Annotated in this window: 105 protein-coding genes, 11 tRNA genes, 3 other RNA genes and 1 riboswitch (2 of these 120 cut by a window edge); of the genes, 47 read left to right on the top strand and 72 right to left on the bottom strand. The window is 56.9% G+C overall.

Going from position 1 to position 115,083, the window contains the following annotated elements; all coding sequences use genetic code 11:
* From ACUTQW_RS15535 to moaA, 6 genes are all read right to left on the bottom strand, one after another.
* Positions 1-49, bottom strand: the beginning of a protein-coding gene (locus ACUTQW_RS15535) for a Bax inhibitor-1/YccA family protein (protein WP_004941907.1). Its footprint begins 662 nt before the window's first position; only the first 49 of its 711 coding nucleotides appear in the window; the start codon lies at positions 47-49; the stop codon falls past the left edge of the window.
* Positions 50-180: 131 nt separating this feature from the next.
* The gene (gene moaE, locus ACUTQW_RS15540) at positions 181-648 is read right to left on the bottom strand and encodes a molybdopterin synthase catalytic subunit MoaE (protein ID WP_062790396.1); all 468 of its coding nucleotides are present in this window, start codon (positions 646-648) and stop codon (positions 181-183) included.
* Between the two features lie 2 nt (positions 649-650).
* A complete protein-coding gene (moaD, locus tag ACUTQW_RS15545; RefSeq protein ID WP_062790399.1) occupies positions 651-896 on the bottom strand; it encodes a molybdopterin synthase sulfur carrier subunit in 246 nt (81 codons plus the stop codon).
* Entirely contained in the window at positions 893-1,372 is a 480-nt protein-coding gene (gene moaC / locus ACUTQW_RS15550) for a cyclic pyranopterin monophosphate synthase MoaC (RefSeq protein WP_006324159.1), read from the bottom strand. The genes moaD and moaC overlap by 4 nt, the downstream gene beginning before the upstream one ends.
* A 5-nt stretch (positions 1,373-1,377) precedes the next feature.
* Positions 1,378-1,890 (bottom strand): molybdenum cofactor biosynthesis protein B, encoded by a 513-nt coding sequence (gene moaB, locus ACUTQW_RS15555; RefSeq protein ID WP_006324158.1) that lies wholly within the window; start codon positions 1,888-1,890, stop codon positions 1,378-1,380.
* Between the two features lie 83 nt (positions 1,891-1,973).
* Positions 1,974-2,960, bottom strand: a complete 987-nt coding sequence (gene moaA, locus ACUTQW_RS15560) for a GTP 3',8-cyclase MoaA (RefSeq protein WP_445654884.1) — start codon at positions 2,958-2,960, stop codon at positions 1,974-1,976.
* A riboswitch (molybdenum cofactor riboswitch) is annotated at positions 2,947-3,090 on the bottom strand. It overlaps the preceding gene by 14 nt.
* 261 nt (positions 3,091-3,351) lie before the next feature.
* Here moaA and yvcK point away from each other — a divergent pair.
* The gene (yvcK, locus tag ACUTQW_RS15565; RefSeq protein WP_004941894.1) at positions 3,352-4,269 is read left to right on the top strand and encodes a uridine diphosphate-N-acetylglucosamine-binding protein YvcK; all 918 of its coding nucleotides are present in this window, start codon (positions 3,352-3,354) and stop codon (positions 4,267-4,269) included.
* 15 nt (positions 4,270-4,284) lie between these two features.
* Here the strand turns inward: yvcK and ACUTQW_RS15570 are convergent, their stop codons facing one another.
* Together ACUTQW_RS15570 and uvrB are read right to left on the bottom strand one after the other, a co-directional pair.
* Positions 4,285-4,542, bottom strand: a complete 258-nt coding sequence (locus ACUTQW_RS15570; protein WP_126527654.1) for a VF530 family protein — start codon at positions 4,540-4,542, stop codon at positions 4,285-4,287.
* Positions 4,543-4,709: 167 nt separating this feature from the next.
* Positions 4,710-6,722 (bottom strand): excinuclease ABC subunit UvrB, encoded by a 2,013-nt coding sequence (gene uvrB / locus ACUTQW_RS15575; RefSeq protein WP_004941889.1) that lies wholly within the window; start codon positions 6,720-6,722, stop codon positions 4,710-4,712.
* Between the two features lie 1,319 nt (positions 6,723-8,041).
* On the opposite strand from uvrB, the gene ACUTQW_RS15580 reads away from it, so the two are divergent.
* Positions 8,042-8,752: an ATP-binding cassette domain-containing protein gene (locus ACUTQW_RS15580; protein ID WP_004941886.1), complete on the top strand. Its 711-nt coding sequence runs from the start codon at positions 8,042-8,044 to the stop codon at positions 8,750-8,752.
* Positions 8,753-8,791: 39 nt separating this feature from the next.
* Here ACUTQW_RS15580 and bioD read toward each other — a convergent pair whose 3' ends face one another.
* From bioD to bioB, 4 genes are read right to left on the bottom strand one after another with little or no spacing between them, the layout of a single operon-like run.
* Positions 8,792-9,466, bottom strand: coding sequence for a dethiobiotin synthase (bioD, locus tag ACUTQW_RS15585; protein WP_020438654.1), 675 nt, complete (start codon positions 9,464-9,466; stop codon positions 8,792-8,794).
* The gene (bioC, locus tag ACUTQW_RS15590) at positions 9,459-10,226 is read right to left on the bottom strand and encodes a malonyl-ACP O-methyltransferase BioC (RefSeq protein WP_064798703.1); all 768 of its coding nucleotides are present in this window, start codon (positions 10,224-10,226) and stop codon (positions 9,459-9,461) included. The genes bioD and bioC overlap by 8 nt, the downstream gene beginning before the upstream one ends.
* A complete protein-coding gene (gene bioF, locus ACUTQW_RS15595) occupies positions 10,210-11,361 on the bottom strand; it encodes an 8-amino-7-oxononanoate synthase (protein WP_064798702.1) in 1,152 nt (383 codons plus the stop codon). The genes bioC and bioF overlap by 17 nt, the downstream gene beginning before the upstream one ends.
* Positions 11,361-12,398 (bottom strand): biotin synthase BioB, encoded by a 1,038-nt coding sequence (gene bioB, locus ACUTQW_RS15600; RefSeq protein WP_004941874.1) that lies wholly within the window; start codon positions 12,396-12,398, stop codon positions 11,361-11,363. The genes bioF and bioB overlap by 1 nt, the downstream gene beginning before the upstream one ends.
* 90 nt (positions 12,399-12,488) lie before the next feature.
* On the opposite strand from bioB, the gene bioA reads away from it, so the two are divergent.
* The gene (gene bioA / locus ACUTQW_RS15605) at positions 12,489-13,763 is read left to right on the top strand and encodes an adenosylmethionine--8-amino-7-oxononanoate transaminase (protein WP_037430409.1); all 1,275 of its coding nucleotides are present in this window, start codon (positions 12,489-12,491) and stop codon (positions 13,761-13,763) included.
* Between the two features lie 4 nt (positions 13,764-13,767).
* On the opposite strand, the gene ACUTQW_RS15610 is transcribed toward bioA, so the two are convergent.
* On the bottom strand, positions 13,768-14,169 hold the full coding sequence (locus ACUTQW_RS15610; RefSeq protein WP_004941868.1) for a YkvA family protein: 402 nt from the start codon (positions 14,167-14,169) through the stop codon (positions 13,768-13,770).
* Between the two features lie 165 nt (positions 14,170-14,334).
* Here ACUTQW_RS15610 and ACUTQW_RS15615 point away from each other — a divergent pair, with 165 nt between their 5' ends.
* Positions 14,335-14,817 carry a kinase inhibitor gene (locus ACUTQW_RS15615; protein WP_006324150.1) on the top strand — a complete coding sequence of 161 codons (483 nt, stop codon included), beginning with the start codon at positions 14,335-14,337 and terminating at the stop codon, positions 14,815-14,817.
* A gap of 231 nt (positions 14,818-15,048) precedes the next feature.
* Here the strand turns inward: ACUTQW_RS15615 and pgl are convergent, their stop codons facing one another.
* A complete protein-coding gene (pgl, locus tag ACUTQW_RS15620; RefSeq protein WP_006324149.1) occupies positions 15,049-16,053 on the bottom strand; it encodes a 6-phosphogluconolactonase in 1,005 nt (334 codons plus the stop codon).
* Between the two features lie 178 nt (positions 16,054-16,231).
* Here pgl and ACUTQW_RS15625 point away from each other — a divergent pair, with 178 nt between their 5' ends.
* Entirely contained in the window at positions 16,232-17,056 is an 825-nt protein-coding gene (locus ACUTQW_RS15625) for a pyridoxal phosphatase (RefSeq protein WP_004941857.1), read from the top strand.
* Between the two features lie 32 nt (positions 17,057-17,088).
* Here ACUTQW_RS15625 and modC read toward each other — a convergent pair whose 3' ends face one another.
* From modC to ACUTQW_RS15645, 4 genes are all read right to left on the bottom strand, one after another.
* Positions 17,089-18,156 carry a molybdenum ABC transporter ATP-binding protein ModC gene (gene modC / locus ACUTQW_RS15630; RefSeq protein WP_006324148.1) on the bottom strand — a complete coding sequence of 356 codons (1,068 nt, stop codon included), beginning with the start codon at positions 18,154-18,156 and terminating at the stop codon, positions 17,089-17,091.
* The gene (gene modB, locus ACUTQW_RS15635; RefSeq protein ID WP_004941851.1) at positions 18,157-18,846 is read right to left on the bottom strand and encodes a molybdate ABC transporter permease subunit; all 690 of its coding nucleotides are present in this window, start codon (positions 18,844-18,846) and stop codon (positions 18,157-18,159) included. It abuts the gene before it with no gap.
* Positions 18,843-19,616 (bottom strand): molybdate ABC transporter substrate-binding protein, encoded by a 774-nt coding sequence (gene modA, locus ACUTQW_RS15640; protein WP_006324147.1) that lies wholly within the window; start codon positions 19,614-19,616, stop codon positions 18,843-18,845. The genes modB and modA overlap by 4 nt, the downstream gene beginning before the upstream one ends.
* Before the next feature lie 161 nt (positions 19,617-19,777).
* Positions 19,778-19,927 (bottom strand): AcrZ family multidrug efflux pump-associated protein, encoded by a 150-nt coding sequence (locus tag ACUTQW_RS15645; protein WP_004941845.1) that lies wholly within the window; start codon positions 19,925-19,927, stop codon positions 19,778-19,780.
* Between the two features lie 190 nt (positions 19,928-20,117).
* Between ACUTQW_RS15645 and modE the strand changes: the two genes are divergently transcribed.
* From modE to gpmA, 9 genes are all read left to right on the top strand, one after another.
* Positions 20,118-20,909, top strand: coding sequence for a molybdenum-dependent transcriptional regulator (gene modE, locus ACUTQW_RS15650; RefSeq protein ID WP_006324145.1), 792 nt, complete (start codon positions 20,118-20,120; stop codon positions 20,907-20,909).
* A 90-nt stretch (positions 20,910-20,999) separates the two neighbouring features.
* Positions 21,000-22,472, top strand: a complete 1,473-nt coding sequence (gene modF, locus ACUTQW_RS15655; protein WP_006324143.1) for a molybdate ABC transporter ATP-binding protein ModF — start codon at positions 21,000-21,002, stop codon at positions 22,470-22,472.
* Positions 22,473-22,603: 131 nt separating this feature from the next.
* On the top strand, positions 22,604-23,176 hold the full coding sequence (locus tag ACUTQW_RS15660; protein WP_004941837.1) for a cysteine hydrolase family protein: 573 nt from the start codon (positions 22,604-22,606) through the stop codon (positions 23,174-23,176).
* 154 nt (positions 23,177-23,330) lie between these two features.
* Positions 23,331-24,149 (top strand): CPBP family intramembrane glutamic endopeptidase, encoded by an 819-nt coding sequence (locus tag ACUTQW_RS15665; RefSeq protein ID WP_006324141.1) that lies wholly within the window; start codon positions 23,331-23,333, stop codon positions 24,147-24,149.
* Between the two features lie 285 nt (positions 24,150-24,434).
* Complete coding sequence (gene galT, locus ACUTQW_RS15670; RefSeq protein ID WP_006324139.1) at positions 24,435-25,487, top strand: galactose-1-phosphate uridylyltransferase; 1,053 nt, start codon at positions 24,435-24,437, stop codon at positions 25,485-25,487.
* Positions 25,484-26,635, top strand: coding sequence for a galactokinase (gene galK, locus ACUTQW_RS15675; RefSeq protein ID WP_004941827.1), 1,152 nt, complete (start codon positions 25,484-25,486; stop codon positions 26,633-26,635). The genes galT and galK overlap by 4 nt, the downstream gene beginning before the upstream one ends.
* A complete protein-coding gene (gene galM, locus ACUTQW_RS15680; protein ID WP_006324137.1) occupies positions 26,629-27,672 on the top strand; it encodes a galactose-1-epimerase in 1,044 nt (347 codons plus the stop codon). The genes galK and galM overlap by 7 nt, the downstream gene beginning before the upstream one ends.
* Positions 27,673-27,869: 197 nt before the next feature.
* Positions 27,870-28,214 carry a PsiF family protein gene (locus tag ACUTQW_RS15685; protein WP_004941822.1) on the top strand — a complete coding sequence of 115 codons (345 nt, stop codon included), beginning with the start codon at positions 27,870-27,872 and terminating at the stop codon, positions 28,212-28,214.
* Positions 28,215-28,428: 214 nt separating this feature from the next.
* On the top strand, positions 28,429-29,181 hold the full coding sequence (gene gpmA / locus ACUTQW_RS15690) for a 2,3-diphosphoglycerate-dependent phosphoglycerate mutase (protein WP_004941818.1): 753 nt from the start codon (positions 28,429-28,431) through the stop codon (positions 29,179-29,181).
* Between the two features lie 271 nt (positions 29,182-29,452).
* Here gpmA and aroG read toward each other — a convergent pair whose 3' ends face one another.
* Positions 29,453-30,505 carry a 3-deoxy-7-phosphoheptulonate synthase AroG gene (aroG, locus tag ACUTQW_RS15695; protein ID WP_004941813.1) on the bottom strand — a complete coding sequence of 351 codons (1,053 nt, stop codon included), beginning with the start codon at positions 30,503-30,505 and terminating at the stop codon, positions 29,453-29,455.
* 206 nt (positions 30,506-30,711) lie between these two features.
* Here aroG and ACUTQW_RS15700 point away from each other — a divergent pair, with 206 nt between their 5' ends.
* The 3 genes from ACUTQW_RS15700 to zitB are packed head-to-tail and all read left to right on the top strand — an operon-like array spanning position 30,712 to position 35,491.
* A complete protein-coding gene (locus ACUTQW_RS15700) occupies positions 30,712-31,317 on the top strand; it encodes a response regulator (RefSeq protein WP_037430407.1) in 606 nt (201 codons plus the stop codon).
* On the top strand, positions 31,314-34,529 hold the full coding sequence (locus ACUTQW_RS15705; RefSeq protein WP_445654885.1) for an ATP-binding protein: 3,216 nt from the start codon (positions 31,314-31,316) through the stop codon (positions 34,527-34,529). Before ACUTQW_RS15700 ends, ACUTQW_RS15705 begins: the two co-directional genes overlap by 4 nt.
* On the top strand, positions 34,529-35,491 hold the full coding sequence (zitB, locus tag ACUTQW_RS15710) for a CDF family zinc transporter ZitB (RefSeq protein WP_006324132.1): 963 nt from the start codon (positions 34,529-34,531) through the stop codon (positions 35,489-35,491). The genes ACUTQW_RS15705 and zitB overlap by 1 nt, the downstream gene beginning before the upstream one ends.
* Positions 35,492-35,528: 37 nt before the next feature.
* Here the strand turns inward: zitB and pnuC are convergent, their stop codons facing one another.
* The 21 genes from pnuC to cydA form a co-directional block, all read right to left on the bottom strand.
* Positions 35,529-36,254, bottom strand: coding sequence for a nicotinamide riboside transporter PnuC (gene pnuC / locus ACUTQW_RS15715; RefSeq protein WP_006324131.1), 726 nt, complete (start codon positions 36,252-36,254; stop codon positions 35,529-35,531).
* Between the two features lie 26 nt (positions 36,255-36,280).
* Positions 36,281-37,342, bottom strand: a complete 1,062-nt coding sequence (gene nadA / locus ACUTQW_RS15720) for a quinolinate synthase NadA (protein WP_037430405.1) — start codon at positions 37,340-37,342, stop codon at positions 36,281-36,283.
* 247 nt (positions 37,343-37,589) lie between these two features.
* Positions 37,590-37,720, bottom strand: a non-coding RNA gene (locus tag ACUTQW_RS15725) — RtT sRNA.
* A 43-nt stretch (positions 37,721-37,763) separates the two neighbouring features.
* Positions 37,764-37,893, bottom strand: a non-coding RNA gene (locus ACUTQW_RS15730) — RtT sRNA.
* 43 nt (positions 37,894-37,936) lie between these two features.
* A tRNA-Lys gene (locus ACUTQW_RS15735) sits at positions 37,937-38,012 on the bottom strand.
* A gap of 58 nt (positions 38,013-38,070) precedes the next feature.
* Positions 38,071-38,146: transfer RNA gene (locus ACUTQW_RS15740), tRNA-Lys, on the bottom strand.
* A gap of 71 nt (positions 38,147-38,217) precedes the next feature.
* A non-coding RNA gene (locus ACUTQW_RS15745) (RtT sRNA) lies at positions 38,218-38,339 on the bottom strand.
* Positions 38,340-38,353: 14 nt separating this feature from the next.
* Positions 38,354-38,429: transfer RNA gene (locus ACUTQW_RS15750), tRNA-Lys, on the bottom strand.
* Between the two features lie 7 nt (positions 38,430-38,436).
* A tRNA-Val gene (locus ACUTQW_RS15755) sits at positions 38,437-38,512 on the bottom strand.
* A gap of 32 nt (positions 38,513-38,544) precedes the next feature.
* Positions 38,545-38,620 (bottom strand) — tRNA-Lys (locus ACUTQW_RS15760).
* Positions 38,621-38,798: 178 nt separating this feature from the next.
* The gene (gene cpoB, locus ACUTQW_RS15765) at positions 38,799-39,599 is read right to left on the bottom strand and encodes a cell division protein CpoB (protein ID WP_006324121.1); all 801 of its coding nucleotides are present in this window, start codon (positions 39,597-39,599) and stop codon (positions 38,799-38,801) included.
* A 9-nt stretch (positions 39,600-39,608) separates the two neighbouring features.
* Positions 39,609-40,124, bottom strand: a complete 516-nt coding sequence (pal, locus tag ACUTQW_RS15770; protein ID WP_006324120.1) for a peptidoglycan-associated lipoprotein Pal — start codon at positions 40,122-40,124, stop codon at positions 39,609-39,611.
* A 44-nt stretch (positions 40,125-40,168) separates the two neighbouring features.
* The gene (gene tolB / locus ACUTQW_RS15775; RefSeq protein ID WP_004949773.1) at positions 40,169-41,461 is read right to left on the bottom strand and encodes a Tol-Pal system beta propeller repeat protein TolB; all 1,293 of its coding nucleotides are present in this window, start codon (positions 41,459-41,461) and stop codon (positions 40,169-40,171) included.
* Positions 41,462-41,656: 195 nt separating this feature from the next.
* A complete protein-coding gene (tolA, locus tag ACUTQW_RS15780; protein ID WP_020438644.1) occupies positions 41,657-42,994 on the bottom strand; it encodes a cell envelope integrity protein TolA in 1,338 nt (445 codons plus the stop codon).
* Positions 42,995-43,075: 81 nt separating this feature from the next.
* Positions 43,076-43,504 carry a colicin uptake protein TolR gene (gene tolR, locus ACUTQW_RS15785; protein ID WP_004949769.1) on the bottom strand — a complete coding sequence of 143 codons (429 nt, stop codon included), beginning with the start codon at positions 43,502-43,504 and terminating at the stop codon, positions 43,076-43,078.
* Between the two features lie 12 nt (positions 43,505-43,516).
* The gene (tolQ, locus tag ACUTQW_RS15790) at positions 43,517-44,200 is read right to left on the bottom strand and encodes a Tol-Pal system protein TolQ (RefSeq protein WP_006324117.1); all 684 of its coding nucleotides are present in this window, start codon (positions 44,198-44,200) and stop codon (positions 43,517-43,519) included.
* Entirely contained in the window at positions 44,197-44,601 is a 405-nt protein-coding gene (gene ybgC / locus ACUTQW_RS15795; RefSeq protein ID WP_004949765.1) for a tol-pal system-associated acyl-CoA thioesterase, read from the bottom strand. The genes tolQ and ybgC overlap by 4 nt, the downstream gene beginning before the upstream one ends.
* 130 nt (positions 44,602-44,731) lie before the next feature.
* Positions 44,732-45,028, bottom strand: a complete 297-nt coding sequence (gene ybgE, locus ACUTQW_RS15800; protein WP_006324115.1) for a cyd operon protein YbgE — start codon at positions 45,026-45,028, stop codon at positions 44,732-44,734.
* Positions 45,028-45,141, bottom strand: coding sequence for a cytochrome bd-I oxidase subunit CydX (cydX, locus tag ACUTQW_RS15805; protein WP_004949761.1), 114 nt, complete (start codon positions 45,139-45,141; stop codon positions 45,028-45,030). Before cydX ends, ybgE begins: the two co-directional genes overlap by 1 nt.
* 17 nt (positions 45,142-45,158) lie before the next feature.
* Positions 45,159-46,298 (bottom strand): cytochrome d ubiquinol oxidase subunit II, encoded by a 1,140-nt coding sequence (gene cydB / locus ACUTQW_RS15810; RefSeq protein WP_004949760.1) that lies wholly within the window; start codon positions 46,296-46,298, stop codon positions 45,159-45,161.
* A 14-nt stretch (positions 46,299-46,312) separates the two neighbouring features.
* Complete coding sequence (cydA, locus tag ACUTQW_RS15815) at positions 46,313-47,881, bottom strand: cytochrome ubiquinol oxidase subunit I (protein ID WP_004949759.1); 1,569 nt, start codon at positions 47,879-47,881, stop codon at positions 46,313-46,315.
* 683 nt (positions 47,882-48,564) lie between these two features.
* Here cydA and ACUTQW_RS15820 point away from each other — a divergent pair.
* Positions 48,565-50,463 carry a bifunctional metallophosphatase/5'-nucleotidase gene (locus tag ACUTQW_RS15820; protein ID WP_006324111.1) on the top strand — a complete coding sequence of 633 codons (1,899 nt, stop codon included), beginning with the start codon at positions 48,565-48,567 and terminating at the stop codon, positions 50,461-50,463.
* 65 nt (positions 50,464-50,528) lie between these two features.
* Here the strand turns inward: ACUTQW_RS15820 and sucD are convergent, their stop codons facing one another.
* The 8 genes from sucD to sdhC form a co-directional block, all read right to left on the bottom strand.
* Positions 50,529-51,401, bottom strand: a complete 873-nt coding sequence (sucD, locus tag ACUTQW_RS15825) for a succinate--CoA ligase subunit alpha (protein ID WP_004949757.1) — start codon at positions 51,399-51,401, stop codon at positions 50,529-50,531.
* On the bottom strand, positions 51,401-52,567 hold the full coding sequence (sucC, locus tag ACUTQW_RS15830) for an ADP-forming succinate--CoA ligase subunit beta (RefSeq protein WP_004949756.1): 1,167 nt from the start codon (positions 52,565-52,567) through the stop codon (positions 51,401-51,403). The genes sucD and sucC overlap by 1 nt, the downstream gene beginning before the upstream one ends.
* Positions 52,568-52,684: 117 nt before the next feature.
* Positions 52,685-53,905 (bottom strand): 2-oxoglutarate dehydrogenase complex dihydrolipoyllysine-residue succinyltransferase, encoded by a 1,221-nt coding sequence (gene odhB / locus ACUTQW_RS15835; RefSeq protein ID WP_004949755.1) that lies wholly within the window; start codon positions 53,903-53,905, stop codon positions 52,685-52,687.
* Between the two features lie 18 nt (positions 53,906-53,923).
* A complete protein-coding gene (sucA, locus tag ACUTQW_RS15840) occupies positions 53,924-56,731 on the bottom strand; it encodes a 2-oxoglutarate dehydrogenase E1 component (RefSeq protein WP_004949754.1) in 2,808 nt (935 codons plus the stop codon).
* 276 nt (positions 56,732-57,007) lie between these two features.
* A complete protein-coding gene (locus ACUTQW_RS15845) occupies positions 57,008-57,724 on the bottom strand; it encodes a succinate dehydrogenase iron-sulfur subunit (RefSeq protein ID WP_004949752.1) in 717 nt (238 codons plus the stop codon).
* Positions 57,725-57,740: 16 nt separating this feature from the next.
* Positions 57,741-59,507: a succinate dehydrogenase flavoprotein subunit gene (gene sdhA, locus ACUTQW_RS15850; protein ID WP_004949751.1), complete on the bottom strand. Its 1,767-nt coding sequence runs from the start codon at positions 59,505-59,507 to the stop codon at positions 57,741-57,743.
* Positions 59,508-59,855 carry a succinate dehydrogenase membrane anchor subunit gene (sdhD, locus tag ACUTQW_RS15855; RefSeq protein WP_004949748.1) on the bottom strand — a complete coding sequence of 116 codons (348 nt, stop codon included), beginning with the start codon at positions 59,853-59,855 and terminating at the stop codon, positions 59,508-59,510.
* A complete protein-coding gene (gene sdhC / locus ACUTQW_RS15860; protein WP_004949747.1) occupies positions 59,849-60,238 on the bottom strand; it encodes a succinate dehydrogenase cytochrome b556 subunit in 390 nt (129 codons plus the stop codon). Before sdhC ends, sdhD begins: the two co-directional genes overlap by 7 nt.
* A 735-nt stretch (positions 60,239-60,973) precedes the next feature.
* Here sdhC and ACUTQW_RS15865 point away from each other — a divergent pair.
* Entirely contained in the window at positions 60,974-62,266 is a 1,293-nt protein-coding gene (locus ACUTQW_RS15865; RefSeq protein WP_004949745.1) for a citrate synthase, read from the top strand.
* Between the two features lie 60 nt (positions 62,267-62,326).
* Here the strand turns inward: ACUTQW_RS15865 and nei are convergent, their stop codons facing one another.
* The 11 genes from nei to ACUTQW_RS15920 form a co-directional block, all read right to left on the bottom strand.
* Positions 62,327-63,118 (bottom strand): endonuclease VIII, encoded by a 792-nt coding sequence (gene nei, locus ACUTQW_RS15870; RefSeq protein WP_063202496.1) that lies wholly within the window; start codon positions 63,116-63,118, stop codon positions 62,327-62,329.
* A gap of 56 nt (positions 63,119-63,174) precedes the next feature.
* A complete protein-coding gene (pcp, locus tag ACUTQW_RS15875; protein WP_445654886.1) occupies positions 63,175-63,819 on the bottom strand; it encodes a pyroglutamyl-peptidase I in 645 nt (214 codons plus the stop codon).
* Between the two features lie 8 nt (positions 63,820-63,827).
* The gene (locus ACUTQW_RS15880) at positions 63,828-64,022 is read right to left on the bottom strand and encodes a 5-oxoproline transporter, DUF979 family subunit (protein WP_277749124.1); all 195 of its coding nucleotides are present in this window, start codon (positions 64,020-64,022) and stop codon (positions 63,828-63,830) included.
* Positions 64,023-64,052: 30 nt separating this feature from the next.
* Positions 64,053-64,790 (bottom strand): 5-oxoprolinase subunit PxpA, encoded by a 738-nt coding sequence (gene pxpA / locus ACUTQW_RS15885; protein WP_445654887.1) that lies wholly within the window; start codon positions 64,788-64,790, stop codon positions 64,053-64,055.
* Positions 64,780-65,712, bottom strand: coding sequence for a 5-oxoprolinase subunit PxpC (gene pxpC, locus ACUTQW_RS15890; RefSeq protein ID WP_202290265.1), 933 nt, complete (start codon positions 65,710-65,712; stop codon positions 64,780-64,782). The genes pxpA and pxpC overlap by 11 nt, the downstream gene beginning before the upstream one ends.
* Positions 65,706-66,368, bottom strand: coding sequence for a 5-oxoprolinase subunit PxpB (gene pxpB / locus ACUTQW_RS15895; RefSeq protein ID WP_445654888.1), 663 nt, complete (start codon positions 66,366-66,368; stop codon positions 65,706-65,708). Before pxpB ends, pxpC begins: the two co-directional genes overlap by 7 nt.
* Positions 66,369-66,520: 152 nt before the next feature.
* Positions 66,521-67,264 carry a type 2 GTP cyclohydrolase I gene (locus ACUTQW_RS15900; protein WP_004949728.1) on the bottom strand — a complete coding sequence of 248 codons (744 nt, stop codon included), beginning with the start codon at positions 67,262-67,264 and terminating at the stop codon, positions 66,521-66,523.
* A 17-nt stretch (positions 67,265-67,281) separates the two neighbouring features.
* A complete protein-coding gene (locus ACUTQW_RS15905) occupies positions 67,282-68,262 on the bottom strand; it encodes an MBL fold metallo-hydrolase (protein ID WP_006324103.1) in 981 nt (326 codons plus the stop codon).
* A 22-nt stretch (positions 68,263-68,284) separates the two neighbouring features.
* On the bottom strand, positions 68,285-69,715 hold the full coding sequence (gene phrB, locus ACUTQW_RS15910) for a deoxyribodipyrimidine photo-lyase (protein WP_006324102.1): 1,431 nt from the start codon (positions 69,713-69,715) through the stop codon (positions 68,285-68,287).
* 15 nt (positions 69,716-69,730) lie between these two features.
* Positions 69,731-70,687: a YbgA family protein gene (locus tag ACUTQW_RS15915; protein ID WP_004949721.1), complete on the bottom strand. Its 957-nt coding sequence runs from the start codon at positions 70,685-70,687 to the stop codon at positions 69,731-69,733.
* Between the two features lie 143 nt (positions 70,688-70,830).
* On the bottom strand, positions 70,831-71,037 hold the full coding sequence (locus tag ACUTQW_RS15920) for a YbfA family protein (RefSeq protein WP_004949720.1): 207 nt from the start codon (positions 71,035-71,037) through the stop codon (positions 70,831-70,833).
* Between the two features lie 445 nt (positions 71,038-71,482).
* Between ACUTQW_RS15920 and ACUTQW_RS15925 the strand changes: the two genes are divergently transcribed.
* From ACUTQW_RS15925 to kdpE, 6 genes are all read left to right on the top strand, one after another.
* Positions 71,483-71,572, top strand: coding sequence for a K(+)-transporting ATPase subunit F (locus ACUTQW_RS15925; protein WP_004949718.1), 90 nt, complete (start codon positions 71,483-71,485; stop codon positions 71,570-71,572).
* Positions 71,572-73,260: a potassium-transporting ATPase subunit KdpA gene (kdpA, locus tag ACUTQW_RS15930; RefSeq protein ID WP_004949716.1), complete on the top strand. Its 1,689-nt coding sequence runs from the start codon at positions 71,572-71,574 to the stop codon at positions 73,258-73,260. The genes ACUTQW_RS15925 and kdpA overlap by 1 nt, the downstream gene beginning before the upstream one ends.
* 27 nt (positions 73,261-73,287) lie before the next feature.
* Positions 73,288-75,357, top strand: a complete 2,070-nt coding sequence (gene kdpB / locus ACUTQW_RS15935; protein WP_006324100.1) for a potassium-transporting ATPase subunit KdpB — start codon at positions 73,288-73,290, stop codon at positions 75,355-75,357.
* 19 nt (positions 75,358-75,376) lie between these two features.
* On the top strand, positions 75,377-75,946 hold the full coding sequence (kdpC, locus tag ACUTQW_RS15940) for a potassium-transporting ATPase subunit KdpC (RefSeq protein WP_006324099.1): 570 nt from the start codon (positions 75,377-75,379) through the stop codon (positions 75,944-75,946).
* 73 nt (positions 75,947-76,019) lie between these two features.
* Positions 76,020-78,713 carry a two-component system sensor histidine kinase KdpD gene (gene kdpD / locus ACUTQW_RS15945; RefSeq protein WP_122289278.1) on the top strand — a complete coding sequence of 898 codons (2,694 nt, stop codon included), beginning with the start codon at positions 76,020-76,022 and terminating at the stop codon, positions 78,711-78,713.
* An 18-nt stretch (positions 78,714-78,731) separates the two neighbouring features.
* The gene (kdpE, locus tag ACUTQW_RS15950) at positions 78,732-79,421 is read left to right on the top strand and encodes a two-component system response regulator KdpE (protein WP_004949708.1); all 690 of its coding nucleotides are present in this window, start codon (positions 78,732-78,734) and stop codon (positions 79,419-79,421) included.
* A 27-nt stretch (positions 79,422-79,448) separates the two neighbouring features.
* Here kdpE and ACUTQW_RS15955 read toward each other — a convergent pair whose 3' ends face one another.
* The 4 genes from ACUTQW_RS15955 to seqA all read right to left on the bottom strand — a co-directional run bounded on the left by ACUTQW_RS15955 (position 79,449) and on the right by seqA (position 82,845).
* Positions 79,449-79,748, bottom strand: a complete 300-nt coding sequence (locus ACUTQW_RS15955; RefSeq protein ID WP_004949705.1) for a DUF3861 domain-containing protein — start codon at positions 79,746-79,748, stop codon at positions 79,449-79,451.
* Complete coding sequence (locus ACUTQW_RS15960; protein WP_004949702.1) at positions 79,748-80,398, bottom strand: PadR family transcriptional regulator; 651 nt, start codon at positions 80,396-80,398, stop codon at positions 79,748-79,750. The genes ACUTQW_RS15955 and ACUTQW_RS15960 overlap by 1 nt, the downstream gene beginning before the upstream one ends.
* A gap of 186 nt (positions 80,399-80,584) precedes the next feature.
* Positions 80,585-82,228, bottom strand: a complete 1,644-nt coding sequence (gene pgm, locus ACUTQW_RS15965; RefSeq protein WP_020438635.1) for a phosphoglucomutase (alpha-D-glucose-1,6-bisphosphate-dependent) — start codon at positions 82,226-82,228, stop codon at positions 80,585-80,587.
* 77 nt (positions 82,229-82,305) lie between these two features.
* Positions 82,306-82,845, bottom strand: coding sequence for a replication initiation negative regulator SeqA (seqA, locus tag ACUTQW_RS15970; protein WP_013811904.1), 540 nt, complete (start codon positions 82,843-82,845; stop codon positions 82,306-82,308).
* A 287-nt stretch (positions 82,846-83,132) separates the two neighbouring features.
* Between seqA and ybfF the strand changes: the two genes are divergently transcribed.
* From ybfF to fur, 4 genes are all read left to right on the top strand, one after another.
* Positions 83,133-83,906, top strand: a complete 774-nt coding sequence (gene ybfF / locus ACUTQW_RS15975) for an esterase (protein ID WP_445654889.1) — start codon at positions 83,133-83,135, stop codon at positions 83,904-83,906.
* Positions 83,907-84,162: 256 nt separating this feature from the next.
* Positions 84,163-84,450, top strand: a complete 288-nt coding sequence (gene ybfE, locus ACUTQW_RS15980) for a LexA regulated protein (RefSeq protein ID WP_004949692.1) — start codon at positions 84,163-84,165, stop codon at positions 84,448-84,450.
* Between the two features lie 229 nt (positions 84,451-84,679).
* Positions 84,680-85,219 (top strand): flavodoxin FldA, encoded by a 540-nt coding sequence (gene fldA, locus ACUTQW_RS15985; protein WP_004949690.1) that lies wholly within the window; start codon positions 84,680-84,682, stop codon positions 85,217-85,219.
* Positions 85,220-85,541: 322 nt separating this feature from the next.
* Entirely contained in the window at positions 85,542-85,988 is a 447-nt protein-coding gene (gene fur, locus ACUTQW_RS15990; RefSeq protein WP_004949689.1) for a ferric iron uptake transcriptional regulator, read from the top strand.
* Positions 85,989-86,194: 206 nt separating this feature from the next.
* Here fur and ACUTQW_RS15995 read toward each other — a convergent pair whose 3' ends face one another.
* The 8 genes from ACUTQW_RS15995 to nagE form a co-directional block, all read right to left on the bottom strand.
* Positions 86,195-88,156: a glycosyltransferase gene (locus ACUTQW_RS15995; RefSeq protein WP_445654890.1), complete on the bottom strand. Its 1,962-nt coding sequence runs from the start codon at positions 88,154-88,156 to the stop codon at positions 86,195-86,197.
* Between the two features lie 2 nt (positions 88,157-88,158).
* On the bottom strand, positions 88,159-89,190 hold the full coding sequence (gene galE / locus ACUTQW_RS16000; protein WP_004949685.1) for a UDP-glucose 4-epimerase GalE: 1,032 nt from the start codon (positions 89,188-89,190) through the stop codon (positions 88,159-88,161).
* Positions 89,191-89,238: 48 nt separating this feature from the next.
* Positions 89,239-90,393, bottom strand: coding sequence for an MFS transporter (locus tag ACUTQW_RS16005; RefSeq protein ID WP_020438633.1), 1,155 nt, complete (start codon positions 90,391-90,393; stop codon positions 89,239-89,241).
* Positions 90,394-90,464: 71 nt separating this feature from the next.
* The gene (locus ACUTQW_RS16010; RefSeq protein WP_006324092.1) at positions 90,465-93,122 is read right to left on the bottom strand and encodes a beta-N-acetylhexosaminidase; all 2,658 of its coding nucleotides are present in this window, start codon (positions 93,120-93,122) and stop codon (positions 90,465-90,467) included.
* 18 nt (positions 93,123-93,140) lie between these two features.
* Positions 93,141-93,467, bottom strand: coding sequence for a ChiQ/YbfN family lipoprotein (gene chiQ / locus ACUTQW_RS16015; protein WP_004949677.1), 327 nt, complete (start codon positions 93,465-93,467; stop codon positions 93,141-93,143).
* Positions 93,468-93,514: 47 nt separating this feature from the next.
* Positions 93,515-94,918 carry a chitoporin ChiP gene (gene chiP / locus ACUTQW_RS16020; protein WP_006324091.1) on the bottom strand — a complete coding sequence of 468 codons (1,404 nt, stop codon included), beginning with the start codon at positions 94,916-94,918 and terminating at the stop codon, positions 93,515-93,517.
* Positions 94,919-95,495: 577 nt separating this feature from the next.
* The gene (gene glnS, locus ACUTQW_RS16025) at positions 95,496-97,160 is read right to left on the bottom strand and encodes a glutamine--tRNA ligase (protein ID WP_004949671.1); all 1,665 of its coding nucleotides are present in this window, start codon (positions 97,158-97,160) and stop codon (positions 95,496-95,498) included.
* 241 nt (positions 97,161-97,401) lie between these two features.
* A complete protein-coding gene (gene nagE / locus ACUTQW_RS16030; RefSeq protein ID WP_006324090.1) occupies positions 97,402-99,438 on the bottom strand; it encodes an N-acetylglucosamine-specific PTS transporter subunit IIBC in 2,037 nt (678 codons plus the stop codon).
* 334 nt (positions 99,439-99,772) lie between these two features.
* Between nagE and nagB the strand changes: the two genes are divergently transcribed.
* From nagB to ACUTQW_RS16090, 12 genes are all read left to right on the top strand, one after another.
* Positions 99,773-100,573 carry a glucosamine-6-phosphate deaminase gene (gene nagB, locus ACUTQW_RS16035; protein ID WP_006324089.1) on the top strand — a complete coding sequence of 267 codons (801 nt, stop codon included), beginning with the start codon at positions 99,773-99,775 and terminating at the stop codon, positions 100,571-100,573.
* An 18-nt stretch (positions 100,574-100,591) separates the two neighbouring features.
* Positions 100,592-101,731: an N-acetylglucosamine-6-phosphate deacetylase gene (gene nagA / locus ACUTQW_RS16040; protein WP_006324088.1), complete on the top strand. Its 1,140-nt coding sequence runs from the start codon at positions 100,592-100,594 to the stop codon at positions 101,729-101,731.
* A gap of 27 nt (positions 101,732-101,758) precedes the next feature.
* Entirely contained in the window at positions 101,759-102,979 is a 1,221-nt protein-coding gene (nagC, locus tag ACUTQW_RS16045) for a DNA-binding transcriptional regulator NagC (protein ID WP_004949658.1), read from the top strand.
* A 67-nt stretch (positions 102,980-103,046) separates the two neighbouring features.
* Positions 103,047-103,799 carry an HAD-IIA family hydrolase gene (locus ACUTQW_RS16050; protein WP_004949656.1) on the top strand — a complete coding sequence of 251 codons (753 nt, stop codon included), beginning with the start codon at positions 103,047-103,049 and terminating at the stop codon, positions 103,797-103,799.
* Positions 103,800-104,000: 201 nt separating this feature from the next.
* Positions 104,001-105,446 (top strand): carbohydrate-binding protein, encoded by a 1,446-nt coding sequence (locus tag ACUTQW_RS16055; RefSeq protein ID WP_020438631.1) that lies wholly within the window; start codon positions 104,001-104,003, stop codon positions 105,444-105,446.
* A 288-nt stretch (positions 105,447-105,734) separates the two neighbouring features.
* Positions 105,735-107,399 (top strand): asparagine synthase B, encoded by a 1,665-nt coding sequence (asnB, locus tag ACUTQW_RS16060; RefSeq protein WP_020438630.1) that lies wholly within the window; start codon positions 105,735-105,737, stop codon positions 107,397-107,399.
* 219 nt (positions 107,400-107,618) lie between these two features.
* Positions 107,619-107,695, top strand: a tRNA-Met gene (locus tag ACUTQW_RS16065).
* 7 nt (positions 107,696-107,702) lie between these two features.
* Positions 107,703-107,787 (top strand) — tRNA-Leu (locus tag ACUTQW_RS16070).
* 29 nt (positions 107,788-107,816) lie between these two features.
* A tRNA-Gln gene (locus ACUTQW_RS16075) sits at positions 107,817-107,891 on the top strand.
* Between the two features lie 44 nt (positions 107,892-107,935).
* A tRNA-Gln gene (locus ACUTQW_RS16080) sits at positions 107,936-108,010 on the top strand.
* A gap of 40 nt (positions 108,011-108,050) precedes the next feature.
* Positions 108,051-108,127, top strand: a tRNA-Met gene (locus ACUTQW_RS16085).
* Positions 108,128-108,146: 19 nt separating this feature from the next.
* Positions 108,147-108,221, top strand: a tRNA-Gln gene (locus tag ACUTQW_RS16090).
* 109 nt (positions 108,222-108,330) lie between these two features.
* On the opposite strand, the gene ubiF is transcribed toward ACUTQW_RS16090, so the two are convergent.
* Positions 108,331-109,512 (bottom strand): 3-demethoxyubiquinol 3-hydroxylase, encoded by a 1,182-nt coding sequence (gene ubiF, locus ACUTQW_RS16095; RefSeq protein ID WP_037430392.1) that lies wholly within the window; start codon positions 109,510-109,512, stop codon positions 108,331-108,333.
* 197 nt (positions 109,513-109,709) lie between these two features.
* Here ubiF and miaB point away from each other — a divergent pair, with 197 nt between their 5' ends.
* The 6 genes from miaB to lnt all read left to right on the top strand — a co-directional run.
* Positions 109,710-111,134, top strand: coding sequence for a tRNA (N6-isopentenyl adenosine(37)-C2)-methylthiotransferase MiaB (gene miaB / locus ACUTQW_RS16100; RefSeq protein WP_006324081.1), 1,425 nt, complete (start codon positions 109,710-109,712; stop codon positions 111,132-111,134).
* Positions 111,135-111,263: 129 nt separating this feature from the next.
* On the top strand, positions 111,264-111,599 hold the full coding sequence (locus ACUTQW_RS16105; protein WP_013811883.1) for a zinc ribbon domain-containing protein YjdM: 336 nt from the start codon (positions 111,264-111,266) through the stop codon (positions 111,597-111,599).
* Between the two features lie 202 nt (positions 111,600-111,801).
* The gene (locus ACUTQW_RS16110; protein WP_004949638.1) at positions 111,802-112,857 is read left to right on the top strand and encodes a PhoH family protein; all 1,056 of its coding nucleotides are present in this window, start codon (positions 111,802-111,804) and stop codon (positions 112,855-112,857) included.
* On the top strand, positions 112,854-113,327 hold the full coding sequence (gene ybeY, locus ACUTQW_RS16115) for an rRNA maturation RNase YbeY (RefSeq protein WP_004949634.1): 474 nt from the start codon (positions 112,854-112,856) through the stop codon (positions 113,325-113,327). Before ACUTQW_RS16110 ends, ybeY begins: the two co-directional genes overlap by 4 nt.
* An 83-nt stretch (positions 113,328-113,410) precedes the next feature.
* Positions 113,411-114,289: a CNNM family magnesium/cobalt transport protein CorC gene (gene corC, locus ACUTQW_RS16120; protein ID WP_004949631.1), complete on the top strand. Its 879-nt coding sequence runs from the start codon at positions 113,411-113,413 to the stop codon at positions 114,287-114,289.
* 7 nt (positions 114,290-114,296) lie between these two features.
* Positions 114,297-115,083, top strand: the 5' portion of a protein-coding gene (gene lnt, locus ACUTQW_RS16125; protein ID WP_006324079.1) for an apolipoprotein N-acyltransferase. It continues 743 nt past the right edge of the window; the window shows 787 of its 1,530 coding nt (coding positions 1-787); its start codon is at positions 114,297-114,299; the stop codon falls past the right edge of the window.

A 115,083-nucleotide genomic window follows, 5' to 3' on the forward strand; every position in this document is an offset into this window, starting at 1 on the left:
TGTTGGCACGTTCAACGATTGAACCATTAGAGCGTGGATATCGGTCCATGACGGTTACCTTTTGCATGTGGAACAAGATGTTAAAGCCCCATCTGATGGGACTCAGCCTGTAATAAGCGTACCACAGAAACGGCAACGCGGAAGCGGCAAAGGTATTGATATATTTCTGCGGTTTACCCTTTATTTATTCGCATTATGCCAACGTTCCGCCGCCTGACGATCGCTGTCGCGCGCGTCGACCCAGCGCTCGCCCTGCCCGGTCGCTTCGCGCTTCCAGAACGGCGCACGGGTTTTCAGGTAGTCCATGATGAATTCGGTGGCGGCAAACGCCATGCTGCGGTGCGCGCTGGTCACGCCGACGAACACAATCTCCTCGCCGGGAAACAGCTCGCCCACGCGGTGGATCACCGTCGCCCGCTGCAACGGCCAGCGGTTGCGCGCTTCCTCCACGATCTCCGCCAGCGCTTTTTCGGTCATGCCGGGGTAGTGCTCCAGCGTCAACGCGCTGACGTCATCGCCCAGATTATGGTTGCGCACCTTGCCGGTGAAGGTCACGACGGCGCCGTCGTCATCGCACTGCGCCAGCCACTGATACTCATCGCCGACGCTGAATGGCGCTGCACCGACGCGGATACGGGTGTTTTCCACTGTTAACCTCCGGTTACCGGCGGAAAGAAAGCGACTTCATCGCCGGCGCGCAGCGGGTGCTCGGCCGCCACCAGCGACTGATTGACCGCCGTCAGCAGCTTGCCAGATTCCAGCGCCAGCGCCCAGCGTTCGCCGCGTGCGCACAGCGCCCTGCGCAGCGCCTCTACCGTGGGATAGTCGGCCGGCATCGACAAGTCGCCGGTGCCTACCAGTTCGCGCACTTGGGCAAAAAACAGAATGTTAATCATAGCTCCACCTTAAAATCACCGGACTTGCCGCCGCTTTTCGCCAGCAGCCGTACCGGGCCGATCACCATGTCTTTTTGCACCGCTTTGCACATGTCGTAAATGGTCAACGCGGCGACCGAGGCGGCGGTCAGCGCTTCCATTTCGACGCCGGTCTTGCCGGTCAGCCGGCAGCAGGTTTCAATGCGCACCCGGCTGTGTTCCGGTTGCGCCTCCAACTGCACTTCAACCTTGCTCAGCATCAGCGGATGGCACAGCGGGATCAGCTCCCAGGTGCGTTTCGCCGCCTGAATGCCGGCGATGCGCGCCGTGGCGAAGACGTCGCCCTTGTGGTGGCTGCCGCCGAGGATCATCGCCAGCGTGGCGGGCAGCATCTCGACAAAGGCCTCGGCGCGGGCTTCGCGCACCGTCTCCGCCTTGGCGGAAACGTCGACCATATGGGCTTCGCCCGCGGCGTTAATATGGGTTAACTGCGTCATGGATCTTATCTCTTCAAATGGGGCTGGAAGTTGCACGGGCGGTGGCGCGCGTCCAACTGCTCTTCAATAATGCGCTCCCAGGCGGTGCGGCAGGCGCGGGTCGAACCCGGCATGGCGAAAATCACCGTCCGGTTGGCGATGCCGGCCAACGCGCGCGACTGGATAGTGGCGGTGCCGATTTCTTCGTAGGACACCATGCGGAACAGTTCGCCGAATCCTTCGACCTCGCGGTCGAACAGCGGCAGCAGCGCTTCCGGGGTGTAGTCGCGGGCGGTAAAACCGGTGCCGCCGGTGATCAACACCGCCTGCACGCCTTCATCGGCAATCCACGCGGAAACCCGCGCGCGGATCAGGTATTTATCGTCTTTGACGATGGCGCGATCCACCACCTGATGGCCCGCCTCCTGCGCCGCTTCCTGCAGATAATGGCCGGAGGTGTCTTCCGCTTCGCCCCGGCTGTCCGAGACGGTCAGAATGGCGATATGCGCCGGAATGAATTCACTGCTGGCATGACTCATTGTTAACGATGCTCCTCTTCGTTGGATGCCCAATAGATTTCAAGTTACAGCCAACAACGCTGCGGCTTGAGATATGCAGAGCATTATCCGCCGATAAACGACAGGTTCTGGGTAATGCCGGTGTTGTTCTGATGCAAGAAATGGGTCTGTTTTTTGCTCAGCAACCCGCCCTGGATACGTTGCTTCAATGCCTCGAGCTGGCCGTCGTCCGCCAGCAGATCGCGCAGCGTAATACCTTGCTCGCCGAACAGGCACAGATGCAGGTTGCCGATGGCGGAGACCCGCAGCCGGTTGCAGCTGGCGCAGAAATCTTTCTCGTACGGCATGATCAACCCCACTTCCCCCTGATAATCCGGGTGGCTGAATACCTGCGCCGGGCCGTCGCTGCGGCCGCGCGGTTGCCGTTGCCAGCCCTGCTGCTCCAGTTGCAAACGAATCACTTCGCCGGACACGTGATGCCGGCGAAACAGCTCGCCCCCCTCGCCGGTTTCCATCAGTTCGATAAAACGCAGTTGGATCGGGCGGTCCTTGATCCAGTGCAGAAATGCGCCCAGTTGCTGATGATTGACGTCACGCATCAGTACCGCATTGACCTTGACCTTGCTGAACCCGGCGGCAAACGCGGCATCGATGCCGTCCATCACCTGGCGGAACTTGTCCTGACCGGTAATGGCATGAAACTGGCGGGCATCCAGGCTGTCGACGCTGACGTTAATCGCCGTCAGGCCGGCGTCGCGCCACTGGGCGACGTCGCGCGCCAGGCGGTAACCGTTGGTGGTAACCGCCAGCGTTCGGATGGCCGGGTTTTCACGTACAGCGGCAATGATCTCGGTAAAATCGCGGCGCAGCGAAGGTTCACCGCCGGTAAGACGGACCTTTTCGGTGCCCAGTTCGGCAAAGGCGCGGCTGACGCGACGGATCTCATCCAGCGACAGGAAGGTTTTCGGGCTGCCGCTAGGTCGGTAACCGTCAGGCAAGCAGTAGGTGCAACGAAAGTTGCACACGTCGGTGATCGAAAGACGCAAGTAATAGAACTTGCGCTCATAAGCATCAATGAGTTGCGGCACCATAACACCTTTCCAAAGTCGGGAGATGCGAGCGTTTCCACTCTGCACCCTGGTGGCTGACTTCGCCACGGCCCAAGCGCCATATTGTTCGCAGGAACAACGTAGGCCCAGAGGCTAGGAGTTTTGGTCTCAGTTCCCGCTGTTTGGATAGCCGGAACGAAACCGTGGTTTTCACCAGAATACTAGCGCTAAATAAACGCGATAGCCAACTCGCAATTTCGCTATATAATTGTGTATACAGCGATTTTACGTGGCTGCAAATCTGGTTAACCATGATAAACGCCCCTTGCGCAGGCGAATTGACCAGAATCACGCAAATGACACTCTTTTTCGCGTTTTTACGCCAAATCCGCTACTTTATGCGGGCAGTTTCAGCCCCTTTGTAAGGAAATTTATGCGTAATCGTACCCTGGCCGATCTCGATCGGGTGGTGGCATTAGGTGGTGGCCACGGTCTTGGCCGCGTGATGTCTTCCCTGTCGTCTTTAGGCTCCCGTTTAACCGGCATTGTCACCACTACCGATAATGGCGGTTCCACCGGTCGCATCCGCCGCTCGGAAGGCGGCATTGCCTGGGGCGATACCCGCAACTGTCTCAATCAACTGATCACCGAACCGAGCGTCGCCTCCGCGATGTTCGAATACCGCTTCAGCGGCAACGGCGAGCTGTCGGGGCATAATCTCGGCAACCTGATGTTGAAAGCCTTGGATCACCTCAGCGTGCGTCCTCTGGAGGCGATCAATCTGGTACGCAGCCTGCTGAAAGTGGACGCGGCGCTGATCCCGATGTCTGAACAGCCGGTGGATCTGATGGCGCACGACCATGAAGGCCACCAGGTTTACGGTGAAGTGAACATCGACCAGCTTACCCATATGCCGCAGGAGCTGATGTTGTCGCCGCACGTCCACGCCACGCGTGAAGCGCTGGATGCCATCGCGCAGGCCGACGTGATCCTGATTGGGCCGGGCAGTTTTCTCACCAGCCTGATGCCGTTGTTACTGTTGGACGACCTCACCCAGGCTCTGCGTCGCAGCAGCGCCAATATGATCTACATCGGCAATCTGGGGCGCGAACTGAGCGTCGCGGCGGCGGCATTGTCGCTGAAAGACAAGCTGGAGCTGATGGAAGAGCGGATTGGCCGCAAGATGATTGATGCACTGATTGTCGGCCCGGCAGCGGATACCGGGGCGGTGCAGGATCGGGTAGTGATTCAGCAACCGTTGGAAGCCGCCGATATTCCTTACCGCCACGATCGCCAACTGCTGCGCCAGGCGCTGGATCAGGCGTTGATAGAATTGGGTACTCGCGCCTGATTTAGCCGCAGTCGGTTAATCCCGCCCACGCAGCCACGGGTTGTCGCTGGCCGCGCTGTTGACCATATCGATATAAAGATCCTCCACCTGCTTGCGCGCCCACGGCGTGCGGCGCAAAAACTTCAGGCTGGACTTGATGCTGGGATCGCTGCTGAAACAGTTGATGCGAATGCGTTCGGCCAGCCCTGACCAGCCATAGCTCTCTACCAGCTTAGTTAAAAGTTGTTCCAGAGTGACGCCGTGCAACGGGTCTTTGGACGGGCGTTCGGTCATGGTCTTTGGCTCGCGTTAGTCAATTGGCCGCACACCATAATCAGCTTTGGCGCAGGCGACAAGAAATTTATCCCCTTCGTCTTTCAAACCGCAGCGTTCACATCACCGTAGGGGGCGAAGAAATTCGCCCCGATTGATGCGGGCACCGAATACGGCGCCCCAACGGCTCACGAGATGGCGATAAACTGCTCGCGCAACTGGTGGATTTCGTCACGCAAACCGGCGGCCAGCTCGAACTCCAGGTTCTGCGCGTGGGTATACATCTGCGCTTCCAGCTCGCGGATTTTCTGATCCAGCGCTTTTGGCGTCAGGTGCTGATACTGAGCGGCGCTTTCCGCGGCCTTGCCCTTCCCTCGGCCCTTGCTGCGGTTGCCCGGCTGGCCCAACTGCAGGATATCGGACACTTTCTTGTTCAGGCCTTTAGGCACGATGCCGTTTTCTTCGTTGAACGCCTGCTGCTTGACGCGGCGGCGTTCGGTCTCGCCAATCGCCCTGGCCATCGAGTCGGTAATTCTGTCGCCGTAGAGGATTGCCTTGCCGTTGAGATTACGCGCCGCACGACCTATGGTCTGGATCAGGGAGCGTTCGGAACGCAGGAAACCTTCCTTGTCTGCGTCCAGAATCGCCACCAGCGACACCTCAGGCATGTCCAGCCCTTCACGCAACAGGTTAATGCCCACCAGCACGTCAAACTCGCCCAGACGCAGGTCACGAATGATTTCGACGCGTTCCACGGTATCGATGTCCGAGTGCAGATAGCGCACGCGCTCGCCGTGCTCTTCCAGGTATTCGGTCAGATCTTCCGCCATGCGCTTGGTCAGGGTGGTAACCAACACGCGCTCCTTGACCGCCACCCGCTTGCGGATCTCGGAAAGCAGGTCGTCCACCTGGGTGGTGACTGGCCGCACTTCCACTATCGGATCCAGCAGCCCGGTAGGCCGCACGACCTGATCGATAATGTCGTCGCCGGACTTCTCCAGCTCATATTTGCCCGGCGTGGCGGACACGTAAATAGTCTGCGGCGCCAGCGCTTCGAATTCTTCAAAGCGCATCGGGCGGTTATCCAGCGCCGACGGCAGGCGGAAGCCGTATTCCACCAGCGTTTCCTTGCGCGAGCGATCGCCTTTGTACATACCGCCGATTTGCGGAATGGTGACGTGCGATTCATCGACCACCAGCAGGCCATCCGCCGGCAAGTAGTCAAACAGCGTCGGTGGCGGCTCGCCCTCGCTGCGCCCGGACAAATAGCGCGAATAGTTTTCAATGCCGGAGCAGTAGCCCAGCTCGTTCATCATCTCCAGATCAAACTGGGTGCGCTGCGTCAGGCGCTGTTCTTCCAACAGCTTGTTGTTGGCCAGCAGCACTTTGCGCCGCTCGGCCAGATCCACCTTGATCTCTTCCATCGCCTGCAGGATCCGCTCGCGCGGCGTCACGTAGTGCGACTTCGGGTAAATGGTGAAGCGCTGTACCACCTGCTCGATCTGGCCGGTCAGCGGATCGAACAGCGAAAGCCGCTCGACTTCTTCATCAAACAGCTCGATGCGCAACGCCAGCTCGTCCGACTCCGCCGGGAAGATGTCGATCACCTCGCCGCGCACGCGGAAGGTGGCGCGCTGGAAAGCCTGATCGTTGCGGGAATATTGCAGCTCCGTCAAACGCCGCAGGATCGAACGTTGATCGATGATCATGCCCTTGGTCAGGTGCAGCATCATCTTCAGATACAGCTCCGGATCGCCCAGACCGTAGATTGCCGACACCGATGCCACCACCACCACGTCGCGGCGTTCCAGCAGCGCTTTGGTGGCTGAAAGGCGCATTTGTTCGATGTGCTCGTTCACCGCGGAGTCTTTTTCAATAAAGGTGTCGGAGCTGGGAACATAGGCTTCCGGCTGGTAGTAGTCGTAATACGAGACAAAATACTCAACCGCATTCTCGGGGAAGAACTCTTTCATCTCGCCATACAGCTGCGCCGCCAGCGTCTTGTTTGGCGCCAGTACCATGGTCGGCCGGTTTAGATCGGCGATGACGTTGGCGATGGTAAATGTCTTGCCCGAACCGGTAACGCCCAACAGCGTTTGATGCGCCAGGCCGTCTTCCAGGCCCTCTTCCAGCTTGCGAATGGCTTCCGGCTGATCGCCGGCCGGTTTGAAATCGGAATGCAGTTTGAAAATTTTACTCATTGACTCGGCTACCCTGTGGAGATGCGCGCGCTCAGGCGGCCATGGAGCGGATGCTCGACGAATGGCCCCTAATTATGGAAAGCCCCGGCGATTTTCGCCAGTGCCTATGATACTGGATATAAAACCAGCTTCAAGCGATTCGTTGCTCAAGATGGCGTAGCCCGCCATTGACCCCGGTGGCGACGCGCAATGGCAAAGCGCCGCCTGATGCGCGCCGGCGGGGCGCGGATGCACCGACAGGGTTACAGTCGCGTGACATTTTTATTGTCAATAACTGATTTATCCCCAAAATCCGTCAAAAATTAACTTATTGATAGCACTGCGGCCAAAAATCATACATAGCCACATCATCAATACATTGGTGGCTTGATTTTAGTTAATTTATTGATATTAAACATATTTAATAAAAAGATGAGAATGCGGCCAACGCGAACAGAACCCGCGCCCGCTCTCGCTTTAAACCGCTTTTCTAAATCTAATGCACAAGGTTATCCACAGGAATAGTGGATAACTCCCACCGCCCCGCCCATGACGGGAGTTGCAGAAAGAACGCTTTTTACCGTTTCTCCTCGCCGAAACGGCTTTTTTAGTTATTTTTTCACAAAAAATTCGCTTTGTTTATGCCGATTAATGCTAAACAGCCCCATTGCCAAAAACACATTTATCCCATTTTTGCGCTCATGTGCTGCATCTTGCCGCAACCGGCGAAATAGTTTGCACCATCACTTTTCCTCACAGCACTGCAACAGTGCAAAAATCGTCCGCGTTAACTTTCCACCGCATTTTTGGCCGGGCCGCTGGGCCAGTCTACACCCGACAAACGGTTAACAAGACAATAACATTCCCCCTTTTTTCCCCGATTGTAAAAGTTGGCCTGAGAGTTGCAATATTGTTTAACGGCAAAAGTGAGACCAGGTGAAATATCGGCGTCGGTACGGCAGGATTAACTGCTCTACGTTCAGCGCTAGCCTGGGGCTAAATAACTGGCAATGACACGACAAAGGCGAAAACACGCTGATAAAACGCCATTAACAACCATTTTTGGCTGTAAATCGTTTATTTTTCCTTAACCGTAACTACCTCGTTAAAGGTAGGCATGCAGCATTTTATTCTGGACATTAAGACACTCGGGAAAGAAACCGCCAAGGCGGTTTAAGCAGTAAGGAGTGGATAACGCAGGGAAGTAGACGTTTGATGGCCGTTCCTGCACTGATGCCGGCCGGTGAAATCGGTGTGGTTTTTAGCAGGAACGCGTTACGCCCGTGCCCATTTGGGCACACATCCACGAGTGGAATACGGGTCTTTGAGGAGAGTGCCGGATGTTGAGTTTAAGGTCAGTGAACCAGTTCTACGGGCAAAATCATACCCTGTGGGATATTAACCTGGAGTTACCGCGCGGCCAGTGCACGGTGCTTATCGGCCGTAACGGCGTGGGCAAAACGACGTTGGTCAACTGCATTATGGGGCATTTGCCGGTCGTCAGCGGCAGCATGACCTGGCAGTTGGCGGACGAACCCCCGCAAAATCTGCTGCAGCAGCCGATGGAAAACCGGGCGGCGCTGGGCATCAGTTACGTGCCGCAAGGGCGACAAATCTTCTCGCAGCTCAGCGTGGAGGAGAACCTGCAGGTGGCGCTGATGGCCGGCCGGGACAAAACCCGGCGCATTCCGCCGCTCATTTACAGCCTGTTCCCCAACCTGCGGGAAATGCGCAGCCGCCGGGCCGGCGATTTGTGCGATGGCGAGCAACAGCAACTGGCGATTGGCCGTGCGCTGGTGCTGGAGCCGGAGCTGCTGATCCTCGACGAACCGACCAGCGGAGTACAGCCTTCGATCGCCGCCGATATCGGCAATGCGATCCGCAAACTGAACCGCGAACTGGGCATGACAATCCTTCTGGTGGAACACAAATTGCCGTTTGTGCGCCGCGTAGCGGATCGCTTTTGCCTGATGGATCAGGGCCGCAGTGTGGCGAACGGCACGCTGGAACAGTTGGACGAGGACTTGATCAATGCCTATCTGGCAGTGTAGAAAATGGAGGTGGGGGAATGTCATCTCCCCCTGCCCCATTTACAGCAGACTCAAATCCAGATACGCCCCCAGCGCCTGCCGCTCAGGTTGCGGCAGATGCGGGATCTCCCCCAGCCATGGCGCAGACAGCATACGGCGCAGCGTAGCCAAATATTCCTGATGACGGCGGCCCGGTGCGGTGACGTCGTTGGCAATCCACCCGGCAAGCTGCAACCCCGCCTGCTGGATCGCCTGTGCGGTCAGCACGGCATGGTTAATGCAACCCAGTTTTATCCCTACCACCAGGATCACCGGCAGTTGCTCCTGCTGTACCCAGTCGGCGAAGGTATGCTGCTCGGACAGCGGCGTAAACCAACCGCCAGCCCCTTCGACCAACAGCCAATCGGCCCTTTGCTCCAGGTGACGCAGGCCGGCGGAAAGCCGGGCCAGCTCGATTGGCCGCCCTTCGTCGGCGCTGACAATGTGCGGCGACGTCGGCTCGGCGAACACATAAGGATTCACCTCCGCGTAGCTCAGCGCCACGGCGCTGTTGGCCTGCAATGCCAGCGCGTCGCCATTGCGCAGCCCCTCGGCCGTCATGTCGCTGCCGGAGGCAACCGGCTTGTAACCGGCCGTGCGATACCCCGCCAAATTGGCCGCCTGCAACAAGGCGCTGCTGGCCACGGTTTTGCCCACCTCGGTATCGGTGCCGGTGACGAACCAACGCTTAATCACGATAAATCACTCCATAAACCAGATGATAGCTGAGCGGGAATTGCCCGCCCCGGCGTGGATAGGCGGCCTGTAAAGCGGCAAGCCGCCGACGGGACAGCAAACCGGCTTCGCGTCCCTGATGCAAATGGGTGGCACCGATCCCCTTGAGCGATCGCATCAGCGCCATCACGTCCGGGTAGTTCAAGGTTTGTCGCTCCGTCTCCAGAAGGTGGCGATAGCCGGCACAGGCCGCGTCGATCTGCGCCAACGGCAGAAAGTCGTTCACGTGACGCTCGCCGTCTACCTGCTGCCAGGCGTCGCCCAATTCCGCCAGCGAGCCTTCCGCCAGCGTGGAAAACAAAATCAGGCCCCCCGGCCGGGTGACGCGGTACAGCTCCGCCAACGCGCGCGGCAAATCGCTGCACCATTGCACCACCAGGCTGCTGAAACAGATATCCACCGCGGCCGCAGGCAGCGGCACATTTTCGATATCCCCCAGCAGATAATGGTCCGCAGCCTGCTGCTGGCGGGCGAATGCCAACATGCCCGGCGCCAGATCGAGCGCGGTAACCTGCTTCCCCAATTCGCGCCAGCGGCGGCTGAAGTGCCCGGTGCCGCAGCCTGCGTCGAGCAACCGTTCGCCCCGATGCTCCGCCCCCATCCCCAGCAAGCGCTCACCAACATCACGTTGCAGTACCGCCGCCGAATCATAACTGCCCGCCGCACGACTGAAGGCCGAAGCGACCGCCTGCTTGTTGACCGGCTCAAAGGCTGACGTCATGCAATACCTCCAGCAGGCGATCGATATCCTGCGGTTGATGCGCCGCCGTCAGGGTAATGCGCAGGCGCGCGCCGCCCGGCGGCACCGTTGGCGGGCGAATGGCGCTCACCCACAACCCCTGGCCACGCAGCTGCTGTGCCAGATCGAGCGCGCGCTGGTTGTCGCCCACCAGCAACGGCTGAATGGCGGTCACCGACGCCGTCAGGGCTAACGGCAACTGGGCCGCACCTTGCCGGAAGCGCTGAATATTGTCCTGCAGCCGGGCGCGCAATTCGTCCCCCTGCTGGATGCGCTGCAACGCCGTCTGCAAGGCGCAAGCCTGCGCCGGCGGCATGGCGGTGCTGTAAATCAAATGGCGGGCAAACTGCAGCAGATATTCCGCCGTAGCCTCGTCGCACAGTACCGCCGCGCCGCTGACGCCAAAGGCTTTGCCAAAGGTGACCACCAGCAGTTCGGGCCGCACGCCCTGCTGCCAGCAACTGCCGCGCCCCTGTTCGCCGTGAACGCCGATGCCGTGCGCATCATCGACCATCAGCCAGGCCCCCGCCGCTTGGGTCAGGCGATGCAGCTCCGCCAGGGGGGCACTGTCGCCGTCCATGCTGAACACCCCTTCGGTCACCGCCAGCATCTGGCCACCACAGGATTTTGCCAGCAGGCCGGCCAGCGCCTGCGGCTGATTGTGGCGAAAACGCCGCAGCTGTGCAGGTGAATGGGCGGCCGCCTCCAGCAGCGACGCGTGGCTGAGCCTGTCCGCCAAGATGCGATCGTCCGCCTGCATCAGCGCCGCCAGCAATGCCTGATTGGCGGCATAGCCGGAGATAAACAGCAGCGCACGCGGGTAACCGAGCCACTCCGCCAGTTGCTGTTCCAGCGCCTGATGCGCCGCACAGAACCCGGTGACGTGCCCGGAGCCGCCGCTGCCGACGCCATACTGCCGAGCGCCCTGCTGCCAGGCGGCGATCACCTGCGGATCCTGGCTCAGGCCAAGATAGTCGTTGCCGGAAAAGTTCAGGTAGCGCTCGCCGCCCAACTGAATATGGCGGCCATTGCCGCCCTGATTCACCTGGCGATGACGGTAAGCGGCATTCTGCCGCCGCTCCTCCAGCGCCTGTTCAATACGTTGTTGCCAGCTCATTACAGCGCCGCGTTGTAAAACTCAGCGGTATCGGCATGCAGCAGTTGCTCCGCCAGTACCTGTTGCTGCTGGTTGTCGCCGTGCTCGGTTTCGGTCTGCTGCGGGTTGAGGCCCAGCTTGCGGAACAGTTGCAGATCTTTGTCTTCTTCCGGGTTTGGCGTGGTCAACAGTTTGCAGCCATAGAAGATGGAGTTGGCGCCGGCCATAAAGCACATCGCCTGAGTTTGCTCATTCATTTGTTCGCGACCGGCGGAAAGGCGGACGTAAGAGGCCGGCATCATGATGCGCGCCACCGCGATGGTGCGGATGAAATCGAACGGATCGACGTCATCGTTATCCGCCAACGGCGTGCCTTTTACCTTCACCAGCATGTTGATCGGCACACTCTCCGGCGGTGTCGGCAGGTTAGCCAGTTGCACCAGCAGCCCGGCGCGGTCACGCACCGTCTCACCCAGCCCGACGATGCCGCCGGAACAGACTTTAATGCCCGCCCCGCGCACCTTGTCCAGCGTGTCCAGGCGTTCCTGATAGCTGCGGGTGGTGATGATGTTGCCGTAAAACTCCGGCGAGGTGTCCAGGTTGTGGTTGTAATAATCCAGCCCGGCGTCCGCCAGCCGTTCTGCCTGGGTGTGGTCAAGCGTGCCCAGCGTCATGCAGGTTTCCATGCCCATCGCCTTCACCCCCTGCACCATCTGTTGCAGATAGGGCATATCGCGCTCGTGCGGGTTCTTCCACGCCGCCCCCATGCAGAAGCGGGTCGATCCATTCGCTTTGGCCTTGCGCGCCGATTCCAGTACCTGTTCCACCTGCATCAGCCGCTCCGTCTCAAGACCGGTTTTGTAGCGCGAACTTTGCGGGCAGTATTTGCAGTCTTCCGGACAGGCGCCGGTTTTGATTGATAACAGCGTGCTCACCTGCACCTGGCGCGGGTCAAAATGCCGGCGGTGAACGGTCTGGGCTTCAAACAACAGCTCAAGTAACGGTTTATCAAACAAGGTCTGGGCGAGACCTACTGTCCAGTGAATGCGATCGGCCATCACGGCGTCTCCAAAAATGAAAAAAGTGTCGTCAGTGTAGATATTGTGGATATACTGTCAACCATTACGAATATGATTTGGTTTACAAGTATGTCTATCAGCGCCTCCGACCTTGAATTCGACCAGCGCCATATCTGGCACCCGTACACCTCCATGAGCCATCCGTTGCCCTGCTATCCGGTAGAGGCCGCCAGCGGCGTCGAGCTGCAATTGGCCGACGGCCGGCGCCTGGTAGACGGCATGTCGTCCTGGTGGGCTGCGATCCACGGCTATAACCATCCGCAGTTGAACCTGGCCGCCACCCGGCAACTGGAAAAAATGTCGCACGTGATGTTCGGCGGCATCACCCATCCTGCCGCTATCGCGCTGTGCCGCAGGCTGGTGGAGATGACGCCGGAAGCGCTGCAATGCGTTTTTCTGGCGGATTCCGGCTCGGTGGCCGTCGAAGTGGCGCTGAAGATGGCGCTGCAATACTGGCAGGCCCGTGGGGAACGGCGGCAACGTATTCTGACCCTGCGTCACGGCTATCACGGCGATACCTTCGGTGCGATGTCGGTGTGCGATCCGGACAACTCGATGCACAGTCTGTATCAGGGCTATCTCGCGCCGCACCTGTTCGCCACCGCGCCGCAGTGCCGTTTTGATGAACCCTGGAATGAAAACGACATTGCGCCGTTCGCCACGCTGCTGGAACAGCACGCCGGGGAGATCGCCGCAGTGATTCTGGAGCCGGTGGTGCAAGGCGCAGGAGGGATGCGCATTTACCACCCCACCTACCTCAAGCGGGTGCGCGAGCTGTGCGACCAGCATCGGATACTGCTGATTGCCGATGAAATCGCCACCGGATTTGGCCGCACCGGCAAGCTGTTCGCCTGTGAGCACGCGGAGGTGGTACCGGATATTCTCTGCCTGGGCAAGGCGCTGACCGGCGGTTATATGACGCTATCGGCCACTCTGACCACCCGCCACGTAGCGGAAACCATCAGCAATGGCGCGGCGGGCTGCTTTATGCACGGGCCGACCTTTATGGGCAACCCGCTGGCCTGCGCGGTGGCCGAAGCCAGCCTGTCGCTGTTGGCGGAAAACCATTGGCAGCAGCAGGTCGCCGCCATCGAAACGCAGCTAAAACAGCAGCTATTGCCGCTCCTGTCGCGGCCAAAAGTGGCGGATGTGCGAGTGCTGGGGGCGATTGGCGTGGTGGAAATGCGCGAACCGGTGCACGTGGCACAGTTGCAGCGCGGTTTTGTCGAGCGCGGAGTGTGGATCCGGCCATTCGGCAAGCTGATTTACCTGATGCCGCCTTACATCATTCAGCCTGATCAGCTCAGCCGGTTGACCGCCGCCGTGGCCGCAGCGGCGAGCTAACGGCTTACCAATGCTGGTCCAGATAGCGGGCCAGCAACACCAGACACAGCACCCACAATAAAATGATCATCACCGCCGCCATGCGGCCGGTGGGATTATCGATACGCCGTTGCGCCTTCTCCCGCAGTTCCGCCATCAGCGGCTGGGGGATCAGGCGTACCGCCAGCATGATGCCCAACGGCACGATGATCACGTCGTCCAGATAGCCCAGCACCGGGATAAAGTCCGGGATCAAATCGATAGGCGACACCGCATAACCCGCCACCAGCAGGGCGATCAATTTGGCATACCAGGGGGTGCGCCGATCGCGGGCCGCCAGCCACAGCGCATAAATGTCGCGCTTGATGCCCTTGGCCCAGCGGCGCAGCCAACCAAACCACGGCGTGCGTTTTTTGAATGAAATCATGATTACTTTTATCGATCTGTGAATTATTGATGTCACGTATGTAGCTTCAGCGTTAACGAGGATAACTCATAGATGAGGCGGCTGGCGAGATGCAATGACGCTTGTGTTATCGCGCCAAAAAGATCTAGCTTAGGCATTCAGCTTTTATCGACCCATGGAGTCATTATGAGCTTTCGTTTGTACAGCAACGATCTGCAAGACGGCGCGAAAATGCCGGAGCGCCAGGTGTTTAACGGCATGGGCTATCAGGGCGATAACCTGTCGCCGCATCTGGCCTGGGATGGCGTGCCGGAAGGCACCAAGAGCTTCGTGATGTCGGTGTACGATCCCGATGCCCCGACCGGCTCAGGCTGGTGGCACTGGGTGGTGGCCAATATCCCGGCGCAGACGCGTGAACTGCCGCAGGGCGCAGGCTCCGGCAAAGGCGGTCTGCCGGCCGGCGCTATCCAGACCCGCACCGATTTTGGTTCAGCCGGCTACGGCGGCGCAGCCCCTCCGCAGGGTGAAAGCCATCGCTATCACTTCACGATTCATGCATTGGACGTTGAGAGCATTGAGGTGGATGAAGGTTCCAGCGGCGCGCTGGTCGGCTTTAACGTGCACTTCCACAGCCTTGGCAGCGCCACTCTGACGGTGAAGTACAGCTGATTCTTTGGCAAATAAAAGGCTCTTTCGAGCCTACTTTCCAATAATTCATACCCTATGGATTTCAAGTTGCAGCTAGGCGCCCAGCTCGCTCATCCCCAGGCGCTTACTTCAGCAAGTGACTAGGGTGACAAATCTGCCGGGAGCAGATTTGAACGCTGCTTGCAGCGGCCCCGAAGGGGCGTGGCCCATGGACGGGCCACGTAACTAAATGCAGCCAACACAGAGGCAACTTCAAGTATGACGGGTATCTAACACGCTCACCCACATCGGGCCCTTGCCCACCGGATAACGCGCCAGCGTGGTCAATTTGCCGTTGGTCTGATCGATTTCATAGACGCCGATATGATCGGATTTCTGACCTGCGGCAATCACGAAGCGGCCGCTGTGGTCTATGTTGAAACCGCGTGGTTGCTCTTCGATCGGATGATGGCCGACCGGCGACAGGGTGCTGCCGTCTTCGGACACTCTGAAAATCGTCAGGATGCTGGCTGTGCGGTCGCTGGTGTACAGGAAGCGGCCATTCGGCGTGATGTGGATATCCGCCGCCCAGCGGGTGCCGTCGAAATCGTCCGGCATGATATTCACCGTCTGCGTCAGGGTGTATTTGCTGCCGTTTTCAGTGATGACGAACACGTCTACCGTGCCGTCCAGCTCGTTCACGCAGTAGGCATAGTTGTCATTGTGGTGGAACGCCATATGACGCGGGCCGGCGCCGGTTGCGGTAGCTACCGCGTCCTGCGCGTGCGGCGTCAGTTTGCCTTCCTGACTCAGGTTGAACAGGCGGATGCGATCTTCTTTCAGGCAAGGCACCAGCAGCAACTGATTGGTCGGATCGATATTGGCCGAGTGCGGCGCGGTCAAACCGTCGATCTGCTGAAGGGGTGCCCCTACCACGCCGTCATGGCCGATCGGGCTGACGCTGGCGCAGTTGCCGCTGTAGGACGCGGAGAACAGATAGCGGCCCTGCAAATCGGTGGAAATATGCGTCGGGCTGCCCGGCAGCGGCGCCATGCCGGCCTGTTGCAGTTTACCGTCCGTCTCAATGCGGTAGCTGAGGATACCGAAGGCCGGGCGCACGCCAACGTACAGGTGCGTTTTATCCGGGTGGATCGCCATCGGCTGTACCTGGCCCGGTACGTCGAGGGTCTGCAGCAGCTCCAGTGCGCCGGTGTCATTTAACTGCCACACGTGGATTTGCTGGCTTTCCGGGCTGGCGACATAAACGATTTGCTTCATGTGTTCTCCTTGAAGAGAGTAAAAGAGAAACCGGTTTCAGGTTTATCGGTTTCCCCTAGCTTACCTCACATCGGTGACATAACAACCCCGGGTTGCAGATGAAATCTGTGCAGTTTTATCCATCGCTTATCCGGTGTACCATCGGGTTAGTTTTGTTGCTAACGATAATGAGATCCCTATGAGCTACCGCGTCATTGCCCTCGATCTGGACGGCACCCTGCTGGACAACCAAAAACGCATTTTGCCGCAGTCGCTGGCGGCCCTGGCTGAAGCACGCGCCGCCGGTATCAAAGTGGTGGTGGCCACCGGTCGCCATCATGTGGCGATCCACCCGTTCTATCAGGCGCTGGAAATAGACACACCGGCGATCTGCTGCAACGGCACCTATCTGTATGACTTCCAGCAGAAAAAGGTGTTGGCTGCCGATCCGCTGCAAAAAGAGCAGGCCAGGTTGGTGCTGCAAATGCTGAAACAAAGCGGCATTCACGGCCTGATGTATGTGGACGACGCCATGCTGTATCAGGATACCAGCGGCCACATCACCCGTTCGCTGGCCTGGGCGGAAACCCTACCCCCGGCGCAACGCCCGACGTTGCTTCACGTCAACAGTCTGGTTCAGGCGGTGGATGAGGTGCAGTCGATCTGGAAGTTCGCGACCTCGCACGACGATATTCCCGCGCTGCGCAGCTTCGCCGAAACGGTGGAAAAAGAGCTGGGGCTGGCGTGCGAATGGTCATGGCACGATCAGGTAGATATCGCCAAGGGCGGCAACAGCAAGGGCAAACGCCTGCAACAGTGGGTCGAGTCTCAGGGGCTGAGCATGGATCAGGTGGTGGCCTTCGGGGATAACTACAACGATCTCAGCATGCTGGAAGCGGCCGGTCTGGGCGTAGCCATGGGCAACGCCGATGACGCTATCAAACAGCGCGCCGATCTGGTGATCGCCGATCATCTGCAACCCGGCATCGCCGACGTGATCCGCACGCGAGTGCTGGGCCAGTAACGCCTTCGCCCTCCCCTGCGGGAGGGCCGTATTCAGCGCGCCTCGCGGCTGATCGACACGCTTTTCACCTGCGCATACAGCCACTGGCCCGGCCGGATCGCCAGCTCGTCACGCGCCCACGGCGTAATGCGCGCCCACAGAACGCTTTCCCCCACCGCCAGCTTCACTTCCACTTGCCCGTCGGCCTCCAGACACTCGGTCACCCTGGCCGGCAAAACGTTGCGAATGCTGCTGTTAACCGGCGGCTGCAAGATCAGCGAAACGTCGGCGGCATTGATGCGGATACGCAGTTGCGCCCCCAATGGGGCATCGACACCGCTGACCCACAGGCGTTGATCGCCCAGCGCCAGGGCGGTCATGGCATAGCGGGAGTGATGTTCGATCACGCTGACGCGCAACACGCTGCTTTGATCTTCCCGCTGTAACCAGGGCCGCAGCGCACTGCTGGCCCAAACCTCTTCCAGCCCGCCGAATGCCCGCACCTGGCCGTTATCCAGCACCATCACCTGTTCCGCCAGACGCAGGATTTCGTCCATGCTGTGGCTGACGTAGAGGATCGGGATATTGACGTCCTGCGCCAGCCGCTCCAGGTACGGCAACAGTTCGCGCTTGCGCGGCAGATCCAGCGACGCCAGCGGTTCGTCCATCAACAGCAGCTCCGGGGCGGTCAGCAAGGCGCGACCAATCGCCACCCGTTGTTTTTCACCGCCGGACAAGGTCAGCGGCAGGCGGTTGAGCAAGGGGCCGATGCCCAACAGCTCAACGATGCCGTCGAACTGCGAGCGCATGCCGGCCGCCATGCCGTATTGCAGGTTGCCGCGCACCCGGTAATGCGGGAACAGACGCGCGTCCTGAAACACGTAGCCGATGCGGCGTTTTTCCGGCGGCAGGCACAAGCCGCTGGCGGTATCCGCCAGCGTGCGACCATTGAGCGCTATGCGCCCCTGTTGCAAACGCGTCAGGCCGCCAATGGCGTTGATTAAGGAGGTTTTACCGGCACCGGACAGGCCAAAAATGGCGGTAATGCCCTGGGCGGGCAGATCCGCGCGCACGTTGAGGTTGAGATCGCCGAGGCGTTGGGAAAAATCCAGCTCCAGCATTTAGATACCCATCCGTTTGCGGCCCCAGCGGGCCAGCCACTCGGAAACCATCAGTGAAACCAGCGACAACGCTATGGCAATGACGCACAGACGCGCGGCGGCGGCTTCCGCCCCCGGCGTTTCAATCAGGGTATACATCGCCAGCGGAATGGTGCGCGTTTCGCCGGGAATATTGGATACAAAGGTAATGGTGGCGCCGAACTCCCCCAGCGAGCGGGCGAACCCCAGCACCACACCGACGATGACCCCAGGCAGCGACAGCGGCAGCGTAATGGTGAAAAACACCCGCCACGGGTTGGCACCCAGAGTGCGGGCAGCCTGTTCGAGGCGGGTATCCACCGCCTCCAGCGCCAGCCGGATGGCACGCACCATCAGCGGAAACGCCACCACGGCGGACGCCAACGCCGCACCGCGCCAGCTAAAGCTGAAACTGAAACCGAACCAGTCATACAGCCATTCGCCAATCACCCCGCGCCGCCCCATGGCGATCAGCAGTATATAGCCGACCACCACCGGCGGCAGCACCAGCGGCAGGTGGATAATACTGTCCAACAGCGATTTGCCGGGGAAACGGCAACGCACCAGGATCCAGGCCATCAGAATGCCGAAAGGCAAGCTGCAAACTACCGCCACGGCGGACACTTTCAGGCTCAGTTCAACGGCCTGCCACTCGTACTCACTCAGAATCATTTACGCGGGGAGAATCCATAATGGTGAAAAATAGCCGCCGCTTCCGGGCTTTTCAGATAGTTATAAAAAGCGCTGACGGCCGGTGTTTGATGGCCTTTAACCAACGCCATCGGGTATTCAACCGGTTTGTGGCTGTCTTCCGGGAAGACGCCCACCACGCTGACTTTATCACTGGCTACCGCATCTGAGCCATAAACAATGCCCAACGGCGCTTCGCCGCGCTCTACCAGCGCCATTGCGCTGCGTACGTTGTTGGCCCGTGCCAGTTTTGGCTCCAGCGCGGTCCAAACGCCGAGATTCTGCAAGGCTTCTTTGGCGTAGATCCCCGCCGGTACGTGGTCCGGATCGCCCACCGCCAGGCGGCCGCCGTTCAACAGTTTCGCCCAGTCGGTCTGTTTGTTAAGCGTAATGTTATCCTGTTTGCCGTCTTTGGCGGCGATCAGCACCAGTTCGTTGCCCAACAGCGTATACCGCGTCTCCTTGACCATCTGCTGTTTGTCGATGGCGTAGTCCATCCACTGCTGATCGGCGGAGATAAACAGATCGGCCGGCGCGCCCTGCTCAATCTGGCGTGCCAGCGTTGAAGAAGAGGCAAATGAAGAAACCACCTGCACATCCTTGCCTTTCTGATACTGGGTCGCGATATCCTGCAGCGCATTCGTCAGCGATGCCGCCGCAAAAACAGTAATTTTCTCTGCCGCAGACGCCTGCATGACCATACCGGATGCCAATACAATACCGCCGACCCATTTAGTCCATTGCTGTTTCATGGTGTTCTCCGCAAGTTAATGTGCAATATCACTCTTCGTTATATAAAAAATAATATAACGTTGTGCGGAAGCTTGTCATGCGGTTTATCGGCAGGGGAAGACATAACTTGAGACACCCGCCGAACGGCGCCGGCGGGCGTTGAGATGGGGATGGCTGACGATCAGTGCTGAGTGCGGTTTTCTTTCGAGCGGCCCACTTTGGAGAAAATGTTGAACACTTCCGCCAAACCGTAGATCAGGCCGAGAATGATCGCCATAACCACCGGCACCATTACCACAGCGAACAGCAAACTTTTCAATAATTCCAACATGGTAGCCTCACTTAACTGCCCATTGAGCGGCAATGAACACCGCTACGTAGCGCCATTTTAAACCAAAATAGCGGCTAAAACGGAGTTATTTTAAACATCAGGTGAAATTTGTAACCGGCCAAACGTGCCATTTTGGCGCTTTGCCGGTAAATCGGCGACAATAAGGCTTTTGCAGCCGACAGGACGCGTTATGCAGGCCGAAATCCTCCTTACCCTAAAACTCCAGCAAAAACTGTTCGCCGATCCACGCCGCATCGCGCTGCTCAAGCAGGTCCGGCATACCGGCTCCATCAGCCAGGGCGCGAAACTGGCGGGTATCAGCTATAAAAGCGCCTGGGACGCCATTAACGAAATGAACCAGCTGGCGGAGCAAACGGTGGTCGAACGCGCCACCGGCGGCAAAGGCGGCGGCGGCGCTCAGGTCACCCATTACGGTGAGCGGCTGATCCAATTATACGATCTGCTGGGCCAAATCCAGCAAAAAGCCTTCGACGTATTGCAGCAAGACAACCTGCCGCTCGACAGCCTGCTGGCGGCAATTTCCCGCTTTTCGCTGCAAACCAGCGCGCGTAATCAGTTCTTCGGCACCGTCATCGAACGCGACCACCGGCAGGTTCAGCAGCATCTGGAGATTTTACTGAGCGATGGAACAACCCGTCTCAGCGCAGCTCTCACCCAACAAAGCGCCGACCGGCTGCAGCTCGCCCCCGGCAAGGAAGTATTGGCGCTGATTAAAGCGCCATGGGTGAAGCTGAATACCGATCCGGCCCTCGTCGGGGCAGCGGACAATGCGCTGGCGGGCGTGGTGGCCAGCATCCAGCCGGGCGCCGATCACAGCGAAGTGCTGGTGACGTTGGCGGGCGGCGAAACCCTGTGCGCCACGGTAGCCAATCAGGAACTGCAACAGCTTAAATTGCAACCCGGCAGCGCGGTGCACGCCCTGTTCAACGCCGACCGGGTGATTGTCGCCACGTTGTGCTAAACGCAACGTAACGTTGCGTTTTTGCCGATTGACTTCACCCGCCAATACGCCTATTTCTAAATCAAACAATTGCACAATAAGGAATAGGTAATGTCATCGTTGCACATTTCGCAAGGTTCATTTCGCTTAAGCGATACCCGAACCCTGACGCTGGATGCGCTGGAGATTCGGTCTGGCGACAGTTGGGCCTTTGTCGGCGCCAACGGCAGCGGAAAATCCGCCCTGGCGCGCGCGTTGGCCGATGAGCTGGTGCTGCTGAGCGGCGAACGCCGCAGCGATTTCAGCCGCCAGGTGCGCATCTCCTTCGAACAGTTGCAAAAACTGGTCAGCGACGAATGGCAACGCAACAATACCGACCTGCTCAGCCCCGGCGAAGAAGACACCGGCCGCACCGCGGCGGAAATCATTCAAGAAGAAGTGAAAGATCCGGAACGCTGCGCGCAACTGGCCGCACAGTTTGGCATCACTGCGCTGCTGACGCGCCGTTTCAAGTACCTTTCCACGGGCGAAACGCGCAAAACCCTGCTGTGCCGGGCGTTAATGCCGCAGCCCGACTTGCTGATCCTGGATGAACCCTTCGACGGGCTCGACGTGAATTCCCGCGCCCAATTGGCCGCGCTGCTGAACGATCTCTCCGGGCACGGCTATACCCTGGTACTGGTGCTCAACCGTTTTGACGAGGTGCCGGACTTTATCCGGCAGGTGGGGGTGCTGGCAGATTGCACTCTCGCAAGCCAGGGCACGCGCCAACAGGTGATGGCGGACGCGCTGGTGGCGCAATTGGCGCACAGCGAGAATCTGGATGGCCTGGCGCTGCCGGAAACCGAGGATCCGGCCCAAAAATCCCCCTTGCCGACGGATCAACCGTTAATCGTGCTGCATGACGGGGTGGTCAGTTACAACGATCGCCCCATCCTTAATCATCTCGACTGGCAGGTTAACCCCGGTGAGCACTGGCAGATCGTCGGTCCTAACGGTGCAGGTAAATCCACCCTGCTCAGCCTGATCACCGGCGATCATCCACAAGGTTACAGCAACGATCTTACCCTGTTCGGCCGCCGCCGCGGCAGCGGAGAAACCATCTGGGATATCAAACGCCACATCGGCTACGTCAGCAGCAGCCTGCATCTGGACTACCGTGTCAGCTCAAGCGTACGCAACGTGATCCTGTCCGGATTTTTCGACTCCATCGGCATCTATCAGGCCGTGTCTGACCGGCAGCAGCAATTGGCCGACCAATGGCTGGCGCTGTTGGGGTTGGGCGGCTCCCGCGGCGATACGCCGTTTCACAGCCTGTCCTGGGGCCAGCAGCGGCTGGCGTTGATCGCCCGTGCGCTGGTCAAGCATCCGGCGTTGCTGATCCTCGACGAACCTTTGCAGGGGCTGGATCCGCTCAATCGCCAACTGGTGCGCCGCTTTGTCGACGTGCTGATCGGCCAGGGTGCCACCCAACTGCTGTTTGTTTCCCACCATGCGGAAGACGCGCCACAGTGCATTACCCACCGCCTGAGCTTCTTGCCCGACGGTGACGGTTACCGCTATCAGCAGGAGCAGCTTGCCTGACATTCTGGATAATCCTGCGGAGGGGTGGCCCTGCCACTCATCCGATGACATATCCGGCAACACTTCCTGCGTAACACATCTCAGTGGGCCTTTTATCATAAAGGGATGAAGGATTCATTTTTGGAGAGGCTATGTCCGCCGCACTGATTATTATCGATCTGATCGAGGATCTGATTGGCCCCAAGGGGCGCGCGAATCACTGTCATGAACAGGTGGTGGCGCATAACCTGATTGCCAACACCAATGTCGCTGCGGCCTATGCGCGGGTACGCAAAATTCCGGTGATTTGGGTGCGCGTGGGTTTTGCCGACGATTATCACGATATCCCGCCCCATTCTCCGCTGTTCAACCACCTTAAGCAGATCGGCGCTCTGCGTTTGAGCAGCCCCGGTTGCCAATGGGACAAGGCTTTACAGGTGTTGCCGGTGGATTTTCAGTTCGAAAAGAACGCCGTTTCCGCTTTTGCCGGTAACAATTTGTTAGCCTGGTTGCAGCAGCATCGTTGCCATCACCTGTTGCTGGGAGGCGTTAGCACCCCGCTGGCGATTGAAAGCACCGCACGGCAGGCTCACGACGCAGGTTTTCAGGTTACCGTATTGCAGGATTTGTGCGCGGCGCCGAGCGAGGAGATACACCAGCAAAGCCTGGATATTTTGCAAAACCTGGCGGAAATCACCCGTTCGCAGGCCTGGATGAAAGGGTAAATCAGACAGTTGCCGAATAAGCTCACTTCAGATCACTGTCCGGACCTTTGCTGTAACCTCTCTATGTTACTATTCGTCATAGCGCTCAACTTCGCCATACTCACACGCCGCACAGGCATTGAGCGCCGTGTGCATATTTTAAAGGGATAGAGTTATGTGGGGCGTACTTTCGATTTCGTTATTCTTTTTGCCATTTAACCGGCTGATTGCCTGGTTGGTTCTGGCCGCATCGGCGGGCATGGGGATGTACCACGGGGTGTTGACCCCGCTGAGTCTGGGCTGTGTGTTGGTCATTGTCGCTTTGGCGGGCCTGCGGCACCATTTCCGCGCCCAACGTAATCTGGCGGGGCTGCTGGAAGTGTTGGTGGTGGCAAGCTGCGTGGCGCTATTCCTGCACCTGGTGCCGGGGTTCCATAACCAGTTGATGATCGACGGTGAAAAACCCGGCCCGCTCAGCGCGCCGTTCACCATGTATTACAATTTCGACAAAGCGCTGGTGCCATTCCTGCTGTTCGCCTGCCTGCCGACGTTGTTTGCCGCTGAAACCGGTAAAAGCGCCGGTAAAACCGGTTGGATCGCGCTGATACTGGCAGTGCCTGCCTTACTGCTGGTGGCCGTAGCCCTCGGTGGCCTAAAGATTGAGCCGCACGCACCGGACTGGATCCTGGCGTTTGTGATGGCCAATCTGTTCTTTGTCTGTATGGCGGAAGAAGCACTGTTTCGCGGTTATCTGCAGCAACGCCTCAGCCAGTGGCTGGGCGCCTGGCCCGCATTGATTATCGCAGCACTGGTGTTTGGTGCCGCGCACCTGGCCGGCGGCATGCTGATGGTGGCATTCGCCACGCTCGCCGGGTTGATTTACGGCCTGGCGTGGATGTGGAGCGGCCGCCTGTGGGTGCCGATCCTGTTCCATTTTGGGCTTAATCTGACGCACCTGCTGTTATTCACTTATCCAGTGTATCAACATCCCTGACCTTCTCAGCCGGCAGGAGTCCTTCTGCCGGCGTTATGGATGAAAACGCTATCATCCAACTTATTGCCCCTACTTTCTCTGTCCTAAACCCTCTGCCGTACTGCCTGTGTTCCTTATTGCTGCCTCAAGTGTAAACGATTCCATTTTTCGCTCTGGATCACCTTTTTACTCCGTCGGGCATGCTATCTTTTTGCGCATCGTTATCCATTTTAATCTGTAAAGGGTGCGCCTGGAGTTGATGAAAGCGATTACACTCGCCGCGCCGGACAAGAAAAAGGAACCGCAATGACGGATTTTAATCCCATCGATCATCCCCATCGCCGCTATAACCCGCTGACCGGTCAATGGGTATTGGTATCGCCGCACCGCGCCAAGCGCCCATGGCAGGGCCAACAGGAGTCCGCGCAGCAGGAAACGCTGCCGCAGCACGATCCGGACTGCTTCCTCTGCCCAGGCAATACCCGCGTTACCGGCGATAAAAACCCGGATTATCAAGACACCTATGTGTTCACCAATGACTTCGCCGCGCTGATGACGGATACGCCGCAGGCACCGGAAAGCCAGGATCCGCTCATGCGCTGCCAGAGCGCGCGCGGCACCAGCCGGGTCATCTGCTTCTCCCCCGATCACAGCAAAACCCTGCCGGAACTGACGCTTGCGGCTCTGGAGCGGGTGATTGCCACCTGGCAAGAACAAACTGCCGATCTCGGCCGCAGCTATCCGTGGGTCCAGGTATTCGAAAACAAAGGGGCGGCCATGGGCTGCTCAAACCCGCACCCGCATGGCCAGGTATGGGCCAACAGCTTCCTGCCGAACGAAGTCGAGCATGAAGACCGCCTGCAGCGCGAGTATTTCCAACAGCACCAATCCCCTCTGTTACTGGATTACGTGCAGCGTGAACGGGCTGACGGCAGCCGTACGATCGTCGAAACCGAACACTGGCTGGCCGTGGTGCCCTACTGGGCCGCCTGGCCGTTTGAAGCGCTGCTGCTACCGAAGGCCGCAGTGCAACGCATTACCGATCTGAGCGCCGCGCAGAGCAGTGACCTGGCCGTAGCGCTGAAAAAGCTGACCAGCCGTTACGACAATCTGTTCCAGTGCTCTTTCCCCTATTCCATGGGCTGGCACGGCGCACCTTTCAATGACGCGGATAACCGCCACTGGCAGCTGCACGCCCATTTCTATCCGCCACTGCTGCGCTCCGCCACGGTGCGTAAATTTATGGTGGGTTACGAGATGCTGGCGGAAACCCAGCGCGATCTGACTGCAGAACAGGCCGCAGAGCGTCTGCGCGCCGTTGACGACATTCATTACCGTGAAGCCGGAGCCAAACAATGAGTTTGAAAAATCATACCCACACCATTTTCACCCAACGCTTTGGCTACGCGCCCGCGCTGACCATTCAAGCGCCAGGACGAGTGAATTTGATCGGCGAACATACCGACTATAACGACGGTTTCGTATTGCCGTGCGCCATTGATTACCAAACGGTGATCGCCGGAGCCAGACGTGACGATCGCCAGATCCGGGTGATCGCGGCCGATTACGACGGGCAGTTGGATCAATTCTCGCTCGACGATCCGATCGTCAGTCACCCGGACCAGCTTTGGTCCGATTACGTGCGCGGCGTGATCAAACACCTGCAACTGCGCAACGCCAATTTTGGCGGCGCGGATCTGGTGATATCCGGCAACGTGCCGCAAGGCGCCGGCCTCAGCTCTTCCGCCTCACTGGAAGTGGCCGTTGGCCAGGTGATGCAGGCGCTGTATGAACTGCCGCTGGATGGCGTAGCCTTGGCTTTGAATGGCCAGGAGGCGGAGAATCAGTTTGTCGGCTGCAATTGCGGGATCATGGATCAGCTGATTTCCGCCCTCGGTGAACAGGATCATGCCTTGCTGATCGATTGCCGTTCACTGGAGACCCGTGCGGTGTCGGTCCCGGAAAATATTGCCGTGGTGATCATCAACTCCAACGTGAAGCGCGGGCTGGTGGACAGCGAATACAACACCCGTCGCGAACAATGCGAAGCCGCTGCGCGCTTCTTCGGCGTCAAGGCACTGCGCGACGTCAGCCCGGAGCTGTTCTTCCCGATCCAGCATGAATTGGATCCGATCGTCGCCAAGCGAGCGCGCCACGTAATCACCGAAAACGATCGCACCCTGGCCGCCGCAGATGCGTTGGCGGCAGGCGATATGAAACTGATGGGCAGGCTGATGGCGGAATCTCACGCTTCAATGCGGGATGACTTTGCCATTACCGTGCCGCCGATCGACCAGTTGGTGGAGATAGTCAAAAACGTTATCGGCGATCGCGGCGGCGTGCGCATGACCGGCGGCGGTTTTGGCGGCTGCATAGTGGCGCTGATGCCGCAAGAATTGGTGGAGCCGGTGCGCGAGACGGTAGCGCGCGAATATCCGTTGCAAACCAACGGACTGCGGGAAACTTTTTACGTTTGCAAGGCATCAGCGGGGGCCGGAATATGCTGACAGACAGCCTGCAATTGGCCCCTGATGGCCAACCCTACCAGCTAACCCGGCTGCAGAACGCCGGCGGGATGACGGTCACGCTGATGGATTGGGGCGCGACCTGGCTTTCCGCCGTGCTGCCGCTGAAATCGGGCAAAATGCGTGAACTGCTGCTGGGCTGCCGGACACCGGCGGATTACCAGCGGCAAGCGGCCTATCTTGGCGCCACCGTCGGACGCTATGCCAACCGTATCGCCTACGCCAGTCTGCTGGTCGGCAACAAGCCGCATCCGCTGCTCGCCAATCAAGGGGAACACCAACTGCACGGCGGGCCGGAAGGGTTCAATGCCAGGCGCTGGCGGATTGTTCAACAAGATACGCAGCAGGTGAGTTACGCGCTGCATTCACCCGACGGCGACCAGGGATTTCCCGGCAATCTTGAGGTTCAGGTCAATTACCGGCTCACTGCCGATAACCGGCTGGAAATCAGTTACCAGGCCCGGACCGATCGCGCCTGCCCGGTCAATCTGACCAACCACGCCTATTTCAATCTGGACGGCGCCGGCACCGACGCCCGCCGGCAACGGCTGCAGCTGTTTGCCGACCGTTATCTGCCGGTCGACAGCGAGGGCATACCCAACGCCGAACTCACGCCGGTGGACGGCAGCGGCATGGATTTTCGCCACCCGAAAACGCTGCTGCAGGATTTCCTGCGCGACCGCGATCAGCAGCGGGTAAAAGGCTACGATCATGCCTATCTGCTGCACCGTACCTGCGGCGCATTGGACTGCCCGGCGGCACACCTGTGGTCGGCGGACGGTCAGGTGCAGATGAGCGTCTTCACCAGCGCGCCGGCGCTGCAACTGTACAGCGGCAATTACCTGGACGGCACACCGGCACGTGATGGCGGCAGCTACGCCAGTTACGCCGGCATAGCGCTGGAAAGCGAGTTTTTGCCGGACAGCCCGCACCACCCGGAATGGCCGCAGCCGGACTGTTGGCTCAAGCCGGGGCAGCAATATCAAAGTGCCACCCATTATCAGTTTTATCCTATCTGACCCACCACGCCCCTTGCCATGCGGCCGGGGGCCGTTTGTTATAAATGCTTACCTTTTTACACGCCGGCCCCACCGGCACCTGCCTTTCCTTATTCCAAAGCGCACACTAGAATCAGGCTACGGTGATAAGCACAACACCTTGTGCCGCGTCACAATTTTCGGCCATCTCTGGCCGGTCAATAGCTGAAGGAACACCTATGCGTCTGATTACTGCACTCCCATTACTGGCGGGTTTACTGCTGAGCACCAACCTGATGGCTGCCGATACCGCAACCGCAGCAAAAACGCCTTCGCCGGCGCAGGCTGCACAGCAGAAGCGCATGACTGATTGTAATCAACAAGCCTCCACCAAAACGCTGAAAGGCGCGGACCGCACTACCTTCATGAGCACCTGCCTGAAGGCAGAAGGTTCCACTGCAGCGAAAACCCTGACGCCGCAACAGCAGAAGATGAAAACCTGCAACGCCGATGCCAAAACCAAAAGCCTGAAAGGCGACGAGCGTAAAACCTTTATGAGCAACTGTCTGAAAAAATCAGCCTGATTGCCCTTCGCCAGCGGCACGGCCGGATCTCATTCCGCCGTGCCGGTTTCCCCCGTGACGCCCGCCTGATCGATTCAGCTTTTCCTCAGAACAGCACTTACTTTGCGGCAAGAAATTGGCTATGGTTAGACACTATCGATTGCCGAGCCACCGGCCGCGGCAATATAATGATTTTCGTTATCATTGAAATGTCAGATTATTAAGGAGTTAAGCTATGGCTGTAACTAAGCTGGTTCTGGTGCGTCACGGCGAAAGCCAGTGGAACAACGAAAACCGCTTTACCGGTTGGTATGATGTTGATTTGTCCGACAAAGGTCGCACCGAAGCGAAAGCAGCAGGCAAGCTGTTGAAAGATGAAGGTTTCTCTTTTGACTTTGCTTACACCTCCGTCCTGAAGCGCGCGATCCATACCCTGTGGAACATCCTGGACGAACTGGATCAGGCTTGGCTGCCAACTGAAAAATCCTGGAAGCTGAACGAACGCCACTACGGTGCGCTTCAGGGTCTGAACAAGGCTGAAACCGCTGAGAAATACGGTGACGAGCAGGTTAAGCAATGGCGTCGCGGCTTCGCCGTTACCCCACCAGAGCTGACCAAAGATGATGAGCGTTACCCGGGCCACGACCCACGTTATTCGGCGCTGACCGAAAAAGAGCTGCCGCTGACCGAGAGCCTGGCGCTGACCATCGATCGCGTGATCCCTTACTGGGACGAAGAAATTCTGCCACGCATCAAAAGCGGCGAGCGCGTTATCGTTGCCGCGCACGGCAACTCGCTGCGTGCGCTGGTAAAATACCTGGATAACCTGAGCGAAGATGAGATCCTCGAACTGAACATCCCAACCGGCGTGCCGTTGGTGTATGAATTCGACGAAAACTTCAAGCCAATCAAACGTTACTACCTGGGCAATGCCGACGAGATCGCTGCTAAAGCGGCCGCCGTGGCAAACCAGGGTAAAGCGAAGTAATTTTCGCCCGTTGATCTAAAAAGCCCCCGGTTTTGGCCGGGGGCTTTTTTTATTAAGAAACTACCCATTCTATCCCCTATGGCTTTCAAGTTGCAGCTAGGCGACCAGCTCGCTCATCCCCAGGCGCTTACATGAGTAAGTAACTGGGGTGAGCGACAAATCTGTCGGGAACAGATTTGAACGCTGCTTGCAACGGCCCTAAAAGGGCAAGGACCATGGATGGGCCTTGTAAGCAGGTAACAACGCTGCGGCTTGAAAGACGACGGGGATATTAGGCGCGACGCGCCTTAACCGCCGCCGCCAACTCGCGCAGCACGGTTTCCGTGTCTTCCCAGCCGATGCAAGCGTCTGTCACGCTCTTGCCATAGACCAGCGGCTCGCCGCTTTCCAGATTCTGGTTGCCTTCCACCAGATGGCTTTCGATCATCACGCCGATAATCGCTTTTTCACCGCCGGCGACCTGTTTGCACACGTCTGCATTCACTTCCAGCTGCTTTTTGAACTGCTTGCTGCTGTTGGCGTGGCTGAAGTCGATCATCACCTGCGCCGGCAGACCCGCTTTGACCAGGCCGTCTTTGACTTCCTTGACGTGCGCCGCGCTGTAGTTCGGCTCTTTGCCACCACGCAGGATAATGTGGCAATCGCCGTTACCGCTGGTGTTAACGATCGCCGAGTGGCCCCACTTGGTCACCGACAGGAAACAGTGCGGCGCGCTGGCCGCGTTGATGGCGTCAATCGCCACTTTGATGGTGCCGTCGGTGCCGTTCTTGAAGCCAACCGGGCAAGACAGGCCGGAAGACAGCTCGCGGTGCACCTGGGATTCCGTGGTACGTGCCCCGATCGCGCCCCAGCTCATCAGATCAGCCAGGTACTGCGGGGTGATCATGTCGAGGAATTCCCCCGCGGCCGGCAAGCCGCTATCGTTGATATCCAACAGCAACTTACGGGCCAGGCGCAGACCGTCGTTGATCTGGAAGCTGTTATCCATTTGCGGATCGTTGATCAGCCCTTTCCAGCCCACGGTAGTACGCGGTTTTTCAAAGTAAACGCGCATCACCACTTCCAGCTCGCCACTCAGTTCCTGACGCAGCGTCAGCAAGCGCTCGGCATACTCTTTTGCCGCTTTGGTGTCGTGGATCGAGCATGGGCCGATGACCACCAGCAGGCGATCGTCGTTACCGCGAAGGATCTTGTGAATTGCACTGCGCGCCAGGGACACCGTCTCAGCTGCACGTTCAGTGGCCGGAAACTTCTCTAACAGGGCCACCGGTGGCAGGAGTTCCTTAATTTCTTTAATGCGTAAATCGTCATTTTGGTAATTCATAACTTTTCCATTCGGTATCGAGGGGCGGTATTTCACAGAGCGTGGATCCAACCAATTTAGCCTGTGAGGGTAGCGCTGTAAATCACCTTTGCCGCCTCCCGGCGGAACGGCCAAATTATCAGTAGATTGTGCTGTTTCATCGGGAGAGCGCAGTGGCTCCTTTTTCGCTATGCTAGCGATCAGGATACCGTTACTTGAGCCAAACCATGCCTTCTCTGTTATTAGTTGATGACCACCCAGTGGTTCATGTCGCACTGGAAGCGGCGCTAATGAAGTCTTCCCGTTCTTATAGCCTGCAGGCGGTTCAGGATGATGTTCAGGCGTTGGCCCAATTGGCCGCAGCCGATTTTTCGCTGGTCATTCTGGATATCGGCCTGCCGCAGGTAGACGGCTTGCAACTGCTGAAAAAAATCCGCCGCCACTACCCGCAGCAACCGATCCTGATCTACACCGCGCAGGAAGAAGAGATCTACGCGCGTATGGCCTGGGCAGCCGGCGCCAACGGGTTTGTGCATAAAGGCAGCCGGCTTGAACAATTGGTGCAGGCAATTGAAACCGTGCTGGCCGGGGAGCCGAGTTTTCCCGCCGCTGCGATGGCGGAAGAAACGCAACCGGCAGAGGGAGTGCTGCTGACGCCCAAAGAGCTGCAGATCCTCGGCCTGCTCAGCAAGGGGCTGTCCAATCTGCAAATTGCCGAGATGCTGAACATCAGCAACAAAACCGTCAGCACCCACAAGAAGAATATTCTGCGCAAAACCGGCGCCAGCAATCTGTTGGAACTGGTGGCAGTATTTAGAGAACTGGCGCCATGATGCGCGGCGTTCTGCTGCTGTTGGCGATGTTGCTCAACCTCGGCAACGTCGCGTACGCGGCGCAACCGGTGTCTTATCAGTTGGTCAGTAACCTGAATATTCCGGCGGACATGCTGATCGCCAGCGAGAAAAATCCCTGGCGCGACGCGACGCTGCGCGTGGGCATCATCAGCGAGAATGCCAGTCCCTATAACATTATCGTGGATGAGGATCTGTACGGGTTGAACGCCGACTACCTCGGTTATGTTCAGCAGGTCACCGGCATCCGCTTTCAGATTTACGGTTTCGCCGATCTGGCGCAGCTCGAACAGGCGCTGCACAGCGGCGCTATCGATCTGCTGTACGGCATTCCGCAGAACGAAGCGCTGGAGGATCTGAAAATCTCCGAGCCTTATTACGTCAGTAACCTGCGCGTGCTGCGCGACCGGAGCAATGACCGCCGGGTGATGCTTAACTCCGCCGATGCGCGGGTGGCAATCAGTACCCTGACCGATATGCAGGCCGGCAACGCGCTGAAGGCGGTGTCTTCCCACGTTCAGCGTTATGACAACAACCTGCAGGCGGTGTATGCCTTGCTGAACGGCAGCAGCGATTACTTTATTGCCGACGAAGCCAGCGCCAGCTTTATTATTGACCAGTTGCAACTCGGCCAGCTTTATCAGATCGAAAGCACGGTCAATCTCGGTAACCTGTCTTTCGTCTTCGCCGCCGACAATCCGGCACTGATCGACACCCTCAACGTCGCTATCGCCGATGCGCCGATGGAGTTGATGAACGCCATTCAAAGCCGCTGGAGCAAAAAGATCCCCAGCTATCTCGATACCGGCAACGCCGATCTGACGCAGATGGAAAAAAGCTGGGTAGAAAAGCACCGCACCGTTTATTACGCCGCCATAGAGAATAACTTCCCGTTCGCCTATCGCGGTTCCGACGGCCAACCGCGCGGCTACGCGATCGACATACTCAAGATCATTGCGCAAAACACCGGGCTGCGTTTTGCTCCGCTATGGGCGCGCAACGCCGAACAGGCAGACCAACTGGTGCTATCCGGCCAGGCCAGTTTCCGCACCGCTCTGCCGCTGGCGCGCGGCGTTAAGGCGCGTTACAGCGCCAGCATGCCGATTCATCGTTCGCTGTGGGGGGTTTACGTCGGTCAGTACGCCAACGGGATTTCTACCTGGAGCGATCTGGCCGGCAAACGCATCGGCGTTTTGCAAGGCGATCTGGCGCAGGGGCTGGTGCCGCAGAACGAAGAGCTCATTCATTTTGCCGACAGCAAGGCGATGTATGACGCTCTGGCCAACGGCCAATTGGATGCGCTGGTGGATAACGTGATCTCGGCGAACTTTATCGCTCTGTCACGTTATGCCGGGGCAATAAAACTGGCGTTCGCCGCCAATAATATCGCCTACCCGGTGGCGTTCGGCGTGCGTCAGGATCAGCCGCTGTTACTGGCTATCCTCGATAAAAACCTGATGCAGATCCCCTCGGAAACGCTGCAATCGCTGCGCGATGAGTGGATTGTCGATCGCAGCAACCTGATTGATGCGGTGAACGACAACCGCATGCAACCGCAAACTACCTGGCTGCTGGCGCTACTGGCGGCAGCGATCCTGCTGTTGCTGGCGCTGACCCTGCGCCGCTTTGTTTTGCAGCGGCGGGAAAAACGTGAGCGTGAAGTGATCGAACAGGCACGCCGCCATGCCGAAGCCGAGAACCGGATGAAAAGCAAGTTTCTGGCCACCATCAGCCATGAACTGCGTACGCCGATGCACGCCATCCTCGGCCTGCTGGAACTGGAACTGAAACGCCAGCCGATACCGGAGGGGCTGCCGGTCATTTACAGCTCGGCGTCATCCTTGCTCAATCTGCTCAATGACTTACAAGATTACGCCCGGCTGGAAACCGGATCGCTGACGCTGGTGCCAAAAGCCATGGCGCTGCAACCCTGGATAGCTCACATCAGCGCGCTTTATCAGCCGCTGATCGGCGAACGCCCGGTAACCTTGAGCGTTACCGCCAGCCACCAGCTTCCCGCCGCCGTTGTTATTGATGGTGAGCGTTTACTTCAGGTGGCTAACAACCTGATAAATAATGCCATTAAATTCACTCCCCGCGGCAGCATTCAGGTCAATATCGGCTGGCGCGAACAGGATCAACAACAGGGCGAACTGCTGCTGACGGTGACCGATAGCGGCTGTGGCATCGCCGCCGATGAGATAGGTAAGCTGTTCCAACCCTTCTACCGCGCACGCGGTGCACAACGCTTCTCGGTTCAGGGAACCGGGCTGGGGCTGTCTATCTGCAAGGAAATTATCGAGCAAATGGGCGGCCAGATTGAGCTGCATTCACAGCCTGGCATAGGTACGCAAGTCAAGGTGTCAGTACCGGTAACCCAAGCCGCCCCAGATGCCGCCCCCCTACGCCAGAACGACCAACCGCTCAGCCTGCCGCCTCCCACGCTGCGCGTGGCGCTGATTGACGATCATCCCACCAACCTGCTGCTGATGGAGCGGCAACTGCGTCACTTCGGCCTGCAACCCGCGCTGTTCGAGCACGGTTACGCATTGCTGAAAGCGCACCGCAGGCAGCCATTCGACCTGGTGTTTATCGATTACAACATGCCGCGCCCGGACGGCCTGACATTGGCGAGACTAATACGACGCGATGAACAGCGAGATCAGCGGCCGGCCTGCCAGATTATTCTCTGTTCGGCAGACGTGCAGGAATTTACCCGCATTCCACAGGGACAGGTGGCTATCGATCGCTTTTTGACCAAGCCGATTTCACTGGCCGCCATTGCTCAGACGTTACCGCAGCAACCGCAGGCGCTGGAAGGACAGTTAGCCCTTACTGACCTGCAACGGATGCTGGCCGATATGGCCGGTAACGATCGGCAGATGGCGCAACGCCTGGCGACCACGCTGCTCTCCACGCTGCGACAAGACCGGCAACGGCTTGACAAAGCGGCGGAGGGCGAAGACTGGCCTAGCCTTGGGCAGGCCGCACACCGCATCAAGGGCAGCCTGCTGATGTTGCAACAGCCTGAGGCCGCAAGCCTGTGCCAATTGCTGGTGGAAAGCGGCCGTGATGGGAGGTTGGCTCAGGCCGCCTATACTGAATTGAGTGCGTTAGTAGAACAGATACTGATAGAACTGGACGGTCTGGTCAGCACTGACGCGCTGAACTTCGCTCTACATAAGGATAAATAATGACGGACTCCCCACAGGTACACCTGCCAAAAGACAGTAATAGTAAACGCCTACTGACCGCTTTTTTAGTCACTGCGGTATTTATGATCGCCGAAGTGGCCGGCGGGTTGATTTCCGGTTCGCTGGCGCTGCTGGCCGACGCCGGCCATATGCTCACCGACGCTGCAGCGCTGCTGGTGGCGCTGATGGCCGTACACTTTTCGCAGCGGAAACCCAACGCGCGCCATACCTTCGGCTATTTGCGCCTGACCACGCTGGCCGCGTTCCTCAATGCCGCCGCCCTGTTGGTGATCGTGGTATTCATCCTGTGGGAGGCGATACGGCGTTTCTTCGAACCACAGCCGGTGATGGGTACGCCGATGCTGATCATCGCCATAGCGGGGCTTCTGGCTAACCTGTTCGCCTTCTGGCTACTGCACCGCGGTACGGAAGAGAAGAATATCAACGTGCGGGCCGCTGCGTTGCACGTGTTGGGGGATTTGCTGGGCTCGGTGGGGGCGATCGTGGCCGCCATTGTGATCCTGAGCACCGGCTGGACGCCGATTGACCCGATATTGTCGGTGCTGGTGTCCTGTCTGGTGCTACGCAGCGCCTGGCGGCTGCTGAAAGAGAGCTTCCACGAGTTGCTGGAAGGCACGCCGCAAGAAGTGGATATCAACAAACTGCAAAAAGACCTGTGCCTGAATATTCCCGAGGTACGCAATATTCATCACGTTCACGTCTGGCAGATTGGCGAACAGAAACTGATGACGCTGCATGCGCAAGTGATACCGCCAAACGACCACGATGGCCTGCTGCGCCGCATTCAGGCTTATCTGCTGGAACACTACCGTATCGGCCATGTCACCATTCAAATGGAGTATCAGCACTGTGATACACCGGACTGCGGTATTAACCGGGCACCCGAGCCGAGTGACCACTCACATTCCGGCTCGCATTCACATCTGGGTCATCACCACTAAAATCAAGAGGGCGCCAGTTTGGCGCCCTCTGCGTTTGTTATTGCGGGGAAGATAACGGCCGGGAATGGTTGCGACCTGCACTTTTGATCCACAACCAGGAACCGTTCAGCGCAATCAGCGTCAGGATCACGTATTCCAGCGCCATGGCGTACACGCCCTGGTAGGTGAAAATCGCCACGCTGATCACGTCGATCACCACCCACAGCAGCCAGTTTTCCACGTATTTGCGCGTCATCAGGATCATCGCCACGATCGACAACACCATCATCGCCGAATCCCAGAACGGGAAAGCATCCGGCTGCAGCTGCGGCATTTGCACGCTGAAGCCCATTCCCTGCATGACCGTCACAGCAAGCTGCGTCAGCCAGGCAAAGACGCTGTCGATATTGAAGGTCATCAGGGCAATGCCGATAACGCACACCGCCGCCCAGGCCAGCGCTTTCGGCAACGGCAGCCAGCGGATTTTCAGCTCGGCCTGATTGTCCTGGGTTTGGCGGCTCCAGGCATACCAGCCGTAAATATTGGCGACAAAAAAGAACAGTTGCAGCAACAGGCTGGCGTAAAGCTGGATCTGAAAGAAAATCACCGCAAACAGCGTGACGTTGATCAGGCCAAACAGATAGTTGATGATTTTCTCTTTGCTGGCGTACCAGATGCACAGCAGGCCGAACAAGGTACCTATGGCTTCAATCCATGACAGATCGTAACCGCCCGCCCCCAGAGGAATATGCACCAATATATTGCTGGTACTGAAAAAGCTCATCTGTTCTTCCTTATCAAATGGTTAACTTAAGCGTTTCCTTTGACCTGCATTTTCAACTGCGCGGCAAAGTCCAGCATCCGGTTAAGCGGGATCAGCGCCTTTTCGCGCAACGCGGCATCCACGTGGATTTCATGCAGGGCGCCGCCCTGCTCTAACCCGTCGGCAATCGCCTTAAGACCGTTCATCGCCATCCACGGACAGTGCGCGCAGCTGCGGCAGGTGGCACCTTCACCGGCGGTTGGCGCCTCGAACAGTTCTTTGTCCGGACAGGCCTGCTGCATCTTGTAAAAAATGCCGCGATCGGTGGCAACAATCAGCTGCGGGTTGGGCAGCGTTCTGGCCGCCTGAATCAGTTGGCTGGTTGAGCCGACCGCATCGGCCAGATCGACCACCGCCTGTGGAGACTCTGGATGCACCAGTATTGCCGCTTGCGGGTACAGGGCCTTCATGCGCATCAGCGCCTGGGTTTTAAACTCGTCATGGACGATACAGGCCCCTTGCCAGCACAGCACATCGGCGCCCGTCTGCTTTTGCACATAGTTGCCCAGATGGCGGTCCGGCGCCCAGATGATTTTTTCGCCCAGGCTGTCGAGGTGTTCTATCAACTCTACGGCGATGCTGGATGTTACCACCCAATCCGCACGCGCTTTTACCGCCGCCGAGGTATTAGCGTAGACCACCACGGTGCGATCCGGGTGGCTGTCGCAAAATGCATGAAACTCGTCTTCCGGGCAGCCGAGATCCAGCGAACACTCGGCGTTCAGCGTCGGCATAAGCACCTGCTTTTCCGGGCTGAGGATCTTGGCGGTTTCCCCCATAAAGCGCACGCCGGCGACCAACAGAGTCGAGGCCGGGTGGTTGCTGCCAAAACGCGCCATCTCCAGCGAATCCGCCACGCAGCCGCCGGTTTCTTCCGCCAGCGCCTGAATTTCCGGATCGGTGTAGTAATGAGCCACCATCACCGCATTGCGCTGCTTGAGCAGGGTTTTAATCTTCTCGCGATAAAACGCCTTTTCCGCTACGTCCAGCGGCACCGGTTTGGGCGGGAACGGGTACACCGCCGCATTGACATCAAACATTTCACTCATCGCTGCAATCGTCTCTGTGCTAGGCTGGGTGTCTGCTGCCCGGGTATGCCCCTTCGCAACCACCACTCGTTTTATATACTAAACAAAATACCTAAAAACACGCCAAAAGTCCGCTGATATTTTCATTTTTGCGATGATAAAGTTTAATGGATTGAATTCCGACAAAAGAAAGACGATTGCAGTAGGTGCAGTTTGTCAGGAGTTGAAAGTTGCGTGTTTATAGAAACGATGCGCAGGCTGAAAAGCATGGCGGGTCGTGCGGGATTGATTCGGCCTTTGGCCTCGCCCTTCGGGCCAGCGCAAGCGCTGTCCAAAATTGACTGGGCAATTTTGTCGAACCTGAACGCAGGTTACTCACCCACACGATCCGTGCGTTATGCAATGCCAGGGTTTGGGGAAAGTGCTGAGGTATCGGAAAGAATGGTGGGTCGTGCGGGATTGATTCGGCCTCTGGCCTCGCCCTTCGGGCCAGCGCAAGCGCTGTCCAAAATTGACGGAGCAATTTTGTCGAACCTGAACGCAGCTTCTCACCCACACGATCCGTGCGTTATGCAATGCCAGGGTTTGGGGAAAGTGCTGAGGTATCGGAAAGAATGGTGGGTCGTGCGGGATTCGAACCTGCGACCAATTGATTAAAAGTCAACTGCTCTACCAACTGAGCTAACGACCCACTGATGTGGTTTACTGCTGAAACGCGTAAGCAGGAGAGAGACTCGCTGCAATAAAAATGGTGGGTCGTGCGGGATTCGAACCTGCGACCAATTGATTAAAAGTCAACTGCTCTACCAACTGAGCTAACGACCCACTGACGTGGTTTACTGCTGAACTACGAATACAAAACCGAGGATTTGCATTGCGGAAAAACAACTCTGAAATGGTGGAACGTGCGGGATTATTCGGCTTTCAGCCTCACCCTTCGGGCCATCACTGCGTGATGTTGTCTCGCTTAGCGAGACTCGAACCTTTACGGTTCTCACCCTTACGATTCCACATCGTAATCACATCTAAAAATGGTGGGTCGTGCGGGATTCGAACCTGCGACCAATTGATTAAAAGTCAACTGCTCTACCAACTGAGCTAACGACCCACAGCAGTGGTGGGTGATGACGGGCTCGAACCGCCGACCCCCTCCGTGTAAAGGAGATGCTCTACCAACTGAGCTAATCACCCACTAGTGTGGTTACTGCTACTACTTCAGGAATTGGTGGGTCGTGCGGGATTCGAACCTGCGACCAATTGATTAAAAGTCAACTGCTCTACCAACTGAGCTAACGACCCAATTTCCTAGCTGCTTTAACATCTTGCAAGTTGTCTTGGCAACGGCGGCATATATTACTAATTTATCTTGGCAGCGCAACTTAAATTTTAAAACAAGTGGTTCAACTGCTTGTTCTTCACACGAATGAGCCCAGAAAGCGGTCAGATAGACTAATTTCTGGGCTCATTTTTTTGCTGACTAACCGGCAACGCGACTTTTCGCCTGTTTGGCCGCAGCACTGGTTGGGTATTGTTTAATCACCTGCTGGAACACGGCTTTGGCTTTATCGGCCTGCCCTTTTTCCTGCATGATGATACCTACCTTGTACATTGCGTCCGGCGCCTTAGGTGACTTTGCGTAATTCTTCACCACGACGGCAAAATAGTAGGCCGCATCGTCTTTCTTACCCTTGTTGTAGAACAACTGCCCCAGCCAATAATTGGCGTTGGGCTGGTAAGTAGACTTTGGGTACTGTTTTACGAAGGTCTGAAAAGCGGAGATCGCCTGATCATACTGTTTTTTTTCCAGCGCCAATGAAACAGCGGCGTTGTAGTCGCTGTTTTCATCGCCCGTACTGGCCGGCGCAGCTGCTGAGGCGCCCGCAGACGCGCTGTCAGCGCCGTCGGTGGAAGCAGCCGCAGCTGCCCCACCTGCGGCACCCGCAGCGGCTGCGGAGCTCTGAGCGCCGCCCTGGCTGATGCTATCCATCTGTTGATAGATCTGCTTTTGGCGTTCAACAACCTGATTCAGTTGATATTGGCTTTCCTGGATTTGCCCGCGGAGAGAGTCAATATCGCGCTGGTTGTCAGAGAGTTGTTGCTGGAGTTGGTTTAAAAGCTGGCCCTGAGCATTGGAGATACGCTCAAGTGAAGTGACACGGTCTTCGACCGAGCCGGAGCCGACATTACTGATTGGCGCTTGGGCAGTAGCGGCCCATGGGACCGCTACGCCAACCAGTAACGACAGACTCAACAAGTGACGTCTGAAGTTACTGTTCATGCGATTCTCTTAGTAAACCAGAACGGCACGACGGTTTTTAGCATAAGCCGCTTCGTCGTGGCCCAGTACTGCTGGTTTTTCTTTACCGTAAGAAACGATAGAGATCTGGTCAGCTGAAACGCCTTTGCCTTGCAGGTACATTTTAACTGCGTTAGCACGACGCTCACCCAGAGCGATGTTGTATTCCGGCGTGCCACGTTCGTCCGCGTGGCCTTCAACGGTCACTTTGTAAGACGGGTTGTTACGCAGGAATGCAGAGTGTGCGTCCAGCATCTCGGCGAACTCGGAGCTCACGTCATACTTGTCCAGGCCGAAGTAAACAATGTTGTTCTTCTGCAGTTCTTGCATCTGCAGACGAGCTTGTTCTTCAGAAGACAGGTTGCTGCTGCCGTTTTCTGTACCAGTGCCAGCGCCAGCGCCCAGACCAGATTGGTCGTTGTTTGCGCTTTTGTTAGAACTACAAGCCGCTACAGCCAGAACTGGCAGTGCCAGCAGAAGCCCTTTCAGCACTTTGTTCAGTTGCATTTCTTTGATCCTTTTATAGTTTGCCATACATATTTACACATGCATCACAGATACGGCGACCAGGCAGGGAATTTGACCTGTCCATCGGTTGCCGGAAGACGCGCTTTAAAACGCCCATCAGTCGATACCAGTTGCAGCACGGAGCCCATACCTTGCGTGGAGCTATAGATCACCATGGTGCCATTTGGCGCAATACTAGGCGTTTCGTCCAGGAACGTGCCGGTTAAAACTTGAACGGCTCCCGATCCAAGATCTTGTTTGGCGATATGCTGAGCACCGCTATTGGAGCTCACCATCACCAGGAATTTACCATCAGAGCTGACTTCAGAATCCTGATTCTGAGAGCCTTCCCATGTCAGACGCTGTGACGCACCGCCACTGGCACTGACTTTATAAATCTGCGGTCGGCCGCCCTGATCGGAGGTATATGCCAGAGACTGGCCATCCGGGAACCAGGTCGGTTCGGTATTGTTGCTGCGCCCGTCGGTGATTTGCGTGATCTGGCCGGAGCCGAGATTCATCACGTACAGGTTCAGGCTGCCGCTTTTAGACAGCGCAAAGGCCAGACGGCTGCCGTCCGGTGAGAACGCCGGTGCACCGTTGTGGCGCGGGAACGAAGCGATCTGACGGATAGCGCCATTAGCCAGGGTCTGTACGACCAGCGCAGAACGGCCGCTTTCAAAGGTCACGTACGCCAGTTTGCTGCCATCCGGCGACCAGGCCGGGGACATCAGCGGCTCCGGTGAACGGTGTACCACAAACTGGTTGTAACCGTCGTAATCCGCTACGCGCAGCTCGTACGGGAATTTCCCGCCGTTGGTCTGCACTACGTAGGCGATACGGGTACGGAACGCGCCCTTGATACCGGTCAGCTTCTCGAACACTTCGTCACTGGCGGTGTGCGCAGAATAACGTAACCATTGTTTGGTCACTTTATACTGGTTTTGCGCCAATACGGTGCCCGGTGAACCTGAAGTGTCCACCAGCTGATAGGAGATCAGGTAGCCGCCGTCTGCACCAGGTTGCACCTGGCCGACCACGACCGCGTCAATGCCCAATGCAGTCCAGGCCGCCGGCGTCACTTCAGACGCGGAGGTCGGTTGCTGCGGCATGCGCGCCACGTCAATCGGGTTGAATTTGCCGCTATTGCGCAAATCCGCGCCGACAATTTTGCCAATGTCTTCCGGAGGCGTGCCTGGGCCAGCCCATTTAAAAGGTACCACGCCAATCGGACGAGCGGAGTCGACCCCTTGGGTGATTTCGATGCGAACTTCCGCATGAAGAACGGACGCCCACAGTATTAAAAAACCTAACGCTACTCGAAATGCCTGCTTCATCTCATCTCCCTTATCCAGGCGGGATGCCTGCGATAAATTAGCAGAATTTTAACAAACCAACGCAAACAAAACTACATAATCCCTGTTGGTTACCTTAGTACATCCCTGCGGTATTACTCAGCTCAAACAACCATTACTGTGGTTTAAACGTAAGGGGAGCATTCTTAAACATCTCATACACTGCCTGAGAAGCCATTACCGAGGATTAAAATCAATCGGTGCATTTTTAAATGCCTCGTAAACCTCTTTACTTGGTGGCTTAGGCATTTTCGCCTGCCGAGCTGCCGCTGCAGCTGCTTGGCAAAGTGCAGGATCACCGCCCTCAACTTTCACACCAATCACGAAACCATCAGGAGCCATATTGATTCTCAATGTACAAGTACGTCCCTTGTATGAGTCCCAATCATAGAACTTATTCTGCACCGCATTTTTTATCTGGTTACCGTAGCTGGCCAAATCAGCCCCACTGGCCCCTGCCGTCTTGGCATTGCCCTGACCGGCAGGTTTACCGTCGCCCTTCGACTTAGCGCCGCCAGACTTGGCGCCGCCGCCTTTCGGAGCGTTCTTACCATCCGCCAGGTCGCCAAACAGATTGTTCACGTCGGAAGACTGTTCAGCTGCTTCGGCAGCCGCCTTCTTCTTGGCATCCGCTGCGGCTTTCTTGGCTGCGGCCTTCTCGGCAGCAGCCGCTTTTTTCTCAGCCTCTGCGGCCGCTTTCTTCTCGGCGTCAGCAGCAGCCTTTTTCTCGGCTTTCTCGGCTTCTGCTGCAGCTTTCTTCTCAGCTTCCGCTGCGGCTTTCTTCTCGGCGTCGGCAGCCGCTTTTTTCTCTGCGGCTTCAGTCGCTTTTTGCTCGGCGGCAGCCGCTTTCTTCGCTTCTTCCGCCTGTTTCTTGGCGGCAGCGGCGGCGGCGGCTTCTTTCTTGGCTTCAGCTTCCGCTTTCTTCTGCGCGTCGGCTTGCGCCTTGGCAACTTTATCCGCTTCGGCCTTGGCCTTGGCGGCGGCCGCTTCCGCTACTTTCTGTTGTTCTTTGGCTTTCTCCGCAGCCTTCTCGGCCACTTTTTGCTGTTCAGCGGCCTGCTTTTGTTGCTCGGCGGCCTGTTTCTGCTGTTCTGCCGCTTGCTTTTGCTGCTCTGCGGCCTGCTTTTGCTGTTCAGCCTGTTCTTTCGCGTCCTGCGCCGCTTTTTCCTGCGCGGTCAAACGCTCTTTCTCCAGCTCTTTCAGGCGCTGTTGTTCCGCCGCCTGCTTCTGCTGAAGTTCTTCGGCCTGTTGCTCCGCTTTTTTCTGGCGCTGCTTTTCAGCACGCTGCGCGTCGTTACTCTGCTGTTGCTGGCGGTTGTACTGCTCCACCACTGCCCCAGGATCGACCATCACTGCGCCGACAACCGAACCCTCGCCGCCACCGCCGGCGCTGTCCATGTTGACGTTTTCTTGCAGCGATCCCCAAATCAGCAGGGCAATCAATATGAAGTGCAGAACGACCGAAACAATAACGGCGCGGTTCAGCTTATCGTTTTGCTCAGTTGCCTTTACCAAAATAGATTCCCAAAAACTGGTGTTGCTTATACGGGGTTCCTGCGCCTGAGCACAGGAACCGGGTTGCCTCTAACCTTAGGGTCAGATTGGCTGGGTCATCAGCCCCACGGAAGCGACGCCCGCCTGATGGAGAATATTCAATGCCTTGATAATCTCATCGTAGGGTACTTCCTTCGCCCCGCCGATCAAAAAGACCGTCTTCGGGTTAGCCGCTAAACGCGACTTGGCTTCGGCTGCAACCTGCTCCGGCGGCAACAACTCCATGCGGTTGTGATCCACCACCAGCGTATATTGACCGACACCGGAAACCTCGAGGATCACCGGCGGGTTATCGTCACTGGACACCGCCTTGGAATCGGTGGCATCAGGCAGATCAACCTCAACGCTCTGGGTGATGATCGGCGCGGTTGCCATAAAGATCAGCAACAGCACCAGCAACACGTCGAGCAACGGAACTATGTTAATTTCGGACTTCAGCTCGCGCCGATTGCGTCCACGAACTCTCGCCATGCTACCTCCTACTTATTTGCTGTCGCTGGAGAAGGCCTGACGATGCAGAATAGCGGTGAACTCTTCCATAAAGTTGTCGTAATTCTGCTCAAGCTTGTTGACGCGCTGGTTGAGGCGGTTATAGGCCATAACGGCCGGGATAGCGGCGAACAAACCGATGGCGGTTGCGATCAGTGCTTCGGCGATACCCGGTGCTACCATTTGCAGCGTGGCCTGTTTCACCGCACCCAGTGCGATAAAGGCGTGCATAATCCCCCACACGGTGCCGAACAAACCGATATACGGACTGATCGACCCCACGGTGCCGAGGAAAGGAATGTGGTTTTCCAGCGTCTCCAGCTCGCGGTTCATCGAGATGCGCATAGCGCGTGACGCGCCTTCGATCACCGATTCCGGCGCATGGTTGTTAGCGCGGTGCAAGCGAGCGAATTCTTTGAAACCAGAATGGAAAATTTGTTCGGAGCCGGTCAGGCTATCGCGACGTGCCTGGCTTTCCTGATACAGACGGGAAAGTTCAATACCGGACCAGAATTTGTCTTCAAAGGCCTCGGCGTCACGCGTGGCCGCATTAAGGATGCGGGTGCGCTGAATGATGATCGCCCAGGAGGCCACCGAGAAGCATATCAAAATCAACATGATAAGCTTAACCAGCAGGCTTGCCTTCAAGAATAAATCTAGGATGTTCATCTCATTCACTGCTTAAACTCCGCGACAATAGACTTAGGAAGCGCTATCGGCTTCATTTGGTGTGGATCAATGCATGCAATCAACACATCGGCCTGACTCAAAAGAGTTCCGTCAGAATTGACAATACGTTGAGCAAACGTGAGAGAAGCCCCGCGCATTGAGGTGATTTCACTCTGCACTTCCAGCTGTTCGTCGAGACGAGCCGGAGCCAGATAATCCACCGTCATGCGCCGGACTACGAAAGCGATATGTTCACTGAGCAGCTGCTGTTGATGAAAGTTGTGGTGACGCAGCATCTCGGTGCGCGCTCTTTCAAAAAAGGCGACATAGCGGGCGTGATAGACCACACCACTGGCATCGGTATCCTCGTAGTAAACGCGAACCGGCCATCGAAACAACGTATTACTCACTCTACTTCCCAGCAATGCAATTTAACGGTGCTACTATACGCAAGACGGATCGGGTTGGGAATGGGTTACAAGAAGGGAACGAAAATAATTATGGGCCGGAATGGCCCATAACACGGGGATATAACGGAGATTATAAAGAAACGTAAAATAATCCTGCGGCCAGGATCACAATTGCCGGAAGTGGCGCAAAAAAAGCACGCCATAACGAACGTTGCGGTCGGAACCCGACGCCGTGAATCACGCCCGTGCACACCGCCCAAATAAGCAGCAGACCTTCCCAAATCTCCAGCGAGCTGGTCTTCGCCGCAAAGCGGGTCGGATCCCAGAAAATACAGCCCGCCAAAATCAACGCCAGCACCAATGAAAGGGCCCGAACCGGGCCCTTGTCAGTCATGGCGTACAGCTTGTCAGCCAATGACGAACTCATCACTTGCCGTCTTGCTGCGCTTTTGAATCTTCGTGATGCTCAAGCGCCAGCGCCGTGATGATGCCGAAGGCGCAGGCAAGAAGCGTTCCGAGAATCCAGGCAAAATACCACATGGTTTAGCTCCTTATCCTTAATACAGCGAATGCTTGTTGTTCTCGATGAAATTCTTGTCGAGACGGCCAAACATTTTGTAGTACGACCAACTGGTGTACGCCAGAACGATAGGCACGAAGATCGCCGCAACAACGGTCATCACTTCCAGCGTAAACAGGCTGGACGTCGCGTCCCACATGGTCAGACTAACGTTAGGCACGGTGCTTGACGGCATCACGAACGGGAACATGGTTACCCCGGCGGTCAGGATCACACAGGCAATGGTCAGTGACGACGACACGAAGGCCAACGCGTCTTTCTGCAAGCGCGAGAACAGAGCGGTGAACAACGGCAGCACCACGCCCAATGCAGGTAGCGCCCACAGAGCCGGATACTTGTTGAAGTTAATCAACCAGGCACCCGCCTGATGCGCCACTTCTTTACGCATCGGGTTAGACTCCGCCATAGTATTCAGCGCCGAGGTAATCACATACCCATCGATGCCTTTCACCAGCCATACGCCGCCCAGCAGGAAGCATACCGCCATCACCAGCGTGGAGATCTGCGCCGCAGCGCGTGCGCGCAGGTGGATCTCGCCGGAGGTACGCATCTGCAGATAAGTTGCCCCTTGCGTCACCAGCATGGTCAGGCTGACCACACCCGCCAACAGGCCGAACGGGTTCAGCAGTTGGAAGAAGTTGCCGGTGTAGAACAGACGCATGTATTCGTCCATGTGGAACGGCACGCCCTGCAACAGGTTGCCGAACGCCACGCCGAACACCACGGCCGGCACGAAGCTGCCGATGAAAATGCCCCAGTCCCACATGTTGCGCCAGCGGCTGTTTTCCAGCTTCGAACGGTAGTCAAAACCGACCGGGCGGAAGAACAAGGCTGACAGCACCAGGATCATCGCGACGTAGAAACCGGAGAACGCCGCCGCGTAGACCATCGGCCAGGCGGCGAACAGCGCGCCACCAGCGGTGATCAACCACACCTGGTTACCGTCCCAGTGCGGAGCGATAGAGTTGATCATCACCCGACGCTCAGTATCGGTTCTGCCGATAATGCGCAGCAGGATGCCGACGCCCATGTCGAAACCGTCGGTGACGGCGAAACCGATCAGCAGTACGCCAATCAGAGCCCACCAGATAAATCGCAGTACTTCATAGTCAAACATACGTGGACTCCTGTTTAGCGCGCTTCCTGCACGGCGGCAGTCGGTTGTTCAAAGTGGTAGCGGCCAGTTTTCAGGCTGCTTGGACCCAGACGCGCAAATTTGAACATCAGGTACATCTCAGCCACCAGGAACAGGGTGTACAAGCCGCAAATCAGCCCCATCGAGAACAGAATGTCGCCCGCAGTCAGTGAAGAGTTGGCGACAGCCGTCGGCAGCACCTCACCGATCGCCCAGGGTTGACGACCGTATTCGGCCACAAACCAGCCGGCTTCGATCGCAATCCAGGGCAGCGGCAAGCCATACAGCGCCGCGCGATGCAGCCATTTTCTCTGACCGATGCGCCCGCGAATCACGCTCCAGAACGACAGGCCGATAATGAACAGCATCAGCACGCCACAAGCCACCATGATGCGGAAGGCGAAGTACAGCGGTGCCACGCGTGGGATGGAGTCTTTGGTCGCTTGCTGGATCTGCGCTTCCGTCGCGTCGGTGACGTTCGGGGTATAACGCTTCAGCAACAGACCGTAGCCCAGATCCTGCTTGGCTTTATTGAACTCGGCGCGCACGGCCGGATCGGTATTGCCGCCACGCAGCTCTTCGAGCAATTGGTAGGCTTTCATCCCGTTGCGGATACGCACTTCATGCTGCGCCATCAGATCTTTCAGGCCGGTGACCTGGGTGTCCGTTGAGCGAGTCGCAATCAGCCCGAGCGCGTAAGGGATTTGAATCGCGTAGGAGTTTTCCATTTTATCCTGATTCGGGATCCCGAACAGGGTAAAGGCGGCCGGAGCCGGTTGGGTTTCCCACTCGGCTTCGATAGCGGCCAGCTTGGTTTTCTGCACGTCGCCCATTTCGTAACCGGATTCATCACCCAGCACGATAACGGACAATACGGCAGCCATACCGAAACTGGCGGCAATGGCGAAGGAGCGCTTGGCAAAGGCAACATCGCGGCCTTTCAACAGGTAGTAAGAGCTGATGCCCAGAACGAACATCGCGCCACAGGTGTAGCCGGCAGCCACGGTGTGCACAAACTTCACCTGCGCAACCGGGTTGAGCACCAATTCGGAGAAGCTGAGCATCTCCATGCGCATGGTTTCGAAGTTGAAGTCAGAGGCGATCGGGTTCTGCATCCAGCCGTTGGCAACCAGGATCCACAGTGCGGAGAAGTTCGAGCCCAGCGCCACCAGCCAGGTTACCGCCATGTGCTGCACTTTGCTCAGACGATCCCAGCCGAAGAAGAACAGCCCGACCAACGTCGATTCAAGGAAGAACGCCATCAGACCTTCGATGGCCAGCGGGGCCCCGAAAATATCACCGACGTAATGGGAGAAATATGACCAGTTGGTCCCGAACTGGAACTCCATGGTCAAACCGGTGGCCACACCCAGAGCAAAGTTAATCGCAAATAACTTGCCCCAGAATTTGGTCATATCTTTATAGATTTGTTTGCCAGACAGCACATATACCGTTTCCATAATTGCCAGCAAAAACGCCATGCCTAGCGTTAATGGGACAAATAAGAAATGGTACATCGCCGTTAAAGCAAACTGTAAGCGCGACAGTTCGACAATATCAAACATCTTGACTCCTTGCTCCTCGCAGGAAGACTCCGACATGCGGTTATCGGTAATACATCTTTCGAAGACACCGGTAACGCCCCGCAGTGAATGCCCTTAAACACAACAAATTTGATCCAGCTTCTCCGCTTTCAACCGCACACTCACCGCAAGGCCACACGGGCCAACGTCAAGCACACCACTGAAAACCGACAACGGGTAACAAATGCAACAAGATCAACCATCCATAATCACAACATGGATGATACTCGCCCAATCCCACACAATAAATAGGTTTTTGCGTGATGTGGGTTAGACTTTTGGTTACAGGTCAAATCTTGGCCAAAAGAGGTACTCTGGGCTAATTTGATCTGAAACAATTTAAGCCTATCTTAGTATTATTTCCATATTCATCAGCACATTTCTCATAATTTTCTTAGGGTCATGTTGCGTAATGGTTTAATTGTTTTTTAATGATATTTTTGTGTTAAATAAATGTAATTTAAAAGCGGTGCCATTGTATTATTACGCGCTTATTATGCGACATAATTAACTTTTTATTTCCAATAATCGAACACAGTGATTTCAGTCACAAAAGCAAAAAACTCTCTCCAATATTAGTCTATTTTTAGCTATTTGATCGTAAAGGTTGCATTTTTGTAGCAAAATAGAATCTTGTATAAAAAATCTTTGGCCTACAATAACTTATGAAAAAAATTCTTTTTGCCTCTGTTCTTGGACTCTCTGGGAGCGCCATCGCCGCGGAAACGGTGAATATTACGTTGCTGGGCACCTCTGACCTGCACGGCACCTTCGTGCCCTGGGACTACGCCAGCGATACCGAAAACCTGGCAGGCAGTCTGAGCCAGATCGCCACTCAGATTAAAAAACTGCGTGCCGAACAACCCAACCTGATCCTGGTTGACGCCGGCGACACCATTCAGGGCAATTTTGTCGAAACCTTCAAACATGAGGCCATCAGCCCGATGATGCTGGGCTTCAACGCGCTCAAGTACGACGTCTGGGTGATGGGCAACCACGAGTTCGATTTCGGCCTGCCGGTGCTGGCGACGCCACTCAAGCAGTTTGAAGGCACCGCGCTGGCGGGCAATATTTTCTGGGATAACGGCAAGCCGTTCCTGCCGGCATACAAAATTATCGAACGCCAGGGCGTTAAAATCGGCATTATCGGCATGGATACGCCAATGACCGCCGAGTTTGCCAAAGGCACCGATCGCACCAAAGGGCTGAACTTTACCGACCCTGTGCAAGCGGTGAAGAACGTAATCAACGAGATTGACGGCCAGGTCGACGCCATCGTTCTGGTGGCGCATATGGGTATCGATAACGAAAACCAGCGGCCAGGCACCGGCGTGGCCGACATTGCCAACGCCAACCCGCAACTGGCCGCGATCGTTGCCGGACATATGCATGTAAAAATCGACAAGGCAGTGGTCAACGGCGTCATTATTACCGAGCCGGATAAATATGGCCGCGCGCTATCGCGCATCGATCTGCAGTTTGAACGGCGCGACGGCAAGTTCGCCCTGATCAATAAAGACAGTTTTACCTACCCGATTAAGGGCATCACACCCGACAGCGGCATGCTGGCCCTCTACCAGCCGTATCACGATATTCTGCGCGCCAATGCCAATCGGGTGGTAGCGACGCTGACCGGCAGCGATCTGGTGCCGGCCGACGAGATCAAGGGTATTCCGCAAGTGCATATTCAGGATACCGGCATCAGCGCCCTGTTCCAGCAAGCCGCCCGTTATTACGCGCCGCAGGCGCAGGTGATCGCCCTGCAAATCGATAATGACTCCGCCAAACTCGATGTCGGTGAAATCAAGGCCAAGGATATCGCGTTTAACTATCAATACGCCGGCGGTGAAATCACCGTTTATCAGCTTAACGGCAAAGCGTTAAAACAGTATATGGAATGGTCTGCCGGTTACTTTAACCAGCTTAAGCCGGGTGATGTTACCTACAGCTTTAACCCGGCGCGTCGCGCCTCCAAATACTCCACCAACGACTTTTTCGACGGCATCACCTACAGCATCGATCTGCGCCAACCCGCCGGTTCGCGCATTACCGATTTACGCCTGGCTGATGGCACCCCGGTTACCGACGAGATGCCGATTCGCCTGGGCATGAATAGTTATCGCATGGGGCATCTGACGCAAAAAGGCGGTGCGCTGGAGGGGCAATCCTTCCCGGTGCTGTCCGACAGTAAGGCGCAATACGGCGAGGAGGAAGGCACCATCCGCAATCTCACCCTGCGTTATCTGACGGAAGTGAAAAAAGGACAATATCAGGGGCTGCCGCAGCAGCGCTGGAAACTGGTGGGCATGGAAGGCTATGAACCCCAGCGGGCGATCGTCAAAAGTCTGTTAAATCAAGGCATCATCCGCGTCCCCACCACCGATGACGGCCGTTATACCAACGTGGCATCAATCAACGTTAAGGATGCATTATTCAGTGACGCCGCCGGCTATAACGCCGCCCTCTCCTCGCTCGAAAAGCAACGGGGAAACAGCAACGACGCAATGCAAAAACAACGTCTGCAGGATCGCATCACGCTGATCAAGGCGCTCAACAGCTTCTGACCCTTTTCCATAAAAAAGGCCACCCAAAAGGGTGGCCACAATCATGTCGAGACAGTCTTGCCGTATCAGCGATTCAATACCGCTTTTACCGCTTCACCGATGTCAGCCAAGCTGCGTACGGTTTTAACTCCGGCCGCTTCCAGCGCTGCGAATTTTTCGTCCGCAGTGCCTTTGCCGCCGGCGATGATGGCGCCTGCGTGGCCCATACGTTTGCCTTTCGGCGCAGTAACGCCGGCAATGTAGCCAACAACCGGCTTGGTGACGTGTTCTTTGATGTAAGCTGCCGCTTCTTCTTCCGCGCTACCGCCGATCTCGCCGATCATCACAATCGCTTCAGTCTGCGGATCTTCCTGGAACATTTTCAGGATATCGATGAAGTTGGAGCCTGGGATCGGGTCGCCGCCGATGCCCACACAGGTAGACTGGCCCAGACCGGTATCGGTGGTTTGCTTAACCGCTTCATAGGTCAGGGTGCCAGAGCGGGAAACGATGCCCACTTTGCCCGGCAGGTGGATGTGGCCTGGCATGATGCCGATTTTGCACTCGCCCGGAGTGATAACGCCTGGGCAGTTCGGGCCAATCATGCGCACGCCGGCTTCATCCAGCTTCACTTTCACGGTCAGCATATCCAGCGTAGGGATGCCTTCGGTGATGGTGATGATCAGTTTGATGCCTGCATCAATAGCTTCCAGAATGGAATCTTTGCAGAACGGCGCCGGTACGTAGATCACGGACGCAGTAGCGCCGGTCGCTTCGACCGCTTCACGCACGGTGTTGAACACCGGCAGACCCAGGTGTTGAGTGCCGCCTTTGCCCGGCGTAACGCCACCGACCATTTTAGTGCCGTAAGCGATAGCCTGCTCGGAGTGGAAGGTCCCCTGGCTACCGGTGAAGCCCTGGCAAATTACTTTGGTGTTCTTATCGATTAAAATGGACATTATTTACCCTCCACTGCCGCAACAACTTGCTGAGCCGCATCAGTCAGGCTGGTCGCAGCAATGATATTCAGACCGCTGTCCGCCAGTTTTTTGGCGCCCAGTTCGGCATTGTTCCCTTCCAGACGCACGACCACAGGGACGTTAACGCCCACTTCGGCGACTGCGCCAATGATGCCGTCGGCGATCAGATCGCAGCGCACGATACCACCGAAAATGTTAACCAGAACCGCTTTCACCTTGTCGTCAGACAGGATGATTTTGAACGCTTCGGTCACGCGCTCTTTGGTCGCGCCGCCGCCTACGTCGAGGAAGTTGGCCGGTTCGCCGCCGTGCAGTTTAACGATGTCCATGGTGCCCATCGCCAGACCCGCGCCATTAACCATGCAACCGATGTTGCCGTCGAGAGCAACGTAGTTCAGCTCCCACTGTGCAGCACGGGATTCACGCTCGTCTTCCTGAGAAGGGTCACGCATTTCACGCAGTTCAGACTGGCGGAACAGTGCGTTGCCGTCGGCGCCCAGTTTGCCGTCCAGGCAGATCAGATCGCCCTGCTTGGTGACTACCAGCGGGTTGATCTCAACCATCGCCAGGTCGCGCTCCAGGAACAGCGTCGCCAAGCCCATGAAGATCTTGGCGAACTGGCCGACTTGCTTGCCGGTCAGGCCCAGTTTGAAGGCCAGCTCACGGCCCTGGTAAGGCTGTGGGCCTGCCAGTGGGTCGATGGTCATTTTGTGGATCAGTTCCGGGGTTTCTTCCGCAACTTTTTCAATCTCAACGCCACCTTCGGTGGATGCCATAAACACCACACGACGGCTTGCACGGTCAACTACCGCGCCCAGATACAGTTCTTTATCGATGTCGGTCGCCGCTTCTACCAGGATCTGGTGAACCGGTTGGCCCAGCGCGTCAGTCTGGTAGGTCACCAGACGTTTGCCCAGCCAGGCTTCAGCGAAAGCACGAATGTCTTCTTTGCTGTTAACCACTTTAACGCCGCCAGCTTTACCGCGACCGCCAGCATGAACCTGACATTTTACCACCCACGGGCCGGAGCCGATTTTGGATGCGGCTTCTTCTGCTTCACGCGGTGTGGTACAGGCGTAACCGGTTGGTGCCGGCATGCCATACCGAGCAAACAGCTGTTTTGCCTGATATTCGTGTAAATTCATGATGTTCTATCCATTCAGTTCTGAAGGTTTTAGCCGAGCCATTTTGGCGGAAAACCGCATGACTTTTGTCGGCCACATAGCACAGAGTGTGGGCGCGGCGTACCGCGCCCATCAGGGTTATACGTCCAGCAGCAGACGAGCCGGATCTTCCAGCATTTCTTTCACCGTCACCAGGTAACCAACGGACTCTTTGCCGTCGATCAGGCGGTGATCGTAAGAAAGTGCCAGATACATCATTGGCTGGATCACAACCTGGCCATTCACCGCCATTGGGCGATCTTTAATGGCGTGCATGCCCAGGATGGCGCTCTGCGGTGGGTTGATGATCGGGGTCGACATCAGTGAACCGAATACGCCGCCGTTGGTAATGGTGAAGTTACCGCCGGTCAGTTCTTCCACGGTCAATTTGCCGTCACGGCCTTTGACCGCCAGCTCTTTGATTTTCTTCTCGATGTCCGCCATGCTCATGCTGTCTACATCGCGCAGTACCGGGGTCACCAGGCCGCGTGGGGTAGATACCGCAATGCTGATATCGAAATAGTTGTGGTAGACCACATCAGTACCGTCAATGGAAGCGTTCACTTCCGGGAAGCGTTTCAGCGCTTCAACCACCGCCTTGATGTAGAAGGACATGAAGCCCAGACGTACACCGTGGCGTTTTTCGAAAGCTTCACCGTACTGCTTGCGCAGATCCATGATCGGCTGCATGTTGATTTCATTGAAGGTAGTCAGCATCGCAGTGCTGTTCTTCGCTTCCAACAGACGCTCGGCCACGCGCTTGCGCAGACGGGTCATCGGCACGCGTTTTTCGCTGCGGTTGCTCAGGGCAGGCTGCGGTGCGGCTTCAACTGCGGCTGCGGCCGGCTTGTCGGCTTTCTTGCCGTTAGCCAGATGCGCTTCCACGTCTTCGCGAGTGATGCGACCACCCACGCCGCTGCCTTTGATGGCTGCAGCGTCGAGATCGTGTTCAGCAATCAGACGGCGGATCGCCGGGCTGAGTGCATCGTTGCTCTCTTCTTCCAGGCTGGCGGTTGCGCGCTGGGCCGGAGTGGCTTCTTTAGCCTGGCTCTTCTCTTCGGTCGGCTTGCCAGAGCTGTTGCCCGGGCGAATACGGCCGAGGATCTGGCGAGAAAGCACGGTTGCGCCCTCTTCTTCCACGATCGCATCAAGAATACCTGCTTCGCTGGCCGGCACTTCCAACACAACTTTGTCAGTTTCGATTTCAACCAGAACTTCGTCACGCTGGACGCTGTCGCCTGGTTTCTTGTGCCAGGTGGCTACGGTCGCATCGGCAACCGATTCAGGAAGGTCAGGAACCAGAATATCTACGCTACTCATTTAGCTTTCCCTTAATCTTTATTCAATATTCAGCGCGTCATTAACCAGAGCCTGTTGCTGCTTCTGGTGTACGGACATATAACCGACCGCCGGAGAGGCGGAGGCTGGACGTCCGGCGTAACGTAAAGAAGCCCCGAACGGCACGACTTCACGGAAATTGTGTTGGCTGCAGTACCAGGCGCCCTGGTTCAGCGGCTCTTCCTGGCACCAGACGAAATCATGCACGTGAGCATACTTCTCCAGCACGGCCTGAACGGCCTGGTGCGGGAACGGATACAACTGCTCGATACGTACGATGGCCACGTCTTTCTGGTCGTTCTTGCGGCGCTGTTCCAGCAGATCGTAATAGACCTTACCGGAGCACATCACCACGCGTTTGACCTCTTTCGGATCCAGCTCGTCAATCTCGCCGATAGCCGGCAGGAAGGTGCCGTTAGCCAGTTCTTCCAGAGAAGAAATCGCCAGCGGGTGACGCAGCAGGGATTTCGGTGACATCACCACCAACGGACGGCGCATACCGCGCAGCGCCTGACGACGCAGCATATGGTAAACCTGCGCCGGGGTGGACGGGATGCACACCTGCATATTTTGTTCCGCACACAGCTGCAGGTAACGTTCCAGACGCGCGGAGGAGTGCTCCGGACCCTGGCCTTCGTAACCGTGCGGCAGCAGCATCACCAGGCCACACATACGGCCCCATTTCTGCTCGCCGGAACTGATGAACTGGTCGATCACCACCTGAGCGCCGTTGGCGAAGTCACCGAACTGCGCTTCCCAGATGGTCAGGGTGCGCGGTTCCGCAGTGGCGTAGCCGTATTCGAACGCCAGCACCGCTTCTTCGGACAGCACGGAATCCCAGACTTTAAACTCGCCCTGCCCACTGTGCACATTCGCCAGCGGAACGTAGACCGAACCGTTTTTCTGGTTATGCACCACAGCATGACGGTGGAAGAAGGTCCCGCGCCCGGCATCTTCACCGGAAATGCGAATCGGAATGCCTTCATCGACCATAGTGGCGTAGGCCAGCGTTTCAGCCGCACCCCAGTCGAACGCTTTGTTGCCTGCGGCCATCTCTGCACGGTCGCCGTAGATTTTCGCTACGCGCGACTGCATTTCGATCGCTTCCGGTACGGTGCTGATGCGACGAGCCAGTTCCTGCAAGCGCTTCATCTCAACCTTGCTTGGGTACTCTTCGTCCCACTCGTGGTTCAGGTACGGCGACCAGGTAAAGGAATGCAGATTCATCGGACGCCATTCTTCAACCACGCAATCGCCACGATCGAGCGCATCGCGATACAGGTTGACCATTTCCGTGGCATCTTCCAGGCTCGCGACTTTCTGTTCGGTAAGAACGTCAGCATAAAGCTTGCGCGGCGTCGGGTGTTTTTTGATCTTCTGGTACATCACCGGCTGGGTTGCACTTGGCTCGTCGGCCTCGTTATGCCCATGACGACGGTAGCAGACAAGATCGATCATCACATCGCGTTTGAAGGTGTTACGGAAATCCAACGCCAGACGGGTAACGAACGCCACAGCTTCCGGATCGTCGGCATTGACGTGGAAGATCGGCGACTGCACCATTTTGGCGATATCGGTACAGTATTGGGTCGAGCGCGCATCCAGCGGGTTGGAGGTGGTGAAACCAACCTGGTTGTTGATGACGATACGCACCGTGCCGCCCACTTCGTAACCGCGAGCCTGCGACATGTTCAGGGTTTCCTGAACCACGCCCTGGCCGGTAATGGCGGCATCACCGTGGATGGTGATTGGCAGCACCATGTTGCTGCGCGCTTCGTCCAGACGATCGCGGCGGGCACGTACGGAACCCATCACCACCGGGCTGACGATCTCCAGGTGCGACGGGTTGAACGCCAGCGCCAGGTGAACCATGCCGCCTTCGGTTTCGACGTCGGAGGAGAAGCCCTGGTGATATTTTACGTCACCGGTACCGAGGTGTTCTTTGTGCTTGCCGGCAAACTCGTCGAACAGGTCGGCGGGCTTTTTACCCAGCACGTTGATCAACACGTTCAGACGGCCGCGGTGAGCCATACCCAGCACCACTTCGCGCGTGCCGTTCTTGCCGGCGTGGCGAACCATCTCTTTCAGCATGGGCACCAGCGCATCGCCGCCTTCCAGAGAGAAGCGTTTCGCTCCCGGGAATTTAGCGCCGAGATAGCGTTCCAGACCTTCCGCTGCGGTCAGCTCGTTCAGGAAACGGCGTTTCTCTTCGTTAGTAAAGCTGGCGCGTCCCGCTACCGATTCGATGCGCTGTTGGATCCAGCGTTTCTCTTCGGTATTGGTGATATGCATGTATTCCGCACCGATCGAACCGCAGTAAGTCTGCTTCAGCGCAGCATACAGGTCGCCCAACTTCATGGTTTCTTTGCCGATGGCGAAAGAACCCACGTTAAAGGTTTCCTGGAAGTCGGCGTCGGTCAGATTGTGGTAAGCGGGATCGAGGTCAGCAACGGTCTCTTGCTGCCACAGGCCGAGCGGATCGAGATTGGCATGCTGATGCCCGCGGAAACGGAAGGCGTTGATCAGCTGCAGTACCTTGACCTGTTTGGCGTCGGTGTCTGGATCGTTGATGGTGGTATTGTAACGCGCAGAGTCTTTCGCCAGGCGGCGGAAGTAGTCACGCGTTTGAGAGTGAAGCTGATCGGGTTTAACACCCGCGGTTGGTAGCTGTTGAAAAATGGAACGCCAGCTATCTTCAACGGAGCCCGGATCGGTTAAGAAGTCTTCATAGAGCTGTTCTATGTAAGACTGGTTCGCGCCCGCCAGATAGGAGGAATCCAGCCAGGCCTTCATTGCGCCGTTCTGCATCATGATCCCTTAAGCTTTGAAGCTTTAGTTTTCGCCGTGGTTAACATAATTACCGTGATGGATACGGTTTGCCGTAGAAACGGTTCACTCGACATATCTTATGACCCCAATAAGGCCTGATACGTTTTGTTATGGACCTTGCGGTCCCTTACAAGGAACCTCTAAAAACCGGCGGACGAACCAGGCTGCATAGCGCCGCAGCCGCGGGTCAGTTTTTAGAGGCTCCCTCCTTTGCGATGTGCGCCGGAACCAGCCCGGCGCAGCATCTCATTGCGCTTATGCGCCGCGTTGCAGCAGCATGGACTTGATATGACCGATCGCACGCGTCGGGTTCAAGCCTTTAGGGCATACACTGACACAATTCATAATGCTATGGCAGCGGAAAACACTGAAAGCGTCGTCCAGATCGTCTAAACGTTCTTGTGTTTCCGTGTCACGGCTGTCGATCAGGAAGCGGTACGCCGCCAACAGGCCAGCAGGCCCTACGAACTTGTCAGGATTCCACCAGAACGATGGGCAAGACGTCGAGCAACAGGCGCACAGGATGCATTCATACAGACCATCCAGTTTAGCCCGTTGTTCCGGCGATTGCAGGTGTTCGCGCGCCGGAGGATTCTTGCCGTCGTTCAGCAGGTAAGGCTTGATCTTTTCATACTGGGTATAGAACTGGCCCATATCAACCACCAGATCCCGCACCACCGGCAAACCCGGCAGAGGACGGATCACAATCTTGTTGTTGCCTTTGCGCAACGCCGAGATGGGGGTGATGCATGCCAGGCCGTTCTTGCCGTTCATGTTCAGGCCATCGGAACCGCACACGCCTTCACGGCACGAACGGCGGAACGACAGGGTCGGATCTTTCTCTTTCAACTGGATTAACGCATCCAGCAGCATCATGTCCCGGCCGTCTTCCGCTTCCAGGGTGTAATCCTGCATATGCGGAGCGTCATCAACATCCGGGTTATAGCGATATATTGAGAATTCGAGTTTCATCAATCGATCTCCGCGATCAGTAGGAACGCACTTTCGGTGGGAATGCCGGGCGCAGCTTCGGTTGCATGTTCACTTCACGACGCGTCATGCTTTCCGATTGCGGCTGATACAGCGAATGACACAGCCAGTTGGCATCATCGCGTTCCGGGAAATCGAAGCGGCTGTGCGCCCCACGGCTCTCGGTACGGAAGTTGGCCGACACGGCGGTGGAAAACGCAGTCTCCATCAGGTTATCCAACTCCAGGCATTCGATGCGCTGGGTGTTGAATTCGCTGGAGGTATCGTCCAGGCGTGCGTTCTTCAGGCGTTCACGGATCTCTTTCAACTCTTCCAGCCCTTTCGCCATGGCATCACCTTCACGGAATACCGAGAAGTTGTGCTGCATACAGGCTTGCAGCGCCTTGCGAATTTCGACCGGATCCTCACCCGAACGGGTGTTGTTCCAGCGGTTCAGGCGCTCCAGCGACGCATCCACATCCGATTCGCTGGCGTCACGGCTCTCGCCCTGCTCCGCCAGAGATTCCTGTAAATGCATACCGGCAGCACGACCGAATACCACCAGATCCAGCAGCGAGTTGCCGCCCAGGCGGTTGGCGCCGTGTACCGATACGCAGGCGATTTCGCCCACGGCAAACAGACCCGGGATCACCACATCTTCGCCTTTCTCGTTCACGGTCAGTGCCTGGCCGGTCACCTTGGTCGGTATGCCGCCCATCATGTAGTGACAGGTCGGGATCACCGGGATCGGCTCTTTTACCGGATCGACGTGTGCGAAAGTGCGCGACAATTCCAGAATGCCCGGCAGACGGGATTCCAGCACCTCTTTACCCAGGTGATCCAGCTTCAGCTTGACGTGTGGCCCCCACGGACCGTCGCAGCCGCGGCCTTCGCGGATTTCAATCATGATCGAACGGGCAACGACATCACGGCCCGCCAGGTCTTTGGCGTTCGGCGCATAGCGCTCCATGAAACGCTCGCCGTGTTTGTTCAGCAGGTAACCGCCTTCACCACGGCAACCTTCGGTCACCAATACCCCAGCACCGGCGATGCCGGTCGGGTGGAACTGCCACATTTCCATGTCCTGCACCGGCACGCCGGCGCGCAGCGCCATGCCGACACCGTCACCGGTGTTGATATGCGCGTTGGTGGTGGACTGGTAAATACGGCCTGCACCGCCGGTCGCCAGTACGGTAGCTTTGGCTTTGAAGTACACCACTTCACCGGTTTCGATACAGATAGCCGTGGTGCCCACCACCGCGCCATCCTGGTTTTTCACCAGATCCAGCGCATACCACTCGGAGAAAATGGTGGTATGGTTTTTCAGGTTCTGTTGATACAGGGTGTGCAACAGGGCGTGACCGGTACGGTCCGCCGCCGCCGCGGTGCGTGCCGCCTGCTCGCCACCAAAGTTCAGTGACTGGCCGCCGAACGGACGCTGATAGATGCGGCCTTCATCGGTACGGGAGAACGGCAGCCCCATGTGTTCCAGCTCCAGAACCGCTTCCGGGCCGGTTTTACACATATATTCGATGGCGTCCTGGTCACCGATGTAATCGGAACCTTTCACCGTGTCATACATATGCCATTCCCAGTTATCTGCGTGGTTATTGCCCAGGGCTACGGTAATGCCGCCCTGCGCAGACACGGTATGGGAACGGGTCGGGAATACTTTGGATATCAGGGCGCACGTGGAGCCCGCTTGAGAAATCTGCAGTGCCGCGCGCATACCTGCGCCACCAGCACCGATAACTACAGCATCAAACTCTCTGACCGGCAGTTTCATTTACACACCCCACACTACGATTGTTCCGTACAGCAAATAGACCAGCAACACGACAACGATTGCCAGTTGCAACACCAGACGCACTGCCAGCGGTTTGACGTAGTCCGTCAACACCTGCCACAAACCGACCCAGGCGTGAACCAGAATCGACAGCAGCGTCAGCAGCGTGAACACTTTCGTAATAGAGGTGGCGAAGAAGCCGCGCCAGATTTCATAGGTGAGATCCGGAGCCGTGACGAAGAAGCCCAGGATATACAGCACGTACAGGGTGATGACGATAGCGGAAGCACGCAGTAACAACCAGTCGTGTACGCCGTTGCGCCCTAATGCAGAAACATTGTTTACCATACGAGGACTCCAGCCAGAACTGACAGCACGACGGTCAGACCGATCGCCACCTGGGCGGAACGGGTACCGGCGGCTAAACTCTCTTCGATATAGCCAAAATCCATTAACAAGTGACGGATGCCACCGCAAATGTGATAGGCCAGCGCCGTGAGGATGCCCCAGAATATGAATTTGACAACGAAGCTATTCATGATGGCAGCAGCCTGCATGAAACCCTCTTGGGAAGAGAGAGACAGGCCCAGCAGCCAGAGGAGGATACCCACGGCAACGAAGGTAATTACGCCAGAGACTCGGTGTAAGATGGACGCTATCGCAGTTACAGGAAACTGAATCGTTTGCAGATCCAGGTTGACAGGTCTTTGTTTTTTCACGTTTTTGCCCACACAGCTCTTATTATTTTCCTTCCTCCGGACCTGGGCGGGGATCAGACAGCGTTAAGAGCCAAAACCCTTACACGTCACACGCTTAAACCTCAACATCCTCTGAGCTTAAACGGTGCGCATTTATAACGCTGGGTGCTCCTACTTCAGGGTAATCCGGAGACCTGGCGGCAGTATAGGAGGATCACATTCTGATTACAATTCCCATACAATCTGTTTGGTAACATTTCCCCCGAACAGTGATTTACATCACGGATTTCACAATTGGCACAAAATTAATTATCTGATTTGACAAGAGATCAACATTTCCATTACATATAGGGGCACAAACGGTCCTATGATGCGCTATAGGTCAGCGGATACACTTCCCCCAGTGTTCAAGATATGCAACAGTGTATTTGGCAGAACCTATCCCAATAGCCGTTTTTGCCGGTCATGTTTGCAACAAATCACCGCAGGTAAAAGCAAATAAGGCAGATAAAACAGCTTATTGGGATAGGTTCATAAAACCCCCGAACACGTCGTAGGTACGATTAACAGAATATAACGAATTCCGATGAATCGTTAACAACTGGTCACCCGCCTCGTTCGCCTGGTTAGCACTCTGTACCCTACCCGCGCAATTGCGCAGTCGCTCACAGAGTTAGCGTCCGCTCCATTTTTTGCGGGCAACCTGCGGAGAATTAAGGTATTTCAGTTGTTAGAGGTTTTTAAAATAAGGCGCTAAGGAGACAGTAAATGACTGATAAGAAAGCGACGCTAACCATTAACGATGGTGAAGCTCCGATCGAACTGGGCGTATTATCCCCGACACTGGGCCCCGATGTCCTCGATGTCCGCGCTCTGGGCTCCAAAGGTTATTTCACATTTGATCCCGGCTTTACTTCTACCGCTTCCTGCGAATCCAAAATCACCTTTATCGACGGTGACAAAGGCGTGCTGCTGCACCGCGGTTTCCCGATCGAACAGCTGGCGAAAGAGTCTTCCTACCTGGAAGTGTGTTACATACTGCTGTACGGCGAGACCCCGACCGCAGAAGAATTCGAGACCTTCAAAACCACCGTAACCCGTCATACCATGATCCACGACCAGATTACCCATCTGTTCCGTGGCTTCCGTCGTGACTCGCACCCTATGGCGGTGCTGTGCGGCGTGACCGGGGCGCTGGCGGCGTTCTACCACGATGCGCTGGATGTGAACAACGAGCGCCATCGCGAGATCACCGCGTTCCGCCTGCTGTCCAAAATGCCTACCGTGGCGGCGATGTGTTACAAATATTCCCTGGGCCAGCCGTTCGTTTATCCACGTAACGATCTGTCCTACGCCGGCAACTTCCTGCACATGATGTTCGCTACCCCGTGTGAAGAATACGTGGTGAATCCGGTGCTGGAACGCGCAATGGATCGCATCCTGATCCTGCACGCCGACCACGAGCAAAACGCGTCCACTTCTACCGTACGTACCGCAGGTTCTTCGGGCGCTAACCCGTTTGCCTGTATTGCAGCCGGTATCGCCTCCCTGTGGGGGCCGGCGCACGGCGGTGCCAACGAAGCCGCACTGAAGATGCTCGAAGAGATCAAAACCGTTGAGCACATCCCAGAGTTCATCAAGCGCGCGAAAGACAAGAACGATTCGTTCCGTCTGATGGGCTTCGGCCACCGCGTGTACAAGAACTACGATCCGCGCGCCACCGTGATGCGCGAAACCTGTCACGAAGTGCTGAAAGAACTGAACAAGAAGGACGACAACCTGTTGGAAGTGGCGATGGAGCTGGAACACATCGCGCTGAACGACCCGTACTTCATCGAGAAGAAACTGTACCCGAACGTCGATTTCTACTCAGGCATCATCCTGAAAGCGATGGGTATCCCTTCTTCCATGTTCACCGTTATTTTTGCCATCGCCCGTACCATCGGCTGGATTGCACACTGGAACGAAATGCATGACGAAGGCATCAAAATTGCCCGTCCGCGTCAGCTGTATACCGGCTATGCCGAACGTGATTTCAAATCCCAGCTGAAAAACAAATAACGCCGCTTTACCCTACATAAAGCAGCACAGCGCCGCCCGATTGGGCGGCGTTTTTTTTTGCTACTTTTGGCAACCGGGGCACCAATAAAACGGCCGTGACGACAGTTGGGTTCTGACAATCATCGCGCCGCAGCGCTCGCAAGGCTCACCGCTGCGGTGGAAAACCTTAAAGCTGAACAGTGCGCCATGATGGCGATTCTCATCCACCTGCCCGCGCGTCTGGTAAGACAGGCGAGGCACCGCCAGCAGAGCCTGCGCCAGCCGCTGCAGCGTTTCCGGCATCAGGTCCTGTGGCCGGTGCTGTGGCGCCAGTTCCGCCTGCCAGAGAATTTCGGCGCGCAGGTAGTTGCCCAACCCGGCAAGAAACCCCTGGTCGAGCAGCATGCCCCCCAATTGTCGGCGGCGAAACGCCGGCGACAGCAGCCGTTGTGCCACCATTGTCACCGTCAGCGACATATCCAGCACATCGGGACCAATGCGTTGCAAAAACGGATGTTGTTCAATCTCTTCGCGCGGGCCCAGGGTGATCTCCGAGGCGCTGTACAATAAAATCGCCTGCTGCGCCGTTTCCAGCCGCACGCGCAAATCACGCTTGGTATCCGGCGATTCTCCCGCTTTTGCCACTTTCCACACGCCATACAGCTGGTTGTGGCTGTACATCGTCAGCCCGTTAGAAAAGTGGGTCAGCAGCGCCTTGCCGCGTGGCTCGATAGCAATGATACGTTCACCGATTAACCGATCGCGGTAATGTTTAAGCTGGGGAAAAGCGAAGCCCACTTCCGTCAGCGGCTGGTCGATCACCGCCGCAGCCAGCGCATCCGCCGCCCGGCGAATTTCCGGTCCTTCCGGCATATTGCAACTCCTGAATTAGCCGGGCCTCCGCAGCGAGAAGCCCATAGAAAACACGATTAATGCGTCGCGCCGCCAACCACTTTCAGATCGTGCTCCACCTGCAACGCGATGGAGATAGCCAACTCCAGAGCGAACAGCACCGTCTGCGACGCCATGCTGGGTGCGCCAGGGTGGGCGGCAGCCTGCTCCGGCAGATAAGGGATATGAATAAACCCGCCCTTAATCTCTTGCTGGCCGTTTAACCAGTGCAACAGGCCGTACATCACGTGGTTGCAGACATAGGTCCCGGCGGTTTGCGATACCGAAGCGGGTATGCCGGCTTCACGCATCGAGTTGACCATCGCCTTTATCGGCAAGGTGCTGAAATAGGCCGCCGGCCCGGCTTCAAGGATCGGTTCGTCGATCGGCTGCCGGCCCTGATTATCAGGAATGCGCGCATCATCGACGTTGATCGCTACCCGCTCTATAGTGATATCGGTGCGTCCTCCGGCCTGGCCGATGGCCAGTACCATCACCGGCTTTACCTCATCAATCGCCGCGTTCAGCACCTCAAGCGCTACGCCAAACACGCAGGGCAGCTGGCGCGCAATGATGCGCGTGCCAACAAATTCCCTGTCGTTCAGTTGCTTTACCACTTCCCACGAAGGATTAACGCGTTCTCCGCCAAAGGGCTCAAAGCCCGTAATCAATACCTTTTGCATGGGTTCTCCTACAAAAACATCAGGAAATAAAGCAGGAACACGTTCACCAACAGCAACAGCGCCCCGGTCGGCACCTGCGCCTTGATCACCGCATTCTTGTCCGGCAATTCCAGCAACGCCGCCGGCACAATAGTAAAGTTAGCAGCCATTGGCGTCATCAGCGTGCCGCACAGCCCGATACGCCTGGTTGTGACTCGAAACACATTGGGAAAGGTTGTGTATTTGGATAATTTTTACCCGGCGCTGACGCTAATGCCCTCTACGGCGAAACGTTCGCGCAGCGTGCGGGCGAAACTCAACGCATGTTCACCGTCGCCATGCAGACAGACGGTTTCCGCCTGCACCGCCGCCCAGGTGCCGTCCTGCGTGCGCACCCGATGATGGCGCACCATTTCCAGCGTTTGCGCCAGCGCCAGTTCGTCGCTGGTGATCAGCGCGCCCGGCTGACCGCGCGGCACCAGCGTGCCGTCGGCCTGATAACCGCGATCGGCGAACACTTCCTGCCGCGTCGCCAACCCCAGTTTCTCTCCGGCGCGGATAAGCTCGCTGCCCGCCAACCCCACCAGCCGCAGAGCAGGATCGACCGCCTTCACCGCCCGGGCGATGGCCTCCGCCAAAGCCGGTTCAACCGCAGCCTGGTTGTACAACATGCCGTGCGGCTTCACATGCACCATCACCCCGCCTTCGGCACGGGCCATCGCCGCCACCGCGCCCAGTTGATACACCACCTGCGCATACACCGTTTCAGGCGGCAGTTGCATGCGGGTACGGCCAAAGTTCTCGCGATCGGGGAAACTGGGGTGCGCGCCTATAGCCACGCCATATTGCAGCGCCCAACGGACCGACTGACGCAGGGTTTGTGCATCGCCTGCGTGAAAACCGCAGGCAATATTGGCCGAACTGACCAGTTGCAACAGCGCCTCGTCGTTGGCACAGCCTTCGCCGAGATCGGCGTTCAGATCAACGCGCATCTAACCCCCAGGCAATTTGTTGGATAAAGCGATCCTGCTCGGCCTTGGCGCGTTGCGCCTCCGCCAGGGTACAGGGAACAAAGTGGATAGCCTCGCCCAGACGGATCTGCGACAAATGGTAGAGATCGGCCTCGATCACGCAGGCAATGCGCGGGTAACCGCCGGTAGTTTGCGCGTCGGCCATCAGCACGATCGGCTGGCCGTTATGCGGCACCTGCACCACGCCCGGCAGCAGGCCGTGCGACAGCATTTCGCGGTCGGTGGTGCGGCCCAGCGCATTGCTGCCGTGCAGGCGATATCCCATGCGGTTACTCTGCGGGCTGAGCTGCCAGGAGGTACGCCAAAAAGCCTCCTGTGCCTCGGGACTGAACTCGGCATACTCCGGTCCCGGCAAGGCGCGGATGCGATTATTGAACAACAGTTGCTTAACGCCACAGCTGTTTTGCGGCACGGAAACCGGCTTGCCCAACGGCAGGCTGTCGCCGTCTTTCAGGTTGCGCCCTTCCAGCCCGCCAAAGGCAGCTTTGATATCGGTACTGCGCGAGCCAAGCATTTCGGGCACGGTGATGCCGCCGGAAATTGCCAAATAGCTGCGCATGCCGCGTTTAGGCATGTTCATGACCAGCCGCTGGCCCGCTTTAACCGGGTAACGCCAGCCGGTCCACAGCGGTTTTTCGTCCAGTTTTGCATCGCAACCGGCCCCGGTCAGAGCGATCCACCCTGACTGGGTGAATTCGGCGCTGAATTGGCCAAGGGTGATTTCCAGCCCGGCATCACCTGGTGAATTCCCCACCAGCAGGTTGGCGATTTTCAACGCCGGCAGGTCAAGCGCACCGCCCTGGCTAACGCCCAGATGGCGGAAACCGTGACGGCCCGCATCCTGTACCGTGGTGTAAATGCCCGCACGCAGGATCTTCAACATACGCCCTCCTTCTGCGGCATGAAGCGCACGTTATCGCCGGGGCGCAGCAGCGTCGGCGGCATGTCATAAGGATTGAATAACGACAGCGGCGTGCGGCCAATCAACTGCCAGCCCCCCGGCGTGACCAGCGGATAAATGCCGGTCTGGCTGCCGCCGATACCGACGGAGCCAGCTGCCACCGCCAGACGCGGTTCGGCGCGACGCGGCGTCGCCAATTTTTCCGGCATGCCGCCCATGTAAGAAAAGCCCGGCTGAAAGCCAAGGAAATAAACCACATAGGCCGCCGAAGAATGGCATTCCACCACCTGCTGCGGCGTCATGCCGGTGTGGTGCGCCACCGCGTCCAGATCAGGCCCATATTCGCCGCCGTAGATCACCGGAATCTCCACCTGGCGCGATGGCGGCATCAGGCTTTCCTCGCTGTCCCAGCCCTGCTGCAGCTGCGCCAACATCGCTTCGGCGTCGGCCTGTGGCGTCTTGAGCAACAGCGTAAGATTGTTCATTCCCGGCACCACTTCAAGCACATCGGGATGATGATTAAATATTTCGGCCAGCGCCCAGATCCGCTGCTGGCTCGGCAGCGTCATCGGCGGCGACAGTTCAAGCACTACGGCTCTTTCACCCAACAGGTAATAACGCGCTCGTTGTCGTTGCACCTGATTCTCCTTAATTACCGCGATGAAAAACACACCAGTTATGCGTGACGCAGCCCCGGCTGTCAATAGAACGCAACCATTGAAAAAATAAGGAATTAAGGCGCAAAAAGGATCCAGCCGGCGCGCAGGGCGGGCCAGATCCCGAGGAAAAATCAGGCGGGGTTCGGGATATCGATAAAGGTCACGTTAAAACCATGATGCTGCGCCAGCCATTCCCCCAGCGCCTTCACACCGCCGCGCTCGGTGGCGTGGTGACCGGCAGCGAAGAAGTGAACGCCCATTTCCCGTGCGGTGTGGATGGTTTGTTCCGATACCTCACCGCTGATAAAGGCGTCCACACCGAAACGCGCCGCGCTATCGATGAAACCCTGGCCGCCGCCGGTACACCAGGCCACGCGACGAATGTGCGCCGGCGCGTTATCGCCACAGTGCAGCACTGCACGGCCCAGTCGGCTCTCAATGCGCTGCTGCAACTCAGCGCCGGTCAGCGGTTGTTCAAACTCGCCGTGCGGCACCAGCGGTTCCACTTCACCAATCACGCGAATGCCAAGCAGATGCGCCAGTTGCGCGTTGTTGCCCAGCACCGGGTGGGCATCCAGCGGCAGATGATAACCGTACAGGTTGATGTCATTGGTCAGCAGCGTTTTCAGCCGATTGCGTTTCATGCCGCGCACCGCCGGCGCTTCGTTTTTCCAGAAATACCCGTGATGCACCAGGATGGCGTCCGCCTGCTGCTCCACCGCCGCATCCAGCAGCGCCTGACAGGCGGTCACGCCGGTGACGATGCGTTTTACGTGCGACCGCCCTTCTACCTGCAGGCCATTCGGCGCATAGTCCTGAAACGCGGCGCTGTTCAGTTCGCTGTTGATCAGATTTTCCAGATCGAGGTTACGCATAATCTTCTCTCTTCAATTCAAAATGTTTGCCGGTCGCCCTGTGCCATCAGGATAAACTTCACGCCCAGATCGTTGCCCTGATCCAGCTGCTGTTTAATGGTAGCGCGCACGTCTTCGCCCTGCTTCAGGCTGGGTTTGATGTGGCTGATCACTACCGGAAAATCCTTCAGCGAGCCTTCGCCGCCGCTGTACTGAGCCAGACTTTTCAGCTCTTTCAACAGCCACGCCGGCGTCAGGTGGCCGTACAGGTTTTTATCTTCAACGCCATTGGGGTAAGAGGTTTCAATAATCATCCCCTTCAGCTTTTTCTGTTCAATTAACGGCCCCAGCGCGCGCCAGGCGGTATCCAGATGGCGCGACTGCTCGAGCGCATCCGGCCCGGTGTCGCCGAAATAGGCGAAGGATCCGCTGCGATCGGACACCAGCAGCATCGAGGAGGAATAACGATCGTGGCTGAGCGGATACATCACGCCGCTCAGGCCGGTGACGCCCAGGGTAAAGCGCTGCTGCGGCCGCACCGTTTGCAACCGATAGGTGCCCAGCCGCGATCCGTTACCGGCGTCGGTGAAGTTTGGCCAAGCCTTCCAGTTAAAGTAATGATTGCGCAAGGTCAGGATGGTATCGGCCTGGGCATAAATATTTTTCTTGCCGTCCTCCGGCGAACCGATAATCAGCCCGGCCACATGGTCCAGATGGCCGTGGCTGATAAAGTAAGCGCCGATCAGTTGCCGGAACACGTAACCCTGAGGGGTATAAGGCGCCGCCAGTTCGGGGGTCACCTGCGGAAAACTGCCTTTTTCCAGCCCTTTGGCAATGCCCGGCAACAGTGAACCGGCATCGAGCGCCAGGTACTGCGGCTGGTTGTCGCTGCGGATCAGATAGGATGTCAGATTGCCGTCGCTGACGCCGCCGTCAACGCCAAGTGCTACCACGTCAAAGCCGGCCAGCGCCAGGGCTGAATAGCCGCTCAAGCACAGGGCCAGCACCTTGTTCATCATTCTTTCGCTCCTTGCTGTTGCCTTAATATTCCCCCCGCTTGGCGGCTTCAAAGGCCGCCAGCGTCTCCAGCCGGGCCTGCTTGTGATCGACAATCGGCACAGGATAATCCAGCGTGCGTTGCTGTTTTTCCGCCCAGAGATGGGGCTGATGAAGAGCATTGTCCGGTACATCCGCCAGCTCGGGCAACCATTTACGGATAAAAGTGCCTTGCGGATCAAAACGTTCGCCCTGGGTGGTCGGGTTAAAGATACGGAAATACGGCGCGGCGTCGGTGCCGGTTGAGGCCGCCCACTGCCAGCCGCCGTTATTCGCCGCCAGATCGCCGTCCAACAGCTGCGACATGAAATAGCGTTCGCCGGCGCGCCAGTCGATCAGCAGATCTTTCACCAAAAAACTGGCGCTGATCATGCGTAACCTGTTGTGCATCCAGCCGGTTTTATTCAGCTGGCGCATGGCGGCATCGACGATCGGGTAGCCGGTCGCACCTTTCTGCCAGGCCAGCAACAATGCGTCGTCATTCCTCCAGCGTACCCTATCCGTCCACTCGATAAAGGGACGGTGCCTGCATAACGCAGGATAGGCCACCATCAGATGCCGATAAAATTCGCGCCAGATCAATTCGTTCAGCCAGCCAAAAGCGCCGCTGTCGCTGTTTTCCAGCACCTGCGGGCATTCGGCGCGCAGGCGGTTAAAGCATTGGCGCGGCGACAGTACGCCAATCGCCAGATACGGCGACAGGCTGCTGGTACCGGCAATAGCGGGAAAGTCGCGTTGTTGCAGATAATCCTGCACTTGCTCGCGGCAGAAAGCGCGCAGCCGCTGCAGCGCCGCGTCTTCCCCGGCGGGAAAATCTGCACCCGCCTCAACCTGCGGATAATCGAACGCCGCCGGCGCAACTGACACCGGCAACGCGCCGCCTTCACGACGTTTGGGCGCCGGCAAGGAACGGACGTCGGATTCGGTCAGCCGTTGGATAAAAGCCTTACGGAACGGCGTGTAAATTTTGTACATCTCTCCGCCGCCGGTTTGTACGCTGCCCGGCGGTAACAGCAGGCTGTCATCGAAGCTTTGGCAAATCACCTGCCCGGATAAACGCCGTTGCGCTTGTTGATCACGCTTTAGCTCATTGATCTCGTACTGGCGGTTATAAAACAGCGCATTCACCCGCTCTTGCGCGCAGTACGCCACCAGCCAGTCAACAGCGGCGGAAAAATCATCGCACTGATGGCAAACCAGCGGGATACCGCGATCCGCCAGCGCCTGCTGAACCTGCAGCAGGTTGGCGTGAATAAATGCCGCCTGACACGGCGCCATCTCATGCTGCCGCCACTGTCCAGGGGTAGCGATGAACACCGCCAGCACGCGGGCGGCGGGATCGCAACAGGCGGCGTGCAGCGCTTTGTTGTCGGTTATACGCAGATCGTTACGTAGCCAGACCAGATGCGTGGCCATAAAACTCCTCGTCGGTTAGTGGCCGTAACGCAAACGCAACGCTTCGGGATAGGGTTCGAAATAACGTTGATCGGCCAGATAGCGATCCGGGTATTCGGCCATGTAATGTTTGAGCAGGGTGATCGGCGCCAACAGCGGCTGCATTCCCTGGCGATAACGATCGATCAGTTGCGCCAACTCCTGCCGCTGAGCCGAACTGAGCTGGCGGCGGAAATACCCCTGCACGTGCATCAACACATTGGTGTGATTGCGGCGCGTAGCCTTGTGCGCCAACAGCCTCATCAGGCGGCTGCGGTATTCAATGGCGAATGCCTCCAGCGACGCCCACTTTTCGATACCGGCGACAAAACGGCCCAGTTCGCGGTATTCCGGCTGCGAATGCGCCAGCAGCGAAAGCTTATAACGGCTGTGGAAAGCGATCAGCCCGCCACGGGTCAACCCCTTGCGCCACAACATATTCAGTTCATACAGCGCGTAAACCCGCTCGACAAAGTTTTCCCGCAGGGTGGCATCATTCAGCCGCCCGTCTTCTTCTACCGGCAGCCAGGGCATCTGGCGCAGCAGTTCGGCCGTGAATAGCCCGACGCCGTTTTTGCGCGACTCTTTTCCGTTTTCGCTGTAAACCCGCACTCGCTCCATACCGCAGCTCGGCGATTTGGCGCAGACGATATAGCCGCACAGATGTCCCAATTCCGCGACGCGTTGCTCGGAGAACCGCTGCATTTTGTCGGTCACGTCGACGCTGTCGTCGTTGCTGAAGCGCATCGCCGGCGACGGATGTTGTTGTTTGCTCAACCGCAGTGCCGGGCGTGGGGTGGGCAAACCGATCGCCATTTCCGGGCACACCGATTCAAAGCGTACATAGGGCGCCAGTTGCTCCACCGCAAAGGCCAGGCGTTTATGGCCGCCATCAAAACGCACCGCGTCGCCCAACAGGCAGGCGCTGATCCCGACCGGAATTTTGTCACTCATGATTTGCTCCCACAATCCTGGACGATGCTAAAAGTGTAGAGGAATTCACGCGGGGAAACGACAGTTAGCTGCGTAATGAGCAGGCTGCGCCCATAAAAAAACCCCCGCCGCGAGGCGAGGGTTTCAGGGGACGCTGGCTGCGATCAGTAGAAATCGCAGGACGCCAGTTCCGCCTGTTGCAGCCAGACCGGCTTATCGCTGGTTTTAGACCAGACGCGGTGCAGATAGCTGTAAAAACGTGCCCGGTCGCTGCGGAACAGCATAACCGGTAAAGCCAAAGTCCCTGCCAGGATCACTGCGCTGCGGCGCAGGAGAATCCGATGCAATGAATAAGCGTGATAAGTAGACATGCGAACCTCCTCAAAAAACGCCCGGCCGTTGATTTTCTGAAAACAGCGCTGGCGTAGACAATGTAAATGCGACAATTTGGTAACTGAACAAAATTTTAGCGCAACTGATGAAAGTTTACTACTCATCCGACCACTAAATTGTACAAAAAATCGCAAATAAATGCGCCATCCCGTAATTTTGTTACAACAAGGTTAATGGATAACTAACCATTGGTTATATTATGGTTATTTACAGCCTGTTTACGCGTACCGCTTCCCCAGGCAGCGCAGAACACAGGCTGAAACGCGCCACCCGCTCACAAAGCCGCCGTTAAAAAGCCATTTTTCGCTGTAATTTCAGCCATTTTTATACTTTTTTTACACTGCCCAGCGCTATTTTTTCATCTTCTTTTTACCGCCCTCCCTACACTCGCAGTATCAAAAACTACACCTCTGGAGGTGTCCTGTGAGTATCAGCGTTATTGGTGGTGCGCTGTTGGTTCTGCTGCTGTTGGGCTATCTGGTTTATGCCCTGTTCAATGCGGAGGATTTCTGATGGCAGCTTCAGCCTTTTTACTGATTGCCAGCTTCCTGCTGGTGCTTGTGCTGCTGGCCCGGCCTTTAGGCAGCTTTTTGGCACGCCTGATCGAAGGCGAACCGCTGCCCGCCCTGCGCCAGGTGGAAGCCACCGTCTGGCGCTGCTGTGGCAATGACACAGCCGAGATGAACTGGTGGCAATACGCGCTGGCGATCCTGTGGTTCAACCTGCTTGGCCTGGTACTGCTGTTCGCACTGCTGATGGGCCAGGGCTCGCTGCCGCTTAACCCGCAGGGTTTCCCTGGGTTGTCGTGGGATCTGGCGTTCAATACCGCCGTCAGCTTTGTCACCAATACCAACTGGCAGGCTTACAGTGGCGAAAGCACCCTCAGTTACCTCAGCCAGATGGCCGGGCTGGCCGTGCAGAACTTCTTGTCCGCCGCCACCGGCATCGCAGTGGCCTTTGCGCTGATCCGTGCCTTCACCCGCCGTTCCAGCGCCACCATAGGTAACGCCTGGATCGACATTTTCCGCGTGACGCTGTACGTACTGCTGCCGATTTCGCTGCTGATCGCGCTGTTCTTCGTCAGCCAGGGCACGCTGCAAAACTTCCTGCCTTATCTGCACACCACTACGCTGGAAGGCGCGCAGCAGACGCTGCCGATGGGGCCGGTAGCCTCGCAGGAAGCGATCAAGATGCTCGGCACCAACGGCGGCGGCTTCTTTGGCGCCAACTCGGCGCATCCGTTCGAGAACCCGACCGTTCTGACCAACTTTGTACAGATGCTGGCGATCTTCCTGATCCCGTGCGCGCTGTGCTTTGCCTTCGGACAGGTTGCCGGTGAGAACCGTCAGGGACACGCGCTGATCTGGGCGATGGCGCTGATCTTCGTGGTGGCGGTGGTCGTGGTGATGTTCGCCGAATTGGCCGGTAACCCGCATCTGAGCGCACTGGGTGCCGACAGCAACATCAATATGGAAGGTAAGGAGTCTCGCTTTGGCATTCTCGCCACCAGCCTGTTCTCGGTGGTGACCACCGCAGCTTCCTGCGGCGCGGTCAACGCAATGCACGACTCCTTCACCGCGTTGGGCGGCATGGTGCCGATGTGGCTGATGCAGATTGGCGAGGTGGTATTCGGCGGCGTGGGCTCCGGCCTGTACGGCATGCTGCTGTTCGTGCTGCTGACGGTGTTTATCGCCGGGCTGATGATCGGCCGCACGCCGGAGTACCTGGGCAAAAAGATCGACGTCTATGACATGAAAATGACTGCGTTGGCGATTCTGGTCACGCCGACCCTGGTGTTGCTGGGCACGGCGCTGGCCATCGCCACCGACGCAGGCCGTGCCGGCATCCTTAACCCAGGCGCGCATGGCTTCAGCGAAGTGCTGTATGCCCTGTCTTCCGCCGCCAACAACAACGGCAGCGCCTTTGCCGGCTTGAGCGTCAACACGCCGTTCTACAACCTGCTGCTGGCATGCGCCATGTTCGTCGGCCGCTTCGGGGTCATCCTGCCGGTGCTGGCCATTGCCGGTTCGCTGTGCGCGAAAAAACGTCAGCCTGCGGGCAACGGCACCCTGCCGACCTACGGACCGCTGTTTATCGGCTTGCTGATCGGCACCGTGCTGCTGGTGGGCGCATTAACCTTCGTACCGGCGTTGGCGCTGGGACCGGTGGCCGAGCACCTGCAGCTCTGGTTGGCAAACTAACAGACGTCATAGAGAGAGAATAAAGAAATGACTCGCAAACAACGCGCACTGTTTGAACCGGCATTGGTCCGTACCGCGCTGATCGATGCGGTGAAAAAATTGGATCCGCGCACCCAATGGCGTAACCCGGTGATGTTCGTGGTGTATATCGGCAGCATTTTGACTACCGTCATCTGGCTGGCGATCCTGGCCAAACAGACCGACGGCAGCGCCGCCTTTACCGGCAGTATCGCCCTGTGGCTGTGGTTCACCGTGCTGTTCGCCAACTTTGCCGAAGCCTTGGCCGAGGGGCGCAGCAAAGCGCAGGCAGAAAGCCTGAGGGGCACCAAGAAAACCAGTTGGGCGAAGAAATTGGCCGCACCGCGCCGTGACGGCGCCACCGAGAAAGTGTCCGCCGAAAGCCTGCGCAAGGGTGACGTGGTGCTGGTAGAAGCCGGCGATACCATCCCTTGTGACGGTGAGGTGCTGGAAGGCGGCGCTTCGGTAGATGAAAGCGCCATTACCGGTGAGTCTGCACCGGTGATCCGCGAATCCGGCGGCGACTTCTCGTCGGTGACCGGCGGCACCCGCGTGCTGTCCGACTGGCTGGTGGTGCAGTGCAGCGTCAACCCGGGTGAAACCTTCCTCGATCGGATGATCGCGATGGTGGAAGGCGCCAAGCGGCGTAAAACCCCGAACGAGGTGGCACTGACCATTCTGCTGGTGGCGCTGACCATCGTGTTCGTGCTGGCGACCGCTACGCTGTTTCCGTTCTCGCAATACAGCGTAGATGCCGCCAAAGGCGGGTCAGTCGTCAGCATCACCGTGCTGGTAGCGCTGCTGGTCTGTCTGATCCCAACGACTATCGGTGGCCTGCTGTCTGCCATCGGCGTGGCGGGGATGAGCCGGATGCTGGGCGCAAACGTGATCGCCACCAGCGGCCGTGCGGTGGAAGCGGCCGGCGACGTTGACGTGCTGCTGCTGGACAAAACCGGCACCATCACGCTGGGCAACCGTCAGGCCTCCGAGTTTCTGCCTGCACCTGGCGTGAAGGAACAGGATCTGGCCGATGCGGCGCAGTTGTCTTCACTGGCCGATGAAACGCCGGAAGGCCGCAGCATTGTGGTGCTGGCCAAACAGCGCTTTAACCTGCGCGAGCGCGACCTTCAGGCACTGAACGCCACTTTCGTGCCCTTCTCCGCCCAGACGCGCATGAGCGGCGTCAACGTGCAGGACCGCATGATCCGTAAAGGGGCGGTGGATGCCATTCGCCGCCATGTGGAATCCAATCAGGGCCACTTCCCGCAGGCGGTGGACGAACTGGTGGCTAGCGTAGCGCGTACCGGCGGTACGCCGCTGGTGGTGGCCGAAGGGCCGCGGGTGCTGGGCGTGGTGGCACTGAAGGATATCGTCAAGGGCGGCATTAAAGAGCGCTTCGCCGAGCTGCGTAAAATGGGCATCAAAACGGTGATGATCACCGGCGATAACCCCTTGACCGCTGCGGCGATCGCCGCCGAAGCCGGCGTGGATGACTTCCTGTCGGAAGCCACGCCGGAAGCCAAACTGGCGCTGATCCGCCAGTACCAGGCGGAAGGCCGGCTGGTGGCGATGACCGGCGACGGCACCAACGATGCCCCGGCGCTGGCGCAGGCCGACGTGGCGGTGGCGATGAACTCGGGCACCCAGGCCGCCAAAGAGGCGGGCAACATGGTCGATCTGGACTCCAACCCGACCAAACTGATTGAAGTGGTGCATATCGGTAAACAGATGCTGATGACGCGCGGTTCGCTGACCACCTTCAGTATCGCCAACGACGTGGCGAAGTATTTCGCCATTATCCCGGCGGCGTTCGCGGCAACCTACCCGCAGTTGAACGCGCTGAATGTGATGCACCTGCACTCCCCCGCTTCCGCCATTATGTCGGCGGTCATTTTCAACGCTCTGGTGATCGTGTTCCTGATCCCGCTGGCGCTGAAAGGGGTGAGCTATAAGCCAATGAGCGCCGCAGCGCTGCTGCGCCGCAACCTGTGGATGTACGGTGTGGGTGGCTTACTGGTGCCCTTTGTCGGCATCAAGCTGATCGATCTGGTCCTGGTCGCCTTGCATATCGCCGGTTAAGAATTAAGAGGAAATGAACATGTCATATTTACGTCCTTCGCTGGTGATGCTGATTCTGCTGACGTTGATTACCGGCATTGCCTACCCGCTGTTGACCACCGGGCTGTCGCAGTTGCTGTTTTCCGGCGCGGCCAACGGCTCGCTGTTGTATCAGGGCGACAAGGTGGTGGGGTCGGCACTGATCGGCCAAAACTTTACCAAACCGGAGTATTTCTGGGGTCGCCCTTCAGCCACCGGTGATTCAGCCTATAATGCCATGGCGTCCGCCGGCAGCAATCTGGCCGCCACCAACCCGGCGCTGGATAAAGCCATCGCCGAACGTGCGGCGCAGTTGCGTCAGGCCAATCCGGCGGCGAAAGGCCCGATCCCGGTCGATCTGCTGACCGCCTCCGGCAGCGGGCTGGATCCACAGATTTCCATCGCTGCGGCACAATATCAACTGGCCAGGGTTGCCGCAGCGCGCCAGCTGCCGCAGGAGCAGATCGCCAAGCTGATTGACGAAAGCACCGATCAGGCAACCCCCAACTTTATGGGCGAATCGGTGGTTAACGTGCTGAAACTGAACCTGGCGCTCGACGCATTGCGGTAATACGCCGCATTCAGCATAGTGAGAGGGTTCGGCTTGCCGAACCCATTTTTGCTTTGTTACGCAAGGAATTGTAATGGTCGAAGAAGAACAGCAGCGCCCCGATCCCGACAGCCTGCTCGCGGTAGCCAATGAAAAACCGCGCGGCCGGCTGAAGGTGTTCTTCGGCGCCTGTGCCGGGGTGGGTAAAACTTACGCCATGCTGCAAGAAGCGCAGCGCCTGCGCGGCCAGGGGCTGGACGTGCTGGTTGGCGTAGTCGAAACCCACGGGCGCAGCGAAACCGCCGCGCTGCTGACCGGGCTGGACATGCTGGCGAAAAAGCGTATCCAGTATCGCGGCAGGCTGGTGCAGGAGTTTGATCTCGATGCCGCGCTGGCGCGCCATCCTGCGCTGGTGCTGATGGACGAACTGGCGCACAGCAACGCCCAGGGTTCGCGTCACCCGAAACGCTGGCAGGATGTAGAAGAGTTGCTGGACGCCGGTATCGACGTGCTCACCACCGTGAACGTGCAGCATCTGGAGAGCCTGAACGACGTGGTCGGCGGCGTAACCGGGGTGCGGGTACGCGAGACCGTGCCCGATCACGTATTCGACGAAGCGACCGAAGTGGTGCTGGTCGATCTGCCGCCGGACGATCTGCGCCAGCGGCTAAATGAAGGCAAGGTGTATATCCCCGGCCAGGCCGAACGCGCCATCGAGCACTTCTTCCGCAAGGGCAACCTGATCGCCCTGCGCGAGCTGGCGCTACGCCGCACCGCCGATCGGGTCGATGACCAAATGCGCGCCTTTCGCGATACCCAGGGGCGAGAAAAAGTGTGGCACACCCGCGACAGCATTTTGCTATGCGTCGGCCACAACAGCGGCAACGAAAAGCTGGTGCGCATCGCCGCCCGGCTGGCGGCGCGTCTGGGCTGCCACTGGCATGCGGTGTATGTGGAAACGCCGAAGCTGCACCGGCTGCCGGAAAACCAACGCCGGGCGATCCTGCGGGCATTGCGGCTGGCACAGGAACTGGGTGCCGAAACCGCCACCCTGTCCGATCCTTCCGAAGAACGTGCGGTGCTGCGCTACGCCCGCGAGCATAACCTGGGCAAAATCATTATCGGCCGGCGTGGCGAGCAGCGTTGGAAACTGCGCGGCAGCTTTGCCGATCGTCTTGGCCGCCTGGGGCCGGATCTCGATTTGGTGATCGTCGCGCTGGAGAACGACAGCTTCGCACAGCCCGGTAAAGAGCATGACAACCGTAATTTCACCGAGAAGTGGCGCATGCAATTGCGCGGCTGCGCCGTCGCCGTAGCCTTGTGCGCCCTGATTACCCTGCTCTCCCAGTGGCTGCTGCCGGGCTTTGACCAGGCTAACCTGGTGATGGTGTATCTGCTCGGCGTGGCGATCGTCGCGTTGTTCTTCGGCCGCTGGCCGTCTGTGCTGGCCGCGGTGATCAACGTCGCCAGCTTTGACCTGTTTTTCGTTCAACCCCAATGGTCGTTTGCCGTCAGCGATATGCAGTATCTGCTGACCTTCGGCGTTATGTTGATCGTCGGCATTACCATCGGCAACCTGACCGCCGGGGTGCGCTATCAGGCTCGCGTCGCCCGCTACCGCGAACAGCGAGCCCGCCACCTGTATGAGATTTCACGCGGTCTGAGCCAGGCGCTGACCCCCGAAGATATCGCCAAAACCAGCCGCCATTTCCTCTCCAGCAGCTTCCAGGCCAAAACCGTGCTGCTGCTGCCACAAGAGGACGGCAAGCTGCAACAGATGGTCGGCGAGTCCGGAGGCTTGTTGTCGGTGGATGAAGCCATTGCCCGCTGGAGCTTTGACAAGGGGATGCCGGCCGGCGCCGGCACCGACACCCTGCCCGGTGTGCCTTATCAACTGCTGCCGTTAACCGCCTCGAAGCAGACCTTCGGCCTGTTGGCTATCGAACCCGGCAACCTGCGCCAGTTGATGGTGCCGGAGCAGCAGCGGCTGCTGCAGACCTTTGCGGTGCTGATCGCCAGCGCGCTGGAGCGGCTGCACCTGGCGCGCAGCGCCGAGGAGGCCAAGCTGGACGCCGAGCGTGAACAGCTGCGCAACTCTCTGTTGGCGGCGCTGTCCCACGATTTGCGCACCCCGCTGACGGTACTGTTCGGCCAGGCGGAGATTTTGACGCTCGATCTGGCGGCCGAAGGCTCCAGTCACGCGCCGCAGGCCAGCCAGATCCGCCAGCAGGTGCTGAGCACCACCCGGCTGGTGAATAACCTGCTGGATATGGCGCGCATTCAGTCCGGCGGCTTTAACCTGCGGAAAGAGTGGCAATCGCTGGAGGAGATCGTCGGTGCATCGCTGCACATGCTGGAGCCGCTGCTGACCCAACACCAGATCAAGGTCGAGCTGCCGCCTGAGCTGGTGCTGGTCAATTGCGACGGCAGCCTGCTGGAACGCGTCTTCACTAACCTGTTGGAAAACGCCAATAAATACGCCGGCATCGATGCTATTATCGGCATTCGCGCCCATACTCTGCCGGAGTGGCTGGAAGTCGAAGTCTGGGACAATGGCCCCGGCATTCCCGAAGGGAAAAAACAGCTGATTTTCGATAAATTCGCTCGCGGCAATAAAGAGTCGGCAATCCCCGGCGTGGGGTTGGGGTTAGCGATTTGCCGTGCCATTATTGAAGTGCACGGCGGCCGCATCTGGGCGGAAAACGGCGCAAACGGCGGCGCCAGTTTCCGTTTTGTTCTTCCGCTGGAGAAACCGCCCGAAATTGACGGCGAATCCTTTGATCTGTAATCACCCTCTGGGAGCACTGTGAGCAGCACGCCAACCAACATTCTGATTGTCGAAGATGAAAAAGAGATCCGGCGTTTCGTGCGCATCGCATTGGAAAGCGAAGGTCTGCGGGTGTTTGAAAGCGAGACGCTACAGCGTGGGCTGATTGAAGCCGGCACGCGTAAACCGGATCTGATTATTCTCGATTTAGGGTTGCCGGACGGCGACGGGTTGAGCTATATCCGCGATCTGCGGCAGTGGAGCGCCATTCCGGTGATCGTTCTCTCGGCGCGCAATGCCGAAGAGGACAAAATCGCCGCACTGGACGCCGGGGCGGACGACTATCTCAGCAAGCCCTTTGGCATCGGCGAATTGCTGGCGCGGGTGCGGGTTGCCTTGCGCCGCCACTCCGGCAGCCAACAAGAAAGCCCGCTGGTCAGTTTTTCCGAAATCACCGTCGATCTGATCAACCGCCGGGTGCTGCGCAATGGCGAAGATCTGCACCTGACGCCAATAGAGTTTCGCCTGCTGGCCGAATTGCTGGCCAACTCCGGCAAAGTGATCACCCAACGTCAGTTGCTGAGCCACGTCTGGGGGCCGAACTACGTCGAACACAGCCACTATCTGCGCATTTATATGGGGCACCTGCGGCAAAAGCTGGAAGCCGACCCGGCCCGGCCGAAACACCTGCTGACCGAGACCGGCGTCGGGTACCGGTTTATGCCTTGAGGTTGACGGGAGCCGCATGCGGCTCCCCTACTGTTGTGGGCCCTTCTTCAACCCCATCATGAACTCCTTGAACGCCTCGCGCAGCGGTGCGAACACCGGATGCTTGCGGTTCTCGATCATCACCTCCGAAAACAGCTTCAGGCCGACGGCGAAGGCCGCACTTTTATCTTCGCCAAAATTCAGATCTTCACGCGATTTGATTCGCTCGACGATGCCGAGAATATCGTCGTGATTTTCCACTTCAAAGCTCAACGGCGCTTTATCGACCGGATCGCCTTTGCGATCGTTAAGGGCTTCAACGGTGATACGGAAACGGTGGCCTGGCATCAGTCGTTCTCCTGCGTTGTCGTGTTAATGTTCATTTCACTTTCGATCGCCGTTACTGCAGTGAGCAACGCCTGATTGATACGTTCAACCTGCTGCGGCGAGAGATCGGCGCGCATTACGTTGCCGCGCAGCAAACTGCGCAGGCGGTTCATGGCTTCTGAGATACCTTCCGCCAGGTTGCCGTGATGATGATGACTGCGGCCGGCCCCGGCCAAACGGGCAAGGATCAGATCGACGGCGGCCTGGTGTTTTTGCAGTTCGCTCTGGCCCAACGCGGTGATTTGGTAGCTTTTGCGGCCGTTACCGGTGGTTATCGGCTCGAGGAAATCCTGCTCTTCCAACAGCGTCAGGGTCGGATAAATAACGCCTGGACTTGGCACGTACAAACCGGAGGAAGCCTCGTCGATCGCCTTGATCAGCTCATAGCCGTGGCTCGGCTTGCGCGCCACCAGCGCCAGCAACACCAACCGCAAATCGCCATGTTCAAACATGCGGTGACGCCCACCACGGCCGCCGCGCCCACCACGTCCGTGTTCTTCGCCGTGCTCGCCGCCAAAATGGTGGCGCCCGCCGCGACGACGATGTTCGTGCCCTTCTTCGCCGTCATGGTGGCAACCATGACGGCGGTGTAAACCTAATCGATGGAACATAGGGTTTTACCTCTCAATGAATAGTCAGTTGACGAGGTGATTTAGATATATCTAATTCACTTCGATATAGCTAATCTAGATCGATATATCGAAATGTGCAACGGGTCTTTGTAAATAGATATATCTAAATTGCAGGCATAAAAAAAGCGCTGTAAAAACAGCGCTTTTCATCAGGCAGAAAAGAGATTATTTGGCGGAAGCCAGCACTTCGCTGACGATCTCTACCGCTTCATGCTCGATCTTTTCGCGGTGCTCGGCACCCAGGAAGCTTTCGCAATAGATTTTGTAGGCTTCTTCGGTACCTGAAGGACGTGCGGCAAACCAGCCGTTGTCGGTCATCACTTTCAGGCCGCCGATGGAGGCGCCGTTGCCCGGAGCCGCCGTCAGACGAGCGGTGATCGGGTCACCCGCTAACGTGTTGGCCTTGACCATTTCCGGCGACAGCTTGGCCAATGCGGCTTTTTGCGCATGGGTAGCCGGTGCCTGAATGCGGTTATAGCTCGGTGCGCCGAAACGCTTGGCCAGATCCTCGTAATGATTCTGCGGATTTTCGCCAGTCACTGCGGTGATTTCCGCCGCCAGCAGGCACATGATGATGCCGTCTTTGTCGGTCGACCACGGGGTGCCATTGAAACGCAGGAACGAAGCCCCGGCGCTCTCTTCGCCGCCAAAACCGAAGCTGCCGTCGAACAGACCGTCGACAAACCATTTGAAACCGACCGGCACTTCCACCAGTTTGCGGCCCAGATCGGCCACTACGCGGTCAATCATCGCGCTGGAAACCAGCGTTTTACCCACGGCTACATCTGCGCCCCACTGCGGGCGATGCTGGAACAGGTAGTTGATGGCAACGGCCAGATAGTGGTTCGGGTTCATCAGGCCTTTAGGCGTGACGATGCCGTGGCGATCGTAGTCCGGGTCATTGGCGAACGCCAGATCGAACTTGTCGCGCAACGCCAGCAGGCCGGCCATTGCAGATTCCGACGAGCAGTCCATGCGGATAATGCCGTCGTGGTCCAGGTGCATAAAGCGGAAGGTCTGATCGATAGAGTCGTTGACCAGCGTCAGATCCAGCTTGTAGTGCTCGGCAATGCGCTGCCAGTAGGCAATGCCGGAGCCGCCCAGCGGATCAACCCCCAATTTCAGGCCGGCACGCTGAATGGCGGGCATGTCAACCACGTCCACCAACCCTTCCACATAAGGTTGTACCAAATCCTGCGCGTGCAGATGACCGCTGTTCCAGGCTTTGTCCAGCGACTGGCGCTGAACGCCTTTCAGCTGTTGCGCCAGCAGCTCGTTGGCGCGTTTTTCAATCACCGAGGTCAGGTTGGTGTCGGCCGGGCCGCCGTTGGTCGGGTTATACTTGATGCCGCCGTCTTCAGGCGGGTTGTGCGAAGGGGTAATGACGATGCCGTCGGCCTGCGCCCCGCCGTTGCGGTTGTGGCACAAAATGGCATGAGATACCGCAGGGGTTGGCGTAAAGCCGTTATTTTCCTGCACGATCACATCTACGCCGTTGGCGGTCAGGACTTCCAGCACAGAAATGAAAGCCGGCTCCGACAGCGCATGGGTGTCTTTACCGACGTAACAGGGGCCGGTAACCCCTTGCTGACGACGCACTTCGGCAATCGCCTGGGCGATAGCGAGGATATGGGCTTCATTGAAGCTGTGGCGCAGGGCGCTGCCGCGATGCCCTGAAGTACCGAACTTCACCGCGTGTGCGGCGTTGCCCGCTTCCGGCTGCAGTACATAGTACTGCGACGTCAGCTGGGCTACGTTGATCAAATCGCTTTGCTGAGCCGGCTGCCCGGCACGTGAGTTATTCGCCATCGACATATCTCCCTATTCTCTGTCCGGCAACCGGGCAATATGTCGCTCACGGCCACCATGACGGGCTGTTCGCTAAATTAGATAGTGCCGCAAACTTTATCTGTCAGTTCCGCAGGGAACTGCATAGCCTGCATGATGTGTTCAACCATGCTGCGTTTACGACCGGTGTTGGTATTGGTGATCACCCAGTAAGGCGTACCCGGAACGTGCTTTGGCTTGGTATGCGTTCCGTTCGCCAGCAGGGTTTGTTGATCGCCGGCAAAATAGGTGCGGGTACGACCATGCAATGCATCGGTAGCTGCGGCAAAGCCCGCCGCATCGAGGGTATACAGGGTCGAAAGAACCAGCATGAAACGATTCACGGCTCTGCTCTGCTCGGCATATTCGTCCGACAGCAGCAGCTCGCGTACCGCGCGCACACGATCGCGAGGACGCTGCGCGGCGACGACTTTTTCCTGCTCGGCGCTCTGAGCACTGGCGGCAGGCACGGCGCGCAATGGCTGGCCTGCGGTAAACTTCAACATACGGCGCAAAATATCGGACGCGCTCTCACCAATATGTTGCGTGTGGCTGGCAATATAACGGTAAAGCTCTTCGTCGACTTCAATAGTTTTCATCTTTATCCAGTACTGTTTTTTTCTACTTAGAACCTGAAGCCAGATCCTGCATTCAAGCCATGGGATTATAAGGTTAAAAGCGCAAGGGCGAACACAACTATGTGCCTGCGGGCGGAAAAAGCAGACTAATACCTATAGCCGGCGCTGCCAAGCCCGAAACAAGAAAAATCCGAGTTATTATACCCTATGGATTTCAAGTTTCCGCCAACAAGGCTGAAGCTTGAAAGGCGACGGGTATATTCGTCGTGTGTTTTAATCATGATACCCTAATCTGAATCTCTCTCAGTATGAACTTCGCCATGAAATTACATTATCAACTGCTGGCCACCGACTCCGCCGCCCTGCCGGTCGTGCTGATCCACGGGCTGTTCGGCAATCTGGACAACCTGGGCGTGCTGGCGCGCGATCTGAATCAACAGCACAGCGTGATTAAAGTCGATCTGCGTAACCACGGCCTTTCGCCGCGTTCTGCGGTAATGACCTATCCGGAAATGGCGCAGGACCTGCTGGCGCTGCTCGATGAGTTGCAGGTGGAGAAGGCGATTGTGATCGGCCACTCTATGGGCGGCAAAGCGGCAATGGCGCTGACGGCGATCGCCCCCGAACGGGTTGAAAAGCTCATTGTTATCGACGTGGCGCCGGTGGATTACCGCACTCGTCGCCACGACGAGATTTTCGCCGCCTTAAAAGCGGTGAGTGCGGCCGGCATCACCCAACGCCAGCAGGCCGCGGAGTTGATGCGCAGCTACCTGCAGGAAGAAGGCGTGATCCAGTTCCTGCTGAAGTCCTTTCATCAGGGCGAGTGGCGCTTTAACCTGCCGGTACTGATCGACCAATACGAAAACGTCACCGGCTGGCAAGACGTCCCCGCATGGCCGCACCCGACGTTGTTTATCCGCGGCGGCCTGTCGCCCTATGTGCAGGACAGCTACCGTCAAGATATCGCGCGTCAGTTCCCGCAGGCGCGAGCGCACGTGGTTGCCGGCACAGGCCACTGGGTTCACGCGGAAAAACCGGAGGCGGTACTGCGCGCCATCCACCGTTTTCTCGACGAAGCCTGAATAAAAACCGCCCTCTGGCGAAAAAACGCGCTAAAGATAACGGCTTAGCGCGTTTTCGGCTCAGTTAAACATTGTCGTTGCTCTATCTGCTGGGGTAATATGGCGCGCTATAATTTTGCCGCCCTGCTCAGCGTGTTCAGTAACGCCAGGCTGGGGGTAAATTTGGGTTAGGGTTTATTGGCCCGAAGTGTGTTAACCGAACCGTCCGGAAGCGTATACGCTTTTTGATGCAAACTCCCTTGCAGTACCGCTACCTATGGCAAAAGAACAAACGGATCGCACGACGCTGGATCTGTTCGCAGATGAACGCCGTCCGGGGCGCCCGAAAACCAACCCGCTATCCCGAGATGAACAGCTTAGAATCAATAAGCGTAATCAGCTTCGACGCGATAAAGTCCGTGGCTTACGGCGTGTGGAACTGAAAATCAACGCGGATGCGGTGGACGCCCTGAACAAACTGGCGGAACAGCGCAATATCAGCCGCAGCGAGCTTATTGAGCAAATGCTGCTGGCACAACTGGCGGATGAACAGCCGGAACATTGATCTTTGCAGCCGCACATGCGGCGCGGTGTTATGGATGACACCGATCAACACCGTTTTATTCCTCCCGGCATCGCATAAACGCGATAAAACCCCGGGGTAAATCTCTGGCATGATACGCACTTACCGGTAAGAGGCAGATTCTTGCCATGTCATCATTTTAATCGGTGTTATCGCGTTCAACGCTAACATCGTGCAATGCAATTAATTGAATTTAAAGGTTATACGCGATATGGCTAATGTAGGCATTTTCTTTGGCAGCGACACTGGCAATACCGAAAACATTGCCAAGATGATCCAGAAAATTCTTCAGCAGCAGTTTGGCAAAGAGGTGTCGGAAATCCGCGACATCGCCAAAAGCAGCAAAGAGGATCTGGAAGCTTTCGACATTCTGCTGTTGGGTATTCCTACCTGGTACTACGGCGAAGCCCAGTGCGATTGGGATGACTTCTTCCCGACGCTGGAAGAAATCGATTTCAACGGCAAGCTGGTTGCGCTGTTCGGCTGTGGCGATCAGGAAGACTATGCGGAATATTTCTGTGATGCGATGGGCACCATCCGCGACATCATCGAGCCACGCGGCGCCGCGATTGTAGGCCACTGGCCGACCAAGGGTTACCACTTCGAAGCATCGAAAGGGTTGGCGGATGACAATTTCTTCATCGGCCTGGCGATTGACGAAGATCGTCAACCGGAATTGACCAACGAACGCGTCGCAGCCTGGGTGAAGCAGATCAGCGAAGAACTGAGCCTAGCCGATATCGTCGGCTAACCCTCAAAGGTTGAACAAAAGCCCTGCAAAGTGCATAGTGTTGCCAGCAGGGCCGTTCATCGGCAGCACGGATTTCTGCAATAGAAGCTACATGTTTGTAACTTCCCACATCGTCAAGGTAGACTGAGATATCGGTTTATCCCATCCATCAAGACGTTGCGTGTGTAACATGCAATTGTGCCATGATATCTTTGTTAACAACCGGCGGTTTCCATTTAGGGCAACCGGTTCTATAATGACACGCAATTAACTCTTTGTGCCGACCGATGCCACAGGCAAGAATGCCTCAACTTGATTAGCATAGTAACAGGACTGAATCCGCATGACTGACAACAACACCGCATTGAAGAAGGCCGGCCTAAAAGTCACGCTTCCGCGACTCAAAATCCTGGAAGTACTGCAAAATCCGGAATGCCATCACGTCAGTGCGGAAGATTTGTACAAAAAACTGATCGACATGGGCGAAGAAATTGGCCTGGCGACGGTTTACCGCGTACTGAACCAGTTTGATGATGCCGGGATTGTGACCCGTCACAACTTCGAAGGCGGCAAATCCGTGTTCGAATTGACCCAACAGCATCACCACGATCACCTGATTTGCCTGGACTGTGGCAAAGTGATCGAATTCAGCGATGAGTCTATCGAAGTGCGTCAGCGTGATATCGCCAAGCAGCACGGCATCAAGCTCACCAACCATAGCCTCTACCTGTATGGTCACTGTGAAATCGGTGATTGCCGTGAAGACGACACCTTGCACGACAAAAAATAATGCCCTAAACCGGCATTGAGAACCGCCTTAACGGCGGTTTTTTTATGCCTCCAGATGAGGGCAAAAAAATCCCCGGACAGGCCCGGGGAAAATCACATCAGAAAGACAACAATTGCAGCGGCACTTCTCCACGGTACTTCTCTCACTTCCCACTGACGCTCACGTCACCGTCAACTCACCCGCCGACACGCGGATGGGCAAACTCGTCACAATGCATATTCAAGAGACAGCAGCCGATCGAAGAAAATCGGCCAGGCATAGTCGAAAACGCCACGAACGCGAAACCCTTTGTTCAGGTAGATTTGGCAGGCATCGCTGCTTTGCCATACGCACAGCACGATATGTTTCGCCCGGCGCTGCTGCGCCTGCTGCTTAATCAGGGCAAACAGGGGGGTAAAATAGCCCTGTCCGCGGAATCGGCTCTCGATGGCCAGGCTGCAGACAAAGTAATCGTCCGCACCGCACTGGCTGTGCACAAAATCGTCGTAGGCCTCATCAAGCGGCTTTATTTCATCGCGATATAGATAGCTCGCCTCAACGCCATACAACTCGTCGAGACTCGCCGCCGTGAAAAATCCGATAAACGCCCCGCACCGATCGTAAGCCAGGGTAATCAGGTCCAGATAGGGGTCGATATTTTGCGCCTGCTGCAGCGATACCAGATCCATCCCGGCCGGGTTGCCGGCAGAGCAGTATTCCAGGTAGCTGGTGGCAAAAAGCAGCTTCGCCATGCGGATCCTGTCCGCTTCGCCAGCTTGCCGCCCCGGCAGAAAATGCAGCCCGCCCTGCGCTAGCGGCAATGCCGCATCGCCCGCTCCGACGGTTAACCGCCAGTAATTGCCCTCGTCGATCTGCCGCCGGTTATCGGCTATCAAATACTCGCCAAAAAGCTGGTTCACCCGATCCAGCGCGCGGTCATGGGACAGCACCGAATAGTAATGGTAGTGATCGATATCGGACCTTATCTGCGCCGGATAGGCCATGCGCGGCACTTCATCGACGGTAAATATTTCCGCGTGGCGCGCCAGATCCGTCGGTTGCTCAAGCTGCCAATCCACCTGCTCCAGCCGGCTTATACACTGTCGATAGCTGCGCAGTTCCTCCTCCCCGAGCGGCAACGTCTCATTGGTGAGCACATCCTCCAACAGGCGCATGCCGCGGATACCACAGGTCACCGCCTGCGGAACAGCGTCATAATGAACCCCATGATCCTTGCAAAAACTATCGTGGCTAAGGACAGTCCTGCCGATGTGGCGGCACCACAACAGATAAAACGCGTCGAACAGCCTTCTTTCATAAAGGGGGCTTTTATCCGGCACGCCACCGCTTTGCGCCGCATAGATCTGATCCAGACCCGCCAATATTTTGCACAGCGACCTATCGCCGCTGCGGCCAATGATCATCCCGGTTTCATCCAGAAACAAATTCAACCCGCTGACGTGGCTGACCTCGCTATTGGGCAGAAACTGAAAGTAATCAGGCACTTCGGGTTTCAGCAGGAAAAACGTCGCCGAACGGTGCGGTAGAGTGTCGATATCCATATACATTCCGCCCATTTCAATCAGGATCAAAAAGCGAAAGTAGTCAGAAAGCGTGGCGTAATAGCGCTTATCATGGAGCGCGTGGATAAAATCCAGGTTGCCGCCGACCCTTTTTTGCGCCAGTTCGCTCAGCGAATGCACCTGCAACCGGTGGTTGCCGGCATCGAACTCCCCCAACAGACCGCCTTTCACTTCCGAAGCTGGGGAAAAGTACGCCTCATTTTTGAGTTGCCGCGCATCCCATACCCACAACATCCCGACCCATTCGTCGGCGGTTGTGTTGCGAACAGCCTGCTGCGCATCTCCCCATTGGGAAATAACCTCTCTGGCATCGTCGGGAATCGCACCGCCCAACCAAATGCGGTGCAGCAATTTTTCCTGCGCGGCCAGCGGACGAGTAGGAACGCAGAACAACGAGGAGCACTGCGCGGCATCGAATAAACGCCCTTGCTCAACCAGCCACGCCCGCAGCTGGCTGACCCCACGCCGGTACTGTTCCAGCAACGCCGGGGAACGCTGGCGCTGAGATTTCACGAACACTAACTTCAGGTTATTGATCCAGGCCTCATAGTCGGCACGAAACAGCTCATGCTGCATCAATCCCAAATGCTCGTCATCAAGCTTCATCGTCAGCCTCCCACCAGCGGTGTGCAATGGCCGTATCCCTGTGGATTCTTGCTCTGCCAATGCCAGGCGTCGCGAACCATTTTTTCCAGGCTTCTTTTGGCTTTCCAGCCTAATTTTTCCGCCGCCAGCGTCGGATCAGACCAACACTCGGCAATATCTCCTGCACGGCGCGGGTTAATTTGATAGGCGATTTTAAATCCGCAGGCGCGTTCAAATGCCTGGATAATCTCCAGCACCGAATAGCCTTTGCCGGTGCCCAGGTTATACACGTTAAAACCCGGTCGCAGATTATCCAGCGCTTTCAAATGCCCTTCGGCCAGATCCATCACGTGAATATAATCACGTACCCCGGTGCCATCGCTGGTGGGATAGTCGTTGCCATACACCGGCAACACCGCAAGTTTGCCAATAGCCACCTGTGCCAGATAAGCCAGAAGATTATTGGGAATGCCTGCGGGATCTTCACCGATCAAACCAGACTCGTGCGCCCCGGCCGGGTTAAAATAACGTAGCGCAGTGATCGCCATCTGCGGTGCGGTTCTGGCAAACTCCGCCAAAATCTGTTCCACAATAAACTTGGAGGTGCCATAAGGATTCGTCGTCTGCCCGACGCGGCAACTCTCCGTGAGCGGGGTATATTCCGCCGGCCCGTAAACGGTGGCGGAAGAGCTGAAAATAAATTTCCGAACACCGGCATGGCGCATTCTGTCCAACACGATCAGCGAGCCGGAAATGTTATTTTGATAATATTTCAGCGGTTCCTCTGTAGATTCTCGAACCGATTTCAACCCGGCGAGATGAATGACCGCCTGAATATCATGCTGGCGAAAGAGGTGATCCAGTAAATGATGCTCTTGAATATCCCCTTGATAGAAAATCACTTTTTTACCGGTCAGCCTCTCTACCCGAAACAGCGACTCCGGCGAACTGTTGGACAAATTGTCCAACACGACAACCTCCTCTCCCCTTTCCAGCAATGCCAATACCGTATGCGAACCGATATAACCGGCACCGCCCGTCACTAATATAGCCATCATGTATCCTTGTTTGTGTTTAAAAATAAACGACTCACTCAGAAACTACTAAACTTCCCGGACTTTCCCCCCCACGGGCAAAGCAATTAAAAGCAGTACTACGGCTAACAAATAAACGGAGAAGTGCGGCCCATATTCGGTCAGAAAACCTTGTAATATTCCGGCCAGGATCACGCCGGTTGAAATACTGTTGGTAAACAACGTGGTGGCCATTCCCGCCCGATCCGGCATCAGATCTTGAAAATACAGCATGCCGACGGTGGCGATAATGCCGATAAATATCGCGTTAAACACCTGTAAAGCTAGCAATCCGCCGGCCGAGGTAAACCACAACATGCCGGCGTAAAACACAATGCCGGCCACCATGGCCCCCGCCATCATCGGGCGTTTGCCTATTGTGTTCACATAACGTCCGGCCAGAATCATGATCGGGATCTCGACTGCGGCGGCAAGCCCCATGATCAAACCGGTCAGGCTATGCGGCAAGCCCAGCCCGGCGGTGATATACAGCGGCACGTCGATCAAATACATGGCGCTGCAGGTCCACATCAATACCGAGGCGCAAAACAGCAGGCCAACGTCTTTATCGAAGGCCCCTTTTTGCCGCAACGGCGGATCAATATCAACGTTGCCCTCTTCGGCTCGCACCACCCCGGGCAATATCCACCAGGCCAGCAGCGTGACCAACAAGAATAGGCCGGCGGCAAAAATAAACATGGCCGTGAAGCCGTAATTCATCACCAGCATAAAAGCCAATGGCGGACCAAAGACCCAGGCAAGCGAAAGCTGGGCGCGCATCATTGCGCTGAACATCGCCACGTTATGCGACGTTTTCTCTCCATATTCACGCGCCAGGGCAAATAATTGCGGTATCGCCGTATTGGCGATAGCGGTTAACAACACGCCTGCCGTAATTAACGTCAAATAATTGCGGTTAAACGCAAACAGCAGGCAGTTGCCCGCAGCCAATAAATAACAGATTAAAATCAGATTGCGCCGATCACGCCGGCGATCTGATTTTTTTGCCAGCAAGAAACTGACCACGATGCCCGTGCCGGCGTTAACCGCGTAAAAAAGCCCGACCCATAACGACGTGACCTGCACTTCAGTAGTAAGAAACAGGCTCAGCGTCGGTATTTGCAGTGCGCCGGCAATACCGGAGCAAAAAGCGACGATCAGAAACGTCAGCCGTATCGAATTCATGATTGATTACCGCCGAACGTTACCGTTGAAAAAAATGGCCCGCCTGCAATCAGACGGGCCACGGTTAAGGTTTACACTTTCTCTGCACGGCTATAACGCTTGCCATCCGGGCTTACCGCCCGAATCTGCACGTCGCCGGCTACCGCAGGTTTGGCTTTGCCGTCATAACGCTGCCAATGTTTGCCGCCATCGATGGAATACTCAATGCCCAGGCCCGGCAGCGAGATATTGGCTTCCAGCTTGCCGCCCACCACGCGGGCGCCCGGAACCGGCAAGCGATAGCTCACCCCGCCCTTGTCCAGTTTCGCCAACTCGCGCTGCCCCAGGATATTGGCAAAACGCAGCCAGTCCCGATCCAATTGCTTGCCGTCGACAAAATGGGTTTCCCCGCCTTTATACTCACGTCCCGCCCGGTAATCCTGTTCCCAACCGGCGCGGTGCCATGCGCGTTCGGCCACCGACAGTGAGCGAGGGAAAATCATGTATTCCATTTGCGGATCGGTGCGTTGGGTTTCACTCCACATCTGCGCGGAGATGCCGTAAGCGCCCGGCCACGGCTTGTCGCTCTTGGCGGTAAAGTGATTGCCGTCGCGGTCAACCGAGGTTTCGGCGTTCTGCGGCAGGTTGTTCGGCGCGAAGCTGAACATTTTCCGTTCGTCGCTGAAGCGAGTCCCCCAGTAGTAGCCGCGTTCGTCCGGGTTCACCTCATACGGGAAGTCCATGTAGACGTAATCCGGGTTGGAAAGGATAACTTCGTAACCTTTGTTCGCCCAATCGTTCGCGCTATCGAAACCGCCCCAATACAGGGTATCCCAGAAGTTCACCCCAACGCGTTGGGTAGCGAATGCCTTGGCGTCTTTCGCATCTTTAAGGCCATCCTGCCAGGCCTGCATTCTGTCAATGCCGTGCGCCTTCACCTGTTGGCTGACTTCCAGCCCGAAGTAGCTTGGCAGGTGCTCCATATCGGCCACGTTGCCTTCTTTAATCATCGCTTGGCACACCTGAGATCTCGCCCAAGGTTTGTCTTCCTTGCTCTGATCGATAATGCCTTTGCCCGCCTCCGGCTTGGTCAGATTGGTATAGCCCGCGCCCAAGCGAATGTTTTTCGCCTCATCGCCGCCAAAGTGCCAGGTGCGCAGCGGCTGCCCGGCCTCTTTGTGCATCTGGGCAATCTCGCCGATTACCTTGTCGACAAAGCGCTTGGATGAATCCAGGCACGGATTCAGGTAGCTCTGACGGTTAAAATACTGTACCGAGGTGGTATTTGAGGTATCGGTCGGGTCCACCAAACGGAACTCGTCGGCCTCTTTCTCTTTCCCGGCGGCATGCAGCTTTTTGTAGCGCGCCTCCATCGAAACCACCGCCGCACGGGCATGCGCCGGCATATCGATTTCCGGGATCACCTCAATCTGGCGCGCCTGGGCGTATTTGATAATGTCGATGTAATCCTGACGCGAGAAGAACCCGCCATACACGTCGGGCCCCTGGCCGTATTGCGGCAGCAGGCAGGTGGTTTCGCTCAGGTCGTGACAACGTTGTCCCCCTACTTCGATCAACTCCGGCAGGCCCGGGATCTCAATGCGCCAGCCTTCGTCATCGCTCAGGTGGAAGTGGAATTTATTGAGTTTGTAAGCCGCCATCTGATCGAGCAAACGCAGCACCGCATCCTTCTGGTGGAAGTTGCGCGCTACGTCGAGGAAAATGCCGCGATACTGGAAGCGTGGCGCATCTTTAGCGTCCAGCGTGGCAATATTGGCGCTGCCGTCTGTCGGGACAAGCGACAAAATAGACTGCAGGCCATAGAACACCCCGGCCTGATCGAAGCCGATGACCCGCGCTTCCTTGTTGCCAATCTTCAGCTCATAAGCGCCCGGCACCGCCAGCTCACCTTTAAATTTACCCGGCTGGATATCGGTTTTGATTGGATAACCGCCCGCATTGTTGGTCACCCCCAGCAGCGCAAAGCGTTCAGCCGCCGCCTCGGCAGCAGGCTTGCTCAATGCGCTCAGTTCAAGCGCCACGCCTTTGCTCAGATCCACATCCTGCGGGTGCACTTTCACTTCCAGCGGCGTCGGTACGATTTGGCCACGCAGCGACGCTGCCGGTAAGGTTTTCAGTTCGGCGTTTTTAGTGAAACGGGAGGCCGGCGTCATCAGGATATTGTTGTCATCCTTGGTGCGCTTCCACTGGTCGCCAGTAAAAGGCGCAACGAACTGATTCAGATCTTCGGTATCGGTATTAACCAGAACTTTTGGCTTGGCATCGCCGGAGGTCGCGTACCAGCGCGGCACGAAGTCGGTTTTAAACAGCTGCCAGTATTCCGCAATAATCGGAATTTCCACCGTTTTACCGGCCGGAAAGCCGGTAAATTTATCGGTCGGCTCCAGTTTGTACAGATCACCGGTCAAATGAGAGACCCTAAACTGGTCGTTATCCACTCTCATGGTCTGGCGGGCACTGTGAAAATAAATCGCCCAGTCTTGGCCTTTAATGTCCTGATTATCGTTGGTCAGGCTGATCACGACTTTATTGCAGGCCGCCCAGTCGGCACCCAGCTTGCCACAGTCCAGGCCGTTGTCGGCCGCGCGGTTGTCCACCATCTTTAAATTCAGTTTTAACTGGCTCAGTTGATCCACCAGCTGTTGATCGGCCATTGCGTTCCCCACGCCGCCAAACAATCCAACGGTCGCCGTCAGGGCAGCAAGCGCGTTCAATTTAAATTTGTTCATCGTTAACATCATCCTTAATTAATTGTTATTTTCGCGGATCTCTTTCCAAATCTTGCCGCATTTGGCGTCGTAGGCCTGGCCGTTACCGCTGTGGGCTGCCTGAATGCAGCTTTGATAATCCATCACGCGTACCGTTTCCTGCGCGGCAAACTGTTGGTGCTGCTTTTCTTGCCGCAGCACGTTCAGCACCGCCTGGCACGACTGCAGTTTTTCCGGCGAACCTTCCGCAGTGTTAATGCAGGCGCTGTACGCCTGTTTCAATTTGGTATCTTCCGGCGGTGCGGCGGGCTGCACACAGGCATTCAGCGTGACCACGGCGGCCAACGCCAGCATCATTTTTTTCATCGTTATATTCCCTTTTAAGCGTCCCCGGCGTCACCGCCGGGAAGGCATCAGAAGATGGTGAATGGCGCGATAACCATGAATTTGACGTCTTTCTCATCCTGGAAGATGTTGCCGTAACCGCCGCTCCAGCTTGGGATATTGGTGTGATTGTCGTACTGGGTGTAATGCAGTTTCAGCAAGGTGCCTTTGGCGCGGCCTTCCTGAACGGTGTACATGGCGTCCAGACTCCAGGCGCTCTCTTTCAGGCGCTGGCTCTGATCGTAGATCGGGTTGGTGCTTGGTTTGGCATCCCAGGCATACACGTAAGAACCGCCCACCGCCATGCCCGGAAGATTCCAGTTGCTCAGGTCGTACATCACGCCGGCATAAACGGCTTTCTCGCCGTTGGCGTTGAAGTCGGAGCGGTTATCCCACCACACGTCGAGGCGGCCGTTGGAGGAGGCGTAGGTTGGCGTCATACGCTGCAGGAAGAAGCCCTGATTGCCTTCGGCTTTCACCATGGTGCCTTCCAGCCGCCAGTTGAACTGACCGGTGGTGTAACCGAAGGTCAACGCCTGCAGCCAGGCCAGGCCGTCGTAAATGCTGTTAGCATCGTTTTTGTCGCTGATGCGGTCTTCCGCGCCGTAGAACTGGTAGCTGGTGGTTAACGGGTTGCCCAACAGATCGAACTTATAAGACGCCTTGGTGAAGTATTGGTTTACATAGCCCTGGGCCTGACCGAACGCCGCTTCCAGCACCAAATCATTTTTGAAGTCGTACTTGGCGCCTAATGAGTGCAGGTAAGACACGCCGGTTTTTTTATCGTTTTGGCGGAAGTCGTCCATCTCGATATGCCATGGCGCCTTGTACTTGTTGGTCCACATGTAGGAGAAGCTCAACGCGCCGGCATCGCCGTAGTCAAACTTGGCGCCGGCCTCGGCCCCCTGATAGGTGCCAGGCATAAAACTCCAGTGCGGCGCCAGCAGCGTCTGACCGCTTGGCTGGATATAACCGGCACGCGCCCAAAGCGGGCCGTATTTGAACTTACCGGCCGCTTTATACAGACTGATGCCGCCTTTGTCGCCGCTGTAGTCTTCATCATAGGTACGGTTTTTCGAGGAGAATGCGATTTCGTTCGGGTGGCCACTGGCACTGGACTCGGCCAGCTCAATGGCGGTGAACGCGCCCACGTCCAGACCGAACATATCCCAGGCATAGCCCGAAGCGAAATCCAGGCTCAGGTTGGCCGTCGAGTGCGACAGGTTGGTGGTGTATTTATTGTAATCGTCACTGGTCGGATTGAGATCTTTACGGTCGCGCTCACGTTGCCAGTAATAAATACCGCCGGTCAGCGTGGAATCATCGACAAACCCTGCGGCTTTCGCCTCAGGGGCCATGGCAAACCCTGTTCCCAACAGCGCACCCGCTATAGCGAGCGCCAGCGTTTTACGCTGAGCACCGTGCGTACCCATAATGAAATTCCTCTTTGACTTAACTTTAAAAGTTGCAGCCGCCCGTGTTCACCACTGCCCTGCACGACTGCCAATAAAAAACCCAATCGGGTAAAAAAATATTGCGGCGGGGTGAAATCCCCACAGCACTTATTGCTACAGACAGACTATTTTTCGCGACGCGAATTATCAAATGAAAAATGAGAGAGATTTGTCAAAGTATGACAAAGAGCACATATCGATGAGATATCGTTACGCCGCTATGCAATGAGGGTGTCGAATAAAAAATTCAATAAAATCAGAATAAATATTGATACAAGGTCAATCAGAGACGATTAATGGTTTCAGCTCAATGAAAATCGTCAGCCAGAAAGGAAATCATGAGAGCGCTCTCCAAATGACATTAATTCGCATCACGAATATATAAGATAATATTAACTGAAGGATGCTTTATATCAAGGAATTGATGATTAACCGCTGTGATGACAGTTTTAAATCAGATTGATGAAATGAGGCATGATCGGAGGGGAAAAGAGGCGAACACCATAAAAAAAGCGCAACCGAAGTTGCGCTTTCATCCATCAGCGGTGTATCACGCTCAGGCGTCGATTTTCGCCCAGGTGTCACGCAGGCCAACGGTGCGGTTAAATACCAGATGCTCAGCCGAAGAGTCGCGGCTGTCGGCGCAGAAATAGCCTTCACGTTCGAACTGGTGGGCTTTTTCCGGCTGTGCGGCTGCCAGGCTTGGTTCCACGAAGCCATGCTTGACGACCAGCGACTCCGGGTTGATGGTGGCGAGGAAGTCCTCTGCCGCCGCCGGGTTCGGCACGTTGAACAGGCGATCGTACAGGCGGATTTCCGCCGGCAGCGCATGCGCAGCGGAGACCCAGTGGATCACGCCTTTCACCTTACGGCCATCGGCAGGATCCTTGCTCAGCGTGTCCGCATCGTAGCTGCAGAAGATGGTGGTGATCTCACCCTCGGCATCCTTCTCAACGCGTTCAGCCTTGATCACATACGCATTGCGCAGACGCACTTCTTTGCCCAGCACCAGGCGCTTGTATTGCTTGTTGGCTTCTTCGCGGAAGTCGGCGCGATCGATATAAATCTCACTGCTGAACGGCACTTCGCGGCTGCCCATTTCCGGCTTGTTCGGGTGGTTAGGCATGGTGACCATTTCCACACCTTCCGCCCGGTTCTCGATGATCACTTTCACCGGATCCAGCACGGCCATCGCACGCGGCGCGTTCTCGTTCAGATCCTCACGAATGCATGCTTCCAGCGCCACCATTTCGACGTTGTTATCCTGCTTGGTCACGCCGATGCGCTGGCAGAACTCACGGATCGACGCTGCGGTATAACCACGGCGGCGCAGACCGGAAACGGTCGGCATACGCGGGTCATCCCAGCCTTCAACGATGTTCTCGGTCACCAACTGGTTCAGCTTGCGCTTCGACATGATGGCGTACTCAAGATTGAGGCGCGAGAACTCGTACTGACGCGGATGGCAAGGGATGGTGATGTTATCCAGCACCCAGTCATACAGACGGCGGTTGTCCTGGAACTCCAGCGTACACAGCGAATGGGTGATCCCTTCCAGCGCATCGGAAATGCAGTGGGTGAAATCGTACATCGGGTAGATGCACCACTTGTTGCCGGTCTGATGGTGTTCCGCAAATTTAATGCGGTACAGCACCGGATCGCGCATCACGATGAACGGTGAAGCCATGTCAATTTTGGCTCGCAGGCAGGCAGCGCCTTCGGCAAACTCGCCCTTGCGCATTTTCTCAAACAGCGCCAGGTTCTCTTCCACGCTGCGGCCGCGATACGGGCTGTCTTTGCCAGGCGCCGTCAGGCTGCCGCGATATTCGCGGATCTGCTCAGGCGACAGTTCGTCGACATAGGCCAGACCTTTGTTGATCAGCTCAACCGCATAGTGGTGCAATTGATCGAAGTAATCCGAGGAGTAACGGACGTTGCCGCTCCACTCAAAGCCCAGCCACTCTACGTCGTGCTTGATTGACTCAACGAATTCGATGTCTTCTTTTACCGGGTTGGTGTCATCGAAACGCAGGTTGCACTGCCCCTGATAATCCTGGGCGATGCCGAAGTTCAGGCAGATGGATTTGGCATGGCCGATATGCAGATAGCCATTTGGCTCCGGCGGGAAACGGGTATGTACCGACGCGTGTTTCCCTGACGCCAGATCTTCATCGACGATCTGACGGATAAAATTGGTTGGGCGGGCTTCAGCCTCACTCATTTGACTATTCCTCAATGCAAAGCGCTACACATAACCGCCTATGATCCAACAAGCCACGCCCGGAAACAACCGTTTGTTTCACGAAAAATGCGCCGCGCTGCACCGCAATAGACCACAGCACCACAACGGGGCAAATTGCGCCCATAAAAAAGCGGGAAGAGATCGCTCTCTTCCCGCCAAAGGTAGGGTGTGTTCCGTCATGACTCGTTAAACACCCTGGGTACTACTCAGGTAAAACAGTTTACTTCTGGATGTCGAACAGCTTGGTCTGGCCGGCCACCACGGAACCGGTCGCCAGCGCCGCCAGACCGGCGTAGTCGTCAGAGTTGCTGACCACCACCGGGCTTATCATCGAACGGGCATTGGCGTTCAGGAAGTCCAGATCCAGCTCAAGGATCGGCTGGCCGGCTTTCACCTCAGCGCCCTCTTCTACCAGACGTTTGAACCCCTGACCGTTCAGCGCCACGGTGTCGATACCCATGTGCACCACGATCTCCGCGCCCTTGTCGGTTTCCAGACAGAAAGCGTGGTTGGTGTTGAAGATTTTCACGATAGTGCCGTCCGCCGGCGCCACCACGGTTTTGTCGGTCGGGCGGATAGCCACGCCGTCACCCACCGCTTTGCTGGCAAAGGCTTCATCAGGAACCTGATCCAACAACACCACTTCACCGGTTACCGGTGCCACCAGCGTCTCAAAAGCCACCTTAGGCGCATTAGGCACTGCTTGCGGCTTGGCTTCGGCAACAGGCGCGGCCGCCGGCGCTACAGTGGCAGCTATCGGACCTGCGGCGACCACGTTGCGCATGGCGCTGGCAATCAGCTCCGCACGGGTGCCGACAATCACTTGCACGCTTTGTTTGTTGAGGCGGATCACGCCGGAAGCGCCCAGACGTTTCGCCACCGCGTCGTTCACCAGCGCAGAGTCTTTCACGTTCAGACGCAGACGGGTGATACAAGCGTCGATGCCGGTCAGGTTGTCAGAACCGCCGATGGCGCCCACGTAACGGCGTGCCAGGGTAGTGGTTTCGTTTTCGTCTTTACCGCCGTCGGTACCAACGTTGACGTCATAACCGTCGGTTTCGTCACCGGCAACCGCCAGTTCGCGCCCTGGGGTCATCAGGTTGAACTTGTTGATGGTGAAGCGGAACACCACGTAGTAAATGGCGAAGAACACCAGGCCCTGCGGGATCAGCATGTACCAGTGGGTCGCCAATGGGTTACGTGACGACAGCACCATATCCACCAGACCGGCGCTGAAGCCGAAACCGGCAATCCAGTGCATGCTGGCGGCGATGTATACCGAAATACCGGTCAGTATCGCGTGGATCACATACAACACTGGAGCCACGAACATGAAGGAGAATTCCAGCGGTTCGGTGATCCCGGTAAAGAAGGCGGCAAAGGCGCCCGCCATCATGATACCCAGCACTTTGGCTTTGTTTTCCGGACGCGCGCAGTGGTAGATCGCCAGCGCCGCACCCGGCAGACCGAACATCATGATGGGGAAGAAGCCCGCCTGGTAACGGCCGGTGATGCCGACAACCGCTTTACCGGATTCGATAGACTGCTGGCCGCCGAGGAAGTTAGGGATATCGTTAATGCCGGCCACGTCGAACCAGAATACCGAGTTCAGCGCATGGTGCAGACCGACCGGGATCAGCAGACGGTTGAAGAATGCATAGATACCTGCGCCGGCAGAGCCCAGCTTCTGAATGTGTTCACCGAAGTTAACCAGGCCACCGAAGATCATCGGCCAGATATACATCAGGATGAAGGCCACCAGGATCATCAGGAAGGAGATCAGGATAGGCACCAGACGGCGGCCGCTGAAGAACGACAACGCCTTCGGCAACTCAACGCTGCTAAAGCGGTTGTAGACTTCGGCGGAGATGATACCCACCAGAATACCGACGAACTGGTTCTCAATCTTGCCAAACGCGGCAGGCACCTGGTCGAGAGGGATCTTCTGAATCATCGACACGGCGGCCGGTGAACACAGGGTGGTTAATACCAGGAAGCCGACAAAGCCGGTCAGCGCAGCGGCGCCGTCCTTGTCTTTGGACATGCCGTAAGCCACACCGACGGCGAACAGCACCGACATGTGTTCGATAATGGCAGAGCCGGATTTAATAAAGAAAGCAGCGAGAGCGTTGGAGGCGCCCCAACCAGTAGGGTCAATCCAATACCCGACGCCCATCAAGATCGCGGCGGCGGGCAGCGTGGCAACCGGCACCATCAAGGCGCGGCCCACTTTTTGCAAATAACTAAGAATGTTCACCTTTTCCCCCTATGTTGTCCGCGGACGGACCCTATTAGTAGTTTATTTAACTCTCTCACTACCTTTTAGAAATAACGCATGGCACGTATCACTCATGCGGAGTGTAAAAAAATTATTTCGTATCGCAAATTAAAAGCTCCTTTTTTGTGATTTATATCACCAAAAAGTAGTCTTAAGCTGCCACATTGCTAGCCATCACACAAAACTTATTTTATCATTCGAAAAATCATCGGGACTGACGCTTCACGTGAGAATCATAAAGTTGGATTACGCTTAGACTCTTATACAGGCCCGTACAGTATAGCTTTAGTTTACTTACCCAAAGAGGTGTTAGATGAGACTTATCCCACTGAAAGATACTGCACAAGTCGGCAAATGGGCCGCCCGCCATATCGTCCAGCGCATCAACGCATTCAAACCCACTGCGGAGCGTCCGTTTGTGCTCGGCCTGCCAACCGGCGGTACTCCGCTCGAAGCCTACAAACATCTGATTGCGATGCACAAAGCAGGTGAAGTAAGCTTTAAGCATGTTGTGACTTTCAACATGGATGAATACGTTGGCCTGCCGCAGGAGCACCCGGAAAGCTATCATACCTTCATGTACCGTAATTTCTTTGATCACGTTGATATTCCAAGTGAAAACATCAACCTGCTGAATGGCAATGCGCCGGACGTTGACGCCGAATGCCGTAAGTACGAAGAAAAAATCAAATCTTACGGTAAAATCCATCTGTTCATGGGCGGCGTCGGCGTTGACGGTCATATCGCGTTTAACGAGCCGGCTTCATCATTGGCGTCGCGTACCCGCATCAAAACGCTGACTGAAGATACCCGCATCGCCAACTCTCGCTTCTTCGGCGGGGATGTCAGCCTGGTGCCGAAATACGCGCTGACCGTAGGTGTAGGTACGCTGCTCGACGCAGAAGAAGTGATGATCCTGGTGACCGGCCATGCCAAGGCACAGGCGTTGGAAGCCGCAGTGGAAGGCAATATCAACCATATGTGGACCATCAGTTGCCTGCAGCTGCACGCCAAGGCGGTTGTGGTGTGCGATGAGCCTTCCACCATGGAACTGAAAGTCAAAACCGTTAAATACTTCCGCGAATTAGAAGCGGAAAGCGTTAAGAGTCTTTAATTTTTGCAGGGGGCTACGATGTTCGCTTTAACCCAATGCCGGATTTTCACCGGCCACGACGTGCTTGACGACCATGCGGTAATCATCGCTGATGGACTGATTGAACGAGTCTGTCCGCTGGCTGAACTGCCGGCCGGCATGGAAACGCGCGATCTGGGTGGCGCTATCCTGGCCCCCGGTTTGATCGACGTGCAGCTTAACGGCTGTGGCGGCGTACAATTTAACGATTCGCTGGAGGCCATTTCGGAAGAAACGCTGGAGATCATGCAGCGCGCCAACGAAAAATCCGGTTGCACCAGCTATCTGCCGACGCTGATCACCAGCAGCGACGAGTTTATGAAGCACAGCATCGATGTGATGCGCACTTATCTGAAAAAACACCCGAATCAGGCGCTTGGCCTGCATCTGGAAGGGCCGTATCTTAGCCCGCTGAAAAAAGGCACCCACAACCCGGCGTTTATCCGCAAACCGACCAGCGAGATGATCGACTATCTGTGCGCCAACGCCGATGTGATCACCAAAGTCACGCTGGCGCCGGAGATGGTGGAGCCGCACTTTATCAAACAGCTGACCGCGGCGGGCATCGTGGTCTCCGCCGGCCACTCGAACGCCACCTACGATCAGGCCCGCACCGGCTTTGCCGCCGGCGTCACCTTCGCGACCCATCTGTATAACGCCATGCCGTATATCACCGGGCGCGAACCTGGGTTGATGGGGGCGATTTTCGATACGCCTGAAGTGTATACCGGCATCATTGCCGACGGCCATCACGTGGCCTGGGCGAGTATCCGTAACGCCAAGCGCATGAAAGGTGATAAATTGGTGCTGGTCACCGATGCCACCGCCCCGGCGGGCGCAGAGATTGACCAATTTATTTTTGCCGGTAAAACAATATACTATCGCGACGGGCTGTGCGTGGATGAGAACGGCACCCTGAGCGGCTCTGCGCTGACCATGATCGACGCGGTGAAAAATAGCGTAGAGCACGTCGGCATTGCGCTGGACGAAGCGCTGCGGATGGCGACCTTGTATCCGGCGCGCGCCATCGGCGTAGACCACCTGTTAGGCACAATCGAAGCCGGCAAGGTGGCAAACCTGACCGCATTTACCCGTGATTTTAATATCACCAAAACGCTCGTTAACGGTAACGAGGTTTAACTTAATGAACAGCGAGTAAAATTATTGATGAGTACTGGCGGACAGGCACAAATAGGGAACGTTGACTTAGTCAAGCAACTCAACGGCGCAGCAGTGTACCGCCTGATCGACCAGCAGGGTCCGATCTCGCGCATTCAGATAGCCGAACTCAGCCAGCTAGCGCCCGCCAGTGTCACAAAAATTACTCGCCAGCTGTTGGAGCGCGGGCTGATCAAAGAAGTCGATCAGCAAGCCTCCACCGGCGGCCGTCGCGCCATTTCCATTGTCTCCGAAACCCGGCACTTCCACACCGTGGCGGTGCGTCTTGGGCGTCACGACGCCACCATCACCCTGTACGACATGAGCGGAAAATCGCTCGGTGAAGAACACTACCCGCTGCCGGAACGTACGCAAGAGACGCTGGAAAATGCGCTGTTCAACGCCATTGCGCAGTTTATCGAAAGCTACCAGCGCAAGCTGCGCGAACTGATCGCCATCGCGGTGATCCTGCCGGGTCTGGTTGATCCGGCGCTGGGCGTGGTGCGCTACATGCCGCACATCAGCGTCAACCACTGGCCGTTGGTAGATAACCTGCAGCAACGTTTCAACGTCACCAGCTTTGTCGGCCACGATATCCGCAGCCTGGCGCTGGCGGAGCATTACTTTGGCGCCACCCGTGACTGCGAAGACTCTATTCTGGTCCGTCTGCACCGGGGTACCGGTGCCGGCATTATCGTCAATGGCCAGATTTTCCTGGGCAATAACGGCAACGTCGGCGAAATCGGCCACATTCAGATCGATCCCTTGGGCGAACGCTGCCACTGCGGCAACTTCGGCTGCCTGGAAACCGTGGCCGCCAACGCCGCGATTGAACACCGCGTGCGCCATTTGCTGACTCAGGGTTATCCAAGCAAGCTGACGCTCGACGATTGCAGCATCGCCGCCATCTGCAAAGCCGCCAACCGTGGCGATCTGCTGGCCAGCGAAGTGATCGAGCACGTTGGCCGTTACCTCGGCAAAGCGGTGGCTATCGCCATTAACCTGTTTAATCCGCAAAAAGTGGTGATCGCCGGGGAAATTACCGAAGCCGAAAAAGTGTTGCTGCCGGCGATCCAAAGCTGCATCAATACTCAGGTACTGAAGGACTTCCGCAGAAATCTGCCGGTGGTCACTTCCGAACTCAATCATCGCTCGGCGATCGGCGCTTTCGCCCTGGCCAAGCGGGCAATGCTCAACGGCGTGCTATTGCAGCGATTGCTGGAAAGTTGAGCCGCCGCTTCAGGCAGGTGTGCATCTTCGCGTTTTTGCCTGCCGTAAATCATGAGAAACAGCAACGATGACAATCAAGAACGTTATATGTGATATCGACGGCGTGCTGCTGCATGACAACACGCCGGTTCCCGGCGCCGATCTTTTCCTGGCGCGCATTCAGGAACAGGGCATGCCGCTGGTGGTGCTGACCAACTACCCGTCGCAGACCGCGCAGGATCTGGCGAACCGCTTTGCCGCCGCCGGGCTGGAAGTGCCTGAGAGCGCGTTTTATACCTCCGCGATGGCCACCGCCGATTTTCTGCGCCGCCAGGAAGGCAAAAAAGCCTACGTGGTCGGTGAAGGCGCGTTGATTCACGAACTGTATAAGGCCGGTTTTACCATTACCGACATCAACCCGGACTTCGTGATTGTCGGCGAAACCCGTTCCTACAACTGGGATATGATGCACAAGGCCGCCTACTTCGTGAACAACGGCGCGCGCTTTATCGCCACCAACCCGGATAGCCATGGTCATGGCTTCACGCCGGCCTGCGGTGCGCTGTGCGCGCCTATCGAAAAGATCACCGGTCGCAAGCCGTTTTACGTCGGCAAACCGAGCCCGTGGATCATTCGCGCTGCGCTGAACAAGATGCAGGCACACTCGGAAGAAACGGTGATCGTGGGCGACAACCTGCGCACCGATATTCTGGCGGGCTTCCAGGCGGGTCTGGAAACCGTGCTGGTGCTGTCCGGCGTCTCGACGCTTAACGATGTCGAAACCATGCCGTTCCGTCCGAGCTATATTTTCCCCTCCGTAGCCGACATCACTATTTTTTAATTCCTGCGGCGGCCTCAATGGCCGCCTCTGCCCCATTATCTCAATAATAAAACCTTCGCCAGCGTGAATTTAATTTATTCATGGGCGCAAAAGGTTTCAGCCTGCCCTCGTTAAAAATCCGCACTATGTATTTACACCCCGCCAATCACTGAATTGCCGGCGAGTGAAAATACCCTTATTCAAAAAGATAACGAGGCCACAATGAGCACGAATAATATTATCAACGTACAAGCCGCAGACGCTGCTGCCGCGATGCCAGACCTGACCGGTAAAAAAATCCTGATGGGTTTTTGGCATAACTGGCTCGCCGGCGCCAGCGATGGTTACAAGCAAGGCAAATTCGTCAATATGGATCTGACCGATATTCCGCCTGAATATAATGTGGTGGCGGTCGCCTTTATGAAAGGCGAAGGCATTCCTACCTTCAAACCTTACAACCTGTCCGACGCCGAGTTCCGCCGCCAGGTTGGCGTGCTGAACAGTCAGGGCCGGGCGGTGCTGATCTCACTGGGCGGCGCAGACGCGCACATCGAGTTGAAAACCGGCGATGAAGATAAGCTGAAAGATGAAATTATTCGTCTGGTAGAAACCTATGGCTTTGATGGCCTGGATATTGATCTGGAACAAGCGGCGATTGGCGCAGCCAATAATAAAACCGTATTGCCCGCCGCGCTGAAAAAAGTTAAGGATTATTATGCCGCACAAGGCAAAAAATTCATTATCAGCATGGCGCCTGAATTCCCTTATTTGCGTACCAACGGCAGCTATCTGGATTATATTACCGCACTCGAAGGCTATTATGACTTTATCGCGCCGCAGTTCTATAACCAGGGTGGAGATGGCATTTGGGTTGACGAACTCAATGCCTGGATCACCCAGGTCGACGATGCCAAAAAAGAAGAGTTTCTTTATTACCTGACCGAAAGCCTGGTTACCGGCACCCGCGGTTACACCAAGATCCCGGCGGCCAAGTTTGTGATCGGCCTGCCAAGCAACGTGGACGCAGCAGGAAGCGGCTATGTGATCAATCCGCAGGCAGTGTTCAACGCTTTCAAACGTCTGGATGCCAAAGGGCTGTCGATCAAGGGGCTGATGACCTGGTCGATCAACTGGGACAACGGCAAAAGCAGCGCCGGCGTTGCCTATAACTGGGAGTTCAAAACGCGCTATGCGCCGTTGATCCAGGGTGGCGTCACCCCGCCGCAGCCGGGAAAGCCTGATGCGCCCACGGCGCTGACAGCCTCAGAACTGGCGGCTACCTCGCTGACACTGAACTGGCGCGCCGCAACCGGCCCCGCGCCGATCGCCAGTTACAGAGTTTACCGCAACGGCAACGCCATCGGCCAGACCGGCGGCCTTTCGCTGCAGGACAGCGGTCTGACCCCATCCACTCAATACAGCTATTTTGTCACCGCAACCGACAACCAGGGAAATACCTCGCTGCCAAGCAGCGCGCTGGCGGTGAAAACCGCAGACGGCGGTACTCCGCCTGAACCGGGCGTGACCGAGTGGCAGAGCAATCACACCTACAAGGCGGGCGATGTCGTGACCTATAAAGGCAAAAAATACACCTGCCTCCAGGCACACACCTCGAATCCCGGTTGGACGCCGGATGCAGCCTTCACCCTGTGGCAGTTGACCGCCTGATAGTCGGCAACGAGTCGCCGGTAAAATTGGCCGGCGACTCACTCATCCACCTAAAAATTGAATATCCTCTAATTAAAAACGATAAAAACTGAATATCCGCTAAAAATCGACACCCCCCAAACAACTATTTTTCTGCGTAACGCTAAAACACTTGCATCCCCTGCCGGTTTTGACGCATTTTCATAAACACAACGCAGCAAAACCGCGTCATCGCTGATGAACCGGCCGCGCCGCCCATAACAGCAAATCAACATCACAGTCTAAAAAAGTCGTTAGGAGAGTCGTTATATGTGTTCTATTTTCGGTGTGCTCGATCTGAAGTCCGATCCCGTTGAACTGCGTAAGAAAGCGCTGGAGCTGTCTCGTCTGATGCGCCACCGCGGCCCGGACTGGTCCGGCGTTTACGCCAGCGATAAAGCCATTCTGGTGCATGAGCGCCTGTCGATTGTCGACGTCAACAATGGCGCCCAACCGCTGTACAACGCTGCGCACACCCACGTTTTGGCCGTAAACGGTGAGATCTATAACCATCAGGCACTGCGTCAAGAACTGGGCGAACGCTACGAGTTCCAGACCGCATCCGACTGTGAAGTGATCCTGGCGCTGTATCAGGAGAAAGGCATCGACTTCCTCGACGACTTGCAGGGCATGTTCGCCTTCGCCCTTTATGATTCAGAGAAAGACGCTTACCTGATTGGCCGCGATCACCTGGGCATTATCCCGCTCTACATGGGCCATGACGAATTCGGCAACCTGTATGTCGCCTCCGAAATGAAAGCGCTGGTGCCGGTCTGTCGCACTATCAAAGAATTCCCGGCAGGCAGCTATCTGTGGAGCCTGGACGGCGAGATCCACGAATATTACCAGCGCGACTGGTTCGATTACGACAATGTCAAAGACAATGTGACCGATGCCAACGCACTGCGCAACGCGCTGGAAGATTCGGTGAAAAGCCACCTGATGTCCGACGTGCCGTACGGCGTACTGCTGTCTGGCGGCCTGGATTCTTCCGTAATCTCCGCCATTACCAAAAAATACGCCGCACGCCGTGTGGAAGATCAAGAGCGCAGCGAAGCCTGGTGGCCACAGCTGCACTCTTTTGCCGTCGGCCTGGAAGGTTCACCGGATCTGCGCGCCGCTCAGGAAGTGGCCAACCATTTGGGCACCGTGCACCATGAAATTCATTTCACCGTGCAGGAAGGCCTGGACGCCATCCGCGACGTGATTTATCACATCGAAACCTACGACGTCACGACCATTCGCGCCTCCACGCCAATGTACCTGATGTCGCGTAAAATCAAAGCGATGGGCATCAAGATGGTGCTGTCCGGCGAGGGTGCGGACGAAGTGTTCGGCGGTTATCTGTACTTCCATAAGGCACCGGATGCGCGTGAGTTCCACGACGAGACCGTGCGTAAACTGCTGGCGCTGCATATGTTTGACTGCGCACGCGCCAACAAGGCGATGTCCGCCTGGGGCGTGGAAGCCCGCGTCCCCTTCCTGGATAAAAAATTCCTCGACGTGGCGATGCGCATCAACCCGAAAGATAAAATGTGCGGCAACGGCAAAATGGAAAAACACATCCTGCGCGAGTGTTTTGAATCTTATCTGCCGGCCAGCGTGGCCTGGCGCCAGAAAGAGCAGTTCTCCGACGGCGTGGGCTACAGCTGGATCGACACGCTGAAAGAAGTCGCTGCGAAGCAAATCAGCGATCAACAGCTCGAAACCGCACGTTTCCGTTTCCCGTACAACACGCCGAGCTCAAAAGAAGGCTACCTGTATCGCGAAATCTTCGAAGAGCTGTTCCCACTGCCAAGCGCGGCCGAATGCGTACCTGGCGGCCCGTCAGTGGCTTGTTCTTCAGCGAAAGCCATCGAATGGGATGAATCCTTCAAAAAGATGGACGATCCTTCTGGCCGTGCCGTTGGCGTCCACCAATCCGCCTACAAGTAATCACGCGGGTTTTATATCCAGGGCGGGCCTCATGGCCCGCTTTTTTATTGATGTTTTCAACCATTAATCACCTAAATTGATGCTTTTATCACCATACTGTTCACAACCCAGACAAACAACACATCCAGCCGCTTTTTCGGGAAAAAACTTGTTGACGCAAAACGGCCATATACGCATAATGCGCCCCGCAACGCCGATGAAGGTTGCGCGAAAAAAGATGGCTACGTAGCTCAGCTGGTTAGAGCACATCACTCATAATGATGGGGTCACAGGTTCAAATCCCGTCGTAGCCACCATCTTTTTGCGGGAGTGGCGAAATTGGTAGACGCACTAGATTTAGGTTCTAGCGCCGCAAGGTGTGCGAGTTCAAGTCTCGCCTCCCGCACCATTTCTTTTCATCGTCGAGCAGGCAGCAGGTGGGGTATCGCCAAGCGGTAAGGCACCGGTTTTTGATACCGGCATTCCCTGGTTCGAATCCAGGTACCCCAGCCATCTTTTTTAGGATGGGGATGCTGCAAAAAAGGTTTACGTGTTGATGGGGTATCGCCAAGCGGTAAGGCACTGGTTTTTGATACCAGCATTCCCTGGTTCGAATCCAGGTACCCCAGCCATACCAACACTGTTGACTTTTAAGGTAAAATATCGAAAAATGGCTACGTAGCTCAGCTGGTTAGAGCACATCACTCATAATGATGGGGTCACAGGTTCAAATCCCGTCGTAGCCACCATATTTTACTGTTATACCATTGGGGTGTCGCCAAGCGGTAAGGCTCTGGTTTCTGATACCAGCATACCCAGGTTCGAATCCTGGCACCCCAGCCACATTTAGAAAAGCCCGCTTCGGCGGGCTTTTTGCTATTCTGAGTTCGTGAAGTCTCGTTATAAAGCGGGCGCAACCTGCTGCGCCCGTACCAGGAAAACACCACCTCGACTACAGCCCCAGTGCGTATTTCAGCGCATGCTCCTTCAGCTTGCCTGCCCGCTGGGCCGCCATCAGCGCAATATTGCGCGCTACGTTCAGCGGCGCCAAATTATTGCTGAACGCGGTATAAAACAGATCCATGCCACTTTGCATCAACAAGTTGTCGGTGCGACGACGGCGCTGGTAGCGCATCAGCACCGCTTCACTGCTCCAGTCCTCGCCCTGCTCCCGGGCGTCACTCAGTACCGCCAGCAACGCTTCCACATCGCGATAGCCCAGGTTCACCCCCTGCCCCGCTAACGGGTTGATGGTGTGAGCTGCATCACCGAGCAACGCCAGCCCCGGCAGGACATAACGTTGTGCGTGGCGGCGCGCCAGCGGGAAAGCCCCGGCGGCATGCACTTTTACCGCTCCCAGGCGCACCGGAAATGCTTCAGCAATTTCCCTCTCAAGCTGCGCCGGCGGCATCGCTTGCAGCTGGCGGATGCGTTGCGGGCTGTCATACCACACCAGTGAAGCCCATTGGTCATACAGGGGCAGGAAAGCGCGCGGCCCGGAAGGGAAAAACTGCTGCCAGGTCACATCCTGTTGCGGCGCGCCGGTATCGACGGTGATCAACATGCAGGACTGGCGATATTGCCAACCGCTGGTGCCGATGGCCGCCAGATTACGTACCTGCGAATTCGCACCGTCTGCCCCCACCACCAGCCGCGCCTGCAGCTTCTCAGAAGAGTCCAGCTCCAATTGCCAGCGGTCACCTTCCCGTTGCAGCGAACGCAGCCTGGCGGGGCAACAGAGCGTCAAATTGTCGCACTGCTCCATTTGCTGCCACAGCGCCAATTGCAAAATCCGATTCTCCACCATAAAGCCCAGCTCAGGCAGCCCCAGCGAAGCCGCGTCAAACGCTACGCGTGAAGACGCCCATTCCCAGGTTTCCAACCGGCGATACGGCGCCACGCGCATGCCCGCTACCGCTTTCCAGACGTCAAGCTGCTTGAGCAACCCGACCGAAGTGCAGCCGATGGCTGAAATACGCAGATCCGGCGGGCTTTGGGCATCGAACGCCTGCGGCGGCTGATGTTCCAGCAATGCCACCGACCAACCGGCCTGCGCCAACCCCAGCGCCGCCGCCGCGCCGACCATCCCGCCGCCTACCACTACGGCGTCATACCTTTTTTGAGATGTGTTCATTTTGGCCATGTTTTCTTAGTGAATTATCGCCATCCCAACGGGCACGGCGTTTGGCATCAGTGTACCGGATTTTTAATTGCGCATCAGGTCGCATACCGTTTTCCCCGCGCTGGTCACAACGGCGCCAAATGATTACAATACGCCCCCTGCATGTCGCGTATCGCAACTTTCGCTCCGCACTGAGTAATGGCAAGTCAATGACCAAAAAACTGCATATCAAAACCTGGGGCTGCCAGATGAATGAATATGATTCATCAAAAATGGCGGACTTACTGGGAAGCACACACGGGTTCGAATGGACCGACAACGCTGAAGAAGCGGATGTACTGCTGCTGAATACCTGCTCAATCCGTGAGAAAGCGCAGGAAAAAGTTTTCGCCATGTTAGGGCGCTGGAAACTGCTGAAAGAAAAGAACCCGGCGTTGATCATCGGCGTTGGCGGCTGCGTGGCCTCTCAGGAAGGCGAACACATTCGCAGCCGCGCACCTTGCGTCGACGTTGTGTTTGGCCCGCAGACCTTGCACCGCCTGCCGGAAATGATCAACCACGTGCGCGGCACCCGCAGCCCAATCGTCGACATCAGCTTCCCGGAGATCGAGAAGTTCGACCGCCTGCCGGAACCGCGCGCCGAAGGCCCAACCGCCTTTGTCTCCATAATGGAAGGCTGCAACAAATACTGTACTTTCTGCGTGGTGCCTTATACCCGCGGCGAAGAAGTGAGTCGCCCAAGCGATGACGTGCTTTTCGAGATCGCCCAACTGGCGGCGCAAGGCGTGCGTGAAGTGAACCTGCTCGGCCAGAACGTCAACGCCTACCGCGGCGCCACCTACGACGGCGGCATCTGTTCGTTTGCCGAACTGCTGCGTTTGGTGGCAGCGATTGACGGCATCGACCGCATCCGTTTCACCACCAGCCATCCGATTGAATTCACCGACGACATCATCGCGGTGTATCAAGACACGCCTGAACTGGTCAGTTTCCTGCATCTCCCGGTACAGAGCGGCTCCGATCGCATTCTGACCATGATGAAACGCGCGCACACCGCATTGGAATACAAAGCGATCATTCGCAAGCTGCGCAAGGCGCGGCCGAACATACAGCTCAGCTCCGACTTTATCATCGGCTTCCCGGGGGAAACCCAGGCCGACTTCGAACAGACCATGAACCTGGTCGCCGAGATTAACTTCGACGCCAGCTTCAGTTTTATCTATTCGTCACGCCCGGGCACCCCGGCGGCCGATATGGTGGACGACGTCAGCGAAGACGAAAAGAAACAGCGCCTGTACATCCTGCAGGATCGCATCAACCAGCAGGTGTTGCAGTTCAGCCGCCGCATGCTCGGTACCGTGCAGCGTATTCTGGTTGAGGGCACCTCGCGCAAGAGCCTGATGGAGCTGGCCGGTCGCACCGAATGCAACCGTATGGTGAACTTTGAAGGCACACCGGATATGATCGGCCAATTCGTTGATGTGGAAATCACCGAGGTAATGACCAACACACTGCGTGGCGCAGTGGTGCGTACCGAGCAGCAGATGGATCTGCGCGTACATGAATCCCCGCAATCGGTGATCGCCCGTACCCGCAAAGAAAATGCGCTGGGTGTCGGCACTTACCAGCCCTGACGCCGTTTCCGCATTGCCGTAAGCCGTGGCGCCCGTCGCCACGTTAACGTTATCCTTATTATTTCTCCGCCGGGCGCTTGCGTCCGGTGATGTTCTTTTTTGTTTTTTATTATAAAGAGGCGACATAGCATGCAACTCCCACACTGCCCGAAGTGCAACTCCGAATACACCTATCAGGACAATGCGATGTTTATCTGCCCTGAATGCGCCCATGAGTGGAGCGACAGCGCGCCTGCGGCGGACAGCGATACCTTGATTGTCAAAGACGCCAACGGCAACCTGCTGGCCGACGGCGATGCCGTGACCGTAGTGAAAGATCTGAAGGTCAAAGGCAGTTCCTCGATGCTGAAGATTGGCACCAAGGTGAAAAACATTCGTCTGGTGGAAGGCGACCACAACATTGACTGTAAAATCGATGGTTTTGGCCCGATGAAGCTGAAATCCGAATTCGTGAAAAAGAACTGATCCCCGCACAATTACGCGGCTGTTTTTGCCGCGTTTTTTCCTCTCCCGGCCCTTGAATTACGCCGCCGGCGCACAGATAGATCACGGGTAAACTTGCGCCGGTGCGGCGCACCATGAATAATTCAAGGTAGAAACGTCAGGGTTTGCCCTGAATGCGCGTACCGAAAATCAACCAGGCCCGATGTGAGCCTTGAGGAATAGTTTGAACGTCGCAACACAAGAAATTTTGTTAGAGCCGGCAGACAATAAGCGATTGCTCAGCCTGTGCGGCCCATTTGATGACAATATCAAACAGATCGAACGCCGGTTGGGGATCGAGATCAACCGCCGTGACAACCGTTTTAAGCTGGTTGGCAAAAACCCGTGCGTGGTTGCCGCCGCCGATATCTTGCGCCACCTGTACGTGGACACCGCGCCCATTCGCGGCGTGATCCCGGATATCGACCCGGAACAGATCCATCTGGCGATCAAAGAAAGCCGGGTGCTTGAGCAGGTAGCCGACAGCGTGCCGGATTACGGCAAAGCGGTGACCATCAAAACCAAGCGCGGCATGGTGAAACCACGCACGCCCAATCAGGCGCAGTACATCGCCAATATTCTCGATCACGACATCACCTTCGGCATTGGACCGGCGGGTACCGGGAAAACCTATCTGGCCGTCGCCGCTGCGGTAGATGCCCTGGAGCGCCAGGAGATTCGCCGCATTCTGCTGACGCGCCCGGCGGTTGAAGCCGGTGAAAAACTGGGCTTCCTGCCGGGGGATCTGAGCCAGAAGGTCGATCCTTACCTGCGCCCGCTGTACGACGCCCTGTTCGAAATGCTGGGCTTCGAGCGCGTGGAGAAGCTGATCGAACGCAACGTGATTGAGGTCGCGCCGCTGGCCTATATGCGCGGCCGCACCCTGAACGACGCATTTATCATTCTCGATGAGAGCCAGAACACCACCATCGAACAGATGAAGATGTTCCTGACGCGCATCGGCTTCAACTCGAAGGCGGTGATCACCGGCGACGTTACGCAGATTGACCTGCCGCGCAACCAGAAATCCGGCCTTCGCCATGCGATAGAAGTCCTGTCGGATGTCGAAGAACTGAGCTTCAACTTCTTCCACAGCGAAGACGTGGTGCGCCACCCGGTGGTAGCCCGCGTGGTTATCGCCTATGAAGCCTGGGAAGCCGCCGAACAAAAACGCAAAGACGCGATTGCCGAACAACGTAAGCACGAGGCCATCATCGCCTCCGGGCAGGAGACACTATGAGCCAGGTGATTTTGGATCTGCAGATTGCCTGTGCAGACAGCAACGGCCTGCCGGACGAAGCCACCTTCCAGCGCTGGCTGGAAGGCGTGCTGCCGCAGTTTCAGGAAGAAGCCGAGGTCACCATTCGCCTGGTGGACGAAGCCGAAAGCAACGAACTGAACCTGACCTACCGCGGGAAGGACAAACCGACCAACGTGCTGTCCTTCCCGTTCGAAGCCCCACCGGGCATCGAGCTGCCGCTGCTCGGCGATCTGATCATCTGCCGTCAGGTCGTTGAACAAGAAGCGGTTGAGCAAGACAAGGCGCTGGAGGCCCACTGGGCGCATATGGTTGTCCATGGCAGCCTTCATCTGCTAGGGTATGACCACATCGAAGACGATGAAGCCGAAGAAATGGAGTCTTTGGAAACCGAAATCATGCACGGCCTGGGCTATCCGGACCCGTACCTGGCGGAAAAAGACCCCCTCTGACGTCAGCTGATTCCCCGCAGCCCCTGTAAGGGGCTGTCGCTGACGCCCCTAACTCTTACATGAGTGATATTAACTAAAACGCCATGAGCGACGACCATTCACAAAGCAATGACAGCCCCAGTCCCAAGAAGGGGTTCTTTACTCTCATCCTTAACCAGCTGTTCCACGGCGAACCGAAAAACCGTGGCGATCTGGTAGAGCTGATCCGTGATTCCGAGCAAAACGACCTGATCGATCCCGACACCCGAGACATGCTGGAAGGCGTGATGGATATCGCCGAGCAGCGCGTGCGCGACATCATGATCCCGCGTTCCCAAATGGTCACGCTCAAGCGTAACCAGACGCTGGAAGAGTGCCTGGACGTGATTATCGAATCCGCCCACTCGCGCTTCCCGGTGATCAGCGAAGATAAAGATCACATCGAAGGCATTCTGATGGCCAAGGATCTGCTGCCGTTTATGCGTGCAGAGTCTGAGCCGTTCAGCATAGATAAGGTGCTGCGCGCCGCGGTGGTGGTGCCCGAAAGCAAGCGTGTTGATCGGATGCTGAAGGAGTTCCGCTCCCAGCGCTATCACATGGCGATTGTCATTGACGAATTCGGCGGCGTTTCCGGCCTGGTCACCATCGAAGACATTCTGGAACTGATTGTCGGCGAAATCGAAGACGAATATGACGACGAGGAAGATCTGGATATCCGCCAGCTTAGCCGCCATATGTATACCGTGCGGGCATTGGCGCCGATTGAAGACTTCAACGAGGCCTTTAATACGCACTTCAGCGACGACGAGGTCGACACCATCGGCGGCCTGGTGATGCAGGCCTTCGGGCACCTGCCGGCGCGCGGGGAAACCATTGAAATCGAAGGTTACCTGTTTAAGGTTGCGATGGCCGACAGTCGACGTATCATCCAGGTTCATGTAAAAATTCCGGACGATTCTCCGCAACCGAAACTGGAAGACTAAATCAAACATGGCTAAAGCCTCTTTCCTTGAACGCCAGCGGGTTCGTGCCCTGCTGGCGCTGTTGTCTGGTGCCGGCGGCGCGCTGGCGTTTTCTCCTTACGATATTTGGCCTGCGGCCATTGTTTCCCTGTTCGGCCTGCTGGCCGTTACCCTCAACCGCACCACCAGACAATCCGCCCTGCTCGGCTTCTGCTGGGGGTTCGGCCTGTTTGGCGCCGGCGTCAACTGGGTTTACGTCAGCATTGCCGACTTCGGCGGCATGCCGTTTGCCGTCAATATTTTCCTGGTCGCCCTGCTGGCCGCCTACCTGGCGTTGTATACCGGGCTGTTCGCCGGCTTGCTGTCGCGCCTGTGGCCAACCACCAGTTGGTACCGCCTGGCGATTGCCGCGCCGGTGCTGTGGCAAGTGACTGAGTTTCTGCGCGGCTGGGTGCTGACCGGTTTCCCCTGGTTGCAGTTCGGCTACAGTCAACTCAACGGCCCGCTGAAAGGCGTCGCACCGCTGCTGGGGGTTGATGCCATCACCTTCATCCTGATGGCGATCGCCGGATTGCTGGTGTATGCCATCAATCAACGCCGCGTTGCCGCAGCGGCCGTCGCCGTCGCGTTGCTGCTGCTGCCCTGGCCGCTGCGTCAGTTGCAGTGGTTCACCCCGCAACCGGAGAAAGCGGTGAATGTCGCCATGGTGCAAGGCAACATCGCCCAATCGATGAAGTGGGATCCGAAAGCGCTGGTCAGCACGCTGCAAACCTATCTGGATGAAACCCGCCCTTACATGGGCAAGGCGCCGATCA

The sequence above is a fragment of the Serratia sp. TSA_7 genome (assembly GCF_052692135.1).

What these genes read in the sequence shown, in the direction of transcription:
- moaD (WP_062790399.1), bottom strand. Translation starts at nt 896, where the DNA reads ATGATTAACATTCTGTTTTTTGCCCAAGTGCGCGAACTGGTAGGCACC.
- moaC (WP_006324159.1), bottom strand. Translation starts at nt 1,372, where the DNA reads ATGACGCAGTTAACCCATATTAACGCCGCGGGCGAAGCCCATATGGTC.
- moaB (WP_006324158.1), bottom strand. Translation starts at nt 1,890, where the DNA reads ATGAGTCATGCCAGCAGTGAATTCATTCCGGCGCATATCGCCATTCTG.
- moaA (WP_445654884.1), bottom strand. Translation starts at nt 2,960, where the DNA reads ATGGTGCCGCAACTCATTGATGCTTATGAGCGCAAGTTCTATTACTTG.
- yvcK (WP_004941894.1), top strand. Translation starts at nt 3,352, where the DNA reads ATGCGTAATCGTACCCTGGCCGATCTCGATCGGGTGGTGGCATTAGGT.
- ACUTQW_RS15570 (WP_126527654.1), bottom strand. Translation starts at nt 4,542, where the DNA reads ATGACCGAACGCCCGTCCAAAGACCCGTTGCACGGCGTCACTCTGGAA.
- uvrB (WP_004941889.1), bottom strand. Translation starts at nt 6,722, where the DNA reads ATGAGTAAAATTTTCAAACTGCATTCCGATTTCAAACCGGCCGGCGAT.
- ACUTQW_RS15580 (WP_004941886.1), top strand. Translation starts at nt 8,042, where the DNA reads ATGTTGAGTTTAAGGTCAGTGAACCAGTTCTACGGGCAAAATCATACC.
- bioC (WP_064798703.1), bottom strand. Translation starts at nt 10,226, where the DNA reads ATGACGTCAGCCTTTGAGCCGGTCAACAAGCAGGCGGTCGCTTCGGCC.
- bioF (WP_064798702.1), bottom strand. Translation starts at nt 11,361, where the DNA reads ATGAGCTGGCAACAACGTATTGAACAGGCGCTGGAGGAGCGGCGGCAG.
- bioB (WP_004941874.1), bottom strand. Translation starts at nt 12,398, where the DNA reads ATGGCCGATCGCATTCACTGGACAGTAGGTCTCGCCCAGACCTTGTTT.
- bioA (WP_037430409.1), top strand. Translation starts at nt 12,489, where the DNA reads ATGTCTATCAGCGCCTCCGACCTTGAATTCGACCAGCGCCATATCTGG.
- ACUTQW_RS15610 (WP_004941868.1), bottom strand. Translation starts at nt 14,169, where the DNA reads ATGATTTCATTCAAAAAACGCACGCCGTGGTTTGGTTGGCTGCGCCGC.
- ACUTQW_RS15615 (WP_006324150.1), top strand. Translation starts at nt 14,335, where the DNA reads ATGAGCTTTCGTTTGTACAGCAACGATCTGCAAGACGGCGCGAAAATG.
- pgl (WP_006324149.1), bottom strand. Translation starts at nt 16,053, where the DNA reads ATGAAGCAAATCGTTTATGTCGCCAGCCCGGAAAGCCAGCAAATCCAC.
- ACUTQW_RS15625 (WP_004941857.1), top strand. Translation starts at nt 16,232, where the DNA reads ATGAGCTACCGCGTCATTGCCCTCGATCTGGACGGCACCCTGCTGGAC.
- modC (WP_006324148.1), bottom strand. Translation starts at nt 18,156, where the DNA reads ATGCTGGAGCTGGATTTTTCCCAACGCCTCGGCGATCTCAACCTCAAC.
- modB (WP_004941851.1), bottom strand. Translation starts at nt 18,846, where the DNA reads ATGATTCTGAGTGAGTACGAGTGGCAGGCCGTTGAACTGAGCCTGAAA.
- modA (WP_006324147.1), bottom strand. Translation starts at nt 19,616, where the DNA reads ATGAAACAGCAATGGACTAAATGGGTCGGCGGTATTGTATTGGCATCC.
- ACUTQW_RS15645 (WP_004941845.1), bottom strand. Translation starts at nt 19,927, where the DNA reads ATGTTGGAATTATTGAAAAGTTTGCTGTTCGCTGTGGTAATGGTGCCG.
- modE (WP_006324145.1), top strand. Translation starts at nt 20,118, where the DNA reads ATGCAGGCCGAAATCCTCCTTACCCTAAAACTCCAGCAAAAACTGTTC.
- modF (WP_006324143.1), top strand. Translation starts at nt 21,000, where the DNA reads ATGTCATCGTTGCACATTTCGCAAGGTTCATTTCGCTTAAGCGATACC.
- ACUTQW_RS15660 (WP_004941837.1), top strand. Translation starts at nt 22,604, where the DNA reads ATGTCCGCCGCACTGATTATTATCGATCTGATCGAGGATCTGATTGGC.
- ACUTQW_RS15665 (WP_006324141.1), top strand. Translation starts at nt 23,331, where the DNA reads ATGTGGGGCGTACTTTCGATTTCGTTATTCTTTTTGCCATTTAACCGG.
- galT (WP_006324139.1), top strand. Translation starts at nt 24,435, where the DNA reads ATGACGGATTTTAATCCCATCGATCATCCCCATCGCCGCTATAACCCG.
- galK (WP_004941827.1), top strand. Translation starts at nt 25,484, where the DNA reads ATGAGTTTGAAAAATCATACCCACACCATTTTCACCCAACGCTTTGGC.
- galM (WP_006324137.1), top strand. Translation starts at nt 26,629, where the DNA reads ATGCTGACAGACAGCCTGCAATTGGCCCCTGATGGCCAACCCTACCAG.
- ACUTQW_RS15685 (WP_004941822.1), top strand. Translation starts at nt 27,870, where the DNA reads ATGCGTCTGATTACTGCACTCCCATTACTGGCGGGTTTACTGCTGAGC.
- gpmA (WP_004941818.1), top strand. Translation starts at nt 28,429, where the DNA reads ATGGCTGTAACTAAGCTGGTTCTGGTGCGTCACGGCGAAAGCCAGTGG.
- aroG (WP_004941813.1), bottom strand. Translation starts at nt 30,505, where the DNA reads ATGAATTACCAAAATGACGATTTACGCATTAAAGAAATTAAGGAACTC.
- ACUTQW_RS15700 (WP_037430407.1), top strand. Translation starts at nt 30,712, where the DNA reads ATGCCTTCTCTGTTATTAGTTGATGACCACCCAGTGGTTCATGTCGCA.
- ACUTQW_RS15705 (WP_445654885.1), top strand. Translation starts at nt 31,314, where the DNA reads ATGATGCGCGGCGTTCTGCTGCTGTTGGCGATGTTGCTCAACCTCGGC.
- zitB (WP_006324132.1), top strand. Translation starts at nt 34,529, where the DNA reads ATGACGGACTCCCCACAGGTACACCTGCCAAAAGACAGTAATAGTAAA.
- pnuC (WP_006324131.1), bottom strand. Translation starts at nt 36,254, where the DNA reads ATGAGCTTTTTCAGTACCAGCAATATATTGGTGCATATTCCTCTGGGG.
- nadA (WP_037430405.1), bottom strand. Translation starts at nt 37,342, where the DNA reads ATGAGTGAAATGTTTGATGTCAATGCGGCGGTGTACCCGTTCCCGCCC.
- cpoB (WP_006324121.1), bottom strand. Translation starts at nt 39,599, where the DNA reads ATGAACAGTAACTTCAGACGTCACTTGTTGAGTCTGTCGTTACTGGTT.
- pal (WP_006324120.1), bottom strand. Translation starts at nt 40,124, where the DNA reads ATGCAACTGAACAAAGTGCTGAAAGGGCTTCTGCTGGCACTGCCAGTT.
- tolB (WP_004949773.1), bottom strand. Translation starts at nt 41,461, where the DNA reads ATGAAGCAGGCATTTCGAGTAGCGTTAGGTTTTTTAATACTGTGGGCG.
- tolR (WP_004949769.1), bottom strand. Translation starts at nt 43,504, where the DNA reads ATGGCGAGAGTTCGTGGACGCAATCGGCGCGAGCTGAAGTCCGAAATT.
- ybgE (WP_006324115.1), bottom strand. Translation starts at nt 45,028, where the DNA reads ATGAGTTCGTCATTGGCTGACAAGCTGTACGCCATGACTGACAAGGGC.
- cydX (WP_004949761.1), bottom strand. Translation starts at nt 45,141, where the DNA reads ATGTGGTATTTTGCCTGGATTCTCGGAACGCTTCTTGCCTGCGCCTTC.
- cydB (WP_004949760.1), bottom strand. Translation starts at nt 46,298, where the DNA reads ATGTTTGACTATGAAGTACTGCGATTTATCTGGTGGGCTCTGATTGGC.
- cydA (WP_004949759.1), bottom strand. Translation starts at nt 47,881, where the DNA reads ATGTTTGATATTGTCGAACTGTCGCGCTTACAGTTTGCTTTAACGGCG.
- ACUTQW_RS15820 (WP_006324111.1), top strand. Translation starts at nt 48,565, where the DNA reads ATGAAAAAAATTCTTTTTGCCTCTGTTCTTGGACTCTCTGGGAGCGCC.
- sucD (WP_004949757.1), bottom strand. Translation starts at nt 51,401, where the DNA reads ATGTCCATTTTAATCGATAAGAACACCAAAGTAATTTGCCAGGGCTTC.
- sucC (WP_004949756.1), bottom strand. Translation starts at nt 52,567, where the DNA reads ATGAATTTACACGAATATCAGGCAAAACAGCTGTTTGCTCGGTATGGC.
- odhB (WP_004949755.1), bottom strand. Translation starts at nt 53,905, where the DNA reads ATGAGTAGCGTAGATATTCTGGTTCCTGACCTTCCTGAATCGGTTGCC.
- sucA (WP_004949754.1), bottom strand. Translation starts at nt 56,731, where the DNA reads ATGCAGAACGGCGCAATGAAGGCCTGGCTGGATTCCTCCTATCTGGCG.
- ACUTQW_RS15845 (WP_004949752.1), bottom strand. Translation starts at nt 57,724, where the DNA reads ATGAAACTCGAATTCTCAATATATCGCTATAACCCGGATGTTGATGAC.
- sdhA (WP_004949751.1), bottom strand. Translation starts at nt 59,507, where the DNA reads ATGAAACTGCCGGTCAGAGAGTTTGATGCTGTAGTTATCGGTGCTGGT.
- sdhD (WP_004949748.1), bottom strand. Translation starts at nt 59,855, where the DNA reads ATGGTAAACAATGTTTCTGCATTAGGGCGCAACGGCGTACACGACTGG.
- ACUTQW_RS15865 (WP_004949745.1), top strand. Translation starts at nt 60,974, where the DNA reads ATGACTGATAAGAAAGCGACGCTAACCATTAACGATGGTGAAGCTCCG.
- nei (WP_063202496.1), bottom strand. Translation starts at nt 63,118, where the DNA reads ATGCCGGAAGGACCGGAAATTCGCCGGGCGGCGGATGCGCTGGCTGCG.
- pcp (WP_445654886.1), bottom strand. Translation starts at nt 63,819, where the DNA reads ATGCAAAAGGTATTGATTACGGGCTTTGAGCCCTTTGGCGGAGAACGC.
- pxpA (WP_445654887.1), bottom strand. Translation starts at nt 64,790, where the DNA reads ATGCGCGTTGATCTGAACGCCGATCTCGGCGAAGGCTGTGCCAACGAC.
- pxpC (WP_202290265.1), bottom strand. Translation starts at nt 65,712, where the DNA reads ATGTTGAAGATCCTGCGTGCGGGCATTTACACCACGGTACAGGATGCG.
- ACUTQW_RS15900 (WP_004949728.1), bottom strand. Translation starts at nt 67,264, where the DNA reads ATGCGTAACCTCGATCTGGAAAATCTGATCAACAGCGAACTGAACAGC.
- ACUTQW_RS15905 (WP_006324103.1), bottom strand. Translation starts at nt 68,262, where the DNA reads ATGATGAACAAGGTGCTGGCCCTGTGCTTGAGCGGCTATTCAGCCCTG.
- phrB (WP_006324102.1), bottom strand. Translation starts at nt 69,715, where the DNA reads ATGGCCACGCATCTGGTCTGGCTACGTAACGATCTGCGTATAACCGAC.
- ACUTQW_RS15915 (WP_004949721.1), bottom strand. Translation starts at nt 70,687, where the DNA reads ATGAGTGACAAAATTCCGGTCGGGATCAGCGCCTGCCTGTTGGGCGAC.
- ACUTQW_RS15920 (WP_004949720.1), bottom strand. Translation starts at nt 71,037, where the DNA reads ATGTCTACTTATCACGCTTATTCATTGCATCGGATTCTCCTGCGCCGC.
- kdpA (WP_004949716.1), top strand. Translation starts at nt 71,572, where the DNA reads ATGGCAGCTTCAGCCTTTTTACTGATTGCCAGCTTCCTGCTGGTGCTT.
- kdpB (WP_006324100.1), top strand. Translation starts at nt 73,288, where the DNA reads ATGACTCGCAAACAACGCGCACTGTTTGAACCGGCATTGGTCCGTACC.
- kdpC (WP_006324099.1), top strand. Translation starts at nt 75,377, where the DNA reads ATGTCATATTTACGTCCTTCGCTGGTGATGCTGATTCTGCTGACGTTG.
- kdpD (WP_122289278.1), top strand. Translation starts at nt 76,020, where the DNA reads ATGGTCGAAGAAGAACAGCAGCGCCCCGATCCCGACAGCCTGCTCGCG.
- ACUTQW_RS15955 (WP_004949705.1), bottom strand. Translation starts at nt 79,748, where the DNA reads ATGCCAGGCCACCGTTTCCGTATCACCGTTGAAGCCCTTAACGATCGC.
- ACUTQW_RS15960 (WP_004949702.1), bottom strand. Translation starts at nt 80,398, where the DNA reads ATGTTCCATCGATTAGGTTTACACCGCCGTCATGGTTGCCACCATGAC.
- pgm (WP_020438635.1), bottom strand. Translation starts at nt 82,228, where the DNA reads ATGGCGAATAACTCACGTGCCGGGCAGCCGGCTCAGCAAAGCGATTTG.
- seqA (WP_013811904.1), bottom strand. Translation starts at nt 82,845, where the DNA reads ATGAAAACTATTGAAGTCGACGAAGAGCTTTACCGTTATATTGCCAGC.
- ybfF (WP_445654889.1), top strand. Translation starts at nt 83,133, where the DNA reads ATGAACTTCGCCATGAAATTACATTATCAACTGCTGGCCACCGACTCC.
- ybfE (WP_004949692.1), top strand. Translation starts at nt 84,163, where the DNA reads ATGGCAAAAGAACAAACGGATCGCACGACGCTGGATCTGTTCGCAGAT.
- fldA (WP_004949690.1), top strand. Translation starts at nt 84,680, where the DNA reads ATGGCTAATGTAGGCATTTTCTTTGGCAGCGACACTGGCAATACCGAA.
- fur (WP_004949689.1), top strand. Translation starts at nt 85,542, where the DNA reads ATGACTGACAACAACACCGCATTGAAGAAGGCCGGCCTAAAAGTCACG.
- ACUTQW_RS15995 (WP_445654890.1), bottom strand. Translation starts at nt 88,156, where the DNA reads ATGAAGCTTGATGACGAGCATTTGGGATTGATGCAGCATGAGCTGTTT.
- galE (WP_004949685.1), bottom strand. Translation starts at nt 89,190, where the DNA reads ATGGCTATATTAGTGACGGGCGGTGCCGGTTATATCGGTTCGCATACG.
- ACUTQW_RS16005 (WP_020438633.1), bottom strand. Translation starts at nt 90,393, where the DNA reads ATGAATTCGATACGGCTGACGTTTCTGATCGTCGCTTTTTGCTCCGGT.
- ACUTQW_RS16010 (WP_006324092.1), bottom strand. Translation starts at nt 93,122, where the DNA reads ATGAACAAATTTAAATTGAACGCGCTTGCTGCCCTGACGGCGACCGTT.
- chiQ (WP_004949677.1), bottom strand. Translation starts at nt 93,467, where the DNA reads ATGAAAAAAATGATGCTGGCGTTGGCCGCCGTGGTCACGCTGAATGCC.
- chiP (WP_006324091.1), bottom strand. Translation starts at nt 94,918, where the DNA reads ATGGGTACGCACGGTGCTCAGCGTAAAACGCTGGCGCTCGCTATAGCG.
- glnS (WP_004949671.1), bottom strand. Translation starts at nt 97,160, where the DNA reads ATGAGTGAGGCTGAAGCCCGCCCAACCAATTTTATCCGTCAGATCGTC.
- nagB (WP_006324089.1), top strand. Translation starts at nt 99,773, where the DNA reads ATGAGACTTATCCCACTGAAAGATACTGCACAAGTCGGCAAATGGGCC.
- nagA (WP_006324088.1), top strand. Translation starts at nt 100,592, where the DNA reads ATGTTCGCTTTAACCCAATGCCGGATTTTCACCGGCCACGACGTGCTT.
- nagC (WP_004949658.1), top strand. Translation starts at nt 101,759, where the DNA reads ATGAGTACTGGCGGACAGGCACAAATAGGGAACGTTGACTTAGTCAAG.
- ACUTQW_RS16050 (WP_004949656.1), top strand. Translation starts at nt 103,047, where the DNA reads ATGACAATCAAGAACGTTATATGTGATATCGACGGCGTGCTGCTGCAT.
- ACUTQW_RS16055 (WP_020438631.1), top strand. Translation starts at nt 104,001, where the DNA reads ATGAGCACGAATAATATTATCAACGTACAAGCCGCAGACGCTGCTGCC.
- asnB (WP_020438630.1), top strand. Translation starts at nt 105,735, where the DNA reads ATGTGTTCTATTTTCGGTGTGCTCGATCTGAAGTCCGATCCCGTTGAA.
- ubiF (WP_037430392.1), bottom strand. Translation starts at nt 109,512, where the DNA reads ATGAACACATCTCAAAAAAGGTATGACGCCGTAGTGGTAGGCGGCGGG.
- miaB (WP_006324081.1), top strand. Translation starts at nt 109,710, where the DNA reads ATGACCAAAAAACTGCATATCAAAACCTGGGGCTGCCAGATGAATGAA.
- ACUTQW_RS16105 (WP_013811883.1), top strand. Translation starts at nt 111,264, where the DNA reads ATGCAACTCCCACACTGCCCGAAGTGCAACTCCGAATACACCTATCAG.
- ybeY (WP_004949634.1), top strand. Translation starts at nt 112,854, where the DNA reads ATGAGCCAGGTGATTTTGGATCTGCAGATTGCCTGTGCAGACAGCAAC.
- corC (WP_004949631.1), top strand. Translation starts at nt 113,411, where the DNA reads ATGAGCGACGACCATTCACAAAGCAATGACAGCCCCAGTCCCAAGAAG.